General features: G+C 73.2%; 74 protein-coding genes, 2 pseudogenes and 1 riboswitch. Of the genes and pseudogenes, 39 read left to right on the top strand and 37 right to left on the bottom strand.

Translation table 11 applies throughout. The features are described from left to right. Window positions 1–203: 203 nt before the first annotated feature. Window positions 204–1,802 (bottom strand): ABC-F family ATP-binding cassette domain-containing protein, encoded by a 1,599-nt coding sequence (locus ACFVGS_RS22290; protein WP_384413186.1) that lies wholly within the window; start codon window positions 1,800–1,802, stop codon window positions 204–206. A gap of 248 nt (window positions 1,803–2,050) precedes the next feature. Here ACFVGS_RS22290 and ACFVGS_RS22295 point away from each other — a divergent pair, with 248 nt between their 5' ends. Beyond that, entirely contained in the window at window positions 2,051–2,941 is an 891-nt protein-coding gene (locus ACFVGS_RS22295; RefSeq protein ID WP_385693432.1) for a neutral zinc metallopeptidase, read from the top strand. Between the two features lie 95 nt (window positions 2,942–3,036). Beyond that, complete coding sequence (locus ACFVGS_RS22300; protein WP_384413181.1) at window positions 3,037–3,438, top strand: VOC family protein; 402 nt, start codon at window positions 3,037–3,039, stop codon at window positions 3,436–3,438. A 271-nt stretch (window positions 3,439–3,709) separates the two neighbouring features. On the opposite strand, the gene ACFVGS_RS22305 is transcribed toward ACFVGS_RS22300, so the two are convergent. After that, the gene (locus ACFVGS_RS22305; RefSeq protein WP_385693433.1) at window positions 3,710–5,092 is read right to left on the bottom strand and encodes a hypothetical protein; all 1,383 of its coding nucleotides are present in this window, start codon (window positions 5,090–5,092) and stop codon (window positions 3,710–3,712) included. Window positions 5,093–5,224: 132 nt separating this feature from the next. Further along, on the bottom strand, window positions 5,225–6,352 hold the full coding sequence (locus ACFVGS_RS22310; protein ID WP_384413175.1) for an alpha/beta hydrolase: 1,128 nt from the start codon (window positions 6,350–6,352) through the stop codon (window positions 5,225–5,227). A 349-nt stretch (window positions 6,353–6,701) separates the two neighbouring features. Here ACFVGS_RS22310 and ACFVGS_RS22315 point away from each other — a divergent pair, with 349 nt between their 5' ends. The 7 genes from ACFVGS_RS22315 (at window position 6,702) to ACFVGS_RS22345 (ending at window position 15,192) form a co-directional block, all read left to right on the top strand. Then, entirely contained in the window at window positions 6,702–7,979 is a 1,278-nt protein-coding gene (locus ACFVGS_RS22315; protein ID WP_384413172.1) for an anion permease, read from the top strand. A gap of 16 nt (window positions 7,980–7,995) precedes the next feature. Next, the gene (locus tag ACFVGS_RS22320) at window positions 7,996–8,217 is read left to right on the top strand and encodes a hypothetical protein (protein WP_137990153.1); all 222 of its coding nucleotides are present in this window, start codon (window positions 7,996–7,998) and stop codon (window positions 8,215–8,217) included. A gap of 188 nt (window positions 8,218–8,405) precedes the next feature. After that, window positions 8,406–8,479, top strand: a riboswitch (cobalamin riboswitch). 54 nt (window positions 8,480–8,533) lie between these two features. Further along, the gene (locus ACFVGS_RS22325; RefSeq protein WP_385693434.1) at window positions 8,534–9,517 is read left to right on the top strand and encodes a cobalamin biosynthesis protein; all 984 of its coding nucleotides are present in this window, start codon (window positions 8,534–8,536) and stop codon (window positions 9,515–9,517) included. After that, window positions 9,514–11,061, top strand: coding sequence for a cobyric acid synthase (locus ACFVGS_RS22330; protein WP_385693435.1), 1,548 nt, complete (start codon window positions 9,514–9,516; stop codon window positions 11,059–11,061). Before ACFVGS_RS22325 ends, ACFVGS_RS22330 begins: the two co-directional genes overlap by 4 nt. A gap of 53 nt (window positions 11,062–11,114) precedes the next feature. Next, window positions 11,115–13,193 carry a putative cobaltochelatase gene (locus tag ACFVGS_RS22335; protein WP_385693436.1) on the top strand — a complete coding sequence of 693 codons (2,079 nt, stop codon included), beginning with the start codon at window positions 11,115–11,117 and terminating at the stop codon, window positions 13,191–13,193. Further along, the gene (gene cobO / locus ACFVGS_RS22340; protein ID WP_384413162.1) at window positions 13,193–13,801 is read left to right on the top strand and encodes a cob(I)yrinic acid a,c-diamide adenosyltransferase; all 609 of its coding nucleotides are present in this window, start codon (window positions 13,193–13,195) and stop codon (window positions 13,799–13,801) included. The genes ACFVGS_RS22335 and cobO overlap by 1 nt, the downstream gene beginning before the upstream one ends. Further along, window positions 13,795–15,192, top strand: coding sequence for a cobyrinate a,c-diamide synthase (locus ACFVGS_RS22345; RefSeq protein WP_385693437.1), 1,398 nt, complete (start codon window positions 13,795–13,797; stop codon window positions 15,190–15,192). Before cobO ends, ACFVGS_RS22345 begins: the two co-directional genes overlap by 7 nt. Before the next feature lie 2 nt (window positions 15,193–15,194). On the opposite strand, the gene ACFVGS_RS22350 is transcribed toward ACFVGS_RS22345, so the two are convergent. Further along, window positions 15,195–15,974, bottom strand: a complete 780-nt coding sequence (locus tag ACFVGS_RS22350; protein ID WP_384413156.1) for a ZIP family metal transporter — start codon at window positions 15,972–15,974, stop codon at window positions 15,195–15,197. Window positions 15,975–16,025: 51 nt separating this feature from the next. On the opposite strand from ACFVGS_RS22350, the gene cobC reads away from it, so the two are divergent. Next, window positions 16,026–17,594, top strand: a complete 1,569-nt coding sequence (cobC, locus tag ACFVGS_RS22355) for an Rv2231c family pyridoxal phosphate-dependent protein CobC (RefSeq protein WP_384413153.1) — start codon at window positions 16,026–16,028, stop codon at window positions 17,592–17,594. 82 nt (window positions 17,595–17,676) lie between these two features. Here cobC and ACFVGS_RS22360 read toward each other — a convergent pair whose 3' ends face one another. Beyond that, on the bottom strand, window positions 17,677–18,681 hold the full coding sequence (locus ACFVGS_RS22360) for an SCO1860 family LAETG-anchored protein (RefSeq protein WP_384413151.1): 1,005 nt from the start codon (window positions 18,679–18,681) through the stop codon (window positions 17,677–17,679). Between the two features lie 401 nt (window positions 18,682–19,082). Between ACFVGS_RS22360 and ACFVGS_RS22365 the strand changes: the two genes are divergently transcribed. After that, a complete protein-coding gene (locus tag ACFVGS_RS22365; RefSeq protein WP_385693456.1) occupies window positions 19,083–21,488 on the top strand; it encodes a penicillin acylase family protein in 2,406 nt (801 codons plus the stop codon). After that, window positions 21,485–22,075 carry a GNAT family N-acetyltransferase gene (locus ACFVGS_RS22370; RefSeq protein ID WP_384413149.1) on the top strand — a complete coding sequence of 197 codons (591 nt, stop codon included), beginning with the start codon at window positions 21,485–21,487 and terminating at the stop codon, window positions 22,073–22,075. Before ACFVGS_RS22365 ends, ACFVGS_RS22370 begins: the two co-directional genes overlap by 4 nt. Here ACFVGS_RS22370 and ACFVGS_RS22375 read toward each other — a convergent pair. Next, complete coding sequence (locus ACFVGS_RS22375; protein ID WP_385693438.1) at window positions 22,072–23,166, bottom strand: amidohydrolase family protein; 1,095 nt, start codon at window positions 23,164–23,166, stop codon at window positions 22,072–22,074. The two genes, ACFVGS_RS22370 and ACFVGS_RS22375, sit on opposite strands and share 4 nt — an antisense overlap. A gap of 81 nt (window positions 23,167–23,247) precedes the next feature. Between ACFVGS_RS22375 and ACFVGS_RS22380 the strand changes: the two genes are divergently transcribed. Next, the gene (locus tag ACFVGS_RS22380; protein ID WP_385693457.1) at window positions 23,248–24,345 is read left to right on the top strand and encodes a pyridoxal-phosphate-dependent aminotransferase family protein; all 1,098 of its coding nucleotides are present in this window, start codon (window positions 23,248–23,250) and stop codon (window positions 24,343–24,345) included. A gap of 24 nt (window positions 24,346–24,369) precedes the next feature. Here the strand turns inward: ACFVGS_RS22380 and ACFVGS_RS22385 are convergent, their stop codons facing one another. Then, complete coding sequence (locus tag ACFVGS_RS22385) at window positions 24,370–25,437, bottom strand: alkene reductase (protein ID WP_384413144.1); 1,068 nt, start codon at window positions 25,435–25,437, stop codon at window positions 24,370–24,372. 136 nt (window positions 25,438–25,573) lie between these two features. Between ACFVGS_RS22385 and ACFVGS_RS22390 the strand changes: the two genes are divergently transcribed. Next, window positions 25,574–26,092, top strand: a complete 519-nt coding sequence (locus ACFVGS_RS22390; protein WP_384413141.1) for a MarR family winged helix-turn-helix transcriptional regulator — start codon at window positions 25,574–25,576, stop codon at window positions 26,090–26,092. Window positions 26,093–26,147: 55 nt separating this feature from the next. On the opposite strand, the gene ACFVGS_RS22395 is transcribed toward ACFVGS_RS22390, so the two are convergent. From ACFVGS_RS22395 to ACFVGS_RS22405, 3 genes are all read right to left on the bottom strand, one after another. Continuing rightward, window positions 26,148–27,212 (bottom strand): aminotransferase class V-fold PLP-dependent enzyme, encoded by a 1,065-nt coding sequence (locus tag ACFVGS_RS22395; protein ID WP_385693439.1) that lies wholly within the window; start codon window positions 27,210–27,212, stop codon window positions 26,148–26,150. An 83-nt stretch (window positions 27,213–27,295) separates the two neighbouring features. Then, window positions 27,296–27,991, bottom strand: coding sequence for a DsbA family oxidoreductase (locus ACFVGS_RS22400; RefSeq protein ID WP_385693440.1), 696 nt, complete (start codon window positions 27,989–27,991; stop codon window positions 27,296–27,298). A 155-nt stretch (window positions 27,992–28,146) separates the two neighbouring features. Next, entirely contained in the window at window positions 28,147–29,070 is a 924-nt protein-coding gene (locus tag ACFVGS_RS22405; RefSeq protein ID WP_385693458.1) for an AraC family transcriptional regulator, read from the bottom strand. Between the two features lie 135 nt (window positions 29,071–29,205). Between ACFVGS_RS22405 and ACFVGS_RS22410 the strand changes: the two genes are divergently transcribed. Beyond that, window positions 29,206–30,210: a zinc-dependent alcohol dehydrogenase family protein gene (locus ACFVGS_RS22410; protein WP_384413355.1), complete on the top strand. Its 1,005-nt coding sequence runs from the start codon at window positions 29,206–29,208 to the stop codon at window positions 30,208–30,210. A gap of 111 nt (window positions 30,211–30,321) precedes the next feature. Here ACFVGS_RS22410 and ACFVGS_RS22415 read toward each other — a convergent pair. Next, window positions 30,322–31,828, bottom strand: a pseudogene (locus ACFVGS_RS22415) (aldehyde dehydrogenase (NADP(+))); the annotation flags it as partial. A gap of 124 nt (window positions 31,829–31,952) precedes the next feature. Here ACFVGS_RS22415 and ACFVGS_RS22420 point away from each other — a divergent pair. The 6 genes from ACFVGS_RS22420 (at window position 31,953) to ACFVGS_RS22445 (ending at window position 37,967) form a co-directional block, all read left to right on the top strand. Then, window positions 31,953–32,723 carry an IclR family transcriptional regulator gene (locus ACFVGS_RS22420; RefSeq protein WP_384413132.1) on the top strand — a complete coding sequence of 257 codons (771 nt, stop codon included), beginning with the start codon at window positions 31,953–31,955 and terminating at the stop codon, window positions 32,721–32,723. A 193-nt stretch (window positions 32,724–32,916) separates the two neighbouring features. Next, window positions 32,917–33,957 (top strand): hypothetical protein, encoded by a 1,041-nt coding sequence (locus ACFVGS_RS22425; RefSeq protein ID WP_385693441.1) that lies wholly within the window; start codon window positions 32,917–32,919, stop codon window positions 33,955–33,957. Then, complete coding sequence (locus ACFVGS_RS22430) at window positions 33,954–35,267, top strand: sensor histidine kinase (RefSeq protein WP_385693442.1); 1,314 nt, start codon at window positions 33,954–33,956, stop codon at window positions 35,265–35,267. The genes ACFVGS_RS22425 and ACFVGS_RS22430 overlap by 4 nt, the downstream gene beginning before the upstream one ends. Window positions 35,268–35,296: 29 nt before the next feature. Beyond that, the gene (locus ACFVGS_RS22435; RefSeq protein ID WP_385693459.1) at window positions 35,297–35,923 is read left to right on the top strand and encodes a response regulator; all 627 of its coding nucleotides are present in this window, start codon (window positions 35,297–35,299) and stop codon (window positions 35,921–35,923) included. 79 nt (window positions 35,924–36,002) lie between these two features. Next, a complete protein-coding gene (locus ACFVGS_RS22440; RefSeq protein ID WP_385693443.1) occupies window positions 36,003–37,451 on the top strand; it encodes a peptidoglycan D,D-transpeptidase FtsI family protein in 1,449 nt (482 codons plus the stop codon). Between the two features lie 81 nt (window positions 37,452–37,532). Beyond that, entirely contained in the window at window positions 37,533–37,967 is a 435-nt protein-coding gene (locus ACFVGS_RS22445) for a hypothetical protein (protein WP_385435726.1), read from the top strand. Here ACFVGS_RS22445 and ACFVGS_RS22450 read toward each other — a convergent pair. Beyond that, on the bottom strand, window positions 37,957–38,541 hold the full coding sequence (locus tag ACFVGS_RS22450) for a TetR/AcrR family transcriptional regulator (protein WP_384413118.1): 585 nt from the start codon (window positions 38,539–38,541) through the stop codon (window positions 37,957–37,959). The two genes, ACFVGS_RS22445 and ACFVGS_RS22450, sit on opposite strands and share 11 nt — an antisense overlap. Window positions 38,542–38,596: 55 nt before the next feature. Between ACFVGS_RS22450 and ACFVGS_RS22455 the strand changes: the two genes are divergently transcribed. Beyond that, entirely contained in the window at window positions 38,597–39,508 is a 912-nt protein-coding gene (locus ACFVGS_RS22455) for a DUF2867 domain-containing protein (RefSeq protein WP_385693444.1), read from the top strand. Between the two features lie 48 nt (window positions 39,509–39,556). Continuing rightward, window positions 39,557–40,756 (top strand): MFS transporter, encoded by a 1,200-nt coding sequence (locus ACFVGS_RS22460; RefSeq protein ID WP_385693445.1) that lies wholly within the window; start codon window positions 39,557–39,559, stop codon window positions 40,754–40,756. Between the two features lie 201 nt (window positions 40,757–40,957). Here the strand turns inward: ACFVGS_RS22460 and ACFVGS_RS22465 are convergent, their stop codons facing one another. Then, window positions 40,958–41,923, bottom strand: a complete 966-nt coding sequence (locus ACFVGS_RS22465) for an AraC family transcriptional regulator (RefSeq protein ID WP_384413111.1) — start codon at window positions 41,921–41,923, stop codon at window positions 40,958–40,960. A 152-nt stretch (window positions 41,924–42,075) separates the two neighbouring features. Between ACFVGS_RS22465 and ACFVGS_RS22470 the strand changes: the two genes are divergently transcribed. Beyond that, the gene (locus tag ACFVGS_RS22470; protein WP_384413109.1) at window positions 42,076–43,302 is read left to right on the top strand and encodes a TerD family protein; all 1,227 of its coding nucleotides are present in this window, start codon (window positions 42,076–42,078) and stop codon (window positions 43,300–43,302) included. 18 nt (window positions 43,303–43,320) lie between these two features. Here ACFVGS_RS22470 and ACFVGS_RS22475 read toward each other — a convergent pair whose 3' ends face one another. From ACFVGS_RS22475 to ACFVGS_RS22485, 3 genes are all read right to left on the bottom strand, one after another. Then, window positions 43,321–44,340, bottom strand: coding sequence for a 1-aminocyclopropane-1-carboxylate deaminase (locus tag ACFVGS_RS22475; RefSeq protein ID WP_385693446.1), 1,020 nt, complete (start codon window positions 44,338–44,340; stop codon window positions 43,321–43,323). A gap of 226 nt (window positions 44,341–44,566) precedes the next feature. Beyond that, the gene (locus ACFVGS_RS22480; RefSeq protein ID WP_384413349.1) at window positions 44,567–45,223 is read right to left on the bottom strand and encodes a GntR family transcriptional regulator; all 657 of its coding nucleotides are present in this window, start codon (window positions 45,221–45,223) and stop codon (window positions 44,567–44,569) included. Between the two features lie 59 nt (window positions 45,224–45,282). Further along, window positions 45,283–46,722: an alkaline phosphatase PhoX gene (locus tag ACFVGS_RS22485; RefSeq protein ID WP_384413103.1), complete on the bottom strand. Its 1,440-nt coding sequence runs from the start codon at window positions 46,720–46,722 to the stop codon at window positions 45,283–45,285. Between the two features lie 87 nt (window positions 46,723–46,809). On the opposite strand from ACFVGS_RS22485, the gene ACFVGS_RS22490 reads away from it, so the two are divergent. After that, entirely contained in the window at window positions 46,810–47,598 is a 789-nt protein-coding gene (locus ACFVGS_RS22490; RefSeq protein WP_385693447.1) for an SDR family NAD(P)-dependent oxidoreductase, read from the top strand. Window positions 47,599–47,637: 39 nt separating this feature from the next. Here the strand turns inward: ACFVGS_RS22490 and ACFVGS_RS22495 are convergent, their stop codons facing one another. Further along, window positions 47,638–49,167, bottom strand: coding sequence for a hypothetical protein (locus ACFVGS_RS22495; RefSeq protein WP_385693448.1), 1,530 nt, complete (start codon window positions 49,165–49,167; stop codon window positions 47,638–47,640). 200 nt (window positions 49,168–49,367) lie between these two features. On the opposite strand from ACFVGS_RS22495, the gene ACFVGS_RS22500 reads away from it, so the two are divergent. Both ACFVGS_RS22500 and ACFVGS_RS22505 read left to right on the top strand, forming a co-directional pair. Next, the gene (locus tag ACFVGS_RS22500; RefSeq protein ID WP_385693449.1) at window positions 49,368–51,236 is read left to right on the top strand and encodes an endonuclease/exonuclease/phosphatase family protein; all 1,869 of its coding nucleotides are present in this window, start codon (window positions 49,368–49,370) and stop codon (window positions 51,234–51,236) included. Between the two features lie 35 nt (window positions 51,237–51,271). Beyond that, on the top strand, window positions 51,272–51,724 hold the full coding sequence (locus tag ACFVGS_RS22505) for a GNAT family N-acetyltransferase (RefSeq protein ID WP_384413093.1): 453 nt from the start codon (window positions 51,272–51,274) through the stop codon (window positions 51,722–51,724). 29 nt (window positions 51,725–51,753) lie between these two features. On the opposite strand, the gene ACFVGS_RS22510 is transcribed toward ACFVGS_RS22505, so the two are convergent. From ACFVGS_RS22510 to ACFVGS_RS22525, 4 genes are all read right to left on the bottom strand, one after another. Beyond that, entirely contained in the window at window positions 51,754–52,491 is a 738-nt protein-coding gene (locus ACFVGS_RS22510) for an SDR family NAD(P)-dependent oxidoreductase (RefSeq protein WP_384413090.1), read from the bottom strand. 110 nt (window positions 52,492–52,601) lie between these two features. Further along, on the bottom strand, window positions 52,602–53,585 hold the full coding sequence (dapD, locus tag ACFVGS_RS22515; protein WP_385435387.1) for a 2,3,4,5-tetrahydropyridine-2,6-dicarboxylate N-succinyltransferase: 984 nt from the start codon (window positions 53,583–53,585) through the stop codon (window positions 52,602–52,604). A gap of 44 nt (window positions 53,586–53,629) precedes the next feature. Further along, the gene (locus ACFVGS_RS22520) at window positions 53,630–54,250 is read right to left on the bottom strand and encodes a TetR/AcrR family transcriptional regulator (protein ID WP_384413084.1); all 621 of its coding nucleotides are present in this window, start codon (window positions 54,248–54,250) and stop codon (window positions 53,630–53,632) included. Beyond that, window positions 54,250–54,588, bottom strand: coding sequence for a DMT family transporter (locus ACFVGS_RS22525; RefSeq protein ID WP_384413081.1), 339 nt, complete (start codon window positions 54,586–54,588; stop codon window positions 54,250–54,252). The genes ACFVGS_RS22520 and ACFVGS_RS22525 overlap by 1 nt, the downstream gene beginning before the upstream one ends. Window positions 54,589–54,632: 44 nt before the next feature. On the opposite strand from ACFVGS_RS22525, the gene ACFVGS_RS22530 reads away from it, so the two are divergent. After that, window positions 54,633–55,715: an oxidoreductase gene (locus tag ACFVGS_RS22530; RefSeq protein WP_384413078.1), complete on the top strand. Its 1,083-nt coding sequence runs from the start codon at window positions 54,633–54,635 to the stop codon at window positions 55,713–55,715. Between the two features lie 91 nt (window positions 55,716–55,806). Here ACFVGS_RS22530 and ACFVGS_RS22535 read toward each other — a convergent pair whose 3' ends face one another. The 9 genes from ACFVGS_RS22535 to ACFVGS_RS22575 form a co-directional block, all read right to left on the bottom strand. Beyond that, window positions 55,807–56,145, bottom strand: a complete 339-nt coding sequence (locus ACFVGS_RS22535; RefSeq protein WP_384413075.1) for a metal-sulfur cluster assembly factor — start codon at window positions 56,143–56,145, stop codon at window positions 55,807–55,809. Next, a complete protein-coding gene (sufU, locus tag ACFVGS_RS22540; protein ID WP_384413072.1) occupies window positions 56,142–56,615 on the bottom strand; it encodes a Fe-S cluster assembly sulfur transfer protein SufU in 474 nt (157 codons plus the stop codon). Before sufU ends, ACFVGS_RS22535 begins: the two co-directional genes overlap by 4 nt. A gap of 10 nt (window positions 56,616–56,625) precedes the next feature. Then, window positions 56,626–57,894, bottom strand: a complete 1,269-nt coding sequence (locus ACFVGS_RS22545) for a cysteine desulfurase (protein ID WP_384413070.1) — start codon at window positions 57,892–57,894, stop codon at window positions 56,626–56,628. Beyond that, window positions 57,891–58,655 carry a Fe-S cluster assembly ATPase SufC gene (gene sufC, locus ACFVGS_RS22550; RefSeq protein ID WP_384413067.1) on the bottom strand — a complete coding sequence of 255 codons (765 nt, stop codon included), beginning with the start codon at window positions 58,653–58,655 and terminating at the stop codon, window positions 57,891–57,893. The genes ACFVGS_RS22545 and sufC overlap by 4 nt, the downstream gene beginning before the upstream one ends. Before the next feature lie 7 nt (window positions 58,656–58,662). Next, complete coding sequence (locus ACFVGS_RS22555; protein ID WP_356691724.1) at window positions 58,663–58,980, bottom strand: non-heme iron oxygenase ferredoxin subunit; 318 nt, start codon at window positions 58,978–58,980, stop codon at window positions 58,663–58,665. Next, the gene (gene sufD, locus ACFVGS_RS22560) at window positions 58,980–60,161 is read right to left on the bottom strand and encodes a Fe-S cluster assembly protein SufD (protein ID WP_385693450.1); all 1,182 of its coding nucleotides are present in this window, start codon (window positions 60,159–60,161) and stop codon (window positions 58,980–58,982) included. Before sufD ends, ACFVGS_RS22555 begins: the two co-directional genes overlap by 1 nt. Before the next feature lie 79 nt (window positions 60,162–60,240). Beyond that, window positions 60,241–61,656: a Fe-S cluster assembly protein SufB gene (gene sufB, locus ACFVGS_RS22565; RefSeq protein WP_384413061.1), complete on the bottom strand. Its 1,416-nt coding sequence runs from the start codon at window positions 61,654–61,656 to the stop codon at window positions 60,241–60,243. Further along, complete coding sequence (locus ACFVGS_RS22570) at window positions 61,653–62,381, bottom strand: helix-turn-helix transcriptional regulator (RefSeq protein WP_385693451.1); 729 nt, start codon at window positions 62,379–62,381, stop codon at window positions 61,653–61,655. The genes sufB and ACFVGS_RS22570 overlap by 4 nt, the downstream gene beginning before the upstream one ends. Window positions 62,382–62,543: 162 nt before the next feature. Then, window positions 62,544–63,293 (bottom strand): DUF72 domain-containing protein, encoded by a 750-nt coding sequence (locus ACFVGS_RS22575; protein WP_384413055.1) that lies wholly within the window; start codon window positions 63,291–63,293, stop codon window positions 62,544–62,546. Between the two features lie 80 nt (window positions 63,294–63,373). Here ACFVGS_RS22575 and ACFVGS_RS22580 point away from each other — a divergent pair, with 80 nt between their 5' ends. The 3 genes from ACFVGS_RS22580 to ACFVGS_RS22590 all read left to right on the top strand — a co-directional run bounded on the left by ACFVGS_RS22580 (window position 63,374) and on the right by ACFVGS_RS22590 (window position 66,262). Beyond that, entirely contained in the window at window positions 63,374–64,300 is a 927-nt protein-coding gene (locus ACFVGS_RS22580; RefSeq protein WP_385693452.1) for an ABC transporter ATP-binding protein, read from the top strand. A gap of 192 nt (window positions 64,301–64,492) precedes the next feature. Further along, window positions 64,493–65,206 carry an ABC transporter permease gene (locus ACFVGS_RS22585; RefSeq protein ID WP_384413346.1) on the top strand — a complete coding sequence of 238 codons (714 nt, stop codon included), beginning with the start codon at window positions 64,493–64,495 and terminating at the stop codon, window positions 65,204–65,206. Between the two features lie 66 nt (window positions 65,207–65,272). Next, complete coding sequence (locus tag ACFVGS_RS22590; RefSeq protein ID WP_385693453.1) at window positions 65,273–66,262, top strand: heme A synthase; 990 nt, start codon at window positions 65,273–65,275, stop codon at window positions 66,260–66,262. Window positions 66,263–66,325: 63 nt separating this feature from the next. On the opposite strand, the gene ACFVGS_RS22595 is transcribed toward ACFVGS_RS22590, so the two are convergent. From ACFVGS_RS22595 to ACFVGS_RS22605, 3 genes are all read right to left on the bottom strand, one after another. Further along, window positions 66,326–67,426 (bottom strand): amidohydrolase, encoded by a 1,101-nt coding sequence (locus ACFVGS_RS22595; RefSeq protein ID WP_384413048.1) that lies wholly within the window; start codon window positions 67,424–67,426, stop codon window positions 66,326–66,328. A 197-nt stretch (window positions 67,427–67,623) separates the two neighbouring features. Further along, a complete protein-coding gene (locus tag ACFVGS_RS22600; protein WP_384413046.1) occupies window positions 67,624–67,971 on the bottom strand; it encodes a hypothetical protein in 348 nt (115 codons plus the stop codon). 101 nt (window positions 67,972–68,072) lie between these two features. After that, window positions 68,073–69,026: a heme o synthase gene (locus tag ACFVGS_RS22605; protein WP_384421923.1), complete on the bottom strand. Its 954-nt coding sequence runs from the start codon at window positions 69,024–69,026 to the stop codon at window positions 68,073–68,075. Window positions 69,027–69,358: 332 nt separating this feature from the next. Here ACFVGS_RS22605 and tkt point away from each other — a divergent pair, with 332 nt between their 5' ends. The 5 genes from tkt to pgl are packed head-to-tail and all read left to right on the top strand — an operon-like array spanning window position 69,359 to window position 76,004. Continuing rightward, on the top strand, window positions 69,359–71,461 hold the full coding sequence (gene tkt, locus ACFVGS_RS22610) for a transketolase (RefSeq protein WP_384421914.1): 2,103 nt from the start codon (window positions 69,359–69,361) through the stop codon (window positions 71,459–71,461). Window positions 71,462–71,507: 46 nt separating this feature from the next. Beyond that, window positions 71,508–72,626, top strand: coding sequence for a transaldolase (tal, locus tag ACFVGS_RS22615; protein WP_384421912.1), 1,119 nt, complete (start codon window positions 71,508–71,510; stop codon window positions 72,624–72,626). A 5-nt stretch (window positions 72,627–72,631) separates the two neighbouring features. Next, complete coding sequence (gene zwf / locus ACFVGS_RS22620) at window positions 72,632–74,164, top strand: glucose-6-phosphate dehydrogenase (protein WP_384421911.1); 1,533 nt, start codon at window positions 72,632–72,634, stop codon at window positions 74,162–74,164. After that, complete coding sequence (opcA, locus tag ACFVGS_RS22625; RefSeq protein ID WP_385693454.1) at window positions 74,161–75,225, top strand: glucose-6-phosphate dehydrogenase assembly protein OpcA; 1,065 nt, start codon at window positions 74,161–74,163, stop codon at window positions 75,223–75,225. The genes zwf and opcA overlap by 4 nt, the downstream gene beginning before the upstream one ends. Continuing rightward, entirely contained in the window at window positions 75,222–76,004 is a 783-nt protein-coding gene (gene pgl, locus ACFVGS_RS22630; RefSeq protein WP_384421906.1) for a 6-phosphogluconolactonase, read from the top strand. The genes opcA and pgl overlap by 4 nt, the downstream gene beginning before the upstream one ends. Before the next feature lie 200 nt (window positions 76,005–76,204). Here the strand turns inward: pgl and ACFVGS_RS22635 are convergent, their stop codons facing one another. From ACFVGS_RS22635 to ACFVGS_RS22650, 4 genes are all read right to left on the bottom strand, one after another. Next, window positions 76,205–77,737, bottom strand: a complete 1,533-nt coding sequence (locus tag ACFVGS_RS22635; RefSeq protein ID WP_384421904.1) for a PH domain-containing protein — start codon at window positions 77,735–77,737, stop codon at window positions 76,205–76,207. Next, window positions 77,734–78,159: a PH domain-containing protein gene (locus tag ACFVGS_RS22640; protein ID WP_385693460.1), complete on the bottom strand. Its 426-nt coding sequence runs from the start codon at window positions 78,157–78,159 to the stop codon at window positions 77,734–77,736. The genes ACFVGS_RS22635 and ACFVGS_RS22640 overlap by 4 nt, the downstream gene beginning before the upstream one ends. A 100-nt stretch (window positions 78,160–78,259) precedes the next feature. After that, the gene (gene pgi / locus ACFVGS_RS22645) at window positions 78,260–79,915 is read right to left on the bottom strand and encodes a glucose-6-phosphate isomerase (RefSeq protein WP_385693461.1); all 1,656 of its coding nucleotides are present in this window, start codon (window positions 79,913–79,915) and stop codon (window positions 78,260–78,262) included. Window positions 79,916–79,997: 82 nt separating this feature from the next. Further along, window positions 79,998–80,762, bottom strand: a complete 765-nt coding sequence (locus tag ACFVGS_RS22650; protein ID WP_385693455.1) for a sugar isomerase domain-containing protein — start codon at window positions 80,760–80,762, stop codon at window positions 79,998–80,000. 225 nt (window positions 80,763–80,987) lie between these two features. On the opposite strand from ACFVGS_RS22650, the gene ACFVGS_RS22655 reads away from it, so the two are divergent. From ACFVGS_RS22655 to ACFVGS_RS22665, 3 genes and pseudogenes are all read left to right on the top strand, one after another. Then, on the top strand, window positions 80,988–81,935 hold the full coding sequence (locus ACFVGS_RS22655) for an ABC transporter substrate-binding protein (protein ID WP_384421901.1): 948 nt from the start codon (window positions 80,988–80,990) through the stop codon (window positions 81,933–81,935). After that, window positions 81,935–82,837: an amino acid ABC transporter permease gene (locus tag ACFVGS_RS22660; protein ID WP_384421899.1), complete on the top strand. Its 903-nt coding sequence runs from the start codon at window positions 81,935–81,937 to the stop codon at window positions 82,835–82,837. The genes ACFVGS_RS22655 and ACFVGS_RS22660 overlap by 1 nt, the downstream gene beginning before the upstream one ends. Then, window positions 82,834–82,943: pseudogene (locus tag ACFVGS_RS22665) on the top strand (ectoine/hydroxyectoine ABC transporter ATP-binding protein EhuA); the annotation flags it as partial. The gene ACFVGS_RS22660 and the pseudogene ACFVGS_RS22665, both read left to right, overlap by 4 nt.

Below are 82,943 nucleotides of genomic sequence, written 5' to 3' on the forward strand. Positions count from 1 at the left end.
CCGGGGCTGGCCCCCCCCCCGCGGTGGCACCCCAAGGCCCCCCCCTTGGGGGGGGGGCGGGGGGGGGCGGGTGCCCGGCTTTCTTCTCCCCGCCCCCCCCCCCCCGGGGGTACGAGATGCTCTCACTCAGATGAAGGATCACCCATGAGCCGAATGATCCAGCCCGGCATGATCAACCGGACCGCCGAACCACGCCGACCGGATCAGGCCAGGGCCACGAGGTCGGCGTAGTCCGCGCCCCACAGGTCCTCGACGCCGTCCGGGAGCAGGATGATCCGCTCCGGGTCGAGCGCCTCGACGGCGCCCTCGTCGTGGGTGACGAGCACGACCGCGCCCTTGTACGTGCGCAGCGCGCCGAGGATCTCCTCACGGCTGGCCGGGTCGAGGTTGTTCGTGGGCTCGTCGAGCAGCAGCACGTTCGCCGAGGAGACGACCAGGGTCGCGAGCGCGAGCCGGGTCTTCTCGCCGCCGGAGAGCACCCCGGCCGGCTTGTCGACGTCGTCGCCGGAGAAGAGGAAGGAGCCGAGCACCTTGCGGACCTCGACCAGGTCGAGGTCGGGCGCGGCGGAGCGCATGTTCTCCAGGACCGTGCGCTCCGGGTCGAGGGTCTCGTGCTCCTGGGCGTAGTAGCCGAGCTTGAGGCCGTGGCCGGGGGTGACCTCTCCGGTGTCGGGCTTCTCGACGCCGCCGAGGAGCCGGAGCAGGGTGGTCTTGCCGGCGCCGTTGAGCCCGAGGATGACCACGCGCGAGCCCTTGTCGATCGCGAGGTTCACATCGGTGAAGATTTCGAGCGACCCGTAGGACTTGGACAGGCCCTCCGCGGTGAGCGGGGTCTTGCCGCAGGGCGCGGGCTCGGGGAAGCGCAGCTTGGCGACCTTGTCGGAGACCCGGACCGCCTCCAGGCCGGAGAGCAGCCGCTCGGCGCGCTTGGCCATGTTCTGGGCGGCGACGGTCTTGGTGGCCTTGGCGCGCATCTTGTCGGCCTGCGAGTTGAGCGCGGCGGCCTTCTTCTCGGCGTTCTGGCGCTCGCGCCTGCGGCGCTTCTCGTCGGCCTCGCGCTGCTGCTGGTAGAGCTTCCAGCCCATGTTGTAGACGTCGATCGTCGAGCGGTTGGCGTCGAGGTAGAAGACCTTGTTGACCACGGTCTCGACGAGGTCGACGTCGTGGGAGATCACGATGAAGCCGCCGCGGTACGTCTTCAGGTAGTCGCGCAGCCAGACGATCGAGTCGGCGTCGAGGTGGTTGGTGGGCTCGTCGAGGAGCAGGGTGTCGGCGTCCGAGAACAGGATGCGGGCGAGCTCGATCCGGCGGCGCTGACCACCGGAGAGGGTGTGCAGCGGCTGACCGAGGACCCGGTCGGGCAGGCCGAGGGCGGCGGCGATGGTGGAGGCCTCGGCCTCGGCCGCGTAACCGCCCTTGGTGAGGAACTCCGTCTCCTGGCGCTCGTACTGCTTGAGGGCCTTCTCCCGGGTCGCGCCGCTGCCGTTCGCGATGCGCTCCTCGTTCTGCCGCATCTTGCGGATGAGGACGTCGAGGCCGCGGGCGGAGAGGATGCGGTCGCGGGCGAGCACGTCGAGGTCGCCGGTGCGCGGGTCCTGCGGCAGGTAGCCGACCTCGCCGGAGCGGGTGATGGTGCCGCCGGCCGGCTGACCCTCGCCCGCGAGGCACTTGGTGAGGGTGGTCTTGCCCGCTCCGTTGCGGCCGACGAGGCCGATGCGGTCGCCCTTGGCGACGCGGAAGGAAGCGGACTCGATGAGGACGCGGGCGCCGGCGCGCAGCTCGATGCCGGAAGCGGTGATCACGGACAGACTCCAGGGCGGTGGGAAACGGCGGAAAGACGGCTGAAAAGGGCTTCGACGCCGCTAATGCACGGGGAGAATGGCCATGCGGCCAGTCTAACGGGCGCTTGCAACTGCTTTTAGGCCACAGATCACAGGTGACGTAACCCACACGCATCCCTGTATCCACCCACCTTCCACGCATGCCACACAAAAGGGGTGAAGCACTCCGCGCTGCTCGATACTCGGCACAGACGTGGAGGGCGGTGGCCATGCAGTTCGACGACGACGCCAACCTGGACACCTCGGAGGTCAGGGACGTCCGGGGCAGCCGGGTCCCGGGCGGCAGGGCCACGGTCGGCGGCGGGATCATCGGGCTGATCGCCCTGGTCCTGGGCGTGCTCTTCGGAGTCGGCCCGGACCAGCTGGGCCTGTCCTCCGGCGGTGACGAACCGGCCGCCACCTCCTCGTCCGCCGCCCAGGTGGCACAGACCTGCAAGAAGGGCTCGGACGCCAACACCCGCGAGGACTGCCGGATCGTGGCGGTCGTCAACAGCGTGCAGGACTACTGGCGGTCCGAGTACGCGCGGCGCGGCGGGCGGTACGGGACCGCGCCGACCGTGATGTTCAGCCAGCGGGTGCCGACCGCCTGCGGCACGGCGAGCTCGGCGGTCGGGCCCTTCTACTGCCCCGGCGACCGGCAGGTCTATCTGGACCTCGGCTTCTTCGACGAGCTGCGCACCAAGTTCGGCTCGACCGGCGGACCCTTCGCCCAGGCGTACGTGGTGGCCCACGAGTACGGGCACCACGTGCAGAACCTGATGGGCACCCTGGCCCGCGCCCAGGACGGGCGGACCGGTCCCGGCTCCAACGCGGTGAAGGTGGAGCTCCAGGCCGACTGCTACGCGGGCGTGTGGGCGCGGCACGCGACGACCACGCCCGACGACAGGACCGGCCGCCCGCTGCTCACCCGCCTCACGGACGAGGACATCCGCGACGGCCTCGACGCGGCGGCCGCGGTGGGCGACGACCGGATCCAGGAGCGCTTCCAGGGCCGGGTCACCCCGGAGAACTGGACCCACGGCTCGGCCGCGCAGCGCCGGCAGTGGTTCTACGAGGGCTACCGGACGGGCGACATGGCGCGGTGCAACACCTTCCGGTGAGCCTTCCGCCGCCTCCCCCGGGTCGCCGGTCCCGGCTGCCAGACTGAGACCCGGCTCACACGGACGATCCGGTCCCACGAGAGGAAGTGATCGGGATGGCCGAGGCACCCGACATCTGTCCGGCGCTGACGTACGACGACGCGAAGGCCGCGATCCGGCAGCTCACGGAGGCGTTCGGGTTCACCGTGGACGCCGTGTACGAGGGCGAGGACGGCCTGGTGGCGCACGCCGAGCTCTCGTACGGCAACGGGAAGGTGATGCTCGGCAGCAAGGGCACGGGCAGCGAGTTCGACAAGCTGATGGCCGGCGCGGGACCCACCGGGGTGTACGTCCACGTGACCGACGTGGACGCACACCACGAGCGGGCCGTGGCGGCCGGCGCGGAGATCGTGATGCCGCCGACCGACCAGGACTACGGCTCGCGGGACTACATCGCCCGCGACGCCGAGGGCAACATCTGGAGCTTCGGGACGTACGCCCCGGGCGTCACGGGCTGATCCGGGCCGACCGGCCGATCCGGGACGACCCCCGCCGACCCGCCGACCCGGCGTCACGGGCTGACCGGCCGATCCGGGACGACCCCGCCGACCCGGCGTCACGGGCTGATCCGGGCCGACCCCCGCCGAGCCGGCGTCACGGGCCGATCCGGGCCGACCCCCGCCGAGCCGGCTGGTCCAGGCCGACCACGCCGACGCGGGCCGACCCCGCCGACGCGGGCTGACCCCGCCGACCCGGCCCGGTCCGGGCGTCCCGGCCCGGGCCCCGGGCTCAGGCGCCGCCCGTGTGGACCTGGAAGGCGGCCCTGCGGACCGCCTTCGCCAGGGCCGGGTCGGGGTGGGCAGCGGCCAGGGCGACCAGGACCTGGACGGTGCGCGGGTGGCCGACGGCCCGGACCTCGTCGAGCAGGGCCGGGACGGTGCCCTGGACGGCGGAGTCGAGGTGCCGTACGAGTAGCGCGCTCTCGCCGTGGTCGGCGACGGCGGCCGCGGTGTCCACCCACAGCCAGGTCGCCTCCTCGCGGGTCAGCACCTCGGGCGCCTCGTCCGGGTCGGCGCCCTCGTACTCGGCGAGCCAGAGCAGCGCGTACGGACGGAGCGAGGCCTCCGCGAGGGCGGCCCTGACCTCGGACTCGGCGGGCGCGCCGACGACCCGCAGGGCCTCGAAGGCGAGGCCGCGCAGCAGGGCGTCCTCGCCGCGGGCGACGGCGAGGAGCTCCGCGACGGCGCTGGAGAGGGTGCGGGCGGCGAGCCAGGCGCGGTACTCGTCGCGGGCCGGTCCTGGGGTGAGCCGGGCGCAGCCGCGCAGCATGTCCTCGGCGGACTGCTCGATGTTGCCGGCCGGGCTCTGGGCGGCCACGCAGATCTGCTCCAGCTTGACCCAGACCGCCCAGTTGCCGAGCGGGGTGAGGGTGGCGTGGCGGCCGTCGGCGCTCGCGCCGAGGGTGAGCGCGCCGACGGCGGCCAGGCCCTCCAGGGCCCAGTCGAGGAGTGCGGGCAGGCCCTCGGCCGCGGGGGCCGGTTCGGCCGGGGCGCCGGGCTCAGGCACCTCGCAGCGCTCCTCGCGGAGTTCGTGGACGCGCTGCTCGAGCAGGTCGAGCAGGCCGGTCACGGTGACGGGCCCGGCGGACAGCTGGAGCAGCGAGAGGACCTGGGGCACGGCCTCGACGACCTCGGCCACGGCGCCGGGCGCGACGGCCTCGGGCGCCGGGTGCACGAGCGACCAGGCGTCGAAGAGGGCGACCCAGCCGCGCAGCACCGCGGAGTCGTCCCGGTCCCAGGCGTGCAGCCGCCAGCCGGGGCGGGCGAAGTCGCCGTGCAGTTCGACGAGTCCGGCGAGCCGGGCCCGGTCCCAGCCGGCCCGGACCTGTCCGGGGGTCAGGTGGAGGGCGGCGGCGGCCTTTTCGCTGTCCGGTGGTGCCGTCTCGGCCCGCCGCCCGTCGGCGGCCCAGCGGGCGATCCGTACCGCGTCGGCCAGCACGGCCCGCGCCTGGCGGGCGAGTTCCGCGCGGGGCGGTGTCCCCTCGGGCGGCCGCGGCGCGGGGCGGGTGCGCCGCGCCGTCACGGCCTTTCGTGCGGTGGCGAGGGCCCCCGGACGGACGAGTCGGAGTCTGGAGTTGCGCGCGAAGTGTTCATCGGGCTTTCGAGACGTCACGGAGGGCAGTCTTCCCGCTGACGGCCCGAAAGCCCAATCGGAATCGGCAACGCCGCCGCGCGGCCCCCGGCTTCGGGGGCGGGGAGGCCGGAGAGGCCCCGGCTCCGTCCGGCGGCTCGGGGTGGACGGGCCCTAGACGAGCGGGGTGAGGAAGCGGCGGAGGGCTTCCTCGTAGCGGAGCGGGTCGGCGTTCCACATGGCCGCGTGCGGGGCGTCGCGGACCGTGGTCAGGGTGACGAGGTCGGGGCGGAGCTCGGAGAGGCGGCGGGAGCGGTCCGCGGGGGCGACGGCGTCGTCGGGGCCGTGGAAGAGGAGGACCGGGACGCGCAGGGCGTCGGGGTCGGCGGCCTCCTGGAGGCGGTCCCCGTGGAGGCCGGTCCTGCCCTGGGCGGCGCGGACGGCGAGCGGGAGCAGCGGCGCGGGGACCCGGCGCGCGGCGGCCAGGTTGCGCAGGGTGGCCTCCCAGTCGAGGACCGGGGAGTCGAGGACGAGGCCGCGGACGCGGTCGCGCATCCCGGAGCTGGCGGCGGCGTGCAGGGCCATGGCCGCACCGGTGCCCCAGCCGTGCAGGACGACGTTCGCGGCGCCGCGGCGGACCGCGTAGCGGATGGCGGCGTCGACGTCGCGCCACTCGGAGTCGCCGAGGTGGGCGAGCCCGTCGGGGGCGGCGGGCGCGCCGGCGTCGCCGCGGTAGGCGGGGATCAGCACGGGGACCTGGCGGCGGTGGAGGAAGGGGAGCAGGTTGAGCGGGTGCTCGCGGGTGGTGCCGAGGCCGTGCAGGGCGATCACCCAGGTGGCGCGTGCCCCGTGGACGTACCAGGCGGGCAGGGGGCCGAGCTCGCCGGGGATGTCGACGTCCTCGTGGGGCAGGCCGAGGGCGGTCTCGGGCGTGCCGCAGTGCAGCTGAGGGGTCAGCCGGACCTTGACGCCGGGGCCGAGGGTGCCGAGCTCGACCCGTTCGAGCCGGCGGACCACGGTGTCGGCGGTGTGCGGGACCCGGTCGAGGACGGGGCCGATCACCGCGTGCAGGCCGGTGGCCTCGATCCCGTACGTGCCGGGGCGCAGGGAGGCCAGGCTGCGGGTGAGGGTGATCCGGCCGGGTCCGGTGGCATGCACGGTGAGTCTCGGATCGCCGGGGAAGGGGCGTCCTGACGGCACCCGGAGGGCGGCGTCGCTGGCGTACCGGCCGGCCGCCACCGCGGCCGCGCCGAGGACTGTCACTGTGGTGACGGCCGCTGCCGTCGCTGTAGCCGGGCGCACGCTCCCAGTGTCGGCAGCGGGGCCGTCCCCTGCCACCGGGCGGGCCCTCCTTCGAGTGACGTGCGTCTCCTCGGCGGGTCCTCCGTGCGGCTGAACCGTGCCGCCTGGTGTCCATGGGGTGATACGGGGCGGGTGCGGAGGAAGGGGCGTGCGTGGCGCGCATGCCGGGAACGCCCGGATTACCCGGGGTCGCAGGCGACCACATCGTGGACACTCGGACGAGCGGACGCGGAAGCGGAACCTCCGGACACCGCTTAGAGACACCACGGCGCCCGACCCAGTTCACCTTCCGTTCACTCAGGTTGCCTACGTTCGACGAGCCACTGACGTCAAACGATTGCCTGGGTAAATGGAACACATCACGCTGCTGCTCGCGATTGTGGTCGTGACAGCTCTCGTGTTCGATTTCACGAACGGTTTCCACGACACCGCCAACGCGATGGCGACGACCATCTCGACCGGTGCCCTCAAGCCCAAGACGGCGGTGGCCATGTCCGCCGTGCTGAACCTGGTCGGCGCTTTCCTGTCGGTGGAGGTCGCCAAGACGATCTCCAAGGGACTCGTCAACGAGGAGGGCATCCAACCGGAAGTCATCCTCGCGGCGCTCGTCGGCGCCATCCTCTGGAACCTGGTGACCTGGCTGGTCGGACTGCCGTCCAGTTCCTCCCACGCACTCATGGGCGGTCTCATCGGCGCGACGATCGCCTCGATCGGCCTCAGCGGTGTCAACGGTGACGTCGTCGTCACCAAGGTGCTCATCCCGGCCGTCGCCGCCCCGCTCGTCGCCGGCATCGCCGCGATGCTCTCCGCCCGTCTGACGTACCGCCTCGACAAGAAGGCCGACAAGAAGACGACCGACAAGGGCTACCGCGCCGGTCAGATCGCGTCCGCCGGTCTCGTCTCCCTCGCGCACGGCACCAACGACGCCCAGAAGACGATGGGCATCATCACCCTCGCGCTGGTTGCCGGCGGCGTCCTCGCCCCCGGCTCCAACCCGCCCGTCTGGGTCATCGTCTCCGCCGGTCTGGCGATCGCGCTCGGCACCTACCTCGGCGGCTGGCGCATCATCCGCACCATGGGCAAGGGCCTCACCGACCTCCACCCGCAGCAGGGCTTCGCCGCCCAGACCAGCGCGGCCACCGTCATCCTGGCCTCGTCCCACCTCGGCTTCTCCCTGTCGACCACGCACTCCGTCTCCGGCGCCGTCATGGGCGCGGGCCTCGGCCGCAAGGGCGGCGTCGTCCGCTGGTCGACCGCCACCCGGATGTTCGTCGCCTGGGGCCTGACCCTTCCGGCCGCGGGCCTGGTCGCCGCCGGCTCCGAGTACGTCGCCCGCCAGGGCGACTGGGGCGTCTACGTCGTCGCCGCCTTCCTGGTCGCCTCCTGCATCGGCATCTGGCTCGTCTCCCGCCGCCAGGTCGTCGACCACACCAACGTCAACGACGTCGAGACCGAGACCCCGGCCGTCACCGAGCCCGCGGGCGTCGTGACCACCGCCATGGCGGCCGTCACCCCGCCGCCGGCCGGCTCCGTCGCCGCCGTCACGGACGAGGACCTGAAGACCACCATCCCCGCCCCGAACCCCGCGGACCCCGCCGCTCCCCCGGCCCCCGCCGCCGCGGTCTGAGGAACTGGAACCAAGCATGAAGATCGACTGGGCAGCTCTCGGCTCCGTCTTCGGAGTCAGCCTCGTGGCGACCGTCGCCCTCGTGGCCCTGTTCACCCTCGGCATCGTCGGCCTCTCCAAGCAGGAGCAGGCCGCCGCCCAGGGCGGCTCCGCCACCCTGGCCCGCACCGGCGCCTACGCCTGCTTCGCCCTGTGCGCGGCGGCCGTGGCGTACGGCATCTACCTGATCGTCGCCTGACGACCGCCTGACCGCCCTGCGGCCCAGGCACGGCACGCCCCTTCCGGCCGGGCGGTCCGCACCTCGTGTGCGGGCCGCCCGGCCGTCGTGTTTGTGGCGCTTCGCACAGTGACCCGACGCAGGTCAAGGGTGAGTTGACGGGTGTTCGCGCAGCGTGGTGGACTGCCCGGGCCAATACGGCGGCAAGCAGAGGAAGTCCGGTGCGAATCCGGCACGGTCCCGCCACTGTGACCGGCCCGCAGGGGCCGGGAGTCAGGAACTCTCGCCGCCGGTCACGTCGACCCAGGGCGCGGACCCTGAGTGAGGACACAGCGCCATGCCCGGCCGCGGCCCCAGACCTTCCCGTCACACGACTGTCTTCGCGTCCGGAGCGGCCGTCGGCCTCGCCGTCGACCTGCTCCTCGGCGATCCCCGCCGCGGCCATCCCGTCGCCGCCTTCGGCCGCGCCGCGGCCGCCGTCGAGCGCCGCCTGTGGCGCGACCACCGCGGCCGCGGCGCCCTGCACACGGCCCTCTGCGCTGGCGGCACGGTGGCGCTCGGCGCCCTCGCCGCCCGTACGGTACGCGGCAGCCGGGCCGCTTCCGTCGCGCTGACCGCCGCCTCCGTGTGGGCCGTCGTCGGCGGTACGACCCTGGGCCGGGAGGCACGCGCCATCGGCGGGGCGCTGGAGGCCGGGGACCTGGAGGTGGCGCGGGAGCGGATGCCCCACCTGGTCGGCCGCGATCCGCAGGCCCTGGACGGCCCGGCGATGGCCCGAGCCGTGGTCGAGTCGGTCGCCGAGAACACCTCCGACGCCGTCGTGGGCGCCCTGTTCTGGGGCGCGGTCGCGGGCGTGCCCGGGCTGCTGGGCTTCCGGGCGGTCAACACCCTGGACGCGATGGTCGGCCACAGGTCCCCGCGCCACCGGCGCTTCGGCTGGGCCTCGGCCCGCCTCGACGACCTGGCCGGCTGGCCGGGCGCCCGGCTCACGGCCGCGCTCGCCGCGGCGGCGGGCGGGAACCCGCGCGGAGCGGTGCGGGCCTGGCGCGAGGACGCCGGGAAACACCCCAGCCCCAACGCAGGACCGGTGGAGGCCTCCTTCGCGGGCGCGCTGGGCGTACGGCTCGGCGGCACCCTGTCGTACGGCGGGCGGGTGGAGCACCGGCCCGTGCTCAACGGGGCCGGGCGGGCCGTCGAGGTGACCGACATCGACCGGGCGGTACGGCTGTCCCGCCGGGTCACCGGACTGACCCTGGCCGTCTGTGTGGGCGGCCGACTGATCGCGGACGCGGTGAGCGCGAGGAAGCGGAGGAGCGCATGAGGGGCGGGGGGCTGCTGGTCGCCGGGACCACGTCCGACGCGGGCAAGAGCGTCGTCACCGCCGGCATCTGCCGGTGGCTGGTCCGGCAGGGCGTCAAGGTGGCGCCGTTCAAGGGACAGAACATGTCCCTGAACTCCTTCGTGACCCGGGAGGGCGCGGAGATCGGCCGGGCGCAGGCCATGCAGGCGCAGGCCGCGCGGGTCGAGCCGAGCGCGCTGATGAACCCGGTGCTGCTCAAGCCCGGCAGCGACCGGTCGAGCCAGGTCGTGCTGATGGGGAAGCCGGTCGGCGAGATGAGCGCCCGCGGGTTCTTCGGGGGGTCTGGGGGGTCGTCCCCCGGGAAAAGGCTGCACGGGGGGCGGCAGCAGACGCTGTTCGAGCCGGTGATGGCGTGCCTGGAGGAGCTGCGGAGCACGTACGACGCGGTGATCTGCGAGGGCGCCGGAAGTCCGGCGGAGATCAACCTGCGGCGCACCGACATCGTGAACATGGGCATCGCGCGGGCCGCGAAGCTGCCCGTCGTGGTCGTCGGCGACATCGACAGGGGCGGGGTGTTCGCCCAGTTCTTCGGGACGACGGCGCTGCTCGCGCCCGAGGACCAGGAGCTCGTCGCCGGGTATCTGGTGAACAAGTTCCGCGGCGACGTGACCCTGCTGGAGCCCGGGCTCGACATGCTGCACGGGCTCACCGGGCGCCGGACCTTCGGTGTGCTCCCGTACGCGCACGGCCTCGGCATCGACGAGGAGGACGGCCTGCGGGTCTCGCTGCGGGGCGCGGTGCGCGAGTCGGTCGTGGCGCCGCCGCTCGGCGAGGACGTGCTGCGGGTCGCCGTCTGCGCCGTACCGCTCATGTCCAACTTCACCGACGTGGACGCGCTCGCCGCCGAACCGGGCGTGGTCGTGCGCTTCGTGGACCGCCCGGAGGAGCTGGTCGACGCCGACCTGGTCGTGGTGCCCGGCACCCGCGGGACCGTGAAGGCGCTGGCCTGGCTGCGCGAGCGCGGCCTGGGCGAGGCGCTGGCCCGCCGTGCGGCCGAGGGCCGCCCGGTGCTCGGCATCTGCGGCGGCTTCCAGGCGCTCGGCGAGCGCATCGAGGACGAGGTCGAGTCGAGGGCCGGCACGGTCGACGGGCTCGGACTGCTGCCCGTGAGGGTGCGGTTCGCGCCCGGGAAGACCCTGGCCCGGCCGGTCGGCGAGGCGCTCGGCGAGCGGGTCGAGGGCTACGAGATCCACCACGGCGTGGCCGAGGTCCTGGGCGGGGAGGCGTTCCTGGACGGCTGCAGGGTCGGCGCGGTGTGGGGCACCCACTGGCACGGCTCGCTGGAGAGCGACGGCTTCCGCCGGGCGTTCCTGCGGGAGGTCGCGGCGGCGGCCGGTCGCCGCTTCGTCCCGGCCCCCGACACCTCGTTCGGCACCCTCCGCGAGGAGCAGCTGGACCGCCTCGGGGACCTGATCGAGGAGCACGCCGACACGGACGCGCTGCTCCGGCTCATCGAGAAGGGCGCGCCGGAGGGCCTGCCGTTCGTGCCGCCGGGGGCGCCGTGACCGCCCGGAGCCGCCCCGCCCCGACTTCCGTACCTCTGAGGAGTGACCAACCGATGAGCACCCGCTATCCGTTCACCGCTGTCGTCGGCATGGACGACCTGCGGCTCGCCCTGCTGCTGAATGCGGTGAGTTCGTCCATCGGCGGCGTCCTCGTCCGTGGGGAGAAGGGCACGGCCAAGAGCACGGCCGTCCGTGCTCTCGCCGAGTTGCTGCCAGAGGTGGCGGTGGTCGCGGGGTGCCGGTTCAGCTGCGACCCGGCCGCGCCGGACCCGGGCTGCCCGGACGGGCCGCACGGCGCGACGGACGGATCCTCGCGCCCCGCGCGCATGGTCGAACTGCCCGTCGGTGCCTCCGAGGACCGGCTCGTCGGTGCGCTCGACATCGAGAAGGCGCTCGCCGAGGGCGTGAAGGCCTTCGAGCCGGGGCTGCTCGCGGCCGCGCACCGGGGGATCCTGTACGTCGACGAGGTCAATCTGCTCAGCGATCACCTGGTGGACCATCTCCTCGACGCCGCCGCCATGGGGCAGTCGCACGTCGAGCGCGAAGGCGTCTCCGTGCGGCACGCCGCCCGTTTCCTGCTCGTCGGCACCATGAACCCGGAGGAGGGCGAGCTGCGGCCGCAGCTGCTCGACCGGTTCGGGCTTACCGTCGAGGTCGCGGCCTCGCGCGAGCCCGAGCAGCGGGTGGAAGTGGTGCGGCGCAGGCTCGCGTTCGAGGACGACCCGGCCGCGTTCGCCGCGCGCTGGGCAGACGAGGAGCGCGCCCTACGCGAACGGATCGTCGCCGCCCGGGAGTTGCTGCCCCGGGTGGTGCTCGGGGACGCGGCGCTGCTGCAGATCGCCGCGACCTGCGCCGCGTTCGAGGTGGACGGCATGCGCGCCGACATCGTGATGGCCCGTACCGCGACGGCGCTCGCCGCGTGGGCCGGGCGGACCGAGGTGACGTCGGACGACGTGCGGCAGGCGGCGCTGCTCGCGCTCCCCCACCGGCGGCGGCGCAACCCGTTCGACGCGCCGGGCCTCGACGAGGACAAGCTCGACGAGACGCTGGAGCAGTTCAAGGGCGAGGAGCCCGACGAGGACCCGGAGCCCGACGGCCCGGACGGTCCGGGCGACGGAGGTCCCGGCGGCCCGGGCGGTGTTCCGCCGCAGGGCGAGGGGCCCGCGTCCGAGAGCACCGCGCCCGGGAACGACACGGCGCCCGAGAGCGGGCCGGCACCGGAGGAGGCCCCGGCTCCCGCGGCCCAGGAGGCTGGCTCGGGCTCGCGCCCCGGCGCCGGCGAGCGGGCCGCCGTCGCGGCCGGCGAGCCGTTCCGCACCAGGATGCTGAGCGTGCCCGGCCTCGGCGAGGGCGCGGCCGGACGCCGTTCCCGGGCCCGTACCGAGCACGGCAGGACCACCGGGGCGACCCGGCCGAAGGGCGCGCTGACCAAGCTGCACCTGGCGGCGACCGTGCGGGCCGCGGCTCCGCACCAGAGGGCGCGCGGCCGGACCGGCCGGGGCCTGGTGGTGCGCAGGGACGACCTGCGGCAGGCGAGCCGCGAGGGCCGCGAGGGCAACCTCGTCCTGTTCGTGGTGGACGCCTCGGGCTCCATGGCGGCCCGGCAGCGGATGGGCGCGGTCAAGGGCGCGGTGCTGTCGCTGCTGCTCGACGCCTACCAGCGGCGCGACAAGGTCGGTCTGGTCACGTTCCGGGGGCGGGCGGCGGAGGTCGCGCTGCCGCCGACCTCGTCGGTGGACGCGGCCGCGGCCCGGCTGGAGCAGCTGCCGACCGGTGGCCGTACGCCGCTGTCGGCGGGACTGCTGAAGGCGCACGACGTGCTGCGCGTGGAGCGGCTGCGGGACCCGTCGCGGCGGCCGCTGCTCGTGGTGGTCACCGACGGGCGCGCGACCGGCGGCGGCCCGGACCCGGTGGGGCTCGCGGCGCGCGCCGCGCGGCTGCACGCGTCCGAGGGCACGGCCGCGGTGGTCGTGGACTGCGAGACGGGACCGGTGCGGCTGGGCCTCGCCGGGAACCTCGCCCGCGAACTGGGCGGCACCGCCGTCACCCTCGAAGAGCTGCGCGCCGACTCGATCGCCGGGCTCGTCAGAAACGTACAGGGCAACCACTCTGCCGCCAGGAGGGCCGCGTAATGCCTAAGGGACAGCCGACCGTCGTTCCGGACGACGGACTGACCACCCGTCAGCGCCGCAACCGCGCGCTGGTGATGGTGCACACGGGCGTCGGGAAGGGGAAGTCGACCGCCGCGTTCGGCATGGCGCTGCGCGCCTGGAACCAGGGCTGGCCGATCGGGGTGTTCCAGTTCGTGAAGTCCGCCAAGTGGCGGGTCGGCGAGGAGAACGCCCTGAAGGCGCTCGGCGAGACCGGCAAGGGCGGCACGGTCGTCTGGAACAAGATGGGCGAGGGCTGGTCCTGGATCCAGCGCGAGGTCGCCGAGGGCGAGCAGTCGCACGAGGAGAAGGCGCGCGAGGGCTGGGAGCAGGTCAAGCGGGACCTGGCCGAGGAGAAGTACAAGTTCTACGTCCTCGACGAGTTCGCGTACCTGCTGCACTGGGGCTGGATCGACACGGCCGAGGTGGTGGAGGTGCTGCGCGACCGTCCCGGGCAGCAGCACGTCGTCATCACGGGCCGCAACGCGCCGCAGGAACTCCTCGACTTCGCGGACCTGGTGACCGACATGTCGAAGGTGAAGCACCCGATGGACGCGGGTCAGAAGGGCCAGCGGGGCATCGAGTGGTAGCACGTCTCGTCATCGCCGCCCCGTCCTCGGGCGCGGGCAAGACCACGGTCGCGACCGGCCTGATGGCCGCGTTCGCCGGCCGTGGTCTCGCGGTCTCCCCGCACAAGGTCGGGCCGGACTACATCGACCCGGGCTACCACGCCCTCGCGACCGGCCGCCCGGGCCGGAACCTCGACGCGTACATGTGCGGTACGGAGCTGGTGGCGCCGCTCTTCGCGCACGGCGCGCGGGGCTGCGACCTGGCGGTCGTCGAGGGCGTGATGGGCCTGTACGACGGGGCCGCGGGCCAGGGCGAACTGGCGTCCACCGCGCAGGTGGCGAAGCTGCTGCGGGCGCCGGTGGTGCTGGTCGTGGACGCCTCCTCGCAGTCCCGGTCGGTGGCCGCGCTCGTGCACGGCTTCGCGTCGTGGGACCCGGAGGTGCGGCTCGGCGGGGTGATCCTCAACAAGGTCGCCACCGACCGGCACGAGGCGCTGCTGTGGGAGGCCCTGGAGGAGTCCGGCGTGCCGGTCCTGGGGGTGCTGCGGCGCGCCCCGGCGGTCGCGACGCCGTCGCGGCACCTGGGCCTGGTGCCGGTCGCGGAGCGGCAGGCGCAGGCGGTGGAGGCGGTGGCGGCGCAGGCGGAGCAGGTCCGCCAGGGCTGCGACCTGGAGGCGCTGCTGGCCCTTGCGCGGTCGGCGCCGCCGTTGCGCGACGAGCCGTGGGACGCCGCCGGGTCGTGGCACGCCGCCGGGACGTGGGCAGGTGTTCCGCGGGCCGAGGAGCCCGGCCACGGGCCGGTCGTCGCCGTCGCGGGCGGCGCGGCGTTCACGTTCTCGTACGCCGAGCACGCGGAGCTCCTGACGGCGGCGGGCGCGGAGGTCGTCACGTTCGACCCGCTGCGGGACGAGGCCCTCCCCGAGGGCACCCGCGGCCTGGTCATAGGAGGCGGCTTTCCCGAGGTGTACGGGGAGGAGCTGTCCGCCAACGAGCCGCTTCGGAAGGCGGTCGCCGAGCTCGCCGCGTCGGGCGCGCCCGTCGCCGCCGAGTGCGCCGGGCTGCTCTATCTCGCGCGGTCGCTGGACGGGCGGCCGATGTGCGGTGTGCTCGACGCAGACGCACGGATGACGGAGCGGCTGACGCTCGGCTACCGGGACGCGGTGGCCGTGAACGACAGCGTGCTCGCGGCGGCCGGGACGCGGATGCGCGGGCACGAGTTCCACCGGACCGTGATCGAGCCGGGCGCCGGGGCGCGGGCGGCCTGGGGGCTGCGGCAGCCGGAGCGCCGTGTGGAGGGCTTCGTCCAGGGCGGCGTGCACGCCAGTTACGTCCACACGCACTGGGCGGGCGCTCCGGAGGCCGCCGCGCGTTTCGTCGGGCGCTGCGCGGCCGACGGCGGGCCGGGCGCGTGAGGTCAGCCGCCGGAGAGGCCCACCACGAGCCAGATGAAGGCCACGCCGGCCACCGTGCACAGCAGGGTGGTGCGGGCGGGGTGTTCGTGGTGGGCCTCGGGCAGGATCTCGGCGGCGGCGAGGTAGAGCAGGGCACCGCCGAAGAACCCGAGATAGCTGCCGAGGAGTTCCTCCGGAAGGGTGAACAGGGTGGCGAGGCCGGCGCCGGCGACCGGGGCGACCGCGTCGGCGACGAGCATGGCGACCGCCTTGCGGCGGGCGTTCCCGTACAGGCTGGCGATCGTGTAGGTGGTGAAGCCGTCGGCGAAGTCGTGGGTGATGACGGCGAGCGCGACGGTGGCGCCCATGCCGCCGCCGACCTGGAACGCGGCGCCGAGCGCGATGCCGTCCATGAGGCTGTGCAGCACCATGGCCGCGGCGGCGGTGAGCCCCACCTGGGGCACCCTGCCCCCCGTCGCCCGGCCGCCGTCCCCCGTCGGGGCGCCGTGCGCCGCCCCCCAGTACTCCTCCACGCCGTGGGCCGCGCGGCGGACGGCGAGGAGACGTTCCACCACGTGGGCGAGGAGGAAGCCGCCGACGAAGAGCAGCAGGGCCTGCGGGACGCCGAAGACCTCGCGGCCGGCCGCCTCCCACGCCTCGGGCAGCAGGTCGAGTCCCACCACGCCGAGCATGAGCCCGCCGGCGAGGCCGAGGACCAGGTGGCGTCGGTCGGTGACGCGCTGGGCCGTCCAGCCGCCGAACAGCGTCATGAGGAACGCGCCGAGCGCGACGACTACAGCCATGGGCCTTTGCTATCGGATGGCGCCTCCTCCGCGCACCTCGGACCCGCGGTCGTGGTGGGTGTCGGGGCCCGGTCGGGCGTCGCGGAGGGCGAGGTGCTCGCGCTCGTCGGCACCGCGCTCGGCGAGGCGGGTCTCACGGCCGGGGACGTGACGGCGCTCGCGACGCTGGACGCCCGGGCGGCGGAGCCGGGGATCGCCGGGGCGGCGGCTCGGCTGGGGGTGCCGGTGCGGGCCTTCGGGAGCGAGGAGCTCGCGGCGGTGGCCGTACCGCATCCGTCGGCGGCTCCGCTGGCGGCGACCGGTACGGCCTCGGTGGCGGAGGCGGCGGCGCTGCGCGGGGCGGGGCCGGGTGCGGTGCTCCTGGTGCCGAAGCGGAAGGGCAGGTTTGTGACATGCGCCATTGCCCGTTCCGTACCACTTCGTCCGAACGAAGACTCCCCAGGCGCACGGTTGTTGCCCGATACTCACGGGTACATCGCTGGCGAGCCCCACTCTCCCTCCACAGGCACCATCCCCCTCCCCATCCCCACCCCCCACACGACGGCGGCCATGGACATCCACACTTCTGCGGACACTTCCGCTGACGCGCACGACCTGAGACACCACGGCGACGCCGAGGTCCGGGACGAGAAGCTGATCGACCTCGCGGTCAACGTGCGGACCCATACGCCGCCGGCCTGGCTGCGGGAGCGGATCGCGGACTCGCTCACGGGGCTCGCCGCCTATCCGGACGGCAGGGCGGCGCGGGCCGCGGTCGCCGAGCGGCACGGTCTGCCGGCCCGCCGGGTGCTGCTCACGGCGGGCGCGGCGGAGGCCTTCGTGCTGCTCGCGCGGGCGCTGCCGGTGCGGCGGCCGGTGGTCGTGCACCCGCAGTTCACCGAGCCTGAGGCGGCGCTCCGCGACGCCGGGCACGAGGTGGAGCGGGTGCTGCTGCGCGAGGAGGACGGCTTCCGGCTGGATCCGGCGGCGGTGCCGGAGGACGCGGATCTGGTCGTGATCGGCAATCCGACCAATCCCACGTCCGTGCTGCATCCGGCGGCGGCGATCGCGTCGCTGGCCCGCCCGGGGCGGACCCTGGTGGTGGACGAGGCGTTCATGGACGCGGTGCCGGGCGAGCGGGAGTCGCTGGCCTCGCGGACGGACGTGCCGGGTCTGGTGGTGCTGCGGAGCCTGACGAAGACCTGGGGCCTCGCGGGCCTGCGGATCGGTTACGTGCTGGCCGAGCCGGAGACGATCGCCGCGCTGGAGCGCGTGCAGCCGCTGTGGCCGGTGTCGACGCCGGCGCTGGTGGCGGCGGAGGCGTGCATGACGCCGATGGCGCTCCTGGAGGCGGAGGAGGCGGCGCACCGGATCGGTGTGGAGCGGGCGCATCTGCTCGCGGGGCTCGCGGAGTTCGACGAGGTGCGGGCGGTCGCGGCGGCGGAGGGCCCGTTCGTGCTCGTACGGATCGAGGGCGCGGACGCGGTACGGGACCGGCTGCGGTCGCTGGGCTTCGCGGCCCGGCGCGGTGACACCTTCCCGGGGCTCGGCCGGGACTGGCTGCGGCTCGCGGTGCGGGACCGGGTGACGACGAACCGGTTCCTGCAGGCCCTGGACCAGGCGCTGTTGATGCTGGGCTGAGCGGCGAGGGGTGGTGCCGGGCCGGCGCCACCCCTCGGTTCCCCCGCCGCTGTCCCCCGCCGCTGTCTCCCCCTCGGGCCGGTCAGCCGCGGGCGCGGGCGCGGCTGCGGGCCAGGACGACGGCGCCGCCGCCGACGCCGAGCAGCAGGAGGGCGCCGCCGGCCAGGTAGGGGGTCATGGAACTGCCGCCGGTCTCGGCGAGGTTGCCGCTTGGGGTGGTGCCGCCGTTCTGGGTGCTGATGCCGGTGTCGTGGCTCGGGCTCGTGGACGGCTCCTTGGAGGGCTGCTCGGACGGCTGCTGCGAGGGCTGCTCGCCGGGCTTGTCGGTCGGCCTGTCGGTCGGCCTGGTGCCGCGCGGGGTGGCGCAGGTGGCCTCGGCGAGGGTGACCTTGCCCTTGACCTCGGCGACGTTGAGCTTGAGCGGGTTGACCTCCACCGAGAGTTCGAGGGCGGTCGCGGCGGCAGTGCGGGAGGTGGTGGAGGTGCGGGAGAGATCGAGGACGACCTCGCCGACGCCGGGCACGGTCACCTTGGTCTGTCCGCCGGTCGACAGGGTGGTCTTCTTGCCGAGGACGGTGACGTGCCCCAGCAGGTTGGACTCGGCGACCGGGCGCTTTCCGGCCTCGCAGACGGCCTTGGAGGTGACCTTCTCGACCTCGACGAGGGAGAGCAGCGGCAGTCCGGGGACGTGCAGCCGGGCCTTGACCAGGTTGACGTAGCCCCTGGCCGTGTTCCCCTCCACGGTCGCCTCGGAGGTGGCGACGTCGGCCTTGAGCACGTCGACCGGCTGCCCGCCCTCGGCGCCCTGCACCCGCACGCTGAGCGCGGTCTTCTCAGCGCTCGCGGGGGCCTCGACCTCGTTGAGGGAGGCCCGCAGCGGCACGTTCACCGCCTTGTTGAGCAGGTCGACGTCGAGCCCGGTGCGCAGCACGACGGCGGTGGCGTGGCCTTCGCCGCCCTGCTCGCCGCTGTCGCCGGTGGCCTGGGCGGCGGGCGCCGCGAGGACCAGCGGTCCGGCGGCGAGGGCGGCGACGGCGGCCGCGGCGGCGGTGCGGCGTGCGGACAGGCGGAAGGTGTTGCTGTTCACGGGTGGAACCCCCACAGGAGACATGGCGTCGCCGGCCGCTCGCCACGGGGACTGTGGGTCACTGCGGCTCCGGCGACTTGAGACACCGGAATCTTTACGCACTGTGGGTGAACTGGCAGACACCTGGCGTGACTTCACTCCAAAGGGTGGCTTCCGCGCCCATATTCGAATCTTTCGGCACAGGCGTTCCCGCGCGCCCCATGCGTAGCGGCGCGCGCGGGCGCGGAGGCACATTCACGGAAGGTGCTTCAACGATGCGCGCCGGCCGGGAGTAACGGATCGTCAACCGGTCGCACGTGCGGCAGCGACCCACCCGCCGCGACCTCGCCCTCTCCGGGTCCTGTAGATTAATTTAGGCCAGCCTAACCTAAGAAATGTTTGATCTGATCGGGGTCGTACGCGTGAGCATCGAGGTCTTCCGGGACGCCTGGGGCGTGCCGCATCTGCGAGCCGCCGATCCGCTCGAACTCGCCCGCGCGCAGGGCCTGGTGACCGCACGGGACCGAGCCTGGCAGCTGGAGGTCGAGCGGCACCGGGCGCAGGGCACCACCGCCGAGTTCCTGGGCGCCGCGGAGACCGGCTGGGACGCCTTCGTCCGGCAGGCGAGGCTGGCCGACACCGCCCGCCGCTGCCACGACCGGCTCGACGCGGAGACGGCGGCGTGGGTCCGGGCGTACGTGGACGGGGTGAACGAGGGCCTGGCGGAGGGCGCGGGACGGGCGCCCGAGTTCGCCGCGACCGGGCTGCGGCCGGGCCGCTGGGAGCCCTGGACGCCGCTCGCCGTCTGGCTGTCCACCCACATCCTCTTCGCCGGCTTCCCCACCAAGCTGTGGCGGGACCGGGTCGCGCGGCTGCTCGGCGAGGAGTGGACCGAGCTCTTCGCCACCGACGGCCCCGGCACCGCCGGCTCCAACGGCTGGGTGGTGTCCGGCGAGCGGACGGCCGGCGGCGCGGCGATCGTCGCGGGCGACCCGCACCGCTTCATCGAGGCGCCCGGCGTCTACCAGCAGATACGCCTCGCCTGCCCCGACTACGACGTCCTCGGCCTCGCCGTCCCCGGCGTCCCCGGCCTCGCCCACTTCGGCCACGCCGGCCGCGTCGCCTGGGCCATCACCAACGCCATGGCCGACTACCAGGACCTCTACCGGGAACGGCTCCGCCGCCTCCCCGACGGCCGCGTCGAGGCCCTCGGCCCGGCCGGCTGGGAGCCGGCCACCGCCCACACGGAGACGATCCGCGTGAAGGGCACCCAGGACCCGGTCCGCGTGGAGGTCGTCGAGACGGCCCGCGGGCCGGTGATCATCGGCGCGGAGGGCGGGAAGGCCGAGGAGGGCGGGAAGGCCGGGGACGGCGCCCGGTCGACGGCTAGCGCCGCCGACGCGGCCGGCACCGCCGATACGGCCGGGGCGGGGACCACCGCGACCCCGGTCGGCACCACCGCGACCCCCGTCGGCACCACCGACACAGCCAAGGCCGGCACCACCCGCGCCGCCGAGGTCGCCGGCACCACCGCGGCCGAGACCGCCACCACCGACACGACCGCCGCCGGCGCCGACGACCTGCCCGTCGCCACCGGCGCGGCAGAGGCCGCCCGCGCCGCCGAGGCCGCCCGCGCCGCCGACGTCGCCCACGGCACCGACGTCGCCGAGCCGGTCGAGTGGGAAGCGATCAGTCTGCGTTACCCGCCCCGCGTCACCGGCGAGCTGGGCTTCTCCGTGCTGCCCGCGCTGCTGCGGGCGCGGAGTGTCGGGGACGTGGACCGGGCGCTCGACGGGTGGGTCGAGCCGGTGAACGTCGTGCAGGCCGCCGACACCGACGGCGGGCTGCTGCACCGGGTCGCCGGGCACGTGCCGGTGCGGGACCGGGCCAACTCGCTGCGGGTGGTGCCCGCGTGGGAGGCCGGGCACGCGTGGCGGGCGGAGCCCGCGCCGCTGCCCCGCGCCGAGGTCGACGGGTACGCCGTGATGGCGAACGCGCGCGGTCTCGCCGCGCCGCTGGGCGTCGAGTTCGCCCCACCGCACCGCGCCGGGCGGATCGCCGCCCTGCTCGACGCCTCGCGCTCCTGGACGCCCGCCAAGACGGCCGCCGTGCACACCGACACGGACAACCCGTCGGCCCGGCGGCTGCTCGACGCGATCGGCGGCGTGGCCGCGGAGGACCTGTCGGCCGCCGCCCGGACGGTGCGCGCGACCCTGCTCGCCTGGGACCGGCGGATGGCCGCCGACAGCACGGACGCCGGTCTGTACGCGGCGGTGCGCGGCGCGGTCGTACGGCGGCTCACGGCCCACGATGCGTTCGCGGAGCTGCGCGAACCGGCCCCGTACCCGGAGCTGTTCCTGCCCTGGCTCGCGCTGGGCGCGCGCGTCGCCTTCGCCTTGGAGACCCTGCTCGTCGGCGGTCCGGTGCCGGCCGGCGACGTCGCGCGGATCGTGCACGAGGCCCTGGAGGAGGTCGCGGCCGGCGAGACGCCGCCGGCCTGGGGCCTGACCCACCGGCTGGCGCCCTGGCAGGCGCTCCCGGACGCGGACGACGCGCAGTGGCCGGGACTCGCCGGCGACCACGACTGCGTGCTGTCCACGTCCAGCGTGCCCGGCTACACCGACCGCAGCGCCCGCGCGTCCGCCGCCCGCTACGTGTGGGACCTGGCGGACCGTGAACGGAGCCTGTGGGTCGTGCCGTTCGGCGCCTCCGGCGTGCCCGGTGACCCGCACCACCGCGACCAGCTCCCCCTGTGGCTGCGCGGCGAACTCGCCCCCGTCACCACCGACTGGAACGTCCTCGTCAAGGAGCATGAAGGAGCAGCATGAGCAGAACCGAGCACACCCAGGTCGTCGAGGGCTTCGGCACCGTCCGGGTCGACCGCGTCGACCCCGAGGCCGACGCCCCGCTCATCCACGCCTGGGTGAACGAGGAGCGGGCCCGCTTCTGGGGCATGAACGGCACCACCGTCGAGCAGGTACGGGAGATCTACGCCCACCTCGACTCGCTCAGCACCCACCACGGCTTCCTGGTACACCGTGACGACGTGCCCGTCGCGGTCTTCCAGACGTACGACCCCGAGGCCGACCGGGTCTCCGAGTGCTACGAGGTGCTGCCGGGCGACATCGGCGTGCACCTGTTCGTCGCGCCCACGGTGGCTCCCGAGCGCGGCTTCACGGAGGGGCTGCTCACGGCGCTCGTCGACTTCGCGCTGACCGGGCGCACCCGGATCGTGGGCGAGCCGGACGCCGCCAACGAGAAGGTGATCGCCCGGCTCCTGCGCACCGGCTTCGAGCTCGGCCCGGAGGTGGTGCTCCCGGAGGTGGACCTGCCGGAGGTCTTCATCCCGGAGAAGACGGCGCGGCTCGCCTTCCTGACCCGGGAGACCCGCGCGGCGGCCCTCGCGGCGGCCTAGCCGATCACCCGGCCGTTGACGATCACCCGGCGCGGTGCCGCGAGGACGCGAATGTCCGCGCGCGGGTCCTCGCCGTAGACGACGAGGTCGGCCGGGGCGCCCTCCTCCAGGGACGGGCGGCCCAGCCAGTCGCGGGCGCGCCAGGTGGTGGCGGAGAGGGCGTCGAGGGCGGGGATGCCCGCCTTCGTCAGCTCCTCGACCTCGGCGGCGACCAGGCCGTGCGCGAGCGAGCCGCCCGCGTCGGTGCCGACGAAGACCGGGATGCCCGCGTCCCAGGCGGCGCGCACCGTGTCGTAACGCCGCTCGTGCAGCCGGCGCATGTGCGCCGACCAGCGCGGGAACTTCTCCTGGCCGCCGTCCGCGAGGTGCGGGAAGGTCGCGATGTTGACCAGGGTGGGCACGATGGCGACGCCGCGCTCGGCGAAGAGCGGGATGGTGTCCTCGGTGAGTCCGGTGGCGTGCTCGATACAGTCGATGCCCGCCTCGACCAGGTCGCGCAGCGAGTCCTCGGCGAAGCAGTGCGCGGTGACGCGCGCGCCGAGCCGGTGCGCCTCGGCGATCGCCGCCTCGACCTCGGCGCGCGGCCAGGACGGCGCCAGGTCGCCCACCTCGCGGTCGATCCAGTCGCCGACCAGCTTGACCCAGCCGTCGCCGCGCCGCGCCTCGCGGCCGACGTGGGCGACGAGCTCGTCGGGCTCGATCTCGTGGGCGTAGTTGCGGATGTAGCGGCGGGTGCGGGCGATGTGCCGGCCCGCGCGGATGATCTTCGGCAGGTCCTCGCGCTCGTCGATCCAGCGGGTGTCGGAGGGCGAGCCCGCGTCGCGGATGAGCAGCGTGCCGGCGTCGCGGTCGGTGAGGGCCTGCTTCTCGGCGGTGGCCTCGTCGACGGGGCCGTGCCTGTCGAGGCCGACGTGGCAGTGTGCGTCGACCAGGCCGGGCAGCGCCCAGCCCTCGACGGTCAGTGTCTCGACGGCGGGACCGGCCGGCCGCTCGAAGGTGATCCGCCCGTCGACGCACCACAGTTCGTCCCGTACGTCCTCCGGGCCGACGAGCACCCGCCCCTTCACATGCAGCACCACGTGATCGCTCATACCCGCACTCTACGAGGCCCCTGGGTACCCTGACCCAGGCTCCACCCGCAGATCCGAACCGAAGAAGGCACCGCCGTGACCGTGACACACCCGCTCCTGGACCTGGCCCCGCTGACCGCCGCGCGGTTCGCGTCGATCGAGCGCCGGGTCGCCGCGCTGCTCTCCACGGAGCAGGACGTGGTGATCACCCAGGGCGAGGCGCTGCTGCCGCTGGAGGGCTGCATCCGCAGTGGTGCGCGGGCGGGTTCGACGGCGCTGAACGTGGTCACCGGTCCGTACGGGCAGACCTTCGGCAACTGGCTGCGGGACTGCGGAGCGACGGTGGTCGACCTGGAGGTGCCGTTCCACACGGCGGTCACCGCCGAGCAGGTGGCCCGGGCCTTCGAGGAGCACCCGGAGATCGACTTCGTGTCGCTGGTGCACGCGGAGGCGGCCACCGGCAACACCAACCCGGTCGCGGAGATCGGCGAGGTCGTGCGGGCGCACGACGCGCTCTTCTACCTGGACGCGGTGGCGTCGGTCGGCGCCGAGCCGGTGCTGCCGGACGCGTGGGGCGTCGACATGTGCATCATCGGGGCGCAGAAGGCGATGGGCGGCCCGGCGGGTGTCTCGGCGGTGTCGGTGAGCGAGCGGGCCTGGGAGCGGTTCGCCGCCAACCCGGCCGCGCCGCGCCGCTCGTACCTCTCCCTCCTGGACTGGAAGGAGCGGTGGATCGACGGCGGGCGCAGGACGCTGCTCCACGCGCCGGCGCAGCTGGAGATGCTGGCCCTGGAGGCGTGCCTGGAGCGGATCGAGGCGGAGGGCCTGGACGCGCTCATGGCCCGGCACGCGTCGGCCGCGGCGGCGACCCGCGCGGGCGCCGTGGCGCTCGGCGGCGGGCTCGAGCCGTACGTGTACGAGGCGAAGGACGCGGCTCCGGTCGCGACGACGCTGCGCACGCCGGCCGGTGTCGATGCCTCGGAGCTGGTCGCGAAGGCGCTGGCCGCCGATCCCTCGCTGCCGCTCGTCGCGGGCGGCGGGGCGCTGGCGAAGGAGATGATCCGGGTGAACCACTACGGCGTGGACGCGACCCCGGCCGCGGTGCGGTCCTCGCTGGCCGCCCTCGGCGCGGCCCTCGCGGAGACGGGCCGCGCCGTGGACCCGGAGGCCGCGCGCCGCGCGGTCACGGAGGCCTGGTAGCCGCGTGACCGCCCCGTCGGCGGGCTACAGCGCCGGGTAGTCGGTGTAGCCGCGGTGGTCGCCGCCGAAGAAGGTGGCGTTGTCGGGGGTGTTGTACGGGCCGCCGGCCCGGAGGCGGGCGGGCAGGTCCGGGTTGGCGAGGAAGAGGGCGCCGTAGGCGAGGATGTCGGCGGTGCCGTCCTCGACGAGGGTCAGCGCCTCGGGGCCGGTCGGGCCCTCGGTGGAGGGGTTGAGCACGAAGGTCCCGGAGAACTGCTTGCGCAGGGCGAGGGTCGTGTCCCGGAGGCCGGGCACGGCCTCGAGGACGTGCAGGTAGGCGATGCCGAGCGGCTCGATCGCGGTGACGAGGGCGGTGTACAGCTCCTCGGTGTCGCTCTCGCTCATGTCGTTGTACGGGTTGGCCGGGGAGATCCGCAGTGCGGTGCGCTCGGGGCCGACGGCGTCGGCGACGGCCTTGACGACCTCGACGGCGAAGCGGATGCGGTTCTCGATCGTGCCGCCCCACTCGTCGGTGCGCTTGTTGGTGCCGTCGGCGAGGAACTGGTGGACCAGGTAGCCGTTGGCGCCGTGGATCTCGACGCCGTCGAAACCGGCCTCGACGGCGTTGCGGGCGGCGGTGGCGAAGCCCTCGACGGTCTCGCGCACCTCGTCGGCGGTGAGCTCGCGCGGGGTGACGAAGTCGGTGAGTCCGGCGCCGGTGAAGAGCTGGCCGGCCGGGGTGACCGCGGAGGGTCCGACGGGGTGCAGGCCCCGGCCGAGGACGACGGGGTGGCTGATCCGGCCGGCGTGCATCAGCTGGGCGAAGATCTTCCCGCCGCGCTCGTGGACGGCGTCGGTGACGCGGCGCCAGGCGGCGATCTGCTCGGCGCTGTGCAGGCCGGGGGTGTTGGGGTAGCCCTGGCCGACGGCGGTCGGCTGGACGCCCTCGCTGATGATCAGGCCGGCGGAGGCGCGCTGGGCGTAGTACTCGGCGGTCAGCTGCGTGGGGACGCGGAGCTCGGCCTCGGCCCGGCTGCGGGTCATGGGGGCCATGGCGATGCGGTTGGCGAGGCGGGTGCCGGCGAGGTCGATCGGGTCGAAGGCGGTGGTCATGGCGGTCCTCCCAGGACAAATGTGGTCGGCCAAGTATTTATGTGGTCGGCCAACCATTCCCTTACGACCGCCACTGTAGCTCATTGATTGGCCAGCCAAGCTAATCTGGAGGAACAACCGCACCGAGGAGCCCGCGATGCCCGGAAACGACCCGCTCTGTACCGCCCTGGTGGGCGCGCTGCCGTCCGCCGCCCGCGGCGGACCCGTCAGCCACGCCCTCGCCCGGGTCGCCCGGCTGCACCGGATCGCGGCCGGGCGCCGGCTGAAGGAGCTGGACCTCTACCCGGGCCAGGAGTTCCTGATGATGGCGCTGTGGGACTGCGGTCCGGTGCGGCAGTCCGTACTCATCCAGGAACTCGGCCTCGACCCGTCGACGGTCACCAAGATGCTCCAGCGCCTGGAACACAGCGGCCATGTCCGCCGCCGCCCCGACCCGGCCGACCGGCGGGCGGTGCTCGTCGAGGCGACGGAGGAGGGCGAGGTGCTGCGGGCCCGCGTCGAGGGCGTGTGGCGCGACCTGGAGGAACACTCCCTGACCGGCCTCGCCCCGGCCGAGCGCGCGGACCTCGCCCGGCTGCTCGCCCGGCTGGAGGAGAACCTGTGCCGGGAGGCGGCCGACGGCCTCACCGCTTGCCCGTCGGCGGAACGGGCCTGAACCGGACCGTTCCACGGGCGGTGCCCGGCCGGGCTCTGCCCGTACGGGGACGGGCTCAGCCCGCCAGCACCTCCAGGGCCCGGTCCACGTCCGCCGAGGAGTTGTAGAGGTGGAAGGAGGCCCGCAGGTTCCCGGCGCGGGCCGACAGGAGCACCCCCGCCTCGCGCAGCGCGTCGGCGCGGTCACCGAGGCCCGGGACGCCCACGACCGTCGAGTCGTCGGCGACCGCCGGGTGCCCGAGCGCGTCGAGCCCGGCGCGGAAGCGGGCGGCCAGGGCCTTGTTGTGGGCCTCGATCCGCTCGATGCCGATCTCCTCCAGGAGTTCCAGGGAGCGGGCGGCCCCGTGGTACGAGAGGAAGGCCGGCGGCTCGTCGAACCTGCGGGCGGAGCGGGCCAGTTCGCGCACGGGACCGTAGCTGTTGACCCACAGCTCCTCGCCCGTCACCCAGCCCGCGTGGATCGGCAGCAGCGCGTCCTGCGCCTCCTCCGTGACGGTGAGGAAGGACGCCCCGCGCGGGCAGAGCAGGTACTTGTAGCCGCCGGAGACGGTGAAGTCCCACTCCCCCGCGTACAGCGGCAGCCAGCCCGCCGACTGCGTCGCGTCCAGCAGGGTGCGGGCGCCGTGCGCCGCCGCGGCGGCGCGGACGGCGGCGAAGTCGGCCGTGCGGCCGTCCGCCGACTGCACGGCGGAGAACGCGACGAGCGCGGTCCCGGGCCGCACCGACTCGGCGAGCCGCTCCAGCGGCACGAAGCGGGCCTTGAGGTCGCCGCGGACGGTGAAGGGCGTGATGACGGAGGAGAAGTCGCCCTCCGCGAAGAGGATCTCGGACCCGGCCGGCATGGACTGCGCCACCATGCCGACGTGGACGGAGACCGAGCTGCCGACCGCGACCCGGTCGGGCGCGACGTGGGCGAGCCGGGCGAAGGCGGCCCGGGCCTCGTCGACGACGTCGAAGCTGCCGGCGCCCCCGGGGCGGCCGGCCGCGGTCTCCTCGGCGAGCAGGGTGACCGCGTCGATCGTGCGGCGGGGCAGCAGCCCGCACGCGGAGGTGTTGAGGTAGGTCTGCTTCGGGGCGAACTCGTCGCCGCCCAGAGGCTCCAGGCGTTCCAGTGATTCCATGCGCCAAGACTGGATTCCCCACGATCTCACGTCAATTGCGATAGATCATGGGGAATTCCCAAGGTGTCCTTATGGACAGGCGCTCAGCAGTTGCCGCCGTCGACGTCGCACGCGGCGGCGTCGCCGCCGACCGGCTGCAGCGTGCGGCCCTGCCAGGCCTGCTCCAGGGCCTGGGTGAAGACCTCGGCGGGCTGGCCGCCGGAGACCCCGTACCTGCGGTCGAGCACGAAGAACGGCACGCCGTTGGCGCCGAGCTCGGCCGCCTCGCGTTCGTCGGCGCGCACGGCGTCGGCGTACGCGGTCGGGTCGGCGAGCACGCCGCGCACCTCCGCCTCGTCGAGACCGGCCTCGACCGCGAGGGTCACCAGGGTCTCGTCGTCGAAGACCGAGCGCTCCTCGGCGAAGTTGGCGCGGTAGGCGAGGTCGAGGAGCTCGTTCTGCCGGCCGCGGTCCCTCGCCAGGTGCAGCAGGCGGTGGATGTCGAAGGTGTTGCCGTGGTCACGGCCCTCGGTGCGGTAGCCGAGGCCCTCCGAGTGCGCGTTGGAGGCGACGTGGGCCTCCATGGCGCGGGCCTCGTCGAGGCTGCGCCCGTACTTCGCGGCGAGCATCTCCAGGACCGGGCCGGTGTCACCCTTGGGACGGTTCGGGTCGAGCTCGAAGGAGCGGTGCACGACCTCGATCTCGTCGCGGTGGGCGAAGGCCGCGAGTCCCTTCTCGAAGCGGGCCTTGCCGATGTAGCACCAGGGGCAGGCGATGTCGCTCCAGATCTCGACGCGCATGGGTGGCTTCTCTCCTCGACGGGGGTCGGTGGTGCGGGGGCGTTCCATGGCGGGAACGCCCCGGAACGCCGGATCCATTCCGCCGCCCCGGCGGGTGTGAGCAGGAGCACCGGCGTCGTTCTTTCCACGAACGCCCGGCGCCGCCCCGGCGCCGGTCACACTGCCCGGGCGGCCCTGCGGTACTGGCCGGGGGCCGTGCCGTACTCCCGCTTGAAGGCCTTGGCGAAGGCGAACTCGGAGGAGTAGCCGGAGCGCTGGGCGACGGCGCGCAGCGGCAGGTCGTCGGCCCGCAGGAGGCGTCCCGCCGTGGTCATCCGCCACCAGGTGAGGTACGCGAGCGGGGGCCGGCCGACCAGGGTGGTGAAGCGGCGGGCGAACGCGGCCCGGGAGAGGCCGCCGAGCGCGCCGAGCTCCTCGACCGTCCAGACGCGGGCGGGGTCGCCGTGCAGCGCGCGCAGGGCTGCGGCGACCGCCGGGTCGGCGAGGGCGGCGGACCAGCCGGTGGACCGGTCGGCGCGCACGGTCAGCCACCAGGTGCGCAGCAGGTAGAGCAGCAGGGTGTCGAGGAGGGCCGGGACGATGGCGTCGGAGCCGGGCTGGGGCTCGGCGAGTTCCGCGCCGAGCAGGTCGACGGCGGCGCGCAGCCTCGGGTGGGCGCCGACCCGGGCGGGGATGTGGACGTACGGCGGCAGCTCGGTGAGCAGCGGATGGGCGCGGGCCCGGCTCAGCTGGTAGGCGCCGCACAGGAGCAGGGTCTCGTCGGGGCCGACCGGTCCGCGGACGGGCGGGGTGGGCCAGGATCCGTCGGGCGCGGCCACGGCGTCGACGAGCGGGGTGTCGGGGCGGTCGGCGAGGCCGTGCCCGGTGCCGTGGGCGAGCAGGACGACGTCGCCGGGGCCGAGCCGTACGGGCGCGCCGTCGTCCGGCGGCAGCAGCCACGCGCCGCCCTGGAGGACGACGTGGAAGCCGGCGCCCTTGCTCGGCGGGAAGCGGAAGCCCCAGGGGGCGAAGTTGACGGTACGGGAGGAGTGCGGCCGGCCGGTGCGCATGGCGGCGATGGCATCGCTCAGTACGTCCATGTCCCGCACCGTACCCTCGCCCGCCGGGTGCCCCGCGTGGTCCCGCACTCCCCGTCGCCGGGGCCGAGACGATCGGACATGCGCGGGAGCCGGAGGGACATGGATCGTCTCTCGGGCCCTGCCTACGGTCGGGACATGCGAAACGACATGACGACGAAGGCGGTTCTGTTCCACGAGCTCGGCGGGCCCGAGGTGCTCCGGGTCGAGGAGGTCGCCCTTCCGGCGCCCGGCCCGGGCGAGGTCCGGGTCCGGGTCGACGCGCTCGGGCTCAACCGGGCCGAGGCCCTGTTCCGTTCGGGCACGTACTACTACCAGGCCACGCTGCCGGGTTCGCGTCTCGGTTACGAGGCGGCGGGCGTGGTCGAGGAGGTCGGCGAGGGCGTCAGCGCGTTCGCGCCGGGCGACTCGGTGATGGCCGCGGCCAACTTCGACTTCGGGGTGCACGGGGTGTACGCGGAGCGGGTGGTGCTGCCGCAGGAGTACCTGGTGGCGCGGCCGGAGGGCGTGGACGCGGTGACCGCGGCGGCGGCCTGGCTCACGTACTCGACGGCGTACGGCGGCATGGTGGAGGCGGGCGGGCTGCGGTCCGGCGGCCACGTGGTGATCACCGGCGCGTCCAGCGGGGTCGGCACGGCCGCGATCCAGACCGCGCTGCGGATCGGCGCCACGCCGATCGCCGCCACCCGCGAGGAGTCGAAGCGCGAGCGGCTGCTCGGGCTCGGCGCCCCGCACGTGGTCGTCACCGACGAGGAGGACCTGGTCGACGAGGTGCGCCGGATCACCGGCGGCCGGGGCGCCGACGTCGTCTTCGACGCGATCGGCGGCCCCGGGTTCGCCCGCCTCGGCGGGACGCTGCGGCCCGAGGGCACGGCGGTGCTCTACGGCTGGCTGGACCAGCGGCCGGCCGAGGTACCGATGCAGTGGCCGCTGACCGTGCGCGGCTACGCCAACGGCGCGGTGGTCCGCACGGCGGAGGGACGCGCCCGGATGGCCGGGTTCATCGGCTCCGGGCTGCGCGACGGCTCGCTGGCGCCGGTGGTCGCCGAGACCTTCGAGGGTCTGGAGGCGATGCCCGACGCCCACCGGCTGATGGAGTCCAACACCCACATCGGCAAGATCGTGGTGCGGGTGCCGCACTGACGGCCGGCCCGGCTCGCCGTCGGGCCGGCCCGGGGCGCCGCGGCCCCGGCACGTCGGCCCCGGCACGTCGGCCCCGGCACGTCGGCCCCGGCACGTCGGCCCCGGCCCGGCGGCTCGCCGGCCGTCAGTGCCGGGGTACGCCCAGCGGGTTGTCGTCGCGGAGTTCCGGCGGCAGCAGGTGCTCCGGCGTGGACTGGTAGGTGACCGGGCGCAGCCAGCGTTCGATCGCGGTGCCGCCGACCGAGGTGAAGGGCGAGGTGGTGGCCGGGTAGGGCCCGCCGTGGTGCTGGGCGTCGGCCACCGCGACGCCGGTGGGCCAGCCGTTGACGAGGATCCGTCCGGCCAGCGGGGTGAGTTCGGCCATGAGGGAAGCGGCCTCGGGGTCCTCGTCGGCCGCCTGGAGCGTCGCGGTGAGGTTGCCGGGGACGAGGGCGAGGACGGCGCTGATCTCCTCGCGCGAGGAGTAGCGGGCGACCAGGGTGACCGGGCCGAAGGTCTCCTGGAGGAGCACGTGCCTCGCGCCGTCGAGCAGGACGGCGGCGTCGGTGAGCAGGAAGCCCGGCGCGACGGCCTCCGGGCTCGCGGAACCGGGGTGGACGGGGGCGGTGACGCCTTCCACCTGGGCGTCCTCGTAGGTGGCGGTGAGGAAGTGCTGGCGCATCCGGCGCGACAGCATCACGCCCGGTTCGGTGTCGCCCAGGGCAGCCGTCAGGGCCGCCGTGACGCGGTCGCCCGCCTCGCCCGCCGGGGCCAGGACGAAGCCGGGCTTGGTGCAGAACTGGCCCGTGCCCAGGGTCATGGAGGCGGCGAGCCCGGAGCCGATCTCCTCGGCCCGCTCCTGGGCCGCGGCCTCGGTGATCACCACCGGGTTGAGCGAGCCGAGTTCGCCGTGGAAGGGAATGGGCACGGGGCGCGCGGCGGCCGCGTCGAACAGGGCCCGGCCGCCCTGCACCGAGCCGGTGAAGCCGGCGGCGGCGACCAGCGGGTGGCGGACCAGCTCCACGCCCGCGTCGAAGCCGTGCACCAGGACGACGACGTCCTCCGGCAGCCCGGCCTCGACGGCGGCCCGGCGCAGCAGCGCGGCGCAGAGCTCGGAGGTGGCCGGATGCAGCGGGTGCGCCTTGACGACGACGGGGCAGCCGGCGGCCAGCGCGCTCGCGGTGTCGCCGCCGGGCACGGAGAAGGCGAGCGGGAAGTTGCTGGCGGCGTAGACGGCGACGACGCCGAGCGGGATCTTCATGCGCCGCAGGTCGGGCGTGGGCGGGGTGCTCGTGGGGTCGGGCCGGGAGATCCGTACGTCGAGGAAGGCGGCCTCGTCGACGATGTCGGCGAAGTAGCGCAACTGGGCGGTGGTCCGGGCGAGTTCGCCGGTGAGCCGGACCGGGCCGAGCGCGGTCTCCGCGTCGGCGGCCTCGACGACGTGGTCGCGCGCCGCGTCGAGCAGGTCGGCCGCGCCGCGCAGCAGGGCGGCGCGGGCCTTGCGGTCGGCGAGCGCGCCACGGGCCGCGTGGGCGGCGCGTACCGCCCGGTCGACCTCCGCCGGGTCGGCCGCCTCCGCGACCTGTTCCCGTTCCTTCCCCGTCCGGGGGTCCACACTCCACACTGGTTCTGCCGCCACGGCACGCCCCTCGCCCACGTCGTTCGGTATTCTGAACACGGTCCCTGTAGGTGAATCCGACACGGGGACTCTATGGACGGCCGAGCCGTCTCCACAAGAGGCTTCCGGACGAGGAGCGAGGGCGATGTCGACGAACGACGCGGGTGGGGCCCAGGTCAAGTCCGCCGTACGGACGGTGGAGTTGCTGGAGTACTTCGCCGGCCGGCCCGGCATGCACTCGCTCGCCGCCGTCCAGGAGGCCGTCGGCTACCCCAAGTCCAGCCTCTACATGCTGCTGCGCACCCTCGTCGAGCTCGGCTGGGTGGAGACGGACGCGACCGGAACGCGTTACGGCATCGGCGTGCGGGCGCTGCTCGTCGGCACCTCGTACATCGACGGCGACGAGGTCGTGGCCGCCGCCCGGCCCACCCTCGACCGGCTCTCGGACGACACCACGGAGACCATCCACCTGGCGCGCCTGGACGGCACCAACGTGGTCTACCTGGCGACCCGTCAGTCGCAGCACCATCTGCGCCCGTTCACCCGGGTCGGCCGCCGGCTCCCGGCCCACTCCACCTCGCTCGGCAAGGCGCTGCTCGCCACCCACAGCGACGAGCAGGTCCGCAAGCTGCTGCCGGAGACGCTGCCCGCGCTCACCGAGCACACCGTCACCGACCGCGAGCAGCTGATCGAGGAGCTGCGGGTCATCCGCGAGCAGGGATACGCGGTGGACCGCGAGGAGAACACCCTGGGCCTGCGCTGCTTCGGCATCGCGATCCCGTACCGCACGCCGGCGCGCGACGCGATCAGCTGCTCGGTGCCGGTGGCACGCCTGACGCCGGGGCACGAACAGCTCATCAAGGACGCGCTGTTCGACGCCCGCGACCGGCTCGCCCTCGCGACCCGCCGGCTGTAGCGGCGGTACGGCAGCGGCCTGGGCCGCGGGCCGAGCCGGCTTCGGCTGGAGCCGGTCCGGTGGATCAGGGCCTTGCCTCCCCCAGGGAGGCGGAGCCCCTACGCCTCCCGGACACACGGGCTCCCCCGCGAGGCGGAGGCGGTTCGGCGTCCGGCAGGACGTGCGGCGAGCGGGCCGGCGAAAGGCTGGGGTCATGACGAACCCGCCGCTCCCCGCCGCCACCCCCGCGCCCGTCGGCTCCGGCCCCGGTCCTGTCGGCTCCGGCCCCGCGCCCGTCGGCTCCGGCCGTCGCCTGCTCCGCGTGCTCTCGATCCTCGCCTGCCTGCCGTACATCGTCCTCAAGGTCGCCTGGGTCGCCGGCAGCGAGATCGGCATCCCCGAGGGGAGCGTGCTCCTGGAGCACCGGGGGATGATGGCGGCCGTCAACGCCGCCTCGGTGCTCGCCGACGCCGTCGTGGTACTGCTCGCCCTGCTGCTCACCCAGGAGTGGGGCCGGCGGGTGAAGGCCTGGCTGCTGGCCTTCCCGATGTGGGCGGCGACCGGTCTGATGGGCCCCATCATGATCGGCTACCCGGCCCAGCTCGTGGTCTCGCTCGCCACGGGCGACGCCTCCGCCGAGGCGGTCCTCGCGCCCGAGCCCTTCGTCGAGCCGTGGGTCTTCCCGGTGGTGTACGGCGGCTTCATCGTCCAGGGCCTCTGCCTGGGCACGCTGTTCGCGCTGTACGCCCGGGACCGCTGGGGCCGGGTGTGGAGCGGGCGCCTCGGCGAGCTTCCCGCGGCGGTGGGCGGACCCGTCCTCCGGGCCGTGACCGTGGCCGCGGCGGCGGTGGGCCTCGTCCCGGCCGGGCTGCGGCTGCGCTGGGCGGCCGGTTCGACCGACGGTCTCTCCGCCTCGTTCGCCGCGTCCTACGACTCCGACCGGGCCACCCTGGACGTGGTCATGGCGGCCCTGACGGTCCTCGCCGTGCTCGCCGTGCTGCTGCTCCTGCTGCGCCGCCCGGCCGGGCTGCGGGTGCGCACCACGATGGCCCTGGCCTGGGTGGCGTCCGGGGCCGCCGGCTGCTGGGGCGCGTACATGTCGCTGGTCGCGCTGCTGCCGCAGACCGATGCCGCGAAAGAGCCGACGGTCCTGATGACCACCGCCTACGCTGGCGAGATGATCACCGGATTCCTGCTGGCCGGCTGCCTGGCCGTGGTCCTGAGCAACCGCGCCCGCGGGAGCCGGACCGCATGACGCGACGCGACGCCGCACCGGACGCCGCCGGGAGCCCGGCACGGTCCGCGGGACACCGCGTCGGGCGTGCCCTGTTCGGGCAGCGGGCCCGTCGGCGGTGGCTCCACCTGATCCTGGGCGGCGCCCTGTTCATGCCGTACTGGCTGGTGGGCACCTTGGTCACGGGTCCGCTCCTGGACGGCGGGGCGATGTTCGCGAGCAGCCTCGCGGTGCAGTTCGGCGCGTACGCGGTGGGGCTGCCGCTGGCCGCGCTCACGGCGCTCTTCCCGCTGACCCGGCCGATGTCGGTAGCGGCGGCCCGCAGCCTGTGCGGGGTACCGGCCGGGCGCTTCGCGGACGGGCCGGCCCGCGGCCGCGAGGCGAAGGCGCGGACCGCCGGCTGGTTCACGCTCCATCTGGGCGCAGGCGCGCTGGTCAGCGGGGCGAGCCTGGCGCTGCCGCCGTTCGCTCTCGCGGTGGCGGCGCTGCCGTTCTCGGCCGGGCTGCGGGACTCGGAGGTCGGCCGGTTCTGGCATCTGGACCGGCAGTGGCTCGCCCTGGCGGGACTGCCGCTCGCGGTCCTGCTGCTGCTGGGGCTCGCGGCGGCGGCCGCGGCGGCGGGCGCGCTGCTCGCCTCGGCGGCGCCGCGGCTGCTCGGGCCGAGCCCGGCCGACCGGCTCGCCGCCGCCGAGCGGCGGGCCGCCGACCTCGCGGTGCGCAACCGGCTCGCCCGCGAGCTGCACGACTCGGTCGGGCACGCGCTCAGCGCCGTCACGCTCCAGGCGGGCGCCGCCCGGCGGGTCCTGGACGCGGGCACGCCCGACCTCGGGTTCGTACGGGAGGCGCTGACCGCGATCGAGGAGACCACCCGGCGGTCGGTCGGCGAGCTGGACGCCGTGCTCGGCCTGCTGCGCAGCGGCGAGGACGACGGCGAGCTCGCGGCGCCCGGTCTCGACGCGCTCGACGCGCTGGTGCGGGGTGCCGGGCCGCGGGTGGCGATGACGGTGCGGGGCGATCTGACGGGGCTGCCGGAGGCGGTGTCGCGGGAGGCGTACCGGATCGTGCAGGAGGGACTCACGAACGCCGTGCGGTACGCGCGGGAGGAGACGGTGACGGCGCGGATCGCGCTGTCGGGGGACGAACTGGAGATCACGATGGAGAATCCGCTGCCCGGCACCGCGCCGGTGGCCCGCCCGGACGGCGGGCGCGGACTGCGCGGCGTCGCCGAGCGGGCCCGGCTGCTCGGCGGCACCGCGGAGGCGGGCCCGGTGGACGGCCGCTGGCGGCTGTCCGCCCGGCTGCCGGTGGGGCCGGCCGGAGGTGCGCGGTGATCAGGGTCGTGCTCGCGGACGACGAGCGGATGGTGCGGACGGCCCTGCGGGTCATCCTCGACGCCGAGGACGGCGTGGAGGTCGTCGGTGAGGCGGCGACCGGCGCCGAGGCGGTGTCGGTGGTGCGGGAGCTGCGGCCCGACGTGGTGCTGATGGACGTCCGGATGCCGGAGATCGACGGGATCCAGGCCACCCGGCAGATCCTCTCCGGGCTCGGGCAGGGCCCGGACGCGCCGCGGATCGTGGTGGTCACCACCTTCGAGAACGACGCCTACGTGTACGACGCGCTGCGGGCGGGCGCGGCCGGTTTCCTGCTCAAGCGGGTCTCGCCGGAGGAGCTGGTGAGCGCGGTGCGGCTGGTCGCCCGCAGCGACTCGCTGCTGTACCCGGCGGCCGTCCGCGCCCTGGCCGCCGACCACGCCCGCCGTCACCCGCCGGCGCCCGCCTGGGCGGCCCGGCTCACCGACCGCGAGGCGGAGGTGCTGCGGCGGATGGCGCGGGGCCTGACGAACGCGGAGATCGCCGAGGGCATGGGAGTCGGTCCGGCGACGGTGAAGTCCCACGTGGCGGCGGTGCTCGCGAAGACGGGCGCCCGGGACCGCACGCAGGCGGTGATCGCGGCGTACGAGTCGGGGTTCATCCGGGCGAACGCCTGACGGACCACCACATGAAGGTTCCCTGAGAAACCGGACAGACCGGAACGTTCGCCGCCGTCCGGCTCGTCCCGCATACGGGATGAACAAGACGATCAGGCGCGCCTCGGTCTTCGCGCTGCTCCTGGTCCTCGCCCTCCTGGGGCGGGCGACCTGGGTGCAGGCGTACGAAGGCAAGGCCCTCGCGAACGAGAAGAACAACCGGCGGAAGGTCATCGCGCAGTACGCGGAGCCGCTCGGGAACATCGTCGTGGCCGGCTCGCCGGTCACCGGATCGAAGGAGACGAAGGGCGGCGACCTCGCCTACAAGCGGAGCTACACCGACGGCGAGCTGTACGCGGCCGTCACCGGATACAGCTCGCAGGCCTACGGGGCGACCCAGCTGGAGGGCATCTACTCCGGCGTCCTGGACGGCACGGACACGCGGCTGAAGAACCCGGTCGACGCGATCACCGGGAAGCGGGCGAAGCCGGGCACCGTCGTGACGACGATCGACCCGGCGGTGCAGAAGGCCGGTTACGAGGCGCTGGGGAGCAAGAAGGGCGCCGCCGTGGCCGTCGACCCGAAGACGGGCCGGATCCTCGGAATGGTGTCGACGCCCTCGTACGACCCGTCGAAGATCGCCGGTCTGACGGACGGCGAGGAGTGGCGGCGGCTGACGGAGGACGAGGACAAGCCGCTGGTCAACCGGGCGCTGCGGCAGCCGCTGCCGCCGGGCTCGACGTTCAAGCTGGTGGTCGCGGCGGCGGCGCTGGAGGACGGTCTGTACCGCTCCGTGGACACGGCGACGGAGAGCCCGGACCCGTACACCCTGCCCGGCACGCGGACCGTCCTGAGGAACGAGAACGCCTCCGCGCCCTGCGAGAACGCGACCATCCGCACGGCGCTGCGCTATTCCTGCAACAACGTCTTCGCGAAGATGGCCGTGGACCTGGGCCAGGACAAGGTGAAGGCGATGGCGGAGAAGTTCGGCTTCGACGACAAGGAGCTGGACGTGCCCGTCCGGGCGTACCCGAGCGTGTACCCGTCCGGGATGGACAAGGCGCAGACGGCGCTGAGCGGTATCGGGCAGTTCGACGTGACGGCCACCCCGCTGCAGATGGCGATGGTGTCGGCGGCCATCGCCAACGACGGCCTGCTGGCGAGCCCGCACATGGTCTCGCAGGTGGTCGACTCGGACGGCGACGCGCTGCAGTCGTACGAGGACGGCGACACCGAGCGGATCGTCTCGTCCGGGACGGCGCGGCAGCTGCGGAGTGCGATGAAGACCGTGGTCGACGACGGCACGGGAAGCAACGCGGCGATCAGCGGCGTGGAGGTCGGTGGCAAGACGGGCACGGCGCAGCACGGCGAGAACAACAGCAAGACGCCGTACGCCTGGTTCACCTCCTACGCGAAGGACCCGGCCACCGGGAAGGAGGTCGCGGTCGCGGTGATGATCGAGGACTCGGGCGCGGCCCGCTCGGAGGTCAGCGGCAACGGCCTGGCGGCGCCGGTGGCGCAGAAGATGATGAGGGCCGCGCTGAAGTGAGCGGCGCGGTCGCACGGCTCGAAGTGACGTGAAGCGGGGGCCGGTTGGTCCGCGGCCCCCGCCGCACGGTATGCAGGGTGCATGCTCTCGAACGTGCGTGTGCCCCGTTCCCCGTCCGGCTGGACCATGGCCGTCTTCGGCGTGCTCGCCGCCGCTCTCGGCGTGGTGGGGCTGGTCTCCCCCGACACGACGATCCGCCTCATGGGGCTCACACCCGTGTCCGACGCGAGCCGCGCCGACGACGACCACACCCTGCTCTTCCTGACGGCCTCGTCCATGGCGGCCCTCAACATGGGCGTCTACTACGTCCTGGCGGCCCTCGCCGACTGGAAGGCCTTCTTCCGCTGGACGGTGCCCTTCCGTTTCCTCACCTTCTCGGTCTTCACTCTCGCCGTCCTCACCGACCGCGCCCCCTCCGGCTTCCTCGGCGTGGGCCTGTGGGAGGGCGTCGGCGCCCTGGCGACGGGCGTGGCGCTGCGGTACGAGTCGCGGCGGGCGGCGCGGGTCAGGGCTTGAGCAGCGCGTCGGTCACCGCGGCCAGGTAGGCGGGGTCGGCCGGCACGGAGCCCGGGACGGCGTGGGCGAGCTGGGCGTGGCCCAGGTAGCTGGTGTAGGCGAGGAGGCCGCGGCGGCGGGCCTCGGGGGGCGGGAAGCCCAGCAGTTCGAAGAGGCGGGCGAGGTAGCCGACGCGGCGTTCCGTGACGCGGGCGAGGGCCGCCGCCACCTCCGGGTGGTCGCTCGCGGCGAGCAGCCGCACCTCCAGCGGGTCCTCGGCGGCCGAGGCGGTCGCGCCGCGCAGCAGTGCGCCCAGCCGGGCCGCCGGGTCGGGTTCGGCGGCCTCCATGGCGCGGATGATCCGCTCGGTGGACACCTCCTCCCAGCGGGCGAGGGCCGCGGCGACGAGGGCGTCCCGGTTGGCGAAGTGCCAGTAGAAGCTGCCCTTGGTGGTGCCGAGGCGGGCGGCGAGCGGTTCCACGGCGACGCCGGCGAGGCCTCGTTCGGCGAGGGCGGCGAGGGCCGCGTCCGCCCAGTCGTCGGCGCTGAGGCGCTTGCGGGAGCGTCGTTCCTTGGGGGCCGGGGACTCGTGCATGTTTCCGTACGGTACCGTACGGTCAGAACATACGCTCCCGTATGGAGGTCCGGTCATGCCCGGAACGCGCACGGTACGCAACGTCCACCAGAGGGTCGTCGAGGCCCCGGCCGAGACGGTCGGAGCCCTCCTCGACCGGCTCTCCGCGCCGGACGACCCGCTCTTCCCCACCCCGGTCTGGCCCGCGATGGTGCTCGACCGCCCGCTCTCCGTCGGCGCCGACGGCGGCCACGGCCGGGTCCGCTACCGGGTCTCCACCCACGAACCCGGCCGGTCCGTCCGCTTCGACACCACCGACGACATGGGCACCGGCTACCACCGCTTCGACGTCGAGCCCCTGGGTCCCGACCGCTGCCGGATGACCCACACCCTCGAGATGACCATGGGCGCAGGGGCGTTCGCCTTCTTCAAGCTCGCCATCGAGCCCGTGCACGACACGATGGTCGAGGAGAGCTTCGACAACGCCGAGCGCGCCGTGCTCGGCGCCCTGCCCCACCCGCCGGCCCGCCGTCCGGCCCGCGCCCTGCTGGTCAACCGCCTGTTCTGGGTGCGCCCGGCAGCCGCCCCCGTTCCCGACGCCGCCCGCCTCCTCCACGAGGCCGTCCCGCGGCCCGACTTCACCGACGCCTGGCGGCTGCCGCTGCCGCCCGGCATGCCCCGGGACCCGGAGGCATGGCGGCAGGTGCTGCCCGCGCAGGTGCGGGCCACCGGCGAGCACGAGCTCCTCCTGGGCGAGGACGCCTTCCACCTGGACTACCGCGCCTCGGTGCTGCTCGACGACGACTCCGTCACCCTGGTGAGCGCCGTACGGCTCCACAACGCCCTCGGCCGCCTCTACTTCGCGCTGGTGCGCCACGTCCACCCGTTCATGGCCCGCCTGATGCTGCGCCGGGCGCACCGGCGGCTCGCGTTCGCGGCCCGGCCCGCCGGCGAGCGGAACACGCGCCTCCTGCCCGGACACACATAAGGCGCCTGCCCGATCCGGACGGGCCACCTCAGACGCCAGCCTGCGGTCATGCGCGTACCTCTCTATCTGACCGCCGTGCTCGTGTCCGGCTTCGGCACGACGGCGATGTGGCTCGTCTCCGGGATCTGGGTCAAGTCCCTGACCGGCTCCGACGGTCTCGCGGCCCTGACCACCTTCGCCCTGTGGGCACCCGCGCTCCTCGGGCCGCTGTTCGGCGGCCTGGTGGACCGGGTGCGGCGGCGTCCGCTCCTGGTCGTGGTGAACACGGTCATGGCCCTGCTGCTGCCGCTGCTGCTGTGGGTGGACCGGGCCGACCGGGTGTGGCTGCTGTTCGCCGTGCTCGTGGCGTACGGAGCGCAGGGCGCGGTCCACGAGGCGGCGGAGGCCGCGCTCGCGGCCTCGGCCCTGGACCCGGACCGGCTCGGCGGCCTCAACGGGCTGCGGATGACGGTCAACGAGGCCATGAAGCTGCTCGCCCCGCTGGTGGCGGCGGGGCTCTTCGCCCGCTACGGCGGCGGCCCGGTGGCCCTGCTCGACGCGGCCACCTTCGCCGTCGCGGCCGGGGTGTTCGCCCTGCTGCGGGTGCGGGAGGAACGGCCGGTGCCGGAGCGGCGGCCCCGCACGGCCGAGGGCCTCCGGCTGCTCCGGGAGTCGGCGGCGCTGCGGCCGCTGGTGCTCGCGGGCGGCTTCACCATGCTGCTCGCGGGACTCAACGGGGCTGCGATCTACGCGGTGGTGGACCGCGGCCTCGGCCACTCCCCCGCCTACGCGGGCGTGCTGTACGCGGCACAGGGCGCCGGCTCGGTCGTGGCGGGCCTGCTCGCCGGACCGCTGCTGCGGCGGGCGAAGGAACGGACCCTCGCCGCCCTCGGCCTCGCCGTGTTCGCGCTGGGCGCGGCGGCCCGGGCGCTGCCGTACGACACGCTCGCGCTGACCGCGAGCGCGCTGGTCGGCGTGGGCCTGCCGTGGGTGCTGATCGCCGCGCTGACGGCGGTGCAGCGCCGGGTCCCCGCCGAGGCGGTGGGCCGGGCGGCGGCGACCGCGAACACCCTGGTCTTCGTGCCGAACGCGCTGGCCATCGCCCTGGGCGCGGGCCTGACGACCGTCCTGGACGTCCGTGCGCTGCTGCCGCTCCTGGGCGTGGCGGGCCTGGCGGGCGCGGCGACGCTGGCCGTGGGCCGCCGACGCGGGGAGCCGCCGCGCGCGGCGGCGACCGCCACGGCCGACCGGAGCGACGCGACACCCTGAGAGGTCGGCGGCGGAAGAAGCACAGGGCCCGGCCGGACAATGCGGGGGAGCCGGCCGGGGCCCGGGTCGACGCGGGCGACGCATGAAGCCCACGGACGATCCGACGATACGTTTCGGTCAAGATCACCGCGATCCGCGGAACGCGGCGACCGTCCGCAAAACGCGACGGGTTCGCGGCCGGACCCGGAGTCCGGCGCCCGGTCAGCCGCGCAGGGTCCGCGAGGGCGTCTCGCCGAACCGGGCACGGTACTGCGCGGCGAACCGCCCCGCGTGCGTGAACCCCCAGCGCCAGGCCACCTCGCCGACGCTCAGCCCGTCCGGGTCGCCCGCCCGCAGCTCCTCGCGCACCCGGTCCAGGCGGACCTCCCGTACGTACGCCATGGGCGACATCCCCACGTACTCCCGGAACGACTCCTGGAGGCGGCGCACGCTCACCCGGGCGAGGGCGGCGAGCTCCGTGGTGGTGAAGGGGTGCTCGGGACGGGACCGCACCGCGTCCATCGCCCGCTTCACCGGCGCCGGCCTGGCCGGTCCGCCCGGGTGCGCCAGCTCGTCCCGCCACGGGTGCTCCGCCGCCAGGAGCAGGCCGTTGAGCAGCGCCTCCTGGAGCGGGCGGGCCACCAGCTCGTGGGTCGCGAGCCCGTCGCCCGCGAGCGCCCCCGCCGCCACCTGGCGGGCGAAGGTCACCCAGCTGAGACCGGGTCCGCGCGTGATGTCCAGGCGCGCGCCCAGGGTCAGCCGGCGGCCCGCCGAACGGCCCAGGAGGGACTCCAGACGGTCCTGGAGCGCCGTCGCGTCGATCTTGACCGAAAGCGCGCGGCAGTCCCCGCTCCACCGGTCGAGGAAGGTGTCTCCCGACGGGTCCAGCAGCATGGCGTCCTCGGGGGTCGCCAGCAGCCGGCGCCCGCTCCCGCCCTGCCGCACCTCCATGGTCCCGCTCATCGGCGCGTTGACGTGGAACGCCCCCAGCTCGCCGAAGCGCATCCGCACGTCGGCGCCGCAGCTGAGGTCGCCGATCATCAGCGGCCCCAGTCCGACGGTGTCGAAGCGCGCGGCGAAGGGACGGTCCCGCGCGTCGATCACGTCCATGAAGTTGGCGTAATAGCGCGCGCTGATCTCCTCGCGCGCCTCGTCCACGTCCCGCGTCCGGAAAGAGCTCCCACCCACGGCCGAAAGAATATTCACATGGCGGACGTGACCGGGAACGGCAGGATGCCCGCCGGAACGAGCGGACCGCCCGCGAGCACCCGCGTAACCGGAGTGGCCGAACCCGGGGAAGGTAAGGGAACGGCAAAGGGGTCTGGTTCGTTACCCCGGGCATGACCGCTATGACCCCCGGCTCGAACATCCCTCTCACCGCCGCGCGCGTGGCGGTGGACGTGGCCGCCCCGGTGCGGCTCGACGTCTCGGGCCTGCTGCTCGGTGCCAACGGCAAGGTGCGCTCCGACGACGACTTCATCTTCTACAACCAGCCCGCCGGCCCCGGTGTCACCTACCGGTCCGGCGGCGGCGCCGCGCCCGACGCCATCCTGGTGGACACCACCGCCGTGCCCGCCGGGATCGAGAAGATCGTGGTGACCGCGAGCCCGGACGCCGCGGGCCAGTCCTTCCAGGGCATCGAGCCCACCGCCACCCTGCGCAACGCCGACGACGGCAGCGTCCTCGCCACCTTCACGCCGCCGCGGCTCGGCACCGAGACGGCGCTCGTGGTCATGGAGATCTATCTGCGCAACGGCGCGTGGAAGGCCCGCGCGGTGGGCCAGGGGTACGCGAACGGGCTGGCGGGGATCGCGACCGACTTCGGCGTGAGCGTGGACGAGGAGCCCACGCCCGCACCGGCGGCCGCGCCCGCGGCCGCCCCGGCGCCGCCCGCCGCTCCCCCGGTGGACCCGCGCGTCGCCGCGGGCCTGCCGTCGACGCCCGCCGCCGCCCCGCCCGCTCCCGCGGCCGCGCCCGCCGCCGGCACCGGGAAGATCAACCTGGACAAGGGCCGGGTCAGCCTCCAGAAGAACCAGACCGTCTCCCTGGTCAAGGGCGGCCGTCCGCTGCTCTCCCAGGTCAAGATGGGCCTCGGCTGGGAGCCGGCCTTCCGCGGCAAGGACATCGACCTCGACGCCTCCGTCATCGCCTACGGCCCGCAGCGCAACCACATCGACAGCTGCTACTTCGGCAAGCTGTCGATCCTCAACGGAGCCGTCAAGCACTCCGGCGACAACCTGACCGGCGAGGGCGCGGGCGACGACGAGGTCATCGTCGTCGACCTGGGCAGGCTGCCCGCGGACGTCACCGGCCTGGTCTTCACCGTCAACTCCTTCTCCGGCCAGAAGTTCACCGAGGTCGCCAAGGCCTACTGCCGGCTGCTCGACGCCGCGTCCGGCGAGGAGCTGGTCCGCTTCGACCTGACCACGGCGGAGCCGCAGACCGGCGTGATGATGGCCAAGCTCATCAGGCAGTTCTCGGGCGAGTGGGAGATGACGGGCATGGGCGAGTTCGTGAAGTCCCGGACCGTCCGGGGCATGGTGAAGCCGGCCGCCCAGGCGCTCTGAGCGGCCGGAGGGAGCCGGTCAGAACAGCGCGCTGTACGCGTTGAGGGCCGGCTGGCCGCCGAGGTGGGCGTAGAGCACGGTCGAGTCCCGGCCGATCTCCCCACGGTCCACCAGGTCGACCAGTCCGGCCATCGACTTCCCCTCGTAGACGGGGTCGGTGACCATCCCCTCCGTACGGGCGGCCAGCCGCATCGCGTCCAGCGTGGCCTCGTCCGGGACGCCGTACACCCCCGCGTGGTAGCGCGCGTCCAGCTCGACGTCGGCGGCGGTGACCGGGCGCTCGACGCCGATGAGCGCGGCGGTGTCCCGGGCGATCCGGGTGATCTGCTCATGGGTCCGGGCGGGCTCGGCGGAGGCGTCGACGCCGATGATCCGCCGGGCCGGGCCGCCCTCCTCGGCGAGCGCGGCGAAGCCCGCGACCATGCCGGCCTGGGTGGAGCCGGTCACCGAGCAGACCACGACCGTGTCGAAGAAGACGCCCAGCTCACGCTCCTGCTCGGCCACCTCGTAGGCCCAGTTGGCGAAGCCGAGCCCGCCGAGCCGGTGGTCGGAGGCACCGGCCGGAATGGCGTACGGCCTGCCGCCGGCCTCCTCGACCTCGCGCAGCGCCTGCTCCCAGCTCTCCTTGAAGCCGATGCCGAACCCGGCCCGGACCAGCCGCACGTCGGCGCCCGCGAGCCGGCTGACCAGGATGTTGCCGACCTTGTCGTAGACCGGGTCGGGCCAGTCGACCCAGCTCTCCTGCACGAGGACGCACCTGAGGCCCGCGTGAGCGGCGACGGCGGCGACCTGACGGGTGTGGTTGGACTGGACGCCGCCGATCGACACGAGGGTGTCGCAGCCCTGGGCGAGGGCGTCGGCGACCAGGTACTCCAGCTTGCGGGTCTTGTTCCCGCCGTACGCGATGCCGGAGTTGCAGTCCTCGCGCTTGGCCCACAGGGCGGCGCCGCCGAGATGGGCGGAGAGCCGCTGGAGCGGATGCACGGGCGAGGGCCCGAAGAGCAGCGGATAGCGGTCGTGATCGGCGATCGTCGGCATGCGGGCTCCCGGTGGTGACGGACGACGGACGGTCCCCTGAGGGACTCCTGCGGGCCGGGCGAACGGCCCGGGAGGGACCGGGGCGCCTGGTGTCGGCGCCGGAACCGCCGGGGCCGGGAACGCCCGTGCCGGAACCCTCCGGTGCCGGGAACGCCCGTGCCGGAACCCTCCGGTGCCGGGGACGCCCGTGCCGGAGCCGTCCCGGTGCCCGGCCGGCAGGAGTGCCTCAGGAATCCGGGGCCTCGTCGGCGAGCTCCTCCAGGGCGCGCCAGATCTCCGTCGTCACCCGCACCGCCTCCTCCGTGTCGCCCGCCTCGCAGGCCTCGATGAGGCGCGCGTGCAGCGCGGCGGAGCGGCAGGTGCCCGGGTCACCGAAGAGATGGCGCTCGACCCGGCGGATCAGCGGGGTGTAGCGCGCGATGGTGGCGGCGAGGGCGTGGTTGCCGCTGGCGCCGACGAGCACGTCGTGGAGTTCGTCGTCGGCGCGCAGTGCGGCGTCGACGTCCGAGGCGCGCACGGCCGCGTCGAACCGCTCGTTGGCCTCGCGCATGGCGCGGATGCCCTCGGGTCCGAGCAGCGGCACGGCGGTGCGGGCGGCGAGTTCGTGCATGACCCGCACGACGGAGGCGGCGTCCCGTACGACCCGGCTGACCAGGCGGGTGACGCGGGTGTAGCTCTGCGGCTTGGTCTCGACGAGACCCTCGTCGCCGAGCCGGGTGAGGGCCTCGCGCACGGGTGCGCGCGAGAGGCCGAGCCGTTCGGCGAGTTCGCTGTCCTTGAGCACGGAACCGGGCGCGAGTTCGCCGCGCACGATGGCCTCGCGCAGCGTCTCGTAGGCCCGGTCACGCAGCAGGGTCCGGCCCACGGGCCGTAACACGTCCACGTCCATGGGCTGACATGTTAGATGTCAGCCCATGGACGGCACCAGGCTCCGGGGTGGGGTCAGCGGCGGGGCTGGCGACGCCAGGGGCCGGTGATCGCGACCATGATGCCCGGACTCTGGATGCAGGCGAAGAGGGTGTCGCCGTCCGGGGAGAAGACGACGCCGGCGAACTCGCTGTCGTTGAGGTCGTTGCGCGCGATCGGGTAGGTGCGGCCGCTCTCGGTGGCGCCGAAGAGGTGCTGGACGCCCTCGCCGTCCTCGGCGATGACGAGACCGCCGTACGGGGAGACGGTGATGTTGTCGGGGCCGTCGTAGGCGCCGTCCTGGTCGGGGGCGGTGTTGACGCCCAGCAGCACCTTGAGGGTGAGGGTGCGGCGCTTGGGGTCGTAGAACCAGACCTGGCCGTCGTGCGGGGTGCCGGGGCTCTCCTCGCGGGCGTACGAGGAGACGACGTAGGCGCCGCCGTCGGCCCACCACATGCCCTCCAGCTTGCGGGCGCGGGTGATCTCGCCGGCGCCGAACTGCTTGCGGACGGGGGTGGTGCGGGCGTCGCGGTCCGGGACGTCGACCCAGTCGACGCCGTAGACGGTGCCGATCCTCGTCGCGCGCGAGAGGTCGTCGACGAACCGGCCCGCCGAGTCGTAGCACCGGGGCGCCTGGAGGCGGCCGGCGTCGTCGGCGAGGGTCGCGAGCCGGCCGCGGCCGTGCTCGAAGCCCTGCGGCGGGACCCAGCGGTAGAGCAGGCCGTTGGGGCCGGAGGCGTCCTCGGTGAGGTAGGCGTGGCCGCGCTTGGGGTCGATGACGACGGCCTCGTGGTCGTAGCGGCCGAAGGCCTTGATCGGCTCGGGGTCGCGGTTGGCGCCGCGGTCCTGCGGGTCGACCTCGAAGACGTAACCGTGGTCCTTCGTCATGCCGTTGACACCGGCGCGGTCGGAGTTCTCCTCGCAGGTGAGCCAGGTGCCCCAGGAGGTGCGGCCGCCCGCGCAGTTGGTGGAGGTGCCGGCGATGCCGACGAACTCGACGACGGTGCCGTCGCGGTGCACCTCGACGACGGTGCAGCCGCCGGAGGCCGCCGGGTCGTAGACCAGGCCCTCGGCGAGCGGCACCGGGTGGGTCCACTTGGAGCGGGGGCCCTTGAGCTCGTGGTTGTTCACCAGGTACGTGGTGCCGCGCGGGCCCGCGAAGGTGCCGGTGCCGTCGTGCTTCTCGGGCGTGAACTCGCCGGACTCGAGGCGGGTGACGCCGCTGTGGGTGATGACGCGGTAGGTGAAGCCCTCGGGCAGGGCGAGGATGCCGTTCGGGTCGGCGAGCAGGGGCCCGTAGCCGAGACGGTGTCCGTGGCCGTCGCCGTGGCCGGAGGCGTCGCCGTACGCCTCCTCGTGGTCGTCGGCGGCGAGCGCCTGCGGGGCGGTGGCGAGCGCGCCGACGGCGCCGGTGAGCGCGAGGCCGGCGCCGGTGGCGGCGGACTGCTTGGCGAACTCTCTGCGGTTGAGGGACATGACGGTCTTCTCCCTGTCGTCACCCGGTGTCGGCGCACACGGTCGCGCCCGCGTATAAACGGCGGTTGAACAGAAAGGCGATGCCCCATGAACCTGCCCGCCCATGGTCGGAGCGTCCTCGTCAGCGGTGCCTCGCGCGGTCTGGGCCGCGCGGTGGCCCGGGCCTTCGCGGCCAACGGCGACCGGGTGGCCGTGCACTACGGCTCGCGCGCCGAGGAGGCCCGCGAGACCCTGGCCTCGCTCGACGGCACCGGCCACGCCCTCGTCTGCGGCGACCTCGCCGATCCCGCGCAGGCCGCGCGGGTCGTGGCCGAGGCGGCGGAGGCCCTCGGCGGCGCCGACAGCCCCGACAGCCCCATCGACGTTCTGGTCAACAACGCGGCCGTGAACCTGCCGCACCCGCCGGCGACGACGCCGTACGAGGAGTGGGTGGAGCTGTGGCAGCGCCATGTCTCGGTGAACCTGCTGGGCACGGCGTACCTGAGCCGGCTGGCCGCGGGCCGGATGATCGCGGCCGGCACCCCGGGCCGGATCGTCAACATCGGCTCCCGCGGCGCCTTCCGCGGCGAACCCGACCACCCGGCCTACGGCGCGACGAAGGCCGCCGTCCACGCCCTCGGCCAGTCCCTCGCCGTGGCGCTCGCGCCCCACGGCATCGCGGTGGCCTCCGTCGCCCCGGGCTTCTTCAGCACGGAGCGGGTCGCGCCCCGGCTCACCGGCCCGGAGGCCGAGTCCATTCGCGCCCAGAGCCCCTTCGGCCGGGTGGCGACCCCGGAGGAGATCGCCGCGGCCGTCCTCTGGCTGGCCTCTCCCGAGGCCGAATGGGCCTCGGGCACGGTCCTGGACCTCAACGGGGCGTCCTACCTGCGCACCTGACGGGGCGCCGCTCGGACGGCCGCCCGGCCCCGGCCCGGGTCAGGTGCGGGACCTCGCCTTGAAGGCGGCCTTGCGGGCCTCCTTCGCCGAGGGCTTGTCGCGGTGCAGGCGGCCCATGGCGTCGAGCACGTCGGCCGTGGCCGGGTGGTCGACGCGCCAGACGGCCTCGAAGAAGCCGCCGTGCCGGCCGGTCAGGCCCTCGATGAGGTCCTGGAGTTCCTCCAGGTCGCCGTCGGCGTCGAGGTGCGCCGCGATGGTGTCCACGGCCAGCCAGAAGATCATCGACTCCGGCGGCGCCGGGATGTCGGCAGCGCCGCGCTCGGCGAGCCAGACCCGGGCCAGGCCGCCGAGCTCCGGGTCGTCCAGGACCTCCCGTACGGCCGGTTCGGCGTCCGCGCCGACGAGGGAGAGCGCCTGCTGGGCGTGCAGGCGGCGCAGCGGGGCACCGGCGTCGCCGCCGCGCGCGGCGGCGAGGAGTTCGCGCGCCGCGTCCTGGGCGGCGCGGCCGGCGATCCAGCCGGCCGTCTCGGCGCGCGCGGCCTCCTGCGGGTAGTGCGCGATGCCGTCGAGGAGCACGTCGGCGCCCTTGTCGGCGAGTTCGCCGACGGCGGGCGCGGCGAGCCCGGCCTCCAGCATGCGGGCCCGGATCGCGTAGAGGCCGAGCGGCGTGAGCCGCACCATGCCGTACCGGCTGACGTCCTCCTCGTCGAAGGGCTCGGCGGCCGACGTCCCGTCGGCCCCGCCCTCCGCGCCCTCCTCGGTCATCAGGGCCTCGTCGACGGGCTCGTACGCGACGAGGCCGACCGGTTCGAGGATCCGGAACTGCTCGTCGAGCCGCATCATCGCGTCGGAGACCTGCTCCAGTACGTCGTCGGTGGGCTCGCTCATGTCCTCGGGCACGACCATCGACGCGGCGAGCGCGGGCAGCGGGACCGGACCCTCGCCCGCCCCGCCCTCGCTGACGGTCAGCAGGTAGAGGTTGCCGAGGACGCCCTCCAGGAACTCGGCCTCGCCCTCCGGGTCCCAGTCCAGGGCCTCGAAGTCGATCGTGCCGTCCTCGCCGACCAGCGCTTCGAGGTCGTCGACGTACGGTGCGGTGGCGTCGGCGAAGACGGTCTCGAAGGCGTCGAGCCAGATCGCCAGGACGTCCTGGGGCGAACCGCCGGTGAGCAGCGCCAGGTTCTCGCCGGGCCGCGCGGTGCCGGTCTCGTCGCCGGCCTCGTCCCCGGTCGCGCCGGCGGCACCTGCCGTGCCGGCCGCCTCGGCCCCGTCGGCGTCCTCCGTCTCCTCCGGGTCCTCCACCTCGACCAGGCCGGTGTCGACGGCCACGCGCCACGCCTCGCTCGCGTACGCCTCGCCGTCCTCGTCGCCCGCGAGGCCGAGGACCTCGGCGGCGGCGGGCAGCTGCTCGTCGACGAGTTCGCCGCCCGCGCCCACCCGGGTCTCGGGGCCGGCCCAGCGGGCCAGCCGCACGGCGCGGGTGAGGAGGGGGGCGGCCAGGGCGTCCCGCGCCAGCTCCGCGTCCGAGCGCAGCCGAACGGGGGGAAGGGTCGGGCGGTCCGGTGCCATCTCGGGTGTTCTCCTCGGCGGGGCGACGGTTGACTGCTTCGGGGGTCTTCAGCGTAGACGCATTCGGGGAGCCGTCTGTCGGTTCACACAGGCGTCAGCCTTCGTACACCCGTCAACCCTTGACAAGTGCGCCCTCGGGCCACGAAATTGACGCGCGTAGATCGTTCGATCGAATGTCCAAACCCTCACGGAGTCCGTTGATGTCTTCCTCCATACCGAGATCCGCGGCCGTCGCCGCCGTCGTCTCCGCCGCCCTCGCCGCCGGTCTGGTGAGCGGCGCGTCCGCCTCCGCCGACGAGGCGACCGCCACCGGGACCGCAGCCGCGACCACCGCGGCGGCCTCCGTCCGGATCCACGACATCCAGGGCACCACCCGGGTCTCGCCGCTCGTCGGCAAGCAGGTCACCGGTGTCACGGGCATCGTCACGGCCGTGCGCACCTACGGCTCGCGCGGCTTCTGGATCCAGGACCCGCAGGCCGACGACAACCCGGCCACCAGCGAGGGAATCTTCGTCTTCACCAGCTCCGCCCCGACGGTCGCGGTCGGCGACTCGGTGAGCGTCAACGGCACGGTCACCGAGTACGTGCCGGGCGGCCTGAACTCCGGCAACCAGTCGCTGACCCAGCTCTCCAAGCCGGCGGTCACCGTCCTGTCCAAGGGCAACCAGGTCCCGGCCGCCGTGACCATCTGGGCCGGTTCCGTCCCAGACGCGTACACCCCCGCGGGCGACCCGGCGGCCGGCGGCTCGATCAACGGGCTCACCCTGGACCCGGAGACCTACGCCCTGGACTACTACGAGTCCCTGGAGGGCACCAACGTCCGCATCGGCTCCTCGCGCGTGGTCGGCGCCACCGACCCGTACCACGAGCTGTGGGTGACGGTGAAGCCGTTCGAGAACGACAACAGCCGCGGCGGCACGGTCTACGGTTCGTACGACTCCCAGAACACCGGGCGGCTCCAGGTCCAGCAGCTCGCCCCGGTCGCCCAGCAGCCCTTCCCCAAGGCGAACGTCGGTGACTGGCTGGCCGGCACCACCGAGGGCCCGCTGGACTTCAACCAGTTCGGCGGCTACACCCTGGTCGCCGGCAAGCTGGGCGAGCACGTGGACCTCGGCCTGGAGCGCGAGGTGACCGAGAAGCAGCACAAGAACGAGCTGGCGGTCGCCACGTACAACGTCGAGAACCTCGACCCGAGCGACCCGCAGGAGAAGTTCGACGCGCTCGCCAAGGCGGTCGTCGAGAACCTCGCCTCGCCCGACATCGTCGCCCTGGAGGAGATCCAGGACGACAACGGCGCCAAGAACGACGGCACGGTGACGGCCGGCGAGACGCTGAAGAAGTTCACCGCGGCGATCGTCGCGGCCGGCGGCCCGGCGTACGAGTGGCGCTCGATCGACCCGCAGAACGGGAAGGACGGCGGCGAGCCCGGCGGCAACATCCGTCAGGTCTTCCTCTTCAACCCCGAGCGGGTCTCCTTCGTCGACCGCGCGGGCGGCGACGCGACCACCGCGACCGCGGTCACCGGCAGCAAGGGCGACGCCCACCTGACCCTCTCCCCCGGCCGGATCGACCCGGCGAACACCGCGTGGGAGAACAGCCGCAAGCCGCTCGCGGGCGAGTTCCGCTTCCGCGGCCGCACGGTCATCGTGGTCGCCAACCACTTCGGTTCCAAGGGCGGCGACGAGTCGATCGTCTCGCACCACCAGCCGCCGGCCCGCTCCTCCGAGGCCAAGCGACTGCTCCAGGCCCAGGCGGTCAACGCCTTCGTCAAGGACGTCATCGCCCTCGACAAGCAGGCCGACGTGCTCGTCCTCGGCGACATCAACGACTTCGAGTTCTCCGGCACGACGCAGGCGCTGACCGACGGCGGCGCGCTGTTCCCGGCCGTGAAGTCGCTGCCGGCCGAGGAGCGCTACTCGTACGTCTACCAGGGCAACAGCCAGGTCCTCGACCAGATCCTGACCAGCCCCGGCGTGCACCACTTCGAGTACGACAGCGTGCACGTCAACGCGGAGTTCGCGGACCAGAACAGCGACCACGACCCGCAGGTGCTGCGCTTCCGCCCGTGATCAACGGGCGGGCACGGGTGTGCGAGACTGCGGCCGTGCTGCTGCGTCCCGCCACCCGTGCCGACCTGCCCGCCGTCCTCGCGCTCCTCGCCGACGAGGAGCGCGTGGTCGACCCGGCCTCGGTGACCGTGACCCCCGCCCACGAGCGTGCGTTCGCGGACATCGAGGCCGACCCGCGCAACGAGATGCTGGTGCTCGTCGACGACTCGGCCGGCGGCCCGGTCGTCGGCTGCCTCCAGGCCACGTACATCCCGGGCCTCGGCAAGGGCGGCGCCGAGCGGGCCCTGATCGAGGCGGTGCGGATCAGGGCCGACCGGCGCGGCGGCGGTCTCGGCCGCGAGCTGATGTCCCGGGCCGTCGCGCGGGCCCGCGCCCGCGGCTGCGCGCTGGTCCAGCTGACCAGCAACAAGTCCCGCACCGACGCCCACCGCTTCTACGCGTCGCTGGGCTTCGCCCGCAGCCATGACGGGTTCAAGCTGACCCTCTGAGGGGTGCCCCGGCGGCCGGTGTCCGGCCGTCAGCCGAGCAGGTGCCCGCCGCCGTCCACGAGCAGCACCTCGCCCGTGATGTACGAGGCGTTCGCCAGGTCGTGGACGGCCTCGGCGATGTCCTCCGGGCGGCCCACCCGGCGCAGCGGCACGACCGATGCCACGTGCTCCTTGGCGGCGTCGGCGCCCTCGACCCCGTCGAACCACGGGGTGTCGATCAGTCCCGGCGCGACCGCGTTGACCCGCACGTCGGGCCCGAGGGTCTTGGCGAGCAGCTTGGTCATGTGGTTGACGGCCGCCTTCGTCACGGCGTACGGGATGGAGCTGCCGCCGGGCCGGACCCCGGCCTGCGAGGAGATGTTCACGACGGCGCCGCGGGTCTCGCGCAGATGGGGAACGGCGGCGGTGACGGTCTGCCAGACGCCGATGACGTTGACGTCGTAGAGGAGCCGCCAGACGTCGGGCGAGGCGGCCGCGAAGTCGTCGTGCGGGATGAACCTCGTGATGCCGGCGCTGTTGACGAGCAGGTCGAGGCGGCCGAAGTGCGCCACCGTCTCCTCGACGAGCCGGGCGGCCTGGGTCTCGTCGGAGACGTCGGCCTGGAGGTAGTGGGCGCCGGGGAGTTCGGCGGCGAGCTTCTGGCCCGCCTCGACGGAGCGGGCGGAGTTGACGACGACCCGGTAGCCGGCGGCCGCGAGGCGGCGGGCGACGGCGGCCCCGATGCCGGAGGACGAGCCCGTGACGAGGGCGACACGCTGTTCGGTCATGTGCTGATTCCTTCTGGACGACCTCCTGTCGCGCAGGGCGATCATGCCAGAGACGCGGGACGGCCCGCCGCCCCTTCGCGGGGCGGCGGGCCGTTCGCGGCGCACGGGGATCAGTTGTGGCTGTGCAGGATCTCGTTGAGGCCGCCCCAGACCGCGTTGTTCGGGCGGGCCTCGACGGCGCCGGTGACCGAGTTGCGGCGGAAGAGGATGTTCGAGGCGCCGGAGAGGTCGCGGGCCTTGACGATCTCGCCGTCCGGCATGGTGACCCGGGTGCCGGCGGTGACGTAGAGACCGGCCTCGACGACGCACTCGTCGCCGAGCGCGATGCCGACGCCCGCCTCGGCGCCGATGAGGCAGCGCTCGCCGACGGAGATGATCACGTTGCCGCCGCCGGACAGGGTGCCCATGGTGGAGGCGCCGCCGCCGATGTCGGAGCCGTCGCCGATGACGACGCCGGCGGAGATGCGGCCCTCGACCATGGAGGTGCCGAGGGTGCCGGCGTTGAAGTTGACGAAGCCCTCGTGCATGACGGTGGTGCCGGCGGCGAGGTGGGCGCCGAGGCGGACGCGGTCGGCGTCGGCGATGCGGACGCCGGCGGGCACGACGTAGTCGGTCATGCGGGGGAACTTGTCGATCGAGGTGACCTGGAGGTGCAGGCCCTCGGCGCGGGCGTTGAGCCGCACCTTCTCGATGTCGTCGACGGCGACCGGGCCGAGCGAGGTCCAGGCGACGTTGGCGAGGTGGCCGAAGATGCCGTCCAGGCTCTGGCCGTGCGGCTTGACCAGGCGGTGGCTGAGCAGGTGGAGCCGCAGGTAGACGTCGTGGGCGTCGAGCGGCTTGTCGTCGAGCGAGGCAATGACGGTGCGCACGGCGACCACCTCGACACCGCGGCGGGCGTCCACGCCGAGGGCCTTGGCGGCGCCCTCGCCGAGGGCGTCGACGGCCGCGTCGGCGTCGAGGCGCTCGGTGCCGGCGGGGCCGGGGGCGTCGGTCAGCTCGGGGGCGGGGAACCAGGTGTCGAGAACGGTGCCGTCGCCGGCGATGGTGGCGAGGCCGGCGGCGACGGCGCCGGTGGTGCGAGGAGCAGTGGTCATGACGGAAAACCTAACGGTCGGGCCCCCGCGCGGGCCAACCGGTCTCAGGTGTCGGTCCGCTGCCCTGGCGGTTCGGACGAGCCCGCGGTCCGGGGTTTCGGGCCTTCGTTCAGGAGCCGGGCGAGCATCTCGCGCGCGTACTCCTCGTCGTACCGGCCGCCCGTGAGCAGGACCTGGAGGCAGATGCCGTCCATCAGGGCGACGACGCCCCGGGCGGTGGCCGGGTCGGTGCGCGCGGCGAGCACGCCGCCGACGTCCTCGGCCCACTCGGCGGCGACGGGCCGCAGGGCGGGGCGGCGCAGGGCGGCGAGGTAGAGCTCGTACTCCAGCTCCACGCCGCTGCGCTCGCCGCCGATCCACGTGCCCATGAGCCGGGCGAGGACGGCGGCGAGGTCGGTGGCGGGGTCGGCGAGCTCGGGGCTCTCGCGCAGGGCGCGCCCGAAGTTGTCGTTGGCCTTGCGCAGGGCGGCGACGAGGAGTTCGTCGAGGGAGGCGAAGTGGTACGTGGTGGAGCCGAGCGGCACGTCGGCCTCGGCGGCGACGGTGCGGTGGCTCAGTCCGGCGATGCCGCCGCGGCCGACGACGCGGAGGGCGGCCTCGACGATCCGCTCGCGCCGCCCGGGGTCGTGGCGGCGGGGGCGGGGGCCCGCGGGGGTGGGGGGCATCAGTGTGCGCCGCCGAGGTTGAGGACGGTGACGCCGGCGATGATCAGGAGGATTCCGGCGATCTTGGCGAGGGTCATGGACTCTCCGAGGAAGAGGGCGCCGATGGCGGCGACGGCCGCGGTGCCGACGCCGGACCAGATGGCGTAGGCGGTGCCGACCTCGAGGGTCTTGAGTGCCTTGGCGAGCAGGGCGAAGGCGAGCAGATAGCCGGCGCCGGTGACCAGCGAGGGGACGAGCCGGGAGAAGCCCTCGCTGTACTTCATCGAGGTGGTGGCCACGATCTCGGCCGCTATGGCCCCCGCGAGCAGTCCGTATCCCATGAGGACGAGGGTACCCATCGATGCGTACGGCCGTACACAACGGCGCCCGATACGGTGTGCGCATGACATACCCTTCGGGGCCGTACGGATACGGGTACGGCTACGCTCCTCCGCCGCCTCCGCCGAAGCCCGGCGTGATACCCCTGGCGCCGCTGGGCCTCGGCGCCATCCTGAACGGCGTCTTCAGCACGTACGGGCGCTACTGGAAGTCGCTGGTCGGCGTGGCGCTGGTCGCCTACACGGGCGCGACGGTGCTGATGGGCGGGGCGCTCGCGCTCGGCTGGCTGGCCGTCGGCGACGACCTGGACCGGCTGGACGCCACGCCCGCCGGTGATTCCGCCGGCTTCGACGACGTGCGGCCGCTGATCGTGGCCTTCGTCCTCGTCTGGCTCGTGGCCATGGCCGGCTGGATCGTCGCCAGCGGCCTCGTCTACGCCGCCGTCCCGGCGGTGCTCCAGGAAGCCGTCCTCGGCCGGCCCATGGGCTTCGGCGCCACGTGGCGCCGCGCCTGGTCCCGCCTGGGCTCCGTGATCGGCTCGCTGTTCCTGTCGACGCTCGCCGTGATCCTGCCGATGGTGCTCGTCTTCGTCGGCTTCGGCCTGCTGATCGCGGGCGTGATCGCGGGCGTCGCCGCCTCCGAAAGTGGTTCGGGCGACGACGGCGCGGGCCTGGCCGTGGCGGGTCTGCTGTTCTTCCTCGCCACCTTCGCGACCATGCCCCTCGTCGTGTGGCTCTGGGTCAAGTACAGCCTGGCCCCGGCGGCCGCCGTCATCGAGCACCAGGGCCCGCTGGGCTCCCTGCGCCGCTCCTCGGCCCTGGTCCGCGGCTCCTGGTGGCGGATCTTCGGCATCACGATCCTCGTCGGCCTGATGGTCGGCGTGGTGAGCATGGTGATCCAGCAGATCGTCTCCTTCGCCGGCATGGTCCCCATGTCGGTCTACGACCCCGGCGACAACCCGACACCGGGCGACGTGATCGCCGTCTTCGGCGGCGTCATGATCCTCGTCACCGCCGCCCAGCTGATCACCCAGGCGGTCTTCGCCCCGTTCCTCCCCCTGGTCTCCGGCCTCCTCTACGTCGACCAGCGCATCCGCAAGGAGAACCTGGCCCCGGTCCTGGCCCAGACGGCCGCGACGCCCTACTGAGCCGACGCCGGCGGACTCCCGCGCACTCCCGCGGACGCGCGAAGGGCCGCACCCCCGAGGGGTGCGGCCCTTCCGCGTGCCGTCGCTGCCGTCAGACGTTGAAGCCCAGCGCGCGCAGCTGCTCGCGGCCGTCGTCCGTGATCTTGTCCGGGCCCCACGGCGGCATCCAGACCCAGTTGATCTTCAGCTCGTTGACGATGCCGTCGGTGGCGGCCTTCGCCTGGTCCTCGATCACGTCGGTCAGCGGACAGGCCGCCGACGTCAGGGTCATGTCCAGCGTCGCGACGTTGGAGTCGTCGATGTGGATTCCGTAGATCAGGCCCAGGTTGACCACGTCGATGCCCAGCTCGGGGTCGACGACGTCGTACAGCGCCTCGCGGATCTCTTCTTCGGAGGCCGGCTTCATCGTGGCCTCGGCGTTCTCGGTCATGCCGACTTCCTCGCAGAATCTTGAGGTCGTTCACCCAGGGCCTGGGCGGTCGCGTCCTTCCACGCCATCCAGCTCAGCAGCGCGCACTTCACCCGGGCCGGGTACTTCGAGACACCGGCGAACGCGACCGCGTCCTCCAGGATCTCCTCCATCGCGTCGTCCGGCTCGATCTGGCCCTTGGACTGCATCAGCTCCAGGAAGGTGCCCTGGATCTTCTGCGCCTCGGCCAGCTCCTTGCCGACGAGCAGCTCGTTGAGCACGGACGCCGAGGCCTGGCTGATGGAGCAGCCCTGGCCCTCGTACGACACGTCCTCGATGCGCGAGCCGTCGTACTTCACGCGGAGCGTGATCTCGTCACCGCAGGTCGGGTTGACGTGGTGCACCTCGGCGTCGCCGTCCCGGAGACCACGACCATGCGGGTGCTTGTAGTGGTCCAGGATGACGTCCTGGTACATCGAATCGAGCTTCACGAGCCGTCCCCTAGCCGAAGAAGTTCCGTACGTGCTCCAGTCCCTCGACCAGGGCGTCGACCTCGGCCGGGGTGGAGTACAGATAGAACGACGCTCGCGTGGTCGCAGGAATTCCGTAGCGCAGGCAGACCGGGCGCGCGCAGTGGTGGCCGACGCGGACCGCGATGCCCTGCTCGTCGAGGACCTGGCCCACGTCGTGCGGGTGGATGTCGCCGAGCGTGAAGGAGATCGCCGCGCCGCGGTCCTCGGCCGTGGTCGGGCCGATGATCCGCAGGTCCGGCACCTCCTGGAGGCGGCGGACGGCGTACTCGGTGATCGCGTGCTCATGGCGCCAGATGTTGTCCATGCCGATCGCCGACAGGTAGTCCACGGCCGCGCCGAGGCCGACGGCCTGGGCGATCGGGGGCGTACCCGCCTCGAACTTGTGCGGGGCCGGCGCGTAGGTGGAGGAGTGCATCGAGACGGTCTCGATCATCTCGCCGCCACCGAGGAACGGCGGCAGGTCCTCCAGGAGCTCCTGCCGTCCCCACAGCACGCCGATGCCGGTCGGGCCGCACATCTTGTGGCCGGTGAAGGCCACGAAGTCGGCCTGCAGCGCCTGCACGTCGAGCACCATGTGCGGGGCCGCCTGGGAGGCGTCGATGCACACGAGCGCACCGACCTCCTGGGCACGACGGATGATCGTCTCCACCGGGTTGAACGTGCCGAGCAGGTTCGACACCAGGGTGAAGGAGACGATCTTCGTCTTCTCGGTGATGAGCTCCTCGATGTTGGACAGGTCGAGCCTGCCCTCGTCGGTGAGCCCGAACCACTTCAGCTTCGCGCCGGTGCGCTGCGCGAGCAGCTGCCACGGCACGATGTTGGAGTGGTGCTCCATCTCCGTGATGACGATCTCGGTCTCGTGGTCCACGCGGTAGGGCTCGTCGGCCCAGCCCAGCATGTTGGCCACGAGGTTGAGCGACTCGGAGGCGTTCTTGGTGAAGATCACCTCGTCGCGGCTCGGCGCGTTGATGAAGGCGGCGACCTTGTCGCGGGCGCCCTCGTACAGCGCGGTGGCCTCCTCGGCGACCGTGTAGACCCCGCGGTGGACGTTGGCGTTGTGCCGCTCGTAGTAGGCGTTGAGCGCGTCGAGGACCTGGCGCGGCTTCTGCGAGGTCGCCGCGGAGTCCAGGTACACGATCTTCTTGCCGTCGTGGACCACGCGATCCAGGAGCGGGAAGTCCTTGCGGATCGCCTCGGTGTCGAGGAGGCCGGTCAGCCCCTGATGGGCGGAAGTCACGCGGATGCGCCACCCTTCACGTACTTGTCGTAGCCCTCGTTCTCCAGCTGGTCGGCGAGCTCGGCGCCGCCGGACTCGACGATGCGGCCGTTCGCGAAGACGTGCACGAAGTCGGGCTTGATGTAGCGGAGGATCCGCGTGTAGTGCGTGATCAGCAGGGTGCCGACCTCACCGGTCTCACGGACGCGGTTGACGCCCTCGGAGACGATGCGCAGGGCGTCGACGTCGAGGCCGGAGTCGGTCTCGTCGAGGATCGCGATCTTCGGCTTGAGCAGCTCGAGCTGGAGGATCTCGTGGCGCTTCTTCTCACCGCCGGAGAAGCCCTCGTTGACGTTGCGCTCGGCGAAGGCCGGGTCCATCTGGAGCTTCTCCATGGCCTCCTTGACCTCCTTCACCCAGGTGCGCAGCTTGGGCGCCTCGCCGCGGACGGCGGTGGCGGAGGTGCGCAGGAAGTTGGAGACCGAGACGCCGGGGACCTCGACCGGGTACTGCATGGCCAGGAAGACGCCGGCGCGGGCGCGCTCGTCGACCGACATCTCCAGGACGTCCTCGCCGTCGAGGGTGACGGTGCCGCCGGTGACCGTGTACTTCGGGTGGCCGGCCAGCGAGTACGCCAGGGTCGACTTGCCGGAGCCGTTCGGGCCCATGACGGCGTGGGTCTCGCCCTGCTTGATGGTCAGGTCGACACCCTTGAGGATCTCACGCGGACCGTTCTCGGCCTCGACGGAGACGTGCAGGTCGTGGATTTCAAGCGTTGCCATGGGTGACTCAGGACTCCTGGGTGACGGAGACGAGCACATCGTCCCCTTCGATCTTTACGGGGTATACGGGGACGGGGCGCGTCGCGGGAAGGCCGGACGGCTTGCCGGTGCGGAGGTCGAACGCGGATCCGTGCAGCCAGCACTCGATCTGGCAGTCCTCGACCTCGCCCTCCGAGAGGGAGACGTTGGCGTGCGAGCAGATGTCGTGGATCGCGAACACCTCGCCCTCGGTCTGGACGAGGGACACCGGCGTGCCGTCGAGTTCCACCCGCTTCGGGGTGTCCTCCTCCAGCTCGCTCAGCGCACAGGCGCGGACGAAGGCCATCAGACGGACGCCTCCAGCTCGGCCTCGATCTTGGCGATGAGGCGCTCCTCGACGTCCGGCAGACCGATCTGCTGGACCAGCTCGGCGAAGAAGCCGCGGACGACGAGGCGGCGGGCCTCGGCCTCCGGGATGCCGCGGGCCATCAGGTAGAAGAGCTGCTCGTCGTCGAAGCGGCCGGTGGCGGAGGCGTGGCCGGCGCCGGCGATCTCGCCGGTCTCGATCTCCAGGTTCGGCACGGAGTCGACCCGGGCGCCGTCGGTGAGGACGAGGTTCCGGTTGAGCTCGTAGGTGTCGGTGCCCTCGGCCTTGGCCTCGATGAGGACGTCGCCGATCCAGACCGCGTGGGCGTCCTGACCCTGCAGGGCGCCCTTGTAGGCCACGTTGGACTTGCAGTGCGGCACGTTGTGGGTGACCAGGAGGCGGTGCTCCTGGTGCTGGCCGGCGTCGGTGAAGTAGAGGCCGAAGAGCTCGGCCTCGCCGCCGGGGGCCGCGTACGTCACGCGCGGGTGGATACGGACGACGTCGCCGCCGAAGGTCACGACGACGGACTTGAAGGAGGCGTCACGGCCGACCAGCGCGTTGTGCTGGGCGACGTGGACGGCCTTCTCGTCCCAGTCCTGGACGGAGACGACGGTGAGCTTGGCGCCGTCGCCGAGCACGTAGTCGACGTTGGCGGCGAGCACCGCGTCACCGGTGTGGTCGAGGACGACGACCGCCTCGGCGAAGGCGCCGAGCTCGATCACCTGGTGGCCGAAGGCGACCCCGCCCTCGCCGTGCACGGCAATGCGGATCGGCTCGGTGAGCACGGCCTCCTTGGCGACGGTGACGACCGAGGCCTTCTCGAAGGAGGTGTACGCCTGGGCGGCGACCCGGTCGACCGGCGTGCCGGCCTTGCCGAGGCGCGCGTCGTCGCGGCCCACGGTCTCCACGGTGACGCCCTCGGGGGCCTCGATCTCCACGCGGACGCCCTCGCCGGTGGCGACGGCGGTGCCGTCGTGCAGGCCGCGGAGCCGCTCCAGCGGGGTGAAGCGCCACTCCTCCTCGCGGCCGTGCGGGACGGGGAAGTCCGCGACGTCGAAGGACGGCGGGGCGCTCATGCGCGTGGCGACGGTGGACTCGGCGGCCACCGCGATCGAGCCCGCGGTGGTGGAGCCCGCGGGGATGTTCTGAGCCTCAGCCATGGCTGTCGTGTTGCTCTCTTCCTGCGTCAAAAAGAAATCAGTGCTGCGGTACGGGGGGCGGGGGCGAGGCCTTGAGGCCTCAGCCGACCGCGCCTTCCATCTGCAGCTCGATCAGCCGGTTGAGCTCCAGCGCGTACTCCATCGGCAGCTCCTTCGCGATGGGCTCGACGAAGCCGCGGACGATCATGGCCATCGCCTCGAACTCGGTGAGGCCGCGGCTCATCAGGTAGAAGAGCTGGTCCTCGGAGACCTTGGAGACGGTGGCCTCGTGGCCCATGGAGACGTCGTCCTCGCGGACGTCCACGTAGGGGTACGTGTCCGAGCGGGAGATCGTGTCGACGAGCAGGGCGTCGCACAGCACGTTCGACTTGGCGCCCGGGGCACCCTCGCCGATCTCGATGAGACCGCGGTAGGAGGTACGGCCGCCGCCTCGCGCCACCGACTTGGAGACGATGTTGGAGGAGGTGTTCGGGGCCATGTGGACCATCTTGGCGCCGGCGTCCTGGTGCTGGCCCTCGCCCGCGAAGGCGATGGACAGGGTCTCGCCCTTGGCGTGCTCGCCCATCAGGTAGACGGCCGGGTACTTCATGGTGACCTTGGAGCCGATGTTGCCGTCGACCCACTCCATGGTGGCGCCCTCGTAGGCGACGGCGCGCTTGGTCACCAGGTTGTAGACGTTGTTCGACCAGTTCTGGATGGTCGTGTAGCGGCAGCGGCCGCCCTTCTTGACGATGATCTCGACCACGGCGCTGTGCAGCGAGTCCGAGGAGTAGATCGGGGCGGTGCAGCCCTCGACGTAGTGGACGTAGGCGTCCTCGTCGACGATGATCAGCGTCCGCTCGAACTGGCCCATGTTCTCCGTGTTGATACGGAAGTAGGCCTGGAGTGGGATCTCGACGTGCACGCCCTTCGGCACGTAGATGAAGGAGCCGCCGGACCACACGGCCGTGTTCAGGGAGGCGAACTTGTTGTCGCCGACCGGGATGACGGTGCCGAAGTACTCCTTGAAGAGCTCCTCGTGCTCCTTCAGCGCGGTGTCGGTGTCGACGAAGATGACGCCCTGCTCCTCCAGGTCCTCGCGGATCTGGTGGTAGACGACCTCGGACTCGTACTGGGCGGCGACACCGGCGACGAGGCGCTGCTTCTCCGCCTCCGGGATGCCGAGCTTGTCGTACGTGTTCTTGATGTCCTCCGGCAGGTCCTCCCAGGACTCGGCCTGCTTCTCGGTGGACCGCACGAAGTACTTGATGTTGTCGAAGTCGATGCCCGACAGGTCGGAGCCCCAGGTCGGCATGGGCTTCTTGTCGAAGAGCCGCAGACCCTTGAGCCGCAGCTTCAGCATCCACTCGGGCTCGTTCTTCTTCGCGGAGATGTCGCGGACGACGTCCTCGGAGAGACCTCGCTTCGCGGCGGCACCCGCCGCGTCCGAGTCGGCCCAGCCGTACTCGTACCGACCCAGGCCCTCGAGCTCGGGGTGGCTGATCTCGGTGGTCATGCGGGGTTCCTCCCGGCCGTGCTTGCGGATGCTGTGGATGAAGTGGTCTGGGGGGCGCCGTGCGGGATGAACGTCGTGCAGACGCCGTCACCATGCGCGATGGTGGCCAGGCGCTGGACGTGGGTCCCGAGGAGGCGGGAGAAGATCTCCGTCTCCGCCTCGCACAGCTGCGGATACTGCTCGGCGACGTGGGCGACCGGGCAGTGGTGCTGGCAGAGCTGCTCGCCGACCGGCGCGTTGCGCGCAGTGGCAGCGTACCCGTCGGCGGTCAGCGCCTTGGCCAGAGCCTCGGTGCGCTGGTCGGGCTCGGCGGACTCGACGGCCGCCCGGTACGCCTCGGCCTGGGCCTCGACGCGGTCGCGGGCGAAGGCGGCGACCGCGGCCTCTCCCCCGGCGTTCCGCTCGATCCAGCGCAGTGCCTCGACGGCCAGCGCGTCGTAGGACTGGTCGAAGGCGTCCCGGCCGCAGTCGGTCAGCGCGAAGACCTTGGCGGGCCTGCCGCGGGTGCGGGCTCCGTAGACCCGCTTCTCGCGCGCTTCCACCACGTTGTCGGTGACCAGCGAGTCGAGGTGCCGGCGGACGGCGGCCTGGGTGAGGCCGAGCCGCTGGGCGAGATCGGCGACGGTCGAGGGCCCGTGGTCCAGGATGGACCGCGCGACCCGGTTGCGCGTGGATCGCTCACCGGTCGCGAGTTCCTCCGTGGGAGCCTCACCGACGTTTTTCACAACGCCATTGTTGCGTAATTAATCAGGGACTGACAAGCGAGGCCGGGGCCCGCGACGGTGCCGTACGTCACGCAGGTAAGGCTTACCTGACCTGCGGAAACGATCATTCGTAGGACGAATCGCGCCCCCCGTGACCAGCGGTTTCCGGTCGATCGGAGGGCCCTACGGTGCGTAGATCGTCAGGCCGCGGGACTCCGCCACACGGAGAAAAGTTTCCGCGTTGCGGACCGCCGCCCCGCCCGGGTCGTTGTTGAAGAAAACGAAGACGTCCGCCCGGTCCTGCCAGGTCCCGGCCAGCCGCTCCGCCCAGCCCGCCAGCGCCTGGCGGCCGTACGAGGGATGCGGCCTCGCCCGGCCCTCGTGCAGCCGCAGATACGCCCAGTCCGCCGTCCGCCACAGCGGGGCCACCGGGCGGGAACCGCGGTCCGCCCAGCACAGCGCGGCTCCCCGCTTCTCCAGGACGCCCCGGACCTCCTCCGTCCACCACGACTCGTGCCGCGGCTCGACCGCCACCCGGGTGCCCTCGGGAAACCGGGCCAGCGCCGCGTCCAGGAGCTCCGGGTCGGCCCGGAGGGTCGGCGGCAGCTGGAGCAGTACGGGTCCCAGCCGGTCGCCCAGCGCCTCCGCGCGGCCCATCAGCCGCGCCACGGGCTCCTCCGGGTCCTTCAGCCGCTTGATGTGCGTGAGGTAGCGGCTGGCCTTCACCGCCATGACGAAGCCCTCGGGAGTCCGCTCCCGCCAGGCCGCGAAGGTGGTCTTCTCGGGCAGCCGGTAGAAGGCGTTGTTGTTCTCGACGACCGCGAAGTTCCGGGCGTACTCCTCCAGCCAGAGCCGCTGGGGCACGTCCTCGGCGTAGAGCACGCCCCGCCAGTCCCGGTACTGCCACCCTGAGGTGCCGACGAACACCGGCATACGGTGATCCTGCCCGATTCCGGACCGTTCACCCCGACCCGCGCCGGAGGGCCACCGCGCACCTCTCTAGACTTCCCGGCATGCGAAACGAGTCCGTGGTCCGGGTCCGGGGCCTGGTCAAGCGGTACGGGACGAAGACCGCCGTCGACGGCCTCGACCTCGACGTGCGGGCCGGCACCGTCACCGCCGTCCTCGGGCCCAACGGGGCCGGCAAGACCACCACGATCGAGAGCTGCGAGGGCTACCGGAGGCCCGACGCCGGCACCGTCCGCGTCCTCGGCCTGGACCCGGTCGCCGACGCGGCCGCCCTGCGGCCCCGGATCGGCGTGATGCTCCAGTCCGGCGGCGTCTACTCCGGCGCCCGCGCCGACGAGATGCTCCGCCACATGGCGAAGCTGCACGCCCACCCGCTCGACGTGGACGCCCTGATCGAGCGCCTCGGCCTCGGCTCCTGCGGACGCACCACCTACCGGCGGCTCTCCGGCGGCCAGCAGCAGCGGCTCTCGCTCGCCATGGCCGTCGTGGGCCGCCCCGAGCTGGTCTTCCTCGACGAGCCCACCGCCGGCCTCGACCCGCAGGCCCGCCGCGCCACCTGGGACCTGGTCCGCGAGCTGCGCGCCGACGGCGTGACGGTCGTGCTGACCACCCACTTCATGAACGAGGCGGAGGAGCTCGCCGACGACGTCGCCATCGTCGACGGCGGCCGAGTCGTCGCCCAGGGCAGCCCCGAGGAGCTGTGCCGGGGCGGCGCCGAGAACACCCTGCGCTTCACGGGCCGCCCCGGCCTCGACCTCGGCTCGCTGCTGAAGGCCCTGCCCGACGGCAGCTCCGCGGCGGAACCGCTGCCCGGCACGTACCGGATCACCGGCGACGTGGGCCCCCAGCTGCTCGCCACCGTCACCAGCTGGTGCGCGCAGCACGGTGTGATGCCCGACCGGATCTCGGTCGAACGCCACACCCTCGAAGACGTCTTTCTGGAGCTGACCGGCAAGGAGCTGAGGTCATGAACCCGGGCCACACCGATATCTGCCGGGGGTCCGGGGGTTGCCCCCCGGAAAAGCACAGCCTGGAGCTGACCGGCAAGGAGCTGAGGTCATGAACCCGGGCCACACCGGCAAGGAGCTGCGCTCGTGAGCACGAACGGGACCGTGGGCGCGGGGACGTACGCGCCGAGGCCGGGGGCGGCGCCCGTCGGGCGGATGATCGCCGCGCAGGCCGCGCTCGAGACGCGGATGCTGCTGCGCAACGGCGAGCAGCTGCTGCTCACGGTGATCATCCCCTCCCTGCTGCTCGTGCTGTTCTCGACGGTCGACATCGTCGACACGGGCGCGGACAAGGCCGTCGACTTCCTCGCCCCGGGCGTGCTCGCGCTCGCCGTGATGTCCACCGCCTTCACCGGGCAGGCCATCGCGACCGGCTTCGAGCGGCGTTACGGCGTGCTCAAGCGGCTCGGTGCCTCGCCGCTGCCGCGCTGGGCGCTGATGACGGCCAAGACGCTGTCGGTGCTCGTCACCGAGGTGCTCCAGGTGGTGCTCCTCACGGTGATCGCGCTGGCGCTCGGCTGGTCGCCGCAGGGGAACCCGCTCGCCGTGCTCGCCCTCCTCGTCCTCGGCACCGCCGCCTTCTCCGGGCTCGGTCTGCTGATGGCCGGCACCCTGAAGGCGGAGGCCACGCTGGCGGCGGCGAACCTGGTGTTCCTGCTGCTCCTGGTCGGCGGCGGGGTGATCGTGCCGCTGGAGAAGTTCGGCGCCGCGGGCGACGTGCTCGCGCTGCTGCCGATCTCGGCGCTGTCCGACGGACTGCGCGACGTCCTTCAGGGCGGTGCGGGGATGCCGTGGGGCGACGCCCTCATCCTCGCCGTCTGGGCGGTCGTGGGGCTCGGCGCGGCGGCCCGGTTCTTCCGCTGGGAGTGACGCGCCGCGTAGTCACGGGGTGACGTTTCGGGGTGACTCGCCCCGTAACCACCCCCTCGTGAAAGCATGCACAAGCCCCCGCCTACGATGGGGCCCGTGCAGACCCCCCTCGCCTTCATCGCCAGGCGCTGGACCCCGTCCCCCCGGACGCTCCGGCGCGCCGCGCTGTCCGCCGTCGTGATGAGCGTGCTCATCATCGTCACCGGCGGCGCGGTCCGGCTGACCGGTTCCGGACTCGGCTGCGACACGTGGCCCAAGTGCACGGAAGACAGCCTGATCGTCACGCCCGAGCAGGGCTACCGCGGCCTGATCGAGTTCGGCAACCGCATGCTGACGTACGTCCTGTCGGCGGCCGTCGGCTGGGCGATCGTGGCCGCGCGGTCGGTGAAGCCGCGCCGCCGCGGGCTCTCCCGGCTCGCCTGGGCCCAGTTCTGGATCGTGATGAGCAACGCCGTCATCGGCGGCATCACCGTGTGGATGGGCCTCAACCCGTGGACGGTGGCCGGGCACTTCCTGGCCGCCAACTCGCTCCTGACGGTGGCGGTCGTCACCTGGCACCGCGCCGGTGAGGGCGACACCGTGCCGAAGCCGCGCGTCCCGCGCCCGGTGCGCAAGCTGTCCTTCGCGATCGTCCTCGCCTCCGGGCTGCTCATCGTGCTCGGTACGACGGTGACCGGCGCCGGCAAGCACGCCGGCGACAGCAGCGACGTGCCGCGCATGCCGTGGGACTGGACGAACGCCGCCCACGTCCACGCGATCGCCGCCTGGGTGGTGTGCGCCCTCGCGCTCGCGATGTGGCTGGTCCTGCGCGTGGTCGACGCGCCCGACGACACCCGGGCGCGCGCCCGCGACCTGCTGGTCGTGCTGGTCGGGCAGGGAGCGCTGGGCTACCTCCAGTACTTCACGGGCGTCCCTGAGGCCCTGGTCGCCGCCCACATGCTCGGCTCGTCGTTGATGTGGATCGCGGTGCTGCGGCTCGCCCTGAGCCTGCGCGAGCGCCCCACGGCCACCGCGGAGATCCCGGCCCAGGCCGACCCCGAGCTGGCGACGGCCTGACCCCCGCGACGTCCGGCCGTCGGACGGCTGCCGTCTCACCGTGACCGTCCGCCGGTACCGACGCTAGCAACGGGTGCCGGCCGCGGTCCCGAGCCCGTAGACCCGGCGGGCGTTGCCCGCCGCGAGCAGGCCGGCGACCCGCTGCGCGTCCGTACGGGACCAGGAGCCGTCGCCCACCCACTCGCCGAGCACCCGGGCGAGCGCCCCGCGGAACACGCCGGCGGCCACCACGTGCAGCTCGGGCAGTCCGCGGGCGCCGCTGGAGAACAGCAGCTTGCCGAACGGCGCCAGCTCGAGGAACTCGGCGAGCACGGCCGCGGCCCGCGCGCCGGTGCGCGCGACGACCGGGCCGAGGTCGGCGTAGACGTGCGGGAAGTGGGCGGCGAGCCGGGCCGCCTGGCGGTGGTGGGGGTACTCGTGCAGCAGCACCAGATCCGTGCCGAGCCCGCCCGTGGCGGCGGCGAAGCCCGCGAGCGCGCCGGGGTCCCGGTCGCCGACGTGCAGCTGGAGCGGCCGGCCGGCGCCGACGGCGACCCACAGCAGATGGCGCAGCAGCACCGGGTCGTCGACGGCCGTGCCGGCCGCGCGCCGGGCCAGCCAGCGGCCCGCCGCACCGCGCACCTCGCCGGGACCGGGCGGTTCGGGGACGGCGGCGAGCCCGCCGCGTTGGCCGGCGGCCGAGGTGAAGGCGACGGCGCCCGCCGCGGCCCCGTGGACGGCCTCGGCGAGGTTGGCCAGGAAGGAGTCGACGGTGCCGGAGGTGTCGGCGACCTGCTGGGCGAGGAGTTCGAGCCGGACGATCTCGTGCGCGGCGGCGTCCGCGGTGGCGGCCAGCTCGGCCGGCCCGGTGAGGTCGCCGGGCCATCCGGTGTCGACGAGGTACGTCGTGACGCCGGAGGCCCGCAGCAGACGCCGCCCGGTCTCCAGGACGCCGAGCTCGCGGCGCCGGGCCAGGTAGCGGGCGGGGTGACAGTGCGGTTCGAGACCGAGGAGCGGCGGGCACCAGCGCCGTACGGCGAAGCCGGTCTGGGTGTCGAAGAAGGTGGTGCCCGCGGCGGGCGCTGCGGAGCCGGGAGCGAGATGACGCTCGAAGGTGCCGAGGCCGAGCTCCGTGCGGAGCACCCCGTGGCAGTACTGGTCGACCAGGCTCGGAGTGTCGATCATTCCGGGGGCTCCCACGTCGGACGGGCTTCCACCCCTCCTAACGGGTGACCCCCGCGCAAGGTTGCCGCCTCCGGAGCACCGGCGGTCTCAGGCGCCGGAAGCCGTCCTGGAGCCATCCGGCGGCCTCCCGGCCCCGGCGGCCTCAGGCGCCGGATCCTGTCCGGCGGCCTCGGGTGACCGAGGCCCGTCCGGTGGTCTCAGACGTTGGCCGGGCCGCCGAGCTGGATGCCGGCCATGCGGGTCCACTCGTACGGGCCGGTGACGACCTTGGCGGCGAACTCGCCGTCGAACTCCTCGTGCAGCGTGAGACCGGCCTTCTCGGCGGCCGCCTCCGCGATCGCGTAGGTCGGGGCCACCAGGTCGCCCCAGCCGCCGTCCGTGCCGACGAGGACGATGCGGGTGCCGGCCTGGCCGATGTGGGCGAGCTGGCCCTCGGCGCCGCCGTGCTTGCCGGCGAAGGCCTTGATCTCCTTGGCCAGCCGGGCCGCCTTGCGCTCCGCGCCCTTGTCCGCGCCCTTGGTGTCCGCCTGCTTCGTTTCTGCCATGCCAAGGATGCTACTCGGGGGTAGATCACGTGGCGACGGCCGGGGCACGTGGCGTGGGCCACGCGCCCCGGCCGTCGGCCGGGAGGGTTCGGTGCGGGAGGTCAGCGCAGGAAGGGGTCCACCGCGACTGCCACGAAGAGCAGCGAGACATAGGTGATGGACCAGTGGAACAGGCGCATCTCCTTGAGCTTCGCGCCGGTCACCTCCGCCTTGGCGCGGTTGAGGAGCGCGTGCGCCTCCCACAGCCACCAGCCGCCGGTGAGCAGCGCCACGGCGGTGTAGAACCAGCCGGTGTAGCCGAGCGGGGTGAGCAGCAGGGAGACCGCCACCATGACCCAGCTGTAGATCACGATCTGCCTGGCGACGACCTTGTTGGAGGCGAGGACCGGGAGCATCGGCACGCCCACGCGCGCGTAGTCCTCCTTCACCTTCATCGACAGCGGCCAGTAGTGCGGCGGCGTCCAGAAGAAGATGACCATGAAGAGGACGACGGCGGCCCAGGACATCGAGTCGGTGACGGAGGACCAGCCGATGAGCACCGGCATGCAGCCCGCGATGCCGCCCCAGACGATGTTCTGCGCGGTGCGGCGCTTGAGGATCATCGTGTAGACGACGACGTAGAAGAGCAGCGCGCCGAGGGAGAGCCAGGCGGACAGCCAGTTGACCAGCAGGCCGAACCAGAGGGTCGAGACGACCGCGAGCGTGAGACCGAAGACCAGGCCCTCGCGCGGCGAGACCATGCCGGTGACCAGCGGTCGCTGCGACGTGCGGTCCATCAGCGCGTCGATGTCGCGGTCGATGTACATGTTGAGCGCGTTCGCGCCGCCCGCGGACAGGTAGCCGCCGAAGCAGGTGGCGAGGACCAGCCACAGATCGGGCACGCCCTGTTCGGCGAGGAACATCACCGGCACGGTGGTGATGAGCAGCAGCTCGATGATCCGCGGCTTGGTCAGCGCCACGAATGCCTTGACGCGGGCCCCGAACGGCCGATGGCCCCCCGGGCTGGGAGTCAAGACGACCCCTGCGGGTCGGGACTCGACGGCCGTCACGCACACCCCTGACAGAGAAATTCCCAGCAAGCTCCCCGGATGAAGACGGGGTGAAGACTTGCGCGTACCACGCCACTGTAGACGTTGCCCATACGCCGATCTTCGCGGGGGTGGGGTCGTGTTGGCGGGGCTCACCCGAGGGTGCGTCCCAAGGGGTGGACACGAGCCGCGCACCGGCTCGGGAGGCGAACTCCCACGGGCGGCGGCAGTCTTGCTGTGTGCGCTCATTTGAGGGGCGTGGGCCCGAAAAGAGGGGCGTTTTTCGGGGGTAGGCTCGACAACGCCGGGACACCCTCAGTCACCGGCTACAGACATGCGGAGAGGAGCCCTGACTCAGGGTGAGCACTAAGCCGACGACCACAGACCTCGAGTGGACCGAACTGGACCAGCGGGCCGTGGACACCGCCCGCATCCTGGCCGCTGACGCCGTACAGAAGGTCGGGAACGGCCATCCCGGCACGGCCATGAGCCTGGCGCCCGCCGCGTACACCCTCTTCCAGAAGGTGATGCGCCACGACCCCGCCGACCCGGAGTGGGTGGGCCGCGACCGCTTCGTCCTCTCCGCCGGCCACTCGTCCCTGACCCTGTACACCCAGCTCTACCTGGGTGGCTTCGGTCTCGAGCTGGACGACCTGAAGTCCTTCCGCACGTGGGGCTCGAAGACCCCGGGTCACCCGGAGTACGGGCACACCAAGGGCGTGGAGACCACCACCGGCCCGCTCGGCCAGGGTGTCGCGAACGCGGTGGGCATGGCGATGGCCGCCCGCTTCGAGCGCGGTCTGTTCGACCCGGAGGCCCCGAAGGGCGCTTCTCCGTTCGACCACCACATCTACGTGATCGCCGGTGACGGCTGCCTCCAGGAGGGCATCTCCGCCGAGGCGTCCTCGCTCGCCGGTCACCAGAAGCTCGGCAACCTGATCCTGCTGTGGGACGACAACCACATCTCGATCGAGGGCGACACCGAGACCGCCGTGTCCGAGGACACGATGAAGCGGTACGAGGCGTACGGCTGGCACGTCCAGCGCGTCGAGCCCAAGGCCGACGGCGACCTGGACCCGGCCGCCCTGTACGCGGCGATCAAGGCCGCCGAGGCCGAGACCGAGCGTCCCTCCTTCATCGCGATGCGTTCGATCATCGCCTGGCCGGCCCCGAACGCCCAGAACACCGAGGCCGCGCACGGCTCGGCCCTGGGCGACGAGGAGGTGGCGGCCACCAAGCGCGTCCTGGGCTTCGACCCGGAGCAGAGCTTCGAGGTCTCCGACGAGGTCATCGCGCACACCCGCGGGCTCGGCGACCGTGGCCGCGAGGTCCGCGCCGCGTGGGAGAAGAAGCTCGCCGAGTGGCGCACCGCCAACCCGGAGCGCGCGGCCGAGTTCGACCGCATCCAGGCCAACGAGCTGCCGGCCGGCTGGGCCGAGAAGCTCCCTGTCTTCGAGGCGGGCAAGAGCGTCGCGACGCGTGCCGCGTCCGGCAAGGTGCTCCAGGCGCTCGGCACGGTGATCCCGGAGCTGTGGGGCGGCTCGGCCGACCTCGCCGGCTCGAACAACACCACGATCGACAAGTCGTCCTCCTTCCTTCCGGAGGGCAACCCGCTGCCCGAGGCGAACCCGTACGGCCGGACGATCCACTTCGGCATCCGCGAGCACGCGATGGCCGCGGAGCTGAACGGCATCGCCCTGCACGGCAACACGCGCGTCTACGGGGGCACCTTCCTGGTGTTCTCCGACTACATGCGCAACGCCGTGCGCCTGTCCGCGCTGATGCACCTGCCGGTGACGTACGTGTGGACGCACGACTCGATCGGTCTCGGCGAGGACGGCCCGACCCACCAGCCGGTGGAGCACCTGGCCTCGCTGCGGGCGATCCCGGGCCTGGCGGTCGTCCGCCCGGCCGACGCCAACGAGACGGCGATCGCCTGGCGCGAGATCATGCAGCGCCACACCAAGGTCTACGGCAAGGGCACCCCGGTGGGCCTGGCGCTGACCCGTCAGGGCGTGCCGACCTACGAGCCCAACGAGGACGCGGCCAAGGGCGGCTACGTGCTGTTCGACGCCGAAGGCCCCTCCGGGCAGAGCACTGCCGCCGAGGTGGTCCTCATCGCGACCGGTTCCGAGGTGCACCTGGCCGTCGAGGCCCGGGAGCAGCTGCAGGCCGCCGGCGTCCCGACCCGCGTGGTCTCGATGCCGTCGGTGGAGTGGTTCGAGGAGCAGGGCCAGGAGTACAGGGACTCCGTCCTGCCGCCGTCGGTGAAGGCGCGTGTCGCGGTCGAGGCCGGTGTCGGCCTGACCTGGCACAAGTACGTGGGTGACGCCGGCCGCATCGTCTCCCTCGAGCACTTCGGCGCCTCGGCCGACGCCAAGGTCCTGTTCCGTGAGTTCGGGTTCACCCCGGAGGCCGTCGTCGCCGCCGCACGGGAATCCCTGGACGCCGCCGCGCGCTGACGCGAATACGCGCGCGTACGTACGACTTAATGGAGATGCAATTCTCATGACAGACGCTCTCAAGCGCCTCTCCGACGAAGGCGTCGCGATCTGGCTGGACGACCTCTCGCGTCAGCGGATCACGTCCGGCAACCTGGCCGAGCTCATCGACCAGAGCCACGTCGTGGGTGTGACCACCAACCCGTCGATCTTCCAGAAGGCGATCTCCGAGGGGCACGGCTACGACCAGCAGCTGACCGACCTCGCCGCCCGCAAGGTGACCGTGGACGAGGCCATCCGCATGATCACGACGGCTGACGTGAGGGACGCCGCCGACATCCTGCGCCCGGTCTTCGACGCGACCCAGGGCCAGGACGGCCGGGTCTCGATCGAGGTCGACCCGCGGCTGGCCCACGACACGGCGGCCACCATCGCCGAGGCCAAGCAGCTGGCCTGGCTGGTGGACCGGCCCAACACCCTCATCAAGATCCCGGCCACCAAGGCGGGTCTGCCGGCGATCACCGAGGTCATCGGCCTCGGCATCAGCGTGAACGTGACGCTGATCTTCTCGCTGGAGCGCTACCGCGCGGTCATGGACGCCTACCTGGCCGGTCTGGAGAAGGCCCGCGAGCGCGGCCTGGACCTGTCGAAGATCCACTCCGTGGCGTCCTTCTTCGTGTCCCGCGTGGACACCGAGATCGACAAGCGCCTGGACGCCGTCGGCACCGACGAGGCCAAGGGCCTCAAGGGCAAGGCGGCGCTGGCCAACGCGCGTCTGGCCTACCAGGCGTACGAGGAGGTCTTCGGCTCCGAGCGCTGGGCGGCCCTGGACAAGGCGCAGGCCAACAAGCAGCGTCCGCTGTGGGCCTCGACCGGTGTGAAGGACCCGGCGTACAAGGACACCCTGTACGTGGTGGACCTGGTCGCCCCGGGCACCGTCAACACCATGCCGGAGGCGACCCTGGAGGCCACCGCCGACCACGGCGAGGTCACCGGCGACACCATCCACGGCACGTACGACGAGGCCCGCTCGCTCCTCGACGACGTGGCCGCGCTGGGCATTTCGTACGACGACGTCGTCCAGCTCCTGGAGGACGAGGGCGTCGACAAGTTCGAGGCCTCCTGGAACGACCTGCTCAAGTCCACCGAGGCGGAGCTGCAGCGCCTCGCACCTTCGGAGGCGTAACCACTTTGAGCGCAGTCACCGGAGCCAACCCGCTCCGTGACGCCGCAGACCGACGGCTCCCGCGCATCGCGGGGCCGTCGGGTCTGGTGATCTTCGGTGTCACGGGCGATCTGTCCCGTAAGAAGCTGATGCCCGCCGTGTACGACCTCGCGAACCGTGGTCTGCTGCCGCCGGGCTTCTCCCTCATCGGGTTCGCCCGCCGTGAGTGGCAGGACGAGGACTTCGCCCAGGAGGTCCACGACGCGGTCAAGCAGCACGCCCGCACCCCGTTCCGCGAGGAGGTGTGGCAGCAGCTGATCCAGGGGATGCGCTTCGTCCAGGGCGACTTCGACAGCGACGACGCGTTCGAGCAGCTGAAGGCCACCATCGAGGAGCTGGACAAGGCGCAGGGCACGGGCGGCAACTTCGCCTTCTACCTCTCCGTGCCGCCGAAGTTCTTCCCCCTGGTCGTCCAGCAGCTCAAGAAGCACGGCCTGGCCGACCAGAAGAACGGCTCGTGGCGCCGTGCGGTCATCGAGAAGCCCTTCGGGCACGACCTGGCCTCCGCCAAGGAGCTCAACGAGGTCGTCCACGAGGTCTTCCCGCCCGAGGCGGTCTTCCGCATCGACCACTACCTCGGCAAGGAGACCGTCCAGAACATCCTGGCGCTCCGCTTCGCCAACACGCTCTTCGAGCCGATCTGGAACCGGTCGTACGTCGACCACGTGCAGATCACCATGGCCGAGGACATCGGCATCGGTGGCCGCGCCGGCTACTACGACGGCATCGGCGCCGCCCGTGACGTCATCCAGAACCACCTGCTCCAGCTGCTCGCGCTGACCGCGATGGAGGAGCCCGCCTCCTTCGACGCCGACGCGCTGGCCGCCGAGAAGACCAAGGTGCTCGGCGCCGTGAAGCTGCCGAAGGACCTGGGCAAGTCCACCGTTCGCGGCCAGTACGCGGCCGGGTGGCAGGGCGGCGAGAAGGCCGTCGGCTACCTGGAGGAGGACGGGATCGACCCGCAGTCGAAGACCGACACCTACGCGGCGATCAAGCTGGAGATCGACAACCGCCGCTGGGCGGGCGTCCCCTTCTACCTGCGCACCGGCAAGCGGCTGGGCCGCCGGGTCACCGAGATCGCGGTGGTCTTCCAGCGCGCCCCGCACTCCCCCTTCGACCAGACGGCCACGGAGGAGCTCGGCCAGAACGCGCTCGTCATCCGGGTCCAGCCGGACGAGGGCGTCACCGTGCGCTTCGGCTCCAAGGTGCCGGGCACGCAGATGGAGGTCCGGGACGTGTCGATGGACTTCGCCTACGGCGAGTCCTTCACCGAGTCCAGCCCCGAGGCCTACGAGCGGCTCATCCTCGACGTCCTGCTCGGCGATTCCAACCTCTTCCCCCGGGTCGAGGAGGTCGAGCTGTCCTGGAAGATCCTCGACCCGATCGAGCAGTTCTGGGACGGGCACGGCAAGCCCGCGCAGTACCAGTCCGGGACCTGGGGTCCGGTCGAGGCGGACGAGATGCTCGCACGAGACGGCAGGAGCTGGCGCCGGCCATGAAGACCGACCTGACGGACACCACGTCCTCCAAGATCAACAAGGCGCTGGTGCTCGGGCGGCGGGCCATCGGCACCCCGGCCGTCGGCATGGTGCTCACCCTCGTCATCGTCACCGACGAGGAGAACGCCTACGACGCGCTGAAGGCGGCCAACGAGGCGTCCCGCGAGCACCCCTCGCGGACCCTCGTCGTCATCAAGCGGGTCTCGCGCTCCCCGCGGGACCGCGCCAAGGCGCGGCTCGACGCCGAGGTCCGCCTCGGCGCCGACGCCAGCACCGGCGAGACGGTGGTGCTCCGGCTGTACGGCGAGGTCGTCGACCACGCCCAGTCGGTGGTGCTGCCGCTGCTGCTGCCGGACGCGCCCGTCGTCGTCTGGTGGCCGGTCAACGCGCCGACCGACCCGGCGAACGACCCGCTGGGCGCGCTCGCCCAGCGCCGGGTCACCGACACGTACGCCGCCGAGCAGCCCATCCAGGAGCTGACCGAGCACGCGGACGCGTACACCCCGGGCGACACCGACCTGTCCTGGACCCGCATCACGCCGTGGCGTTCGATGCTGGCGGCCGCGCTCGACCAGGTGGCCTGCAAGGTCACCTCGGCCGTGGTGGAGGGCGAGGAGTTCAACCCGAGCGTCGAGCTGCTCGCCATGTGGCTGGCGGACCGGCTGGGGGTGCCGGTGCGGCGCTCCAAGTCGGCGGGTCCCGGCCTCACGTCCGTACGGATGGAGACCGACGCGGGTCCGATCGTGCTCGACCGGCCCGACGGCTCGCTCGCCACGCTCTCCATCCAGGGCCAGCCCGACCGTGCCGTGGCGCTCAAGCGCCGGGAGACCGCCGAGCTGATCGCGGAGGAGCTGCGCCGCCTCGACCCGGACGACACCTACGCCTCGGCGCTGCGGTTCGGCCTGGAGCGGCTCGACGAGGAGGCGGCGACGACCGCGCCCGAGCCGGAGGCCGCGGAGGCGGAGGCGGTCGTGGTCGAGGTCGAGGAGGTCACCGAGACCGAGGGGACCTCCAAGCGGGCCGCGAAGAAGGCTCCGGCCAGGAAGGCGGCGGCCAGGTGAGCACGCCTCAGCTGGTCGTCCACCGCGACAAGGAGCTGATGGCCGAGGCCGCCGCGGCCCGGCTGATCACGAAGATCGTGGACGCGCAGGCCGCCCGCGGCTCCGCCTCGGTGGTCCTCACCGGCGGCCGCAACGGCAACGGGCTGCTCGCGGCGCTGCGTTCGGCGCCCGCCCGGGACGCGATCGACTGGTCGCGGCTCGACCTGTGGTGGGGCGACGAGCGCTATCTGCCCGAGGGCGATCCGGAGCGCAACGTCACCCAGGCCCGCGAGGCGCTGCTCGACAGCGTTCCCGTGGACCCGGCGCGGGTGCACGCGATGCCGGCCTCGGACGGCCCGTACGGCTCGGACGTGGAGGCCGCGGCCGCGGCCTACGCGGCCGAACTCGCGGCGGCGGCCGGCCCCGGCGACCACGGCGGGGTGCCGACCTTCGACGTGCTGATGCTGGGCGTCGGCCCGGACACGCACGTGGCCTCGCTGTTCCCGGAGCTGCCGGCGGTCCGCGAGACCGAGCGGACCGTGGTGGGCGTGCACGGCGCGCCGAAGCCGCCGCCGACCCGGGTCTCGCTGACGCTGCCGGCGATCCGGGCGGCGAAGGAGGTCTGGCTGCTCGCGGCCGGCGCGGACAAGGCGAAGGCCGCGGCCATCGCGCTGTCCGGCGCGGGCGAGGTGCAGGCCCCGGCGGCGGGCGCCTACGGGCGTTCGCGGACGCTGTGGCTGCTGGACGCGGCGGCCGCGTCCGAGCTGCCGCGCGACCTGTATCCGCCGTCCTCGGCCTGAGCCCGACGACGCGTCACCGGGGCCCCGCTCACCGTTCGGGCCTGTCCGGTGGATCAGGGTCGGACAGGCCGCGGCGTCTGGTGCGGTAGATCGCAAGGCGCCGGAGCGCCTCGATAGCGGAGCTATCGGGGCGTTTCGGCAACGCGGCGAGGTGCCGTGCCAGACGCCGCGGACCCGGCCATGATCCACCGGACAGGCCCCTAGGTGGGCGGGGTCCCGGCCGTTTCCAGGAAGGGCGCGAGCAGGCCGGGCACGGCCTCGGCGGCGAAGGCCAGGCCCTGGCTCTCGCCGGCGTCACGGATGTCGTACGCGCCCTCGCCGGCGGCGGTCGTGGCGCTGAGCGTGAGGACGCCGGCCCGGCGCTGGAACCAGGACTGCCGGACGGTCCACCCGATGATTCCGGTGCGCCGGAGGGCGACCGTGGACCGGCGGACGCTGCCCGAACGGGTGAGCAGATAGGGGCCGCTGACGCCGTGTCCGAGGCTGCGGTACGCGTCGAGGGCGAGGAGCAGCGCGAGCGGCGTGACGACGACGGCAACGCCGGCCGCGAGGTACAGCAGGACGGGCGTGAGCCAGGCGCCCAGGGCGGCGAGGACGGCCGCCGGGCCGAGCGAAGCCCCCAGGGCCCGGCGCAGCCGCCGGGTGCGGGCGGCGCGGGGATGGGCCTCCAGTGCTGCCCCGGTGGGCGGTTCGGTCTCGCGCAGCACCTGGGCGGCGACCCGGTCGGCCACGGCCCTGGGCGCGGGCGGCAGCAGGTTCTTGAGGTCGGCGTGCTTGTCGTCGTCGTCCTGGGCGAGCCCGGTGGCCACGGCGTCGACGCGGGCGGCGCGGAACATCCGTACGCCGAGGGGCTCGACGAGTTCGACGCCGCGCAGCCGCCGCTCCTCCAGGGAGACCGAGCGTGCGGTGAGCAGGCCGCGGCGGACCCGCAGGGTGCCGCCGGGCTCGCGCTCCAGTCGGTAGTGGGACCACATCTCGACCCACAGGCCGAGTGCGCCGATCATGCCGGCGGCGGTGGCGAGGAGCACCAGGTCGGTGATCATCCAGGGCAGCGAGACGTCCTCGAAGCGGTCCCCTATCCAGTGGATGACCTCGTCCTGGGCGCCGAACCAGTCGCTGACCTGCATGACGGCGCCGGCCGCCGCGCCGCCCAGCAGCGGGGCGACGAAGGAGACGGGGGCGTAGCGGATCCAGCGCGGGTCGAGGGCGGCGAGGACGCCGTCGTGGGCGGTGTCCTCGGGTGTACCGGCCGGGCGGGCGAGCAGGGCGCGGCGGAGGTGTTCGCCCACGGCCGCGGTGACCAGGTCGAGTTCGAGGGTGGACTCGCCGTCGGTGTGCTCGCCGGTGCCGATCCTGACCTTGACCAGGCCGAGGAGGCGTTCGAGCGGGTTGGCGGTGAGGTCGACGCTGCGGATGCGTTCGCGGGCGAGCGAACGGCGTCTGACGACGAGCAGCCCGGTGTGGAGGTCGATCCGGTCGGTGCCGACGCGGTAGCGGGTGCGGCGCAGCCGGATCCAGTCGGCGGCGGTGCCGCCGCCGATGAGCAGGGCGGCCCCGGCGAGCACCCAGGCGGCGGCCTGCCACGGCGGCCGTGAGCCGGAGGTCAGGCTGAGGAAGGCGGGGAGTGCGGCGCCGCCGGCGACGCCGCACAGCACGGCGGCGCCGGCGAGGACCGTACGGGGCGCGAGCCGCCGCCAGTCCTCCGGCGGGCCGATGTCCTCGGGGGCGGTCATGTGGCGTCCCCGGGAGTGGCCCGGGTGATCGCGGTGAGGCGTTCGGCGAGTGCGGCGGCGAGCTCGTGGTCGAGGCCCTCGACGCGGATCGCGCCTTTCGAGGAGGCGGTGGTGACGGTCACGGTGGCGAGCCGGAAGGCCTGCTCCAGCGGGCCGCGCACGGTGTCGACGGTCTGGATCCGTGACATGGGGGCGATCCGCCACTCCTGCCACAGGGCGCCGGTACGGACGTACACGGCCTCCTCGGTGACCTCCCAGCGGTGCACCCGGAACCACCAGGCGGGGAGGAACGCGGTGCAGCCGAGCCCGAGGGCGGCGAGCCCTCCGGCCGCCGCGAGGAGCCAGGTCCTGGCCGGCCCGACGAGGGCGCCGAGCACGGCCAGGACGGCCACCGGGACGGCGGTGGCGATCAGGAGCCGCATCCGCCACCAGCCGACCGCGCGCCGGTCGACGGCGTTCCTCGGCGGGCGCAGCCTCACCTCGTGCGGCTCGGTCACCGCGTCCTCCCCCCGTGTCACCGGGTCAGTTCCGGCCGCGCAGCGAGCGGTAGGCGGCGACGAGTCCCGCGGTGGAGCTGTCGAGCCGGTCGGCGCCCTCGCCGCCGGTGAGGACCGGCTCGATCTCCTTGGCGAGGACCTTGCCGAGCTCGACGCCCCACTGGTCGAAGGAGTCGATGTTCCAGACGGCGCCCTGGACGAAGACCTTGTGCTCGTAGAGGGCGACGAGCTGGCCGAGCACGGACGGGGTGAGGCCGTCGGCGAGGATCGTCGTGGTGGGGTGGTTGCCCCGGAAGGTCTTGTGCGGGACGAGCTCCTCGGGCACGCCCTCGGCCCGTACCTCCTCGGGCGTCTTGCCGAAGGCAAGGGCCTGGGTCTGGGCGAGGAAGTTGGCCATGAGCAGGTCGTGCTGGGCGACCAGGCCGGGCAGCAGGTCGTCGACGGGCTTCGCGAAGCCGATGAAGTCGGCCGGGATGACCTTGGTGCCCTGGTGGATCAGCTGGTAGTAGGCGTGCTGCCCGTTGGTGCCGGGGGTGCCCCAGACGACCGGTCCGGTCTGCCAGTCGACGGGCTGCCCGTCGCGGGTGACGGACTTGCCGTTGGACTCCATGTCGAGCTGCTGGAGGTAGGCGGTGAACTTCGACAGGTAGTGGGAGTACGGCAGGACGGCGTGCGCCTGGGCGTCGAAGAAGGCGCCGTACCAGATGCCGAGGAGGCCGAGCAGCAGCGGCGCGTTCTCCTCGGGCGGCGCGGTGCGGAAGTGCTCGTCGACGAGGTGGAAGCCGTCGAGCATCTCGCGGAAGCGGTCCGGACCGATGGCGATCATCAGGGAGAGGCCGATGGCGGAGTCGTACGAGTAGCGGCCGCCGACCCAGTCCCAGAACTCGAACATGTTCGTGGTGTCGATGCCGAAGTCCTCGACCTTCTCGGCGTTGGTCGACAGGGCCACGAAGTGCTTGGCGACGGCCTCCTGACCGGCACGCAGCTCGGTGAGGAGCCAGTTGCGGGCGGAGGTGGCGTTGGTGATCGTCTCGATCGTGGTGAAGGTCTTCGAGGCGACGATGAAGAGGGTCTCCTCCGCGTCGAGGTCGCGGACGGCCTCGTGGAGGTCGGCGCCGTCGACGTTGGAGACGAAACGGACCGTCAGATCGCGCCGGGTGTAGGAGCGCAGCACCTCGTAGGCCATGGCGGGCCCGAGGTCCGAGCCGCCGATGCCGATGTTGACGATGTTCTTGATCGGCTTGCCGGTGTGGCCGGTCCACTCGCCCGCGCGGACCTTGTCGGCGAAGGCGGCCATCTTGTCGAGGACGGCGTGGACCTCGGGGACGACGTTCACGCCGTCGACCTCGACGACCGCGTCGCGCGGGGCGCGCAGCGCGGTGTGCAGGACGGCGCGGTGCTCGGTGTTGTTGATCTTCTCGCCGCGGAACATGGCGTCGCGCAGCTCGGCGACGCCGGTGGCGGCGGCGAGGTCGCGCAGCAGCGCCAGCGTCTCGTCGGTCACCAGCTGCTTGGAGTAGTCCAGATACAGGTCGCCGACCCGCAGCGTGTACGCGCTGCCGCGCTGGGGGTCGGCGGCGAACAGCTCGCGCAGGTGGGTGTCGCCCAGCTGCTCGCGGTGCTTGCCGAGGGCCGTCCACTCGGGCAGCTGGTTCAGCCTCGTACGGCCTGCGTCATTCATCTCGGACATCGCCCATTCCTCGTCTTGCTGCGTGTGTGCCCCGCTGCCCTCCAACCTAATTGATCCGGTGTGCGAAACGCGTTCAGTGGCCGCCGCGGTGCAGTCGTCCCTCGTAGCGGGCTTCGAGGAGCGCGTTGCGCTCGTGGCCTCCGGGGAGGTTGGCGGAGACGTAGACGGGCGGCTCGTGGCCCTCGGCGAGGAGCAGGGAGACGGCTTCGGCGACGGTCATCTGGATGAGCAGGCACGAGGTGAGGGTGGAGACCCCGCACAGCGCGCCGCCGTCGGGCAGCGGCAGCACGGCGTCACCCGCGGGCGCGCCGTTGTCGAGGACGACGTCGGCGAGGTCGGCGAGCCGCCTGCCGCTCGCGTGCAGGGCGGGCACGGCGTGGGTGTGCTCCAGGGAGGTCAGGGCGACGAGCCGGTGGCCGGCGCCGGTGGCCTTGAGGGCCATGTCGACGACGGTGTTGTTGACGCCGGAGTTGGAGACGATGACGAACAGGTCCTGGGGGCGGGGCGCGGCGAGCTCGTAGAGCCGGTCGGCGAGGCCCGGGGAGCGTTCGAGCAGCGGGTTACGGAGGACGGCCGGGTCCTCGCCGCCGCGCAGTACGAGGTCGACGAGCGCGATCCGGTTGGTCGGCACGAGCCCGCCGGCCCGTCCGGCCAGTTCGAAGGCGACGGCCTGCGAGTGTCCGGTCCCGAAGGCGTGGATCACCCCGCCGGCGGCCACGCAGTCCGCGATCAGTCGCGCGGCGGCGACGACGGCGTCCTTGTTGGCGCCGACGACCCGGTCGGCGGCGGTACGCGCCGCGTCGGCGAACTGGGCTGCACCGGGTGCGACTTGGGCCATGGCGGGATCTCCTCTGCTCGGGCTTCCGGGCGAGCCGGCCCAGCTCCGGTTGAGCGAACCGAAAAGTCTCTCCCTGATCGGTTCAATGAACCAGCAGCAGTGAGGGCCCGTCAAGAGACCCTGGTTGACCGTCAGCGGCGTGGACTAGGTTGCTCGGCGTCCCACCCGCAACACCCGCACCTTTCCTGTTCTTTACTCCCTGCTCACAGCTCTGGAGCTATCGACATGACCGTGCGCACCTCCGTTCTTCGCCGTACCACGGCCCTCTTACTCACCTGTGCCGCCCTCACCGCCACGAGCGCGTGCGGCGACCAGCGGGACGACACCGCGGCGGGCGGCACACCGGGGAAGCCCGCCGCCGCCCCGCTGAACGACCGCCTCCCGGCGGACATCCGCGCCGCCGGCTTCGTCCGGGTCGGCTCCGACATCGCCTACCCGCCGGTCGAGTTCAAGGACGGCTCGGGCGCGACCGTGGGCCTCGACCCGGACATCGCCAAGGCCCTGGGCGAGCAGCTCGGCGTGGAGTTCCGCTTCGAGAACGGCACCTTCGACACCCTCGTCAGCGGGCTGCGCGCCGACCGCTACGACATCATCATGTCGGCGATGAACGACACCAAGGCCCGTCAGGACGGTGTCGACGCCGTCACCGGCAAGAAGGTCGGCGAGGGCCTGGACTTCGTCGACTACTTCTCCGCCGGGGTCTCCCTCTACGCCCGCAAGGCGCACTCCGGATCCGTCAAGGGCTGGGCGGACCTGTGCGGGAAGACCGTCGCCGTCCAGCGCGGGAGCGTCGCCCACGACCTGCTCAAGTCCGAGAACGGCAAGTGCGCCGGGAGGGGCGGGCCGGCGATCGCCATCGAGGCCTACGACACCGACGCGCAGGCCCAGACCCGGGTCCGCAGCAAGGGCGTGGACGTCGGCTGCTCCGACTTCCCGGCCGCCGCCTACGCCGTGAAGACCTCGGGCGGGGGCGAGGACTTCGTCCTGGTCGGCGAGCAGACGGACGCCGCACCGTACGGCATCGCCGTCGCGAAGAAGGACACGGCGCTGCGGGACGCCATCGCCGCGGCCCTCGACGCGATCATCGCCAACGGGCAGTACGCCAGGATCGTGGACAAGTGGGGCGGCCGGGACGGCGCCGTCACCAAGGCCGTCGTCAACGGCGGCGTCTGATGAAGGACGCCGGCACACCCCGCACCGAGGTGCGGGCCGTCCCGGTCCGCCACTACGGCCGGTACGCCGCCGCCGTCGTGGTCCTCGCCCTGTTCGGGGCGATCGTCTACGCCTTCGCGCGCGGCGAGATCAACTGGGGAGCGATACCGGACTACCTCTTCGACGACCGCATCCTGGAGGGCGTGCGGGAGACGCTCGTGCTGACCGTGCTCTCCATGCTCGTCGGCGTGACCGGCGGCACCCTCCTCGCCGTGATGCGCCTGTCGAAGAACCCGGTGACCTCGTCGGTCGCGTGGTTCTACATCTGGTTCTTCCGCGGCACCCCGGTCTACGTCCAGCTGCTCGTCTGGTTCAACCTCGGACTCGTCTTCGACTACATCAACCTCCCTCCGGTCTACCAGGACGAGTGGTCGGACTTCATGACGCCGTTCCTCACGGCGCTGCTCGGCCTCGGCCTCAACGAGGCCGCCTACATGGCGGAGATCTGCCGGGCCGGCCTGCTGGCGGTCGACGAGGGCCAGACCGAGGCCGCCCACGCGCTCGGAATGCGGCACGGCGCGACGCTGCGCCGGATCGTGATCCCGCAGGCCATGCGGGTCATCGTGCCGCCGACCGGCAACGAGGTCATCAACATGCTGAAGACCACCTCGCTGGTGGCGGCCGTGCAGTACTACGAACTGCTGCGGTACGCGCAGGACATCGGCCAGACCTCGGGCTCCCCCGTGGAGATGCTGTTCCTCGCGGCCGTCTGGTACCTCGTCCTGACCTCGCTCCTCAGCGTCGGCCAGTTCTATCTGGAGCGGTACTACGCCCGCGGGGCGACCAGGAACCTGCCGCCCACGCCCTGGCAGAAGGTCAGGGCCACCCTGTCGACGCTCCGCCGCCCGGAGGTGCCCAGGTGACCGCCATGGTGAAGGCCGAAGGCGTCCACAAGTCCTACGGCGCAGCGCACATCCTCCGAGGCATCGACCTGGAGGTGCAGAACGGCGAGGTGTTCTGCCTCGTCGG

Origin of the sequence: Streptomyces sp. NPDC127114, assembly GCF_042677525.1 — a bacterium.
GTDB lineage: Bacteria > Actinomycetota > Actinomycetes > Streptomycetales > Streptomycetaceae > Streptomyces.

Coding starts and splice junctions, on each gene's coding strand:
- ACFVGS_RS22295 (WP_385693432.1), top strand. CDS start 2,051: ATGCAGTTCGACGACGACGCCAACCTGGACACCTCGGAGGTCAGGGAC.
- ACFVGS_RS22300 (WP_384413181.1), top strand. CDS start 3,037: ATGGCCGAGGCACCCGACATCTGTCCGGCGCTGACGTACGACGACGCG.
- ACFVGS_RS22315 (WP_384413172.1), top strand. CDS start 6,702: ATGGAACACATCACGCTGCTGCTCGCGATTGTGGTCGTGACAGCTCTC.
- ACFVGS_RS22320 (WP_137990153.1), top strand. CDS start 7,996: ATGAAGATCGACTGGGCAGCTCTCGGCTCCGTCTTCGGAGTCAGCCTC.
- ACFVGS_RS22325 (WP_385693434.1), top strand. CDS start 8,534: ATGCCCGGCCGCGGCCCCAGACCTTCCCGTCACACGACTGTCTTCGCG.
- ACFVGS_RS22330 (WP_385693435.1), top strand. CDS start 9,514: ATGAGGGGCGGGGGGCTGCTGGTCGCCGGGACCACGTCCGACGCGGGC.
- ACFVGS_RS22335 (WP_385693436.1), top strand. CDS start 11,115: ATGAGCACCCGCTATCCGTTCACCGCTGTCGTCGGCATGGACGACCTG.
- cobO (WP_384413162.1), top strand. CDS start 13,193: ATGCCTAAGGGACAGCCGACCGTCGTTCCGGACGACGGACTGACCACC.
- ACFVGS_RS22350 (WP_384413156.1), bottom strand. CDS start 15,974: ATGGCTGTAGTCGTCGCGCTCGGCGCGTTCCTCATGACGCTGTTCGGC.
- ACFVGS_RS22370 (WP_384413149.1), top strand. CDS start 21,485: ATGAGCAGAACCGAGCACACCCAGGTCGTCGAGGGCTTCGGCACCGTC.
- ACFVGS_RS22375 (WP_385693438.1), bottom strand. CDS start 23,166: ATGAGCGATCACGTGGTGCTGCATGTGAAGGGGCGGGTGCTCGTCGGC.
- ACFVGS_RS22385 (WP_384413144.1), bottom strand. CDS start 25,437: ATGACCACCGCCTTCGACCCGATCGACCTCGCCGGCACCCGCCTCGCC.
- ACFVGS_RS22390 (WP_384413141.1), top strand. CDS start 25,574: ATGCCCGGAAACGACCCGCTCTGTACCGCCCTGGTGGGCGCGCTGCCG.
- ACFVGS_RS22395 (WP_385693439.1), bottom strand. CDS start 27,212: ATGGAATCACTGGAACGCCTGGAGCCTCTGGGCGGCGACGAGTTCGCC.
- ACFVGS_RS22400 (WP_385693440.1), bottom strand. CDS start 27,991: ATGCGCGTCGAGATCTGGAGCGACATCGCCTGCCCCTGGTGCTACATC.
- ACFVGS_RS22405 (WP_385693458.1), bottom strand. CDS start 29,070: ATGGACGTACTGAGCGATGCCATCGCCGCCATGCGCACCGGCCGGCCG.
- ACFVGS_RS22410 (WP_384413355.1), top strand. CDS start 29,206: ATGCGAAACGACATGACGACGAAGGCGGTTCTGTTCCACGAGCTCGGC.
- ACFVGS_RS22420 (WP_384413132.1), top strand. CDS start 31,953: ATGTCGACGAACGACGCGGGTGGGGCCCAGGTCAAGTCCGCCGTACGG.
- ACFVGS_RS22425 (WP_385693441.1), top strand. CDS start 32,917: ATGACGAACCCGCCGCTCCCCGCCGCCACCCCCGCGCCCGTCGGCTCC.
- ACFVGS_RS22430 (WP_385693442.1), top strand. CDS start 33,954: ATGACGCGACGCGACGCCGCACCGGACGCCGCCGGGAGCCCGGCACGG.
- ACFVGS_RS22435 (WP_385693459.1), top strand. CDS start 35,297: ATGGTGCGGACGGCCCTGCGGGTCATCCTCGACGCCGAGGACGGCGTG.
- ACFVGS_RS22440 (WP_385693443.1), top strand. CDS start 36,003: ATGAACAAGACGATCAGGCGCGCCTCGGTCTTCGCGCTGCTCCTGGTC.
- ACFVGS_RS22445 (WP_385435726.1), top strand. CDS start 37,533: ATGCTCTCGAACGTGCGTGTGCCCCGTTCCCCGTCCGGCTGGACCATG.
- ACFVGS_RS22450 (WP_384413118.1), bottom strand. CDS start 38,541: ATGCACGAGTCCCCGGCCCCCAAGGAACGACGCTCCCGCAAGCGCCTC.
- ACFVGS_RS22455 (WP_385693444.1), top strand. CDS start 38,597: ATGCCCGGAACGCGCACGGTACGCAACGTCCACCAGAGGGTCGTCGAG.
- ACFVGS_RS22460 (WP_385693445.1), top strand. CDS start 39,557: ATGCGCGTACCTCTCTATCTGACCGCCGTGCTCGTGTCCGGCTTCGGC.
- ACFVGS_RS22470 (WP_384413109.1), top strand. CDS start 42,076: ATGACCGCTATGACCCCCGGCTCGAACATCCCTCTCACCGCCGCGCGC.
- ACFVGS_RS22475 (WP_385693446.1), bottom strand. CDS start 44,340: ATGCCGACGATCGCCGATCACGACCGCTATCCGCTGCTCTTCGGGCCC.
- ACFVGS_RS22485 (WP_384413103.1), bottom strand. CDS start 46,722: ATGTCCCTCAACCGCAGAGAGTTCGCCAAGCAGTCCGCCGCCACCGGC.
- ACFVGS_RS22490 (WP_385693447.1), top strand. CDS start 46,810: ATGAACCTGCCCGCCCATGGTCGGAGCGTCCTCGTCAGCGGTGCCTCG.
- ACFVGS_RS22495 (WP_385693448.1), bottom strand. CDS start 49,167: ATGGCACCGGACCGCCCGACCCTTCCCCCCGTTCGGCTGCGCTCGGAC.
- ACFVGS_RS22500 (WP_385693449.1), top strand. CDS start 49,368: ATGTCTTCCTCCATACCGAGATCCGCGGCCGTCGCCGCCGTCGTCTCC.
- ACFVGS_RS22510 (WP_384413090.1), bottom strand. CDS start 52,491: ATGACCGAACAGCGTGTCGCCCTCGTCACGGGCTCGTCCTCCGGCATC.
- dapD (WP_385435387.1), bottom strand. CDS start 53,585: ATGACCACTGCTCCTCGCACCACCGGCGCCGTCGCCGCCGGCCTCGCC.
- ACFVGS_RS22520 (WP_384413084.1), bottom strand. CDS start 54,250: ATGCCCCCCACCCCCGCGGGCCCCCGCCCCCGCCGCCACGACCCCGGG.
- ACFVGS_RS22525 (WP_384413081.1), bottom strand. CDS start 54,588: ATGGGTACCCTCGTCCTCATGGGATACGGACTGCTCGCGGGGGCCATA.
- ACFVGS_RS22530 (WP_384413078.1), top strand. CDS start 54,633: ATGACATACCCTTCGGGGCCGTACGGATACGGGTACGGCTACGCTCCT.
- ACFVGS_RS22535 (WP_384413075.1), bottom strand. CDS start 56,145: ATGACCGAGAACGCCGAGGCCACGATGAAGCCGGCCTCCGAAGAAGAG.
- sufC (WP_384413067.1), bottom strand. CDS start 58,655: ATGGCAACGCTTGAAATCCACGACCTGCACGTCTCCGTCGAGGCCGAG.
- ACFVGS_RS22555 (WP_356691724.1), bottom strand. CDS start 58,980: ATGGCCTTCGTCCGCGCCTGTGCGCTGAGCGAGCTGGAGGAGGACACC.
- sufD (WP_385693450.1), bottom strand. CDS start 60,161: ATGGCTGAGGCTCAGAACATCCCCGCGGGCTCCACCACCGCGGGCTCG.
- sufB (WP_384413061.1), bottom strand. CDS start 61,656: ATGACCACCGAGATCAGCCACCCCGAGCTCGAGGGCCTGGGTCGGTAC.
- ACFVGS_RS22575 (WP_384413055.1), bottom strand. CDS start 63,293: ATGCCGGTGTTCGTCGGCACCTCAGGGTGGCAGTACCGGGACTGGCGG.
- ACFVGS_RS22580 (WP_385693452.1), top strand. CDS start 63,374: ATGCGAAACGAGTCCGTGGTCCGGGTCCGGGGCCTGGTCAAGCGGTAC.
- ACFVGS_RS22585 (WP_384413346.1), top strand. CDS start 64,493: ATGATCGCCGCGCAGGCCGCGCTCGAGACGCGGATGCTGCTGCGCAAC.
- ACFVGS_RS22590 (WP_385693453.1), top strand. CDS start 65,273: ATGCACAAGCCCCCGCCTACGATGGGGCCCGTGCAGACCCCCCTCGCC.
- ACFVGS_RS22595 (WP_384413048.1), bottom strand. CDS start 67,426: ATGATCGACACTCCGAGCCTGGTCGACCAGTACTGCCACGGGGTGCTC.
- ACFVGS_RS22600 (WP_384413046.1), bottom strand. CDS start 67,971: ATGGCAGAAACGAAGCAGGCGGACACCAAGGGCGCGGACAAGGGCGCG.
- tal (WP_384421912.1), top strand. CDS start 71,508: ATGACAGACGCTCTCAAGCGCCTCTCCGACGAAGGCGTCGCGATCTGG.
- opcA (WP_385693454.1), top strand. CDS start 74,161: ATGAAGACCGACCTGACGGACACCACGTCCTCCAAGATCAACAAGGCG.
- ACFVGS_RS22635 (WP_384421904.1), bottom strand. CDS start 77,737: ATGACCGCCCCCGAGGACATCGGCCCGCCGGAGGACTGGCGGCGGCTC.
- ACFVGS_RS22640 (WP_385693460.1), bottom strand. CDS start 78,159: ATGCGGCTCCTGATCGCCACCGCCGTCCCGGTGGCCGTCCTGGCCGTG.
- pgi (WP_385693461.1), bottom strand. CDS start 79,915: ATGAATGACGCAGGCCGTACGAGGCTGAACCAGCTGCCCGAGTGGACG.
- ACFVGS_RS22650 (WP_385693455.1), bottom strand. CDS start 80,762: ATGGCCCAAGTCGCACCCGGTGCAGCCCAGTTCGCCGACGCGGCGCGT.
- ACFVGS_RS22655 (WP_384421901.1), top strand. CDS start 80,988: ATGACCGTGCGCACCTCCGTTCTTCGCCGTACCACGGCCCTCTTACTC.
- ACFVGS_RS22660 (WP_384421899.1), top strand. CDS start 81,935: ATGAAGGACGCCGGCACACCCCGCACCGAGGTGCGGGCCGTCCCGGTC.